Origin of the sequence: Chryseobacterium luquanense (assembly GCF_026460945.1) — a bacterium.
GTDB lineage: Bacteria > Bacteroidota > Bacteroidia > Flavobacteriales > Weeksellaceae > Chryseobacterium > Chryseobacterium luquanense.
This window is the reverse complement of the sequence record NZ_JAOVZV010000001.1, coordinates 173014-288356: the sequence shown is the minus strand read 5'-3', so window position 1 is coordinate 288356 and position 115343 is coordinate 173014. Positions and strand designations below refer to the sequence as shown.

The following is a 115343-nucleotide window of genomic DNA, read 5'->3' as shown; positions in this document are numbered from 1 at the left end:
CATTCTGTTGATTTCTTCAATTGCACCTTGTCCTACATCCGCAATCATTGCATTTCCTGTAGTAAGGTCAAAAGAAAATTTCCAGGCATTTCTTAATCCGTAAGACCAAACTTCATCAGCTCCGTCAATGCCAATAAATGGATTTCCAGCAGGAATATTGTAAGGCCCTGTTGAATTGATATCTATTCTTAACATTTTACCTAATAAAGAATTTTTATTTTGAGAGTTATTGTTCGGATCACCACCACTTCCTCCATCACCAGTTACAATCCATAAATTTCCGTCCGGTGCAAAATGAATGCTTCCACCATTATGATTGTCAAATGGTTTCGGAATATTTAAAATAATCTTCTCTGAATTGGGGTCAGCAACATTTGTGTTGGTTGTACTTACGCTATATCTCGCTACGACAATATTTCCTGCTGTATTGTTATAATAAACAAAAAAATAACCGTTTGTTGAGTATTGAGGATGAAAAGCAAGACCTAAGAGACCTCTTTCACCACCATACAGAACCTTGGTGCTTATATTTAAAAAATCGGCAGCATTTACGGTTCCATTTGATTGAATAATTTTGATGATTCCATTCTGTTGTACAACGAAAAGACGGTTGTCATTGGCGTTGGTGATTTCTACAGGACTTGTAAAGCCCGTTGCAAATTCTTCAAGATTAAAACTTTGAGAGTAAAAAATCAAAGAAGAAAAGATACTTAGAGAAAATAGTAGTTTTTTCATAATATTTTGAAATTAAAGGTGTTGTGAAGTTGAAATGAAAATTTCGTACCAATAGAATTTATATAAGTCTAAGAAATTTGAAATAAATGATTCTAGAAAAATTTAATCCTAAAAAATAAGCGCCAATATATCTGAAAATAAACCATTTCTGTTCTTAAAAATTCATAAAATATCAATAAAATCATTATATTTGCCGACTTAATTTAACGTAGTTATAATAAAATGCAAGGAAAAGGACTTATTACAATTGTTGCTATTGTACTAGGGTTAATTTGCTTAAACGAGCTATTACCAACCTGGTACGCAAGCAGAATTGAATCGCAAATCGAAGCTGCGAACGGAAACGAGAAAGAAATTCAAAGATTAAAAGAAGAAACTTTAAATCTTGGTTTTACAGAGCTTTCTTATGCTAAATCGAAAGATAAAGAAATGAAATTGGGTCTTGACCTTAAAGGGGGGATCAATGTTCTTTTGGAAATCAATCAGAGAGATTTGGTGAATGATTTAACCAATTATTCTACCAATCCTATTCTTATCGAGGCTTTAAACAAAACTGACGAGGTTCAGAAAAACTCTACAAAATCTTACATCGACAATTTCTTTGTTGAGTTTGATGCCGTAAACAAAGCAAAAGGTGCAAATCTTAAACTTGCAGATCCTGAAATTTTCGGAAACACAAACCTTTCTGAAATTAAATTCAATACAACTGATGAGCAGGTAAAAAGCATCATTAAGAAAAGAATTGATCTTTCTGTAGGTACAGCTTTCGAAGTTATCAGAACGAGAATTGACAAAATGGGTGCAGTGCAGCCAAATGTTCAGAGAGTTCCTGGTACAGCTAGAATTTCTGTGGAAATGCCGGGAATGAAAGATATCGATAAGGTAAAGAAAATGCTTCAGACTTCTGCTAAGCTTCAGTTTTGGGAAGTACAGCAGGTTCCGGAAGTAATTCCTTATTTTCAAACTTTAACAGCTACTGTTACAGCTAAAGGTGATTCTATGGGCGTGAAGAAAAATGTAAACTTCATGAACCTTCTTCAACTTGACAAATTGAAAACGAATGGTGTTGCAAGTGTAAAATTGACAGATACTGCTACAGTAAATAAAATTCTTAACAGTAAAATTGCTCAATCTTTACGTCCTGCAAACATTAAATATACCCAATTTATGTGGGGTTATAAGCCTGAGTCTACAGACGAAAAAAGCTTGGTTTTATATGCAACCAGAGGTAATATCAACCAAAAAGCTCCCGTAGACGGTGCGGTTGAAACTGCAAGTATTGGTTATGATGAATTGAGCAGAGTAATTGTAGATATGCAAATGGACTCTAAAGGTGCAAAAGACTGGAAAACGCTTACAGAGAAAAATGTAAACAAACCAGTTGCTGTAACTTTGGATAACAGAGTGTATACAGCGCCAAATGTTTCGGGAGTAATTCCTAACGGTAGAAGTCAAATCTCTGGTAACTTCTCTCAAGAAGAAGCTAAAGAATTGGTAGATGTTTTAGGAGCTGGTAAATTACCTGCAGGTGCAAAAGTTGTTCAGGCTACACAAGTAGGTCCGTCTTTAGGACAGGAATCTATTGATGCCGGAGTAATTTCATTTGCTATTGCATTCTTAATTATTATTGCATATATCATTTTCTATTACGGTGGAGCGGGAGTTTACGCTGTAATTGCAATGATCATCAACTTATTCTATATTTTCGGAATTATGGATTCCGGAGACTTTACATTGACTCTTCCTGGTATCGCAGGTATCGTACTTTCGATGGCAATGGCGGTAGATACCAATGTAATTATTTACGAAAGAACAAAAGAAGAATTATTTGCAGGTAAAGGTATTCTTGAAGCTTACAAAGATGGTTTCAAACATGCATTAAATGCGATTATTGATGGTCACTTAACAATGATTCTTACGGCAATCGTATTGTATTTCTTCGGAACAGGACCTATTAAAGGATTTGCATTAACTTTATTGATTGGTGCTGTAATGACATTATTTACTTCGATTCTACTTTCGAGAGTAATGATTTTCCACAGATTAAATAAAGGTAAAGGACTTTCAGTTTGGACTTCTCCAACGAAAAATCTTTTCAGAAATACTTGGATCGATTTTATCGGGAAAAGAAAATATTCTTACATCATTTCTGCTATTTTAACTGTTATTTCTATCGGATCTATTTTCGTTAATGGATTTAAATATGGTATTGACTTTACAGGAGGTAGAAATTACGTAGTAAGATTTGATAAAGCGGTAAATGCTGATGATGTAGAACACAAGCTTGTAAAAATGTTTACTACTGAAGACGGTAAAAACTCTTCTGTAGAAGCTAAAACTTTTGGAAACGATAAGCAATTAAAAATCTCTACAGATTACCTTATTGATGATGAATCTTTAAAAGCTGACCAGACTATTGAGCAGAAATTATTTGAAGGTTTAAAATCAGACTTACCATCAAATATTACTTTGGAAGAATTTAAATCTGCAGATACATCACACGCAGGAATTATCTCTTCTGAAAAAGTAGGACCTACAGTTGCAGATGATATTCAGACTCACGGTATTTTTGCAGTTGTTGCTGCTTTAGCAGGAATCTTTATCTATATTTTAGTAAGATTTAGAAAATGGCAGTTCTCTTTAGGAGCAGTTGCAGCATTATTCCACGATGCAATAATTATTTTAGGAGCGTATTCATTGCTTCACAAAATAATGCCTTTCAATATGGAAATCAACCAGGATTTCATCGCTGCAATTCTTACAGTATTGGGTTATTCAATAAACGATACCGTAATTATCTTCGATAGAATTAGAGAATATTTGAGAGAGAAAAAAGCTTTCACATTATCTGGATTATTCGATGATGCTATTTCAAGTACTTTAGGTAGAACGTTCAACACTACTTTTACTACTTTGCTTGTAATTCTTGCTATCTTCATCTTTGGTGGAGACAACTTGAGAGGATTTATGTTTGCATTGTTAATCGGTATCGGTTTCGGTGCTTATTCATCAATCTTTATTGCATCGGCAATTGCATACGATTTCCTTAAAACAGGAAAAGAAGAAGGGGTACATGGTAAATCTTCTGAAAATAAAGAAGTTCTTGCTTCAAAATAATTTAAACTACATTAAATAAGAAAAGAGTCTTTCAAATGAAAGGCTCTTTTTTATGTTTAAAATTCATTTTTTTAATTCTACAACTATCAACTAATAACCAACAACAATTCATCAATTTAGAACGATTATCTTTTCCTATTTTCTTACTTTTGCACCGAAATGGAAAAGTCAAAAAAGAAAGCAGCGATAGGTTTTATATTTGTAACGCTTTTAATAGATGTTATAGGTATAGGAATTATCATTCCTGTAATTCCCAAACTAATTGAAGAACTCATCCACGGAAGTGTGAATGAAGCTGCTAAATATGGGGGTTGGCTAGGCTTTGCTTATGCATTTACACAGTTTGTTTTTTCTCCTATTGTAGGAAATTTAAGTGATAAATATGGAAGAAGACCCATTATTTTAATATCACTTTTTGGTTTTGCTATTGATTATATATTTCTTGCTTTAGCACCAAGTATTGCACTTTTATTTGTTGGAAGAGTTATTGCGGGGATTACCGGAGCAAGTTTTACGACAGCCAGTGCATATATTGCAGACATTTCTACTGATAAAGATCGTGCGAAAAATTTCGGAATGATTGGTGCAGCTTTCGGATTGGGTTTTATTATTGGTCCTCTTTTGGGAGGCGGTCTAGGATATTTCGGACCTAGAGTTCCTTTTTATGCAGCTGCTGTTTTATGCTTACTGAATTTTCTTTATGGATATTTTATTCTTCCTGAAAGTTTAGATAAAGATAAAAGACGGGAATTCGACTGGAAACGCGCAAACCCGATTGGTTCATTTAAATTTCTTTTAAAACATCCCGAACTTTCAGGATTGGTACTGACTCTTTTTTTAATTTATATTGCAAGTCACGCTGTACAGACCGTATGGAATTATTTTACGATGAGTCAATTTGCTTGGGATGAACTTATGGTAGGGATTTCCTTAGGAGTTGTCGGTCTTTTGGTTGCTTTGGTTCAGGGAGTTTTAATACGGTATACAACTCCCAAATTAGGAGAACATAAAAGTATTTACATTGGTTTATCATTATATGCAGTAGGAATGTTGCTTTTTGCTTTCGCCACAGAAGGCTGGATGATGTTTGTTATTTTAGTTCCTTATTGTTTAGGTGGGATTTGTGGTCCTTCTCTGCAATCTGTGATTAGTAAAGGTGTTGCAGCAAATGAACAGGGCGAACTTCAAGGTGCTCTTACAGGTTTAATGAGTATTACATCTTGTATAGGTCCACTTTTGATGACGTATTTATTTTATCATTTCAGCGAAAAAAGTAATAGTTTTAGATTTCCCGGGGCTCCTTTCTTTTTGGCGTTTATCATGATGTCAATTAGCGTAGTGATTACGTATTACGCTTTCCAGAAAAAGAAATCTTAAAATTTATTTAAAATTAAATATATCCTGTTTTATATATACAATCTTTTGTAATTTAGCATCATGGAATTAAGCATTGGAGAAATGGCACTCATTGCCATTGCAATCGTAGTTTTATTCGGTCCGGATAAACTACCACAAATTGCTCGTGATCTTGGAGCAGGAGTGAGAAAAATGCGTGGAGCAGTAGACGATATCAAATCGGAAATCATGAAAGAAACAGATAATCCTGTTTCTGAAATTAAACGTGAGATTGAAAAGGTAAAAGATGCTGCAAAAGATTTCAATCCGATGAAAAATATCGAAGAGAACATTCTTAAAGAACAATCATCAACTACTCCGGAGGTTCCAAAAGTAAAACCTGCAGATGATGAAACTTACGAAGGACCGGTAAGCCGATAATCATGGAGGAAATTATTCAGGAAGATAAAAATCTGTTTCTTTATCTCAACAATTTAGGCGATACCGCTTTTGATCCTTTTTGGACGATGATTTCAGAAAAGTGGATATGGATTCCGCTTTATGTGATTTTCTTATATTTTCTTTATAAAAATTTTAAATTAAAATCTTTGCTTTATATTCTGTTGTTTGTTGCAATAGGAATTACGGTTTCAGACCAGATTTCAGGGATTTTCAAATATGGCGTTGCAAGACTAAGACCGTGTCATGATCCTACCATTAACGGTGCAATGCGTATTGTAGATTGTGGTGGATCATTTGGTTTTTATTCTGCTCACGCTTCAAACGTCTTTTTTTTAGCGAGTTACCTTACTTTTTTATTGAAAGATAAGCTTAAATGGTTTCCTTATGCTATATTTGTTTGGGCTGCAGTTGTATCTTACAGCCGTATATATTTAGGAGTACATTTCCCGATAGATATTTTGGTAGGGGCGTTTGTTGGAACTTTATTGGGAGGGCTTTTTGCCATGCTCGCAAAAAAAGTAATTAACAAACAAACTATAAATTTATGAGAAAACATCTATTCATTCTTAGCTTAGCTTTTACATCATTCGGTTTTTTGTCTGCTCAAGACAAAAAAACTGCTGAAGAATGTTTCAAAAAAGCTGATTACAAATGCGCCGAAGAACAATATTCAAAATTGGTATTGACAGAGCATATTCAGAAATATCAGTCGGAATATTATATCAGTTTAGGAACTGCGCAGAAACGATTAGGTAAAACTGCTGCGGCTTTCAAATCTTATGAATCTGCTTTAAAATCAAACCCTAAATCTATCGCAGTTTACGATAATCTTGCAACTTTACACAACCAAAAAGGAAATCGCGCTAAAGCTTTAGAATACGCAAATACAGGTGTAAAACTCGAGCCTGAAAATGCCGAAATTTATCTTATTCGTTCTAAAATTTATAATAATTTAGGCAAAAAAGATCTGGCAATGGCAGATTTAAAGCAAATCTTAACCTTCGCACCAGATAATATTTTTGCAAGAACAGGTTTAGCTACTTTAAAAAAGAATAACGGAGATTTGGAAGGCGCATTAAAAGATTACAATCAAATGCTTTCCGAAAAACCTGAATCTTTATTGTACAACGGAAGAGCCGATATTTATCTGAAAATGAAAAAATCAAAAGAGGCTTTAGCAGACATTAATAAAGCGATTTCCATTGATCCTAAATTTTCTCAGTCTTATGTTACAAAAGCAACAGTTTTATTTGAATCTGCAAAAGATAAAGAAGCTTGTGCGAATTTAGATAAAGCAATCGCATTAGGTCATGAAAAAGCTTTACTGACCGAATTTAATGCAAAGTGTTTAAAAAAGTAAAAGTAGTTTTAATTTAAAAAAAATAGAATCTTTATATTCATAAATGTCATTGTAAAAGATGGCATTTTTATTTAATTGTCAACAAATCAAAAATTCATGTTAAATATAGTTCTTGTAGAGCCTGAAATTCCAAACAATACCGGAAATATCGGTAGATTATGCGTCGGGACTGAAAGCAGATTACATCTCATTCATCCATTGGGATTTTTAATTGATGATAAAAATTTGAAACGTTCAGGTTTAGATTATTGGGTTCATCTTGACGTTACAGAATATGAAAATGTCGATGAATGGATGAAAGAGATTCCAGATTTGTCAAGAGTTTTTTTAATGAGTTCACATGCCGAAAAATCTTATCTGGAAACTGATTTTCAGGATGGAGACTGGTTGGTTTTTGGGAAAGAAAGTAAAGGTTTAAGTCAAGATGTTTTAGCCCTTTTTGAAAATCATTTAACAATTCCGATGTCAAAATTGATTAGGAGTTTTAATATTGCCAATTCTGTGGCTTTTGTTGTTGGTGAGGCTAAAAGACAAATTGGGCTGAAAGGTTAATTTACAGATAAAGAATTTTTGATTATTAAAATCTGTTAAATAAAATTAAATTTTAATGATTATCGAATACCTTTCGTATATTTGAAAATAATCACTACTTAAAGATTTATTTTAAATTATGAAAACACTTTCCAGATTTGTTTTATCAGCAACTTTTGTAATGGCTTTAGGAATTACTAATATTGCTTTTGCTCAGGAAACTAAAAATGATCTTGCAATAAATACCAATTCCTTATTAGGAAATACAGTTAAAAGACATGAAGCATCTCCTGAATTAAAATCGTCAACTTTGATTTTAATTGACAAAGTTGAAAGCTCACTAAGTGATCTTAAAGAATTAAAAGGAGATCATGTAAAAAACGTAAAAGTTCTTTTAAATGATTCTGTAAAAAAGAAGTACAAAGAAAAAGGGATCAAAGAGCTTATTTCAGTTACAACAAAATAATTAATCGTTATGATACGGTTTTCCCTGTAAAATTTGATCAGCTCTGTAAAGTTGTTCTACGATAAAAAGCCGGATCATCTGATGCGTAAATGTCATTTTAGATAATGACATTTTTTCGTTGGCTCTGCTGTAAATTTCATCTGAAAAACCGTACGCTCCACCAATCAGGATATGAACTTTTTTTACAGAAGAATTCATCCAAAAATCTATTTTTGTCGAAAATTCCCGGCTTGTAAACTGTTTTCCTTTTTCATCAAGAAGAATCACCAGATCATTTTTATCAATTTGGTTTAAAAACAATTTTGCCTCTTCTTTTTTTAGAAGATCTGAAGAAAGATTTTTGGCATTTTTCACATCTGGAATTTCTGTAATCTCAAAATTCCAGTGTTTTGGAAGTCGGGTAAGATAATAACTGATCAAAGAGGTAATTTCTTTGTCATCTGTCTTCCCAATACAAACTAAACTGATTCGCATTTCTTATATTTGCTGAGCACAAATATACTTTATGGCTATAAAAATTCCTAAGTTTATATTAAAAATTCAAGATTTTCTAGATGATATTCATCTTCCGGTACTTGGAATATCGCTTTGGCAGATGTTTCAGATCTATTTTGCAGGTATTTTTAAAGATAAAATAGGCAGAAAAGCAGCAGCCATTTCGTGGAGTTTTACTTTGAGTCTGTTTCCTTTTTTACTGTTTTTACTTTCCGTAATTCCTTATATGCCGCATTATGATAAGCTTCAATTCTATATTTTTGAAGTTTTAATGCACAATATTTTTCCTTCCAATATAGAAGGTGATGTACGAAGTTATATCCAGGATAATATTATTCCTAATATGAAAGGTATAAGCAATCTCACGATACTGATAGCGCTGATTTTTGCAACAAATGGTACTTTTTCTCTCATCAATGGTTTTAATGAAAATTCAAAAGAAAAACTGACGGATGTAAAAGAATTTATTCTTTCGTTTTTTATCACAATCGGTTTCGTAAGTATTATATTTTTAGCACTTTTCGGGGTGTATTATACTGAAGTTGTTTTAAAGGATTTCTCACCGGGATATAATCTTTCTTGGATTGTAAGAAACTTATCTAAAATTATCGGTTTTTTTTCCTTTCCGTTCTTTTATTTTATCTTGTTAGCATTGTTTTATTGGTTAGGAACAGTGAAAATCATCAGATTCAGACAGGCAATTCCGGGTGCTATTTTAACCACAGTTTTGTTTGTGGTTACGACTTATTTCTTTGCTTTATATGTGAAAAATATTGCACGTTACAATGTGCTTTATGGCTCAATCGGAAGTATGATTTTATTAATGGTTTGGGTAAATGTGAATGTTTATCTTCTTCTTTTTGGAAACGAATTGAATATGGCATTGCGTAAATTAAGAATAGAAAAATTGCTTTCAGACGAAATAAAAAGAGATGCGAAAAACTATAAAACCGAAATTTCTGAGCCAGATCTTGAAAGTGATGATGAGCACAGAAGACCTTATACTGACAAAAAAACTAAATGAATAGGAATATTATAAAAGCTACTTTAATTTTTGCAGTTTTGATTGGATTACAATCTTGTGATGGAGTAGTTGACAGGATTTATGAAAACAGTACCGAACAAAACAGTTTCTCACAGTATCAAGGAAAATATACAGGAACTTATATAGGAGATAATAATGGAAGTTTAGTGATTATTGTGAGTGAAAAAGGTTCTGTAGAAATTACAAGAACTTCACTCAATTCAAGTGAAACTTACACTACTGGATTGGTAAATGCAGCTTTTAATACAATTAATAAAGCTCCATCTGGTTTTTATTTAATCGGAAGTCTGAATTCTCAAGTGGGAACCTGGGAAATGAATGGTTTAAAAGGAAATTGGACTGTCAAAAAAAATTAATCTTCTTCAATTTCTATTTTCTTCGAACTTAAATTTAAAACTAAATATCCCGAAATTGCCGCAATCACGGAAGCAATCAAGATCGAAAACTTCGCTTCATCCTGAAAATCGATTTCATTTTTAAATGAAAGTAAAGCGATAAATATTGACATTGTAAATCCGATTCCTGCTAAAAGTCCGACTCCGATCATTTGATTCCATGAAGAATTTTGAGGCAGAGAGCTTATCTTTAATTTTATAGCAATTAAGGAGAATAGGTTGATTCCAATGAGTTTTCCAAAAACAAGTCCGCCAATAATTCCTAAACCTAAACTGCTGAACAATCCATCAATCATATTACTGTTGAACGCAATATTGGTATTTGTTAAAGCAAAAATTGGCATAATTAAAAAGCTTACCGGAAAATGAAGCGAATGTTCTAATTTTTCTAAAGGAGAAATTCTTTTTTCAGATTTATTTGTTGGAATTGTAAAAGCTAATAAAACTCCAGCAATGGTTGCATGAATTCCTGAATGATGCAGAAAATACCATAAAAATAATCCCGGAATAAGATAAAAAATCAGCTTTTTTACTTTCAAAAAATTTAATATAAATAAAATGGTAACAATTCCAAAAGACAGTAAAAGATACATCCAGTGAATTTGCTCAGTATAAAAAATGGCAATGACCAAAATTGCTCCTAAGTCATCCACAATTGCCAAAGCTGCCAGGAAAATTTTGAGTGAAGCAGGAACTTTTTTACCCAACATTGAAATAATCGCTAAAGAAAAAGCAATATCTGTCGCCATCGGAATTCCCCAACCGTTGCTGTAATCCGTTCCGGAATTAAATGCGCTGTAAATTAATGCAGGAATCAACATTCCGCCAATTGCCGCAAAGATTGGAAGTGATGCATTTTTGAAAGATGATAGTTCGCCTTCTACAAGTTCTCTTTTGATTTCCAACCCTACCAAAAGGAAGAAAATTGCCATTAAACCATCATTAATCCAAATACTTACAGGATATTTTAAATGTATATCTTCAAAACCAATCTGAAAATTTAAAAATTCCTGAAAGTTATTTCCTAATGATGAATTTGCAATAATTAAAGCAAAAGCAACACAGAAAATCAATAAAATTCCTGATGACTGACTGCTCTGAAAAAACTTTTTAAAATACTTCGACAGCTTCATTTCTCAATTTTAAATACGTCTGATTCTTGAAATTCCGTCGATGGCTTTTAATTTTTTAAATGTTTCTTCAAGCTGACCTTTATGTTTTACTTCCAAATTGATATTTCCCGTGAAAATACCGTCGTTAGATTCTATCGACATACTTTTCATATCCATTCCCATTGCACCACTGATAACGGTAGTAATATCGTTAATCATTCCCATTCTGTCAAGACCTTCAATCTCAATTTTAATACGGTTTTTGAAGCTTTCTTCATTCACCCATTTTGCTGGAATTACACGATAATCATATTGTGCACGAAGATTGATCGCATTCGGACAATTGTCACTGTGAACTTTTATTCCTTCTGAAATCGTGATGAAACCAAAAATTTTATCTCCGGGAATTACTGTACAGCATTTTGCATAACTATAATTCAGCTTTTCTTCATCTTTCCCGAAAACAATCATGTCGAGATTGATTTCCTTAGGCTCTTCGTAATGTTGGTTTTTATTAGGACTTCTTTTAAACCTTGAAAGTAAATTATTAAATACATTTTTACTTTCAATATATTTTCTTAAACTACTTGCGTCCAGTTCATTAGTTTGGAATTTTAAAAATAATTCCTGTGAAGTTTTAAGGTTGAAAAATTTCTGAAGTTTATTGATTTCTTCATCGTTAAAATTGATTTTTGCATGACGAAGTTTTCTCTGTAAAATCTCTTTTCCTTCTTCTACAAAAGAATTTTTTTCTGAATTTAAATAACTCTTAATCTTAGATTTTGCCTTTGAAGTCGCCACAAAATCAAGCCAGTCAAATTTAGGTTTTTGATTTTGAGAAGAGAGAATATCTACCTGATCTCCGTTTTGAAGAATATATGAAATAGGGACCAATTTCCCGTTGATTTTTGCACCTAAACATTTCATTCCTAAATCTGTATGGACAGAAAAAGCGAAATCTAAAGCTGTGGAATTGGTTGGAAGAATTTTAATTTCACCTTTTGGAGTAAATACAAAAACTTCTTTCGAATATAAATTAAGTTTAATATTATCTAAAAGCTCAGAAGTCGAAAGATTCTGTTGTTGTTCAAGAACATCACGGATTTCTGTCACCCATTTTTCAAAATTTCTGTCGTCATTGCTTTGTTTGTAGCCTTCTTTATATTTGTAATGAGCAGCAACACCTTTTTCGGCAATGTCATCCATTCTTTCAGAACGAATTTGTACTTCAATCCATTTTCGATCTGGGCCAAGAACTGTTAAATGTAAACTTTCATATCCTGTAGATCGTGGTTGTGTAATCCAGTCACGCATTCTCGAAGGATTACTGTGATAAACATCTGTTACGATTGAATATATTTTCCAGGCAAGAAACTTTTCATTCTTAGCATCTGATTTATAGATGATTCGGATGGCGTAATTATCAAAAACTTCCTCAAAAGAAACGCCTTGTTTAAGCATTTTTCTGTAAATAGAGGAAATTGCTTTTGCACGACCTTTAATACTTGTATTTAAGCCTTCATCCTTTAATCTTTCAGAAACCTCTTTTGTAAACTCATCAATGTAGCGGATTCTGTTGTCTTTCGCTAATTCAAGTTTTTCTGTAATTTCATTATAAACATCGGGATTATTGTACTTTAAAGATAAATCTTCAAGCTCAGATTTAATATTGTACAATCCCAATCTATGAGCCATTGGAGCGTAAATATAGACCGTTTCAGAAGCAATTTTCTTCTGTTTATCCGGCGCCATACTGTCCAAAGTTCGCATATTGTGAAGTCGGTCTGCAATTTTAATCAGAATTACTCGGAAATCTTCAGAAAGAGTGAGTAATAATTTTCTATAGTTCTCAGATTGTACAGAAATATTTTGGTGATTCATTATGGAAATCTTCGTCAAACTGTTGACAATTCCCGCAATTCTTTCCCCAAAAATTTTCTTTAAATCTTCATAAGTATAATCTGAATCTTCGATTACATCATGCAAAAGCGCACAGGCAATAGAAGTTGCTCCCAAACCAATCTCCTTTGCTATGATTTTTGCAACAGCAATAGGATGATAAATATAAGGCTCGCCCGATTTTCTTCTCTGATCTTTATGTGCATCAAGAGCAATATCAAAAGCCTTTCGGATGAGTTTATTATTCTCTTCATCCAAAGTTCTATAGGTGTTAGAAATCAGGTCTTTGTACCTCGCTAAGATTTCTTTATTTTCTTGTTCTAAGTCGTAACTCATCTGTGTAAAAGGCTTTATTTGAACGAAAATACGAAAAATATAATGATTTGTCTATTCTAAAAACTAAAAATCCGCAGAAAGAAAATCTGCGGATTGGGGTTATAAGTTTTTATTTTGTCTTAAGCTTTCACTTCAGAGTTCATTCCGTCATGTTGAACTTTAATTTTAACATCCGGACTGCTGTGAATTTCGGCTTTGCTTCGCGCATCAATCAATTTTTTTAGATTGCTGTAGGAAGCCTGATCAATGCTCATGTTTTCGAATAGATAAGTTTTATGTACATGGTTTTCAGAAAATATGTGCCTCAACTTATCGGTCATATCTCTGTTTTTTATCTCTACACTCGCCAAGTATTGGGAGTTATGATGATCGTCACTAAGATATACAATATACTCAGAATCTAAGAATCCTAAATCCTCAATTTCTTTTTCAAGTTTTTTGTAATCACTGTTTGGTCCAAATAATCCTGCTAAAATGCTTGACATAGTAATTTGTTTTATATTGGTTATCTAAAGATAGAAATATTTTTGAAATAATTAATAAAAATTCAATAAAATTTTAAATATTTTATTTTATCTATAATAAATTAATAAAAATTAAGATATTATCTATTTTTATAGAAGTTGCTTTAATCTATTTTCTTCCATTTTTCGGTCTTAGCTATTTTTTCGACCTTTTCATAAAAATTCATTAACCACAAATTTCTCTTTCCATTATAATCGTAAATTTTTTTTGATTTTCCATTATCGAAAATGATTTCGGTTGCCACAAAAAAATCATCGCTTGAAAATGGATATCTTTCATTTATTTTTATGAAATTAACTTCATTAAGACCGTTTGCCAGCTTCTGAAAATCCAAATAGCCGTCGCCTGAAAAATTCCCCTTTAAATTTTTAAAGCGGTCGGAATGTAGAATTAGAGAATCTTTCGTTAATATTAATTGGTATATTCTTATGGGTGGATAATGTTCATTTTTAGTGAAAATTATTTTTTCGATCTTATGTTTTTTACTTTTAGAATAATACTCCATCAATTCATTGTTTTTAATCATTAAAGTATCAACATCAAATATTTTCGTTGGACTATCAAAGTCTGTGTGATAGCGAATCATTTTAATTAATGGTTGATTTTTATATTGGACTATTTTTGCTGCAACAATTTGATAAATATTGCCTTTTCCGGGATTCAGAAGTGTGTAACCTTTATCTCCGCTTAATAAAACTGCTGTATGATAATTATCTTTTGCGATATAACTTTTACAATGTCATTACGTTTTAAAGATTTTTTGTACGCAAGATTGACCAGATAGTCTTTTTTACCGTCGTTATTAAAATCAACTTCATAGATTGATTTAAAGTTTTCGTCATTAAGAATTTTTTTTAAAGTTTTTATTGAATCTACGAAGTCGTTACCTGTAAAAAAGTCTTCCTTTAGATTCAGATTTTCGTAATTAATGTTTGAATGTATTATTTCCAAAATTTCTTTTTCATTCAAACCTTTTTTTCCGCAGGATTGCAAAAGAAGAATTCCGATTAATAAATAGATTAGTTTCATCAAATAAGTTTTTAATTAAAAAGCCTGTTTAAAAATTAAACAGGCTCTAAATTATTTGAATATAATTAAATTCTTTCATTTTTAATTTCCTCCACAATTTCAGGATTAAGAAGGGTAGAAGTATCTCCGAAATTAGAGAAGTCACCTTCCGCAATTTTTCTTAGAATTCTACGCATAATCTTACCGGAACGTGTTTTCGGCAACCCGGAAACAAACTGAATTTTATCAAGCTTTGCAATCGGACCGATCTGATCTGAAATCAACTGATTGATTTCTTTTTTCAGGTTTTCTTTCTGACGGCCGGCGCCACTGTCTTTTAAAATTACGAAACCATACAAAGCACTTCCTTTGATATCATGCGGGAAGCCTACAATCGCAGATTCTGCCACTGCAGGATGTTCGTTAATGCTGTCTTCGATAGGTGCTGTACCTAAATTATGTCCTGACACAATCACTACATCATCTACACGACCTGTAATTCTGTAATAACCTACTTCATCTCTCAAAGCACCGTCACCCGTGAAATATTTCCCCGGAAATGCTGAGAAATAAGTTTCTTTATACCTTTGATGATCGCCCCAAATCGTTCTCGCAATTCCAGGCCAAGGAAAACGGATACAGAGATTTCCTGTCACCTGATTTCCTGTAATTTCATTGCGTTTGTCATCCATCAAAACCGGTTGAATTCCCGGTAACGGAAGTGTTGCATAAGTCGGTTTCGTCGGCGTAACAAATGGGATAGGAGAGATCATAATTCCGCCGGTTTCTGTTTGCCACCACGTATCGACAATCGGACATTTTTTTCTTCCTACGTGATCGTTAAACCAATGCCATGCTTCATCATTAATCGGTTCACCAACAGATCCGATCACTCTTAATGAGCTTAAATCATGTTTGTCAACCCACTCAGCGCTTTCTTTTGCCAAAGAACGGATGGCGGTTGGAGCAGTGTAAAATTGAGTGACTTTATGTTTTTCAATCACTTCCCAGAATCTGTCAGGCTCAGGGTACGTAGGAACTCCTTCGAAAATGACGGTGGTTGCCCCATTTAAAAGCGGTCCGTACAAAATGTAAGAGTGTCCCGTAATCCAGCCGATATCTGCAGTACACCAATAGATGTCATTTTCCTGATAATTGAAAACATTTTTAAATGTATATGCCGAATAAACCATATAACCAGCCGAAGTATGAAGCATTCCTTTTGGTTTTCCTGTAGAACCTGAAGTGTACAGAATAAACAGAGGATCTTCAGCATCCATAATGATTGTTACGAAATCGGCAGAAGCTTTTTCGTACAGGTCAGCCATCCAGAAATCTCTACCTTCCTTCATTTTTATTTCGTTGTTGGTTCTTTTGACCACCAAAGCTTTTTCTACAGTAGGACATTTTTCCAAAGCTTCGTCGATTATTGATTTTAAATCTAAAACTTTATTGCCTCTGTAACTTCCGTCTGAAGTGATCAGCATTTTTGCGCCGCAGTCATTCACTCTCGAAACTACTGCCGAAGCTGAAAATCCGGCGAAAATAACTGAATGTACAGCTCCGATTTTCGCACAGGCCAACATCGTAACCGCCAGCTCAGGAATCATCGGAAGGTAGATGCAGACTCTGTCGCCCTTCTCGATGCCCATGTCTTTTAGAACATTGGCTGTTTTGTTGACTCTTTCATACAGTTCGTTGTAGGAAATATGCTGAGCTTCTTCTTTCGGATCGTTCGGCTCCCAGATGATGGCTGTTTTTTCGCCACGTACGGAAAGATGTCTGTCGAGGCAGTTTTTAGTGATATTTAATTTAGCATCTTTAAACCATGTGATTTTTGCCTCATTCATATCATATTTTACCACTTTGCTCCATCTTTGGTACCATACAAAATTTTGGTCAGCCACTTTATCCCAGAATTTTTTCGGGTTTTTGATTGATTTTTTGTACTCTTCAAAGTAGTGCGGTAAATCTTCTATCACGTAATTTCTCATACTTTTTCTTTTTAGAATTATTTATTATTTTAATTTTTTATTTAAATTGTTTTGTAGAGTTTTAATTTGAACACGAAGGTCACAGAGTTTTTTTAAATTAATGCTTCTTTAAGTCTCACAGAGCCGTTTCAATATACAAGACTGTATTTTCTTTATTTAACTGTCAACAATTTTATCTAATTGAAATTCCATAATTGGTAACAATCTATCCTTTATTGATGTTTCTATTTGTCCAATTTTTGTAAACCCAAAGCTTTCATAAAATTTCTTTGCATTTGGGTCGGCGTCAAGAATTATTCCTGATTTTTTGCTCTGTTTTATTTTTAAGATGAAATCATTCATTAATATTTTACCAAATCCTTTACCAATATTTTCTGGTGAAACAAAAAGATTATCCAGCCTCACGCTGTTATTTTCAATTTCGAAATAAGAATAATAAGCAACAGCGGATTGGTTGATAACTAATTTATAAACTTCATTGCTTTGGATATATTCTGAAGTGATGGTTAGCAAATCTGACCACTCATCAATTTGTTTATCGGAATATCCCCAGTAAGCTTTTGATCTTTTTGTAATCTCAGTTAAAATCTTGTCTTCATCGGAATTTGCTTTGATAATTTCTGTCATCACACTTAATTTTATGAATTTCTGTATTGCAGAATCTTCTCCTTTAATTCCTCAATAATCATTTCATCATCAATCGTCGACGGAATCTGAAATTCTTTACCGTCAATAATGGTTCTGATCAGTTTTCTTAAAATTTTTCCTGAACGGGTTTTTGGAAGTCTTTTTATGATCATTACAGACTTGAGAAACGCAACTGCTCCGATTTTTTCTCTTACATTTTTAATGATTTCTTTTTCAACATCCTCTTCAGAAATTTCGGAACCGTTTTTTAAAACAACTGTTGCAAAAGGAACCTGTCCACGCAAATCATCATCAATTCCCACTACGGCGCATTCCGCGACATCTGGATGCGAGGAAACAATTTCTTCCATTTCAGAAGTTGAAAGTCGGTGGCCTGCAACGTTGATGACATCGTCCACTCTTCCTGTGATGAAAATATAGCCGTCTTCATCTTTAATGGCACCGTCTCCTGAAAAATAATAACCGTTGTACTGAGATAAATAACTTTTCTTAAAACGCTCGTAATCATTCCAAATTCCCAGCATTGCACCGGGCGGAAGCGGCAGTTTGATAACTAAATATCCTTCTTTATGCTCATCCAATTCATATCCATTTTCATCAAAAATTTTAATATTGTATCCTGGAATCGGTTTTCCCGCGGAAGCTCTTTTAATTTTATATTTATTATCAAAAGTGAGTAAGCCTAACATCGGCGAGCCGGATTCTGTCTGCCACCAATGGTCTATGGCGGGAACACCGATGTGCTTTTCAAACCAATCCAAAGTTGCAACATCGCATCTTTCGCCTGCCAAAAACTGTTTTTTGAAATGGCTTAAATCATATTTCTTCACTAATTCACCATTCGGATCTTCTTTTTTAATCGCCCTGATAGCTGTAGGAGCCGTGAACATTGCGGAAACTTTATATTCTGAAATTAATCTCCAAAAAGTTCCTGCGTCAGGAGTCATAATTGGTTTTCCTTCGAAAATAATCGTGGTGTTTCTGTTGATTAAAGGTCCGTAAACGCTGTAACTGTGTCCGACAGCCCAACCAAAATCGGAAGCCGCCCAAAATGTTTCACCCTGTTCAATTCCATAAATATATTTCATTGAAAATTTCAAAGCAGTTGCGTAACCACCGGTATCTCTTGTGATGCCTTTTGGTTTTCCGGTAGTTCCCGAAGTGTATAATAAATAAAGCGGATGATTCGATTCTACAGAAACACAATCTGCAGGCTCTGATTTTGAAACCAATTCTTCATAATCAATGATGCCTTCAAACATTTCATCCTGATTGTTGATTAATCTTCTGTTAAAAACAATGATGTTTTCGACTTTATCCTGCGCCAGTTCTATTGCTTTTTCAACCAATGGCAAATAGGGAATTCTTTTGGCAATTTCAATTCCCGCGGTGGCAGTAATCAACGCTTTTGGTTTGCAGTCATCGATTCTAACGACCAGTTCGTGCGGTGCAAAACCTCCGAAAACCACATTGTGAATCACGCCGATTCTTGCACAGGCCAACATCGCAAAAAGCGTCTGAGGAATCATCGGCATATAAATGACTGCGGTATCGCCTTTTTTTAAGCCTAAAGAAACCAATCCGCCAGCTAATTTTGAAATTTCTTTTTTAGCCTGATTAAAGGTGTATTTTAATTTCTGATTGGTAACGGGAGAATCGTAGATAATCGCTGTTTCTTCTCCAAAACCGTCTTCAATATGTTTGTCGATGCAGAGATAAGACATGTTGAGTTTTCCGTCCGCAAACCATTGGGTGTAATCATTTCCGTCCTTGGAAATAATCTGATTTGGAAATTCAAACCACGAAATTTCCTGAGCCTGTTCTTTCCAGAACTGCTCTCTGTTTTCTATGCTTTGTTTAAATAAATTATCTGTGTTCATAATTTGTTGTTTTTAAAACACGAATTGCACGAATTTTTTCACGAATTGCACTAAATCATTTGCGCAATTTTATTTATGATATTCGTGTTTAAGCAGTAAGCAATTCCTCAATCTGAGAAATCAGTTTTTTAATCGAGTACGGTTTTGTTACGTACGCGTCAGCTCCCATTTCCAGGCCTTTTTCAATATCTTTTGGATTGTTTTTGGCACTGAGGAACAGAACTTTTGTATTGTTTAAATTTTCATTCTTTTTAATTTCTTCCAGAGTGCTGTAGCCATCAAGATTGGGCATCATAATGTCGAGTAAAATCACATCTGGAACAATGGTTTTTAAAAACTCCAAAACCTCTGTTCCGTCTCTGGCGATAAAAACTTCGTACCCAATTTTCCGGAAACTGTATTCCAGAGACATTAATATTTTGTGTTCGTCGTCGGCGATTAAGATCTTTTTCATTTTTGTACTTCGTTAGGGTTCAACTTCATGGTCTTTTATATTGTTTTTCGGCAGGGTGATGGTAAACGTCACACCCAATCCGCTGTTTTCTGCTTTTATGGTTCCGTTATGGGCTTCGATGATTCTTTTTGAAATTGCCAGTCCAAGGCCGCTTCCGGTAGGTTTGATAATGTTTTGATTTTTAGACTGATAAAATTTATCGAAAATCATTTCCAGATCTTCTTCGGGAATATTTTTCCCCGTATTGAAAATTTTAATGATCAAATTATCGTCTTTTTCTGAAAGTTTCGTCTGTATAATTCCCTGTTCATCGGTGAATTTCAAAGCATTTCCTAAAATATTCTGAAACAACTGGATAAATCTCGCTTCATCATATTGAAATTGATAATGCTTTAATAAATCAACTTCGCTGACATGAATGAATTTCTGCTGAATCAAATGTAGGATAGGATTTAAAGCTTTTTTATAGGTTTCGATAATGTTATTTTCCTGAATATTTAAAGCAATTTCTCCATGTTGAAGCTTGTCCAGATAAAGAATATCATTAATAATTTCGCTCAAACGGTCAGACTCTGTGATGATGTTGTTTAAAAATTCTTTTTTAATATCTAAAGGAATATCATCGTCATCAGCCAAAATTTCTCCAGCCGAACGGATTGCTGTGATCGGTGTTCTCAATTCATGTGCAACAGAATCCAGGAAATCATCCTTCTGACGGTCTTTTACGATGAGATTTTCATTGGCGGCACTGAGGTCGTTGGAAAGCTGTTTGAGCTCTTCAGATTTCTCGGTCAGTTTTTTATTTAGCGTGATATTCTCTTTTGATTCTTCCAAAATATTTAAAACTTCCTTCAAAGAAATTTTATCTTCCTTGGTTACCCCTTCAATCAGAATTTTTGCCGAAGCCGTCCCGATTCTTCCTGCCAAAAGGTTTTCAGAAAATTTAATAAATCTTGAATCGGCGGTTTCGGTTTGCGAATCAATATTGTATTTAATATTGAAGATCCGCATTGCCTGTTCGGTTTTCTTTTTACCTAAAAAACGTTCCAGAATATTTTGAATATCAGAAACATAAGCAGTTCCACGCCAAATGAAGGCGTTTTCGTGATTTTGAATATATTTATCGATATCAACATACAATTCGGCAAAATTTCTTTCACGGTAATTTCCTTTCATACTTACGGAAAGTATCGTAAATAGGGCAGTGTTTACTAAAATCGACCAAAAGAAAATTTCAGGAATTCGGGTTAAAAAAGAAATGTCAAAAAACTGAAAAGCATTATACAAATCTCTTAAAACTCCTTTCAGTTCAGAATTATAAGAAAAATAATATTGTGGAATAATCAATCCGAAGTAACAGATAATTAATCCAGCCAAAAGTCCAGCCACCGCGCCGTGATAACTACCTCTTCTCCAGAATATTGCTCCAAAAAATGCAGGTGCTAATTGTGCAATGATTACAAAGGAAATCAATCCGACAGAATCTAAAGAGGTTTTTAAAATAAAATATTTATAAAAAGCAAAAGCTACGATAATCAACCCGAAAATTGAGAATTTACGGATGTTCGTAATGTTTCTTGTATTTTGAATTTCATTTTCAGCTTTAAATTTTCCAAGTAAACCATAAGGAATAATTAAATTGTTTGAAAGCATAATAGACAGAGTGATCGCTGAGATAATAATCATTGAAATACATGAACTCAAACCTCCCAAAAACACCAAAACCGTAATCAAAGTATTGTCAAAATGTTGCGGAATGAGAATAGAGTAGAACTCAGGATTGACGTTTTGTCCATTGAAAATCAATCTTCCGCCCCAGGCAATCGGGAAGATGAAAATCGTGAATATTAAAAGGTAAAGAGGGAAAAACCAAATTGCAGTTTTGATGTGCTTTTCCTGTCTGTTTTCAACGATTGCGGTGTGAAACTGTCTAGGTAAAATACAGATTGCTGTTCCGGAAATCATACAGAGAACCATCCAGTTCATCGCACCTTCAATTCCGTTAAATGTATTTTTTGCTTTAAAATCAGGAAATTTGCTGGCTTTTTGATACAGGTCTGAAAATCCGTCGAATGCATAATAGATAACGAATAATCCCAAAATAATAATAAAGAATAATTTCAGGAAACTTTCCAGGGCAATGGCAGAAATAATTCCCAAACGCTTTTCTGAGGCATCAACATACTTTGTTCCGTAATATGATGAGAAAACTGCGATTAGTATAACAACAAAAGTTCCGCTGTCCGTTAAAATATTTTGAGAAAATTTAGTTTCTGTCACCAAATGAAAAGTTTCGGAAATTGCTTTGATCTGCAATCCAATGTATGGAATAATCGCAAAGAGACAGACCAGAGTGATGATTGCACTGAAACTACGGCTGTTTCCATATCTTAATGAAATGAAATCTGCCAAACTGCTGATTTTATTGACTCTCGAAATGCGGACAATCCGAGTATTAATGTAAATCCAGGCCGGAACTACCATGATCGGACCAATGTAAATCGGTAAATAATTGAGTCCGCTGGTAGCCGCCACGCCGATACTTCCATAATACGTCCATGCGGTGCAGTACACAGCAAGCGACAGTGCATAAATGTAAGGGTTATTGATCCAGATCTTACTCTTTTTCTTCTCTGCCAAATGAGCAACTAAGAACAAAAGTGCGAGGTAGATAAGGACAGCGATAAATAATGCGAAACTACTCATCATATTTTTTTACGATTACAAAAGAAATAATGATGGAAATCATCCAGACTGCGAAGAAATAAACAAGAATCATCGGATATCCAAAAACTTCCCTTTCACTGTTGAAGAGCAATGAAATAGGAATGCTGAACGCAATCAAAAGACCTACGCTCAGAATAATCAGTTTTTGCTCGTGACGCTTTTTCATAAGTGATTATTGATGAATGATAATTGATTGGTACGGATGTTTAAAGTTTTTTTAAATTTCATTTTTAATGAAAAATTTAAAATAATTCTGCTTTTCTCCAACGTTAGAAGAGAGAAAAACATCTATCTAAAATTAACTAAAATTACTACCATGTCATCCCGAGCTTGTCGAAGGATGGGTTGGGGAAATAATGTTTAATAGACTCTTTTATTAAAAACGATAATTGATGAACAAACCGAAATCATTCATCAATTATCATCTATCATTTATAAATTATTTCTCGTCAGAATATTCTCCAGTCAATGAATAATATCCAAAGATGGCCAATCCACCAGTGACAATCGGAACCAATACAAAAAGTATAATGATGCCGAACACAAGGTCTTCCTGTTTTCCTGATGTGATTTTAGGGATGCCCATCACCGTTATTCCAAAATAGGCGACGATCAGGGCGGCTAATATCCATACAATGCCTAATATTTTTTTTAATCCGTTCATTTTAGTAGATTTAAAATTAATAAATTTTTGAGTGATTATCCCTATTAATCGTGGATATTGTTGTTCTTATTTTTCAGATAAATCAATCCGATGACTAAACAGACTGCGGCAACTCCGATCGGATACCAAAGTCCTTCGAGATACCACGTCGCATGTCCTGCATCTTTTCCGGAAGTTACGAGATAAGTAGCTACTGCGGGAAGCAATCCTCCAAAAACCCCATTACCAATATGATAAGGCAACGACATCGAGGTGTAACGGATTCTCACCGGGAACATTTCAACCAAAAATGCTGCTATCGGACCGTAAACCATCGTTACAAAAATCACCTGAATAAATACAAGGAAGACCAAATACCATCTTGTATCATCATTCAACGTAATCGATGTTGAAACTTTTGGCTCTTCCGCCTTTCCGTCTTTCATCACAGGACCGGCGGCTGACCAGTGAACGATGCTGTCTTTTTTAATTAAAGTTCCGTCTGTGTAAGTCGTTTCTTTATGGAATGTAACTAAACTGTCTGTTGCAATCGTTTTGTGAATGGCCGCGATTCTCGTTTCCTTAATACCTTCACTTGCAACTGTTTTTGCTTCTATATTCACGCTTTTGTACATCGCGTCGTAAATTGGTCTGTAGGCTAAAATTGCAACCAACATTCCGGTCATCATAATTGCTTTTCGGCCAATTTTGTCTGAAAGCCAACCAAAAAATACGAAGAAAGGTGTTCCCATCAATAATGCCGTCGCCATCAGGTAATCAACCTGCATCGAATTGATGTTCATTACTTTTTGAAGGAAACTCATCGCATAAAACTGTCCGGTGTACCAGATGACCCCTTGTCCCATCGCAGCTCCGAATAGAGCCAACAAGACAAATTTGAAATTGAATTTATTTCCGAAACTTTCTTTTAAAGGATTTTTTGAAGTTTTCCCTTCACTTTTAGCCTTAGCAAAAAGCGGCGATTCCTTCATATTTTTTCTGATAAAATATGAAACTCCAACCATTAAAATCGAAATCCAGAACGGAACTCTCCATCCCCATGAGTCAAAATCTTCTGCAGAGAGTGTATTTTTAGTAATTAAAATGACGATCAGTGAAATGAAAAGTCCTGCTGTAGCGGTAGTCTGAATCCATGAAGTCCAGTAACCTCTTCTGTGTGGCTGTGAATATTCTGCAACATAAGTCGCTGCGCCACCGTATTCTCCACCTAGAGCCAATCCCTGTAAAAGTCTTAAAATTAAAACTAAAACCGGTGCCATAAATCCGATCGTTTCATATCCTGGAATACATCCGATCAGGAAGGTTGAGAATCCCATGATCAATAATGTCACTAAAAAAGTGTATTTTCTTCCGATGATATCTCCCAGTCTTCCGAAAAACAAGGCTCCAAAAGGTCTCACTACAAATCCAGCCGCAAAAGTCGCCAGCGTAGATAAAAATGCTGCAGTAGGATTGTCTGCGGGGAAGAATTTGGTCGCCAAAACGACTGCCAGACTTCCGAAAATATAGAAATCATACCATTCTATCAAGGTTCCGAGGGACGATGCGGTAATCACGCTCCAGATGGTGCGGTTTTTCTGCTTATCTGTCATATTCTCGTAAACATCGTGGTGTTGTTCGCTCATATCAATAGATTTTTTTTGTTAATAATTAAATTTAAATGGAATTGGTTTTTATAGATAAATCTGAAGCTGTACAATAAATTCGCCTTTAGATTTCGGGTTTTCTGTCGGACTTGTATAAACCGGTCTTGTAGAATATTGTGTCGTGATTTTTGCGTGATGACCGTCCAGAAACCAGTTGGCTCCTACATCAAACTGCGACGATGGCTTATCAAAAGCTTCAAAATCTTTATATGTATAAGCAGCAAATGGCTGAATTCTGATCTTTGGTTTTTCTGCCTGACTTGGTAATAACAAGCCTGCCTGAGCATAAACCACATTTCCAGTTCCTATCATCGGTTGTAGATTTCCGGGACCAGCTAAAGCTCTTTGTCCGACAAAATTCGGGTCGTTAGCTGCGATGTTCATCGTGCCTAAATTTCTCACGTAATTCGGTCCGAAATTATAGTTGAAATATCCAGCATAAGCCGAAACAGCCATTTTATTTTTTGCTTCACCCAAAGGAATGTCAGCAAAAGCATCTACAGAAAGTAGGGTAATATCGTGCTTTTCGATGTTTGAATTGACTGAAGTTCTCGTTCCTTCCGCCTGATGGTAAAATCCGGCACCCACGTTGAAAACTTTTTTGGTTCCTAAGTAAGAACCTACTTTGAAAGGAAGAAGATTGGATTCTGTGTCTAAAAACTGATATTCAAAATAACCTGCTTTAGACCAGTTTGGATTTCCGTTGTTGTCAACAGCGACTTCATTTCCGGGAATCAGCGTATTTGCTGGAACTAAATCTGTCGCGAAAGGTTTGTTTAAACTCATCCGGTACTCAAATTTCCCATATTTACCTTTTGCGAAAAGACCCATCTGTCTCGCAAACTGATCTGAATTATCAATCAGAGGCCAGCTGAAAACCGGAGAATCCAAAGTCAGAAAGTTCAGTGTAGAAGCCATCGTCATACGAGAAAGTCCCATGTAATAATGAAGCCCACCTCCTAATGTTAAGCTGAATTTTCCTGCTTCACCAGGCATGACGACTGCATATTCATTCCATGCATCATGAAAAAAAAGCTGAGGTTTTTTACCGTTTCCGTAACCGCCGGTTCCTGTTGTCCCTGTCGCGCCACCGTTGATGAAAGTCTGATTGTTAATCCCGAAATGGGTGAGAATCATGTAACGCTTCGTGATTTGAGCATAAGCTAAAATACGTGCCCGTCGGTTTCCTAAATTCCAGGTATTGTCAGTGGGTTCGCCGCCAACCATACTTCCGGGGTTCATTTCGGTGTTCCTGATCCAGAACTGATCCCAGAGAATAAATCTGACATATTTATCTCCTTCAGGATTTAAATTTATTTTTAAACCATTTCCATAATCAGGAGAACCCTGACCGTATACAGAACTGCTAATTAAAGCTAATCCAATAAAACTTAATATTTTCTTCATAAATTATTAATTTTTTGGCTGTTATTTTGTGAAAGCCAAATTGGAATTAATAATTTAGTTATAAAAATTCAGTATATATTAGTGGTGATGATATAGTTGATTATTGATTAATGATGATTGATGGGTCGAAAAATTGAAATACTTAATATGAATTTTAATTTTAAATATCTGATTTAAAGATTATCTAAAAATTTTATTGATGTTCTTGAAATTTACTTTTAGCAGAAATATGTTTAAAATATTTGAATTTATTTTTTAAATCTTTCCCATTTAATCAACATGTACTTATCAGCAAATTGAGTGATAATCAAACCGGAATCTTTAATGTTTTCTTCTTTGGAAATGTATTCGATCAACTCGTTTTGTTTTAAAATTTTATAAACCGGATGAAAATCGGAGTGAGGCGGTCTCGTAATATTGTATTTCTTGATCCAGGAACTGACAGTTACATGAGAAACGCCGATAATCCTTTCTATTTCACGGAAACTTAAGCCTTCAAGATATAATTGTAGTGCTTTGGTCACATAGTAATCATCAATTTTTTTTCCTAATTTTTTAACGGTAAAGTAATAATTACAATCCTTACAGTGGAATCTTTGTTTCTCATTAATGATTCCGCTCTTTACGACTTTTTCACTTTTGCATTTCGGACAGATACTTTCCATATATAGTATTTTAGCAAATATATAATAATTTAGCAATATTAATTTTTAACAATAAGATAATTATACCTGATAATATTAATTAAACAATAAAATTATCTTTTTAATTTGTTTTTTAAAGATAATATGTTTTAAATTTGCCAAAAAATTCAGATAAATAAATGGAAATACAAATTTCCTCATGCGAACATTTAATGTATGTGAGTGAAATACAGCAGGAAATGTATGATTCTGCACAGCGACGGGGAACGGGAATCGCAAAACGTTCCATCGAATATTTAAGTAAAAAAATTTCGGAAGGTAACGCTATAGTCGCTACTGAAAATGGTGAATGGGTAGGTTTCTGTTATATTGAAACCTGGTCGCACGGTCAGTTTGTAGCCAATTCAGGTCTGATTGTTTCTCCAAAATTCAGACATGGAGGTATTGCAACTTTAATCAAAGACCGAGTGTTTGCTTTGTCACGAGAGAAATTTCCCAATGCAAAAATATTTGGTTTAACCACAGGTTTGGCAGTGATGAAAATCAACAGTGACTTGGGATATAAACCTGTGATTTATTCTGAATTGACGCAGGATGATGAGTTTTGGAGCGGATGTAAAAGTTGCGTGAATTATGAAATTTTAATGAAAAAAGAACGGAAAAACTGTCTTTGTACAGCAATGCTTTTCGTTCCTGAAAATAGTAAAGTAAATGGCGTTGAGAATAATCAACCCGAAAATCAACATAAAAATGAGCAAGAAAGTAATCTTAGCGTTTAGCGGAGGTCTTGATACCTCTTACTGTGCCAAATATCTGAGTGAAACACTTGGATATGAAGTATATGCAGTGACTGTAAATACCGGAGGTTTTTCTAAAGAAGAGGAAAAAGAACTGGAGAAAAAAGCCTTTCAACTTGGGGTGAAAGAATACAGGTGCGTTGATGCTCAGGAAGATTATTACAATTCTTGCGTAAAGTATCTGATCTTTGGGAATGTCTTGAAAAACAATACGTACCCCTTGTCTGTAAGTGCTGAACGTACGATTCAGGCGCAGGAAATCGCAAAATATGCGATTGAAATCGGTGCTGATGCAATTGCTCACGGAAGTACAGGCGCAGGAAATGACCAGGTTCGTTTTGACTTGATTTTTCAGGTGATGTGTCCGAATGTGGAAATCATTACGCTAATTCGTGATCTGTCTTTATCCCGTGAAGAAGAGATTGAATTTTTGAAAAGCCATGGCTACGAAATGGAATTTGAAAAGGCTCAATATTCCGTCAATAAAGGACTTTGGGGAACTTCAGTCGGTGGAAAAGAAACGTTAACATCAAGAAATTATCTTCCTGAAGAGGCTTTTCCTTCTCAAATTAAAGAAACTCAGCCTTCAGAACTGGAAATTGAGTTTAAAAATGGTGAAGTTGTAGCGGTAAACGGAGAAAACTTTGAACATTCGGTGTATGCAATTCAAAAGATTGAAGAATTAGCTTCTGCATATGGAATCGGTCGTGATATTCACGTTGGAGATACGATTGTTGGAATTAAAGGAAGAGTCGGTTTCGAAGCGGCGGCAGCTTCTGTCATCATCAAAGCACACCATTTATTGGAAAAACATACGCTTTCAAAATATCAGCAGATGATGAAATCTCAATTGTCTGATTGGTACGGAAACTGGCTTCACGAAGCACTTTTCTTAGATCCTGTAATGAGAAATATCGAGTCTTTCCTAAACGATTCTCAAAAAACAGTAAGCGGAAAAGTTTTTGTAACCCTTCATCCATACAGATTTATCTTAAATGGAATTGAGTCGAAGCATGATCTAATGTCCGATACATTCGGAAGCTATGGCGAAGCAAACAGAGCATGGACAGGCGATGATGTGAAAGGTTACACAAAAATTGTAAGCAATTCTTTAAATATATATCATCAGATAAATAAATAAGATTTGGGCAGCTCTATCCGTCTTCCGCTCCCAATCTTTTGCTCGTCGTTCCTCCTCACAAAAGGATTTCCGCTCAAGTCGGGCTGCGTGCAATTCAATGTTTAAAAATGAACTCGAGGGTTCAAATAATAAAGCCTCAGGTGCAACCTGTGGAAAAAAGGAAAATGAAAAAAAATATCGGAATAATCGGTGCCAACGGCTACACAGGAAGCGAATTAGTTCGTCTGTTGGCTTTTCATCCCCATGTGACTTTGAGTTTTTTATATAGCCGTTCGAATTCGGGGACAAAGATTTCAGATTTGTACCCGGATTTATCTACGGTCTGTGAAATAGTTTTAACGGATGAGCCTGAAGAGGTAGATATTTTATTTTTATGTCTTCCTCACAAAGAAAGCCAGGATTGGCTGGCTCAAAATAATATAAAAGATGAAACGCTAGTCATCGATTTAGGAAATGATTTTCGTTTAGATGGAAATTTTGGAAACAGAAATTTTATCTATGGTTTACCGGAAATTAACAAAAAACAACTTTTGGGAGCAAAAAGCATTGCGAACCCGGGATGTTTTGCAACGGCGATTCAACTGGCTTTGCTTCCATTGGCTGAAAAAGGGTTATTGAATGAGGTATATACAACAGGAATTACAGGTTCGACAGGTGCGGGCCAGTCTTTGCAACCAACGACGCATTTCACTTGGAGAAACGATAATATTTCGGCTTATAAAACTTTGACACATCAGCATGTAGATGAGATTTTACAGCAGTTAGTTTCTTTTAATACGAATGAAATCAGTCTGAATTTTGTTCCATGGAGAGGAGATTTTGCAAGAGGAATTTTTACGAGCTCCACGGTGAAAACAGATTTAGAACTTTCGGATATCAATCAGTTGTATCAGGATTTTTATGCAGAGGCGCCTTTTGTAAAGGTAAGTGAGAAAGCAATTGACCTAAAACAGGTTGTCAATACCAATCGCTGTGTGATTCATATAGAAAAGAGTGGAAATGTTGCAGTGATTCACTCAGCGATTGACAATTTGTTGAAAGGAGCTTCCGGACAGGCAGTTCAAAACATGAATATTGCAATGGGTTGGGAAGAGAATTTAGGATTGAATTTAAAGCCGATTGCGTTTTAATGTGAATAGTTAATAAGTCAATTGTGAATTTTTAAACTCAAATTAAAACCGACTTCGGAAAGTGGAACGTTAAGAAAATTGAAATTTAATCCGTTAAAAAATTCCCACTGTTTGAGCACGAGACAAATCCTCAATCAAAGAACAAATAGTCAATTCGTGCGAGTTTTAGGGATTTTAGGATTTAATTTAAATTTTTAGCAGAATTTTCCAAGTCTTGAATTTTTGTTCCTTTTGTTTCAAGACAAAAGAAAAATTAGAAAAGAAAAATTTAGAGATGAAGTTGTAAAACGAGCAACTATCAACCAATAACAATCAACAAGAAGATGAATTTATTCAACGTATATCCACTATTCAACATAAATCCGGTAAAAGCTCAGGGATCATTTCTTTGGGACGATAAAGGAAAAAAATATCTTGATTTTTACGGAGGTCATGCGGTAATTTCTATCGGACACAATCATCCGCATTATCAAACTCAATTAAAAAACCAGTTAGATAAAATATCTTTTTATTCAAACTCGGTTCAGAATGAATTACAAAAAGAGTTAGCTGAAAAATTGGGAAAACTTTCAGGCTTGGAAGATTATAATTTATTCTTGTGTAATTCAGGAGCAGAAGCGAACGAAAATGCTTTAAAGCTTGCTTCTTTTCACAACGGAAAAAGCAAAGTATTGTATTTCTCAGGTTCATTTCATGGAAGAACTTCGGCGGCAGTTTCCGTGACCGACAATCTAAAAATCGCAGCTCCGGTAAATTATGACAAAAGATTCATAAAATCTGAATGGAATAATATCGAACAGCTTGAAGCAATTTTTGAAAATCAGGGAAGTGAAATTTCATCCGTAATCATTGAAGGAATCCAAGGAGTTGGTGGAATTATGATTCCAACGGTTGAGTTTTTAACTAAAATCAAAGAATTGTGCGAAAAATACGATGCGGTTTTGATTTTAGATGAAGTTCAGTCAGGCTACGGAAGAAGTGGATATTTCTTCGCTCATCAGGAATTTAGAATTGAAGCAGATATTATCACGACAGCAAAAGGAATGGGGAATGGCTTCCCAATTGGCGGAGTATTGATTCATCCGAAATTTCAGGCAAGCAACGGTTTGCTGGGAACAACTTTTGGAGGAAATCACTTAGCTTGTGTCGCTGCAATTTCGGTTTTGGACGTGATGAAAGATGAAAATCTCATCGAAAATGCTCAGAAAATGGGCGAATATATTGAAAGTGAAATTAAAAATTTTCCGCATATTAAAATTATCCGAAGGAAAGGCCTGATGATTGGAATTGAACTCGACAGGGATTGCTCGGAAGTGAGGAACAGCCTGTTGTACAGTCATTATATTTTCACAGGAAACTCCAATGATAAGGCTGTGTTGAGGATTCTTCCGGCGCTTAACATTAAAAAAGAAGAAACTGATTTATTTATCAGTGCTTTAAAAAGTGTTTTAGAAAATCTATAATTTTTAATTAACCACAAATTGAAGATTCGACGTAGTCAAAAGTCACAAAGGCTTTATCATTTTAGGAATCTTTGATGCTTTTTAAAAAGTATTAAAGTCTATGAAAATCTCTGATTTTCAACTAATGTGTTCTAGATATTTTCAAAGTTTTAAACTTAAATCTAATGTGACTCATGTGTTTAAATTTATGCCTTTTGTGGTAAAAACAACCAATTCATTATGAAAAAATTCACCTCTGTAAGCGACGTTGAAAACTTACAGGAAATTATAAAAAAAGCGTTACAAATTAAAGAAAATCCTCTTTCGGAAACCGAGAAAGGAAAAGGAAAAACAATCGGACTGGTATTTTTAAATTCAAGTTTGAGAACGCGTTTAAGCAGTCAGATTGCGGCGCAAAATTTAGGCTTAAATGTATTAACGTTAAACGCAGCTCAAGAGGCCTGGAATCTGGAATTTGCAGATGGAGCGGTAATGAACGGCGACACCGTTGAGCATATCAAAGATGCTATTGAAGTATTAAATCAATATTGTGACATCATCGCAGTTCGTTGTTTTGCAGGAATGAAAAGCAAGGAAGATGATGTTAACGAAAGTATATTAAGCCAGTTCGAGGAATATGCGAAAGTTCCGGTAATTTCTCTGGAGTCGGCAACACGTCACCCTTTGCAAAGTTTGGCAGATTGCATTACAATTACAGAAAACTGGAAAGAAGAGCGTAAACCAAAAGTAGTTTTAACCTGGGCGCCTCACATCAAGCCGATTGCTCATGCGGTAGGAAATTCTTTCGCGGAATGGATGCAGGAAATGGATGTTGAATTGGTAATCGCCAATCCAGAAGGGTATGATTTAGATAAAAACTTCACGAAAGATGTAAAAGTGATTCATGATCAGGAGGAAGCGTTGAAAGATGCAGATTTCATTTATGTGAAAAACTGGTCTTCTTTTGATGATTACGCGGCAATGCCTGAAGTGAAAGAAAACTGGATGCTGACGAATGAAAAATTAGCCAATACCAATCAGGGAAAAGTGATGCACTGTCTTCCGGTACGTCGTAATGTAGAATTGAGCGATGAAGTAATGGATGGTGAAAATTCTATCATTTACCAACAGGCAAAAAACCGAATTTTCTCTGCACAGGCTGTGTTCTCTAAAATTCTGGATGAATTTAATTCTAAGTAAAATAAAACCTAACAGGTTTTCAAAACCCGTTAGGTTTTAAATCATCTTAATTAAGTTCAATCAAAGTCCCAAAGGGACGACATAATCCAGAATAGGATGCAATCCTATGTAAATGAATTAAATAATGAAAGAAAAATTATACATTATAAAAATCGGCGGAGCATTAATCGATGATGAAGAATTATTGAACGAATTTCTGGATCAGTTCTCTGGAATTAAAGCAAAGAAAATTTTAGTTCACGGAGGCGGAAAATTAGCAACAATATTAGCTGATAAATTAGGTGTTGAACAGAAAATGATCAACGGCCGGAGAATCACAGACAAAGATACCTTGGATATTGTGGCGATGGTGTATGCGGGTGGAATCAACAAAAATATTGTGGCAAAACTTCAGCAGAAAAAATGCAAGGCAATAGGATTTTCGGGCGCTGATGCCAATTTAATTAAAGCTAAAAAAAGAGAACACGCAGAAATAGATTTCGGATTTGTTGGTGATATTGAGAAGAAAAGTGTGAACAGGAAATTGATCTCAAAATTGATTAAACTTAAACTCGTTCCGGTATTTTCAGCAATCACTCACGATAAAAAAGGAAATCTTTTCAATACTAATGCAGACACGATTGCTTCGGTAATTGCTCAGGCGTTATCTTCAAAATATGATGTTGAATTATTGTATTGTTTTGATAAATCAGGAGTATTGGAAGATGTCGAAAATCCTGAATCTATCATTAAAAATATTTCTGAAGGAGAATTTTCTGTTTTAAAAAATGCAGGGAAATTGCACAAAGGAATTTTACCAAAATTAGAAAATGCTCTTGGAGCCGTAAAAAACAATGTAAATAAGGTATTCTTAATTAAGGAAACTGAACTAAAAAACCATATAGAAAACCATCATGCAGGAACTAAAATCTGTTTATAGTAAAGAAGAATTTCTGAATAACGCAGTGGATTTGCTGAAAAAACTGATTGAAATCCCTTCGTTCAGCAAAGATGAGTATAATACGTCGGTGGAAATCGAAAACTTTTTTAAAAAGAACAATATTCCTACAAAACGTTTTAAAAACAACATCTGGGCTTTGAATAAAAATTTCGATGTTTTCAAGCCGTCAATTTTGCTGAATACCCATCACGATACGGTAAAGCCAAATAAGGCATACACATTGGATCCGTTTTTAGCGATTGAAAAGGATGGAAAACTGTTTGGATTGGGAAGCAATGATGCCGGAGCTTCTTTGGTATCAATGGTTCAGGTTTTTCTGCATTTTTTTGATAAAGAAGATTTAAAATATAATTTAGTGATTGCTCTGACAGCGGAGGAGGAGATTTCGGGATTTGACGGAATTGAGGCTTTATTTCCGCAGCTTCCGAATATCGAACTTGCCATCGTAGGAGAACCAACGCAGATGAATTTAGCGATTGCAGAAAAAGGTTTGTTAGTCATTGACGGTGAAATGAAAGGCACTCCTTCTCACGCAGCTCATCCGAACGATGATAACTCGATCGTGAAATGTATGGAGGATGTACAGCAGATTTTAAATTTCAAATTTCCAAAAGTTTCAGATTATTTGGGTGAAGTTAAAGTGACTTTGTCGGGAATTCATGCGGGAGTTCAACATAATGTCGTTCCGGAATCATGTCTATTCACATTAGATGTGAGAGTTACGGATGAGTATACCAACAAAGAAGCGTTTGAAATCATTCAATCACAGATGAAATCAACTTTAACGGCAAGATCTTTCAGGTTAAATTCTTCAAAAATCGATAAGGATCATCCATTTGTTAAGGCAGGTCTGAAAATCGGGAGAACAACTTACGGTTCACCGACATCATCCGATCAGGCAATTATTCCGTGTACATCGGTAAAGCTCGGTCCTGGAGACAGCGCACGTTCTCACACCGCGGATGAATACATATATATAAATGAAATAGAAGAGGGGATTGAGATTTACATCCAGATCCTTGAGAAGGTTCTATAAATCGACCTAGGAAACGGAGGCGTCAAGAAAATTAAAATTTAATCCGTTAAAAAATTCCCACTGTTTGAAGCGCGACAATAATTTTGAACTGAAGAATAAATACTGAATTCGCGCAAGTTTTGGGGATTTTAGGATTTAATTTTAATTTTTAGCCGGAGTTTCCAGTCTTGAACTTTTGTTTCTTTTGTTTCAAGACAAAAGAAAAATTTTAAAATAATATTTAAATGGATTTTTTTAGAGTTTCCATTTTTAGAAAGAAAAGAATAATTATGAAAAAAATATGGCAAAAAGACGATAATGCCACCAACATATTAGTCAATAAATTTACAGTCGGGAAAGATCTTGATTTCGATGAACGTTTAGCAAAATACGATGTGAAAGGTTCGATGGCGCACTGTAAAATGCTGGCAGAAGTTGGAATTGTTTCCAATGAAGAATCAGTGCAGATATTATCTGTTTTGGAAGAAGTTTTAGAAGAAATCGAAAACGGAACTTTTGAAATTGATAAAACAGCGGAAGATATTCATTCTCAGATTGAATCTATTTTAATTGAAAAATTAGGAGACACAGGAAAGAAAATTCACACCGCACGTTCAAGAAATGATCAGGTTTTATTGGATATAAAACTGTATTTATTAGATGAAATCCGCGAGATCACAACATTGACAGACGGATTTTTTCAAATATTAATTCAACTGGCAGACCAGCATAAAAATGTTTTGCTTCCAGGTTATACGCATCTACAGATTGCAATGCCTTCGTCTTTTGGATTATGGTTTGGAGCCTATGCAGAAGCGTTGTTGGATGATTTTGAAATGCTTTTCTCTGTTAAAAATATCATTAATAAAAATCCATTAGGATCGGCGGCAGGTTATGGTTCATCTTTCCCGATTGACCGGGAGAGTACGACGTACAATTTAGGTTTTCAATCGATGAATTATAACTCGGTTTACGCTCAAATGACACGTGGAAAGTCAGAGAAAATGTTGTCGATGGCAATGGCGACTTTGGCAGGAACATTAGGTAAATTTGCCTATGATGTTTGCCTGTATTTAAGTCAGAATTTTGATTTTATAAATTTTCCAAAAGAATTTACAACGGGAAGCAGCATTATGCCGCACAAGAAAAATCCGGATATTTTTGAGTTGGTTCGTGCGCGTTGCAACAGAATTCAGTCGTTGCCGAATGAATTTATATTATTGACGAATAATCTTCCGTCAGGCTACCATCGAGATATGCAACTGACAAAGGAAATCTTGTTCCCCGCAATTGATTCGTTGAAAGAATGTCTTGAAATTTTAAGCTATACCTTACCAAATATTCAGGTGAAAGATGGGATTTTGGGTGACGAAAAGTATAAATATCTTTTCAGTGTAGAGAAGATCAATGAAGAAGTGAAAAACGGAAGCTCATTCCGTGATGCGTATGTAAAAGTAGGGCAGGAGATTGAAAATAACCAGTTTGATTTTGAAATTAAGAATTTAAATCATACTCATCAGGGAAGTATTGGGAATTTATGTTTGGATAAAATTGAATATCAGTTTAATAAATTGAAAATTAAATTGTTGGGGTAATTAAGATCAACTTAATTATGAAGTAAAATTGTTTCAAATTTTAAGCAATATTTTTAAAAAATCAATAGTCTTCAATTTGTAATTTTGTTTTTTAGGGAGATTGAGATGATTTTTTATCTCTTCATAGTTTGAATAATCAAATTCCGAAATTCTTTCAATGATTTTATTGTTTTGAATTAAAAATATTGCTTGATAATTTTTAAAACGGGCAGGTTCATTCCTTTCAACATAATAACTCAAATCATTAAATTCATATTTTGAACTTTTAAATAATTTATTAAATTCTATCTTATCATTGGTGATTTTTATTTTAGTATGAATCTTTAAGAAAAAACTCCAAACAAAAATTAAAGAAAAGAGAAGAAGGCAAATTTTTAAAATTTTTATTAAATTAAATTCTATTAATATGTCTTTTGAAAGATCTATTATAACAAAGGGAAAAATAATTGATAACATGAATGTTGCGAAATATATGATTAGAAAAGATTCAAAGTTTATTTTTGATTTCATTATTATTTATATTAATGCTTGAGTTTATAAGTTTTTACCCCAAATCAATCTTAAACTTAGTCGACTTTTTCACCTCATGAAGCACAATCGAACTGTGATATTGCCCGATACTGGGAATATTTGAAATCACATTAACTGTAAAATCATTATAAGAATTAATATCTTTTGCAATGATTTTCAGCATATAATCATATTCGCCCGAAAGGCTGATGATCTCCTGCACTTCATCATGTTGCATAATATTTTTCTCGAAAGTTTCGAGAACTTTTTTGGACTGCTCCTTGAGGCGGACGTTGCAGTAAACGACAATATTTAAACCGAGTTTTTCACGGTTCAGAAGACCGACATATTTCTCAATAATCCCCTGTTTCTCCAACTGTTTGATGCGTTCATAAGTTGGGGTAAAGGTTAAACCTATTTTCTCTGAAATTTCTTTCACTGAGAAAGTAGAGTCTTCCTGAATTATGCTGAGAATCATCCTGTCTTTTGCGTCCATAAACTGTATTTGAATTCTAACAAAAATATTAAGAATAAATGAGAATAACCAGCGATTGAAGTTTTTTAATTTTTTTGAGGTTTCACTTTGTCATGTTACCCAAATGTTATATCTTTGCACCTAATGAATAACACAGTATTTATATCATTAGAATTACCGGGCGTAGACGCCCTTTACGATATTTATTTATTTTAAGCGAAGATATTTTCTTCGCTTTTTTTATGTTCAAAAATTAAGATTTTATGTTTACGATTACCGAACTAAGTACAGAGAAAATCAATAAGATACTGACGGAAGCTTTAGCTTTTGCCAACGGGAAAACTGCCAAAATTGAAGGCGAAGTATTCTGTTCAAATCTGTTTTTTGAAGACAGCACAAGAACGAAAACAAGCTTCGATGTTGCCGAAAGAAAACTGGGTTTGCAGGTCGTTCCTTTTGATGCTTCCAACAGTTCTGTCAACAAAGGTGAAAGTTTATATGATACCGTAAAAACGATTGAAAGCATAGGGGTAAATCTTGTCGTGATCAGAGATAAAAAAGACCGTTATTTTGATGAATTGAAGAATATCAACATTCCGGTAATCAACGGTGGCGACGGAACAGGAAATCATCCTTCACAGTGTATGCTCGATTTGCTGACAATTTATCAGGAATTCGGAACCTTCGAAGGATTGAAAATAGGAATCGTTGGTGATGTTAAACACAGCCGTGTTGCCAACTCCAATGCTGAAGCTTTGAGAAGATTAGGCGCTAAAGTTTACTTCTCAGGACCTGAACAGTGGTTTGACGAAGGAGCTTTAATTAACGGTACGTATCTTTCTGTAGATGAGATGATTCATGATGTTGATGTTTTGATGTTGCTGAGAATCCAGCACGAAAGACACGATTCAAAAATGAGTTTCTCAGCGTCGGAATATCATAAAAAATATGGTCTGACGAAAGCCAGAGAAAAAACCATGAAAAAGGAAGCCATCATCATGCATCCCGCACCCATCAACAGAGGCGTAGAAATCGATACCGATTTGGTGGAATGTGAACGCTCAAGAATTTTCAAACAAATGCAGAACGGTGTTTTCGCAAGAATGGCGATTCTGAAAAATGCTTTAGAGGAGAAAGGTTTTTCTTTTAAGTAAAAAGGTAAAGGTTAAAAGAGCCAGGTGTGAATGCTTTTGAGATTTCTTAAGATTCAATTTAAATTGCTAAGAAATTTCAACAAAAAGAAATAATGCCGAAGAAAGCCCCGAAAGGGCGACCTATCAATAGCCATGGGTGAAGCCCATGGAGTTAAAAGGAGAGATTGATGTCCTTGAGCCCTGAAAGGGCGGAATCAAAAATCAGATAGGTTGGAAAAGATTAAAAAATAGAAATAAAGATAAAAGTTAAAATGAAGAAAAAATTAATACTGGAGTCCGGTGAAGTATTTCATGGAGAAGGTTTCGGAGCAGATTTGGAGACAGCAGGAGAGGTGGTTTTCAATACCGGAATGACAGGATATCAGGAATTGATTTCTGACCCGTCATACTGCGGTCAGATTGTTTGCATGACGTATCCGCTGATCGGAAATTACGGGATCAACCGTGATGACTACGAAAGCATCGAGCCTGCAATTAAAGGTCTTATTGTAAAGGAAATTTGCGATTTGCCTTCCAATTTCAGAACTCAGATTACGTTACAGGAACTGTTTAAAAAGAAAAATCTTTCAGGAATTTCAGGAATTGACACCAGAAGGCTGACAAGAATTCTTCGTAACTCAGGTGTGGTAAAAGGAAAAATCGTGAATGCAGATGCAGACGAAAATATTACCGTTGAAGAATTAAAATCAACTACTTTCCCAACAAATCAGGTAGAGCAGGTTTCAACAAAAACTTCTTACGCCAATCCGGGAAGAGGACTTAAAGTAGTGCTTGTGGATTTTGGATCTAAATTAGGGATAATCAGAGAATTATCTCAAAGAAACTGCGACATAATTGTTGTTTCTCATGATACTACAGCAGAAGAAATTTTGCTGATGGATCCGGATGGAATTATGTTATCCAACGGTCCCGGAGATCCTGAAGACAACCAAAAAGCTCTAGAAATGATCCGCGGATTGCTCGGTAAAGTTCCAATTTTCGGGATTTGCCTTGGACATCAGTTGATTGGCCTTGCTTGCGGTGCAAAAACATTCAAATTAAAATTCGGTCATAGAGGAGGAAATCACCCTGTTTTGGATTTAGAAAAAAACAAAGTAGCAATTACCTCTCAAAATCACGGTTATGCTGTTGATCAGGAGAGCCTTAAAGAAACAGATTTAATAGAGACTCATATCGCATTGAATGACAGAACAAATGAAGGTCTTAGACATAAGATTCATCCGTGCTTCTCAGTTCAGTATCACCCTGAAGCGAGTCCGGGTCCTGAAGATGCGAATTATTTGTTTGATGATTTCATCACGATGATGGAGGATTTTAAAAATTAGGAGATTATTTGGGCAGCTTATCCGCCTTCCGTTCCCGCTTTTTTGCTCGTCGTGCCTCCTCACAAAAAGAGCTCCACTCAAGTCGGGCTGCGGGCAATTCGCTGCAAATTAAAGGTGGAAATTAGAAGAATCCGAAGGATTCAATATAAATAGCCGTAGGTGAAACCTATGGTATTGGTGAAACAATCATCATCCGAACCCGAAAGGGTTCAACAACAAAAGGATAAATTTAAAAATGAAAAGAAACGACATAAAAACAATTTTAGTAATCGGTTCCGGCCCAATTATCATCGGTCAGGCGGCGGAATTTGATTACGCAGGAACGCAGGCTTGTCTTTCACTGAGAGAAGAAGGGTACAAGGTGATTTTGATTAATTCAAACCCTGCGACGATTATGACGGATGTTGAAATTGCTGACAAGGTTTACATCGAGCCGATTTCACTTCAGTTTGTGAGTCACATCATCAGAAAAGAGCGTCCGGATGCACTTTTACCAACACTTGGTGGACAAACAGGTTTGAACATGGCCGTAGAACTGGAGAAATCAGGAATTCTAGAAGAATGCAAAGTGGAAGTTTTAGGAACTACACTTTCTGCAATCAACAGAGCGGAAGACAGAGATCTGTTCCGTGAATTGATGAGAGAATTAAACGAACCGGTTCCGGAATCTGACATCGTAACAACAGTTGAAGGAGCACTCCGTTTTGCTGACGAAATCGGTTATCCGGTGATTGTTCGTCCTGCCTTTACAATGGGTGGAACTGGTGGTGGAATCGCTGCCAACGAAACTGAATTAAAGGAAATTGCTGAATTGGGATTGAAATACAGTCCGGTTACGCAGTGTCTGATCGAAAGATCAATCGCAGGTTTCAAAGAAATTGAATACGAAGTAATGCGTGATGCAAACGACAATGCGATTGTGGTTTGTAATATGGAAAATATAGATCCGGTGGGAGTTCACACAGGAGACTCAATTGTTGTGGCGCCATCTCAGACGCTTTCAGACAGAGAGTACCAGCTCTTGAGAAATGCTTCACTGAAAATCATCAGAGCTTTAGGAATTGAAGGTGGATGTAACGTACAGTTGGCTTTAGACCCGCATTCATTCGATTACTACATTATCGAAGTAAACCCAAGAGTTTCCCGTTCATCGGCATTGGCATCAAAAGCAACTGGTTATCCGATTGCTAAGATTGCTGCTAAAATCGCTGTGGGATTGACTTTAGATGAAATTATGAATCCGGTTACAGGAAAAACTTACGCATGTTTCGAGCCTGCTTTGGATTATGTGGTAACTAAATTCCCAAGATTTCCTTTCGACAAATTTGAGACGGCTGACAGAAGACTGTCAACTCAAATGAAAGCGACTGGTGAAGTAATGGCAATCGGAAGAAACTTCGAAGAGTCTCTACAAAAAGCAGTGCGTTCTCTGGAAACAGGTTTGAGACATTTAGGTTTAAAAACAAAACAGGCTGCAGCTTTAACTGACGAAGATATCGAAAGAAGAATCAGAGTTTGTGATGACGAAAGACTGTTCATCATTTGTGACGCTTTAAGAAGAGGTTACGACTGGGAACAAATCGTAGAATGGAGTAAAATCGATAAATTCTTCATCTGGAAATTAAAAAAATTAGTTGATTTCGAAAAGACAATTGCAGCGAACAGATTCGATAAAGATATTTTAATTGAATCTAAAAAATTAGGTTTCTCAGATCAGAATATCGCTCATTTATGGGAATCTACGCAGAGAGAGGTGTACAATTTCAGAAAAGAAAACGGAATTGTGCCGGTTTACAAAATGGTAGATACCTGTGCAGCTGAATTTGAATCTGAAACTCCATATTTCTACGGAACTTACGAGGAAGAAAACGAATCTGTAGTAACCGATAAAGAAAAAATCATCGTTCTAGGTTCCGGACCAATCAGAATCGGGCAGGGAGTTGAATTTGATTACGCAACGGTTCACTCGGTTTGGGCGATCAAAGAAATGGGTTATGAAGCGATTATAATCAACAATAACCCTGAAACCGTTTCTACAGACTTTTCGATTTCAGATAAATTATATTTCGAACCTTTGACGGAAGAAGATGTGATGAGCATCATCGACCTGGAAAAACCAAAAGGTGTTGTTGTACAGTTTGGTGGACAGACTGCCATCAACTTAGCAGATAAATTAGCCGCTTACGGCGTTCAGATTTTAGGAACTTCACTGGAAGATTTGGATAGAGCTGAAAACAGAGATAAGTTTGAAAAAGCCCTTCAGGAAATGGGAATTCCTCAGCCTCTAGGAAAAACTTCGACTTCAAAAGAAGAAGCGATTGTGATTGCCAACGAAATTGGTTACCCGGTTTTGGTTCGTCCGAGCTACGTTTTGGGAGGTAGAGCCATGGAAATTGTGTACACAGAAGCAGAATTGGCGCACTACATGGAATTTGCGGTAGATGCAAGTCCGGATCAGCCGGTTTTGGTAGACCGTTACATTACAGGAAGAGAAGTGGAAGTCGATGCAATTTGTGACGGCGAAACGGTAATTATTCCTGGAATTATGGAACATATCGAAAGAGCAGGAGTTCATTCCGGTGACTCGATTGCTGTGTATCCGCCACAGAATGTTTCTCAGGCAGAAATCGATACTTTGGTTGATTATACTCAAAGATTAGCTAAAGGATTGAATGTAATTGGTTTAATGAATATCCAGTACGTTCTTTTTGAAGGAAATGTGTACGTAATTGAAGTGAATCCACGTTCGTCAAGAACAGTTCCTTTCTTATCTAAAATTACGGATGTTCCGATGGCAAATCTTGCTACGAAAGCAATTTTAGGTCAGAAACTGAAAGATTTAGGCTACAAAAACGGATTGGTTCCAAACAAAGAAGGTGTTTTCGTAAAAGTTCCCGTGTTCTCTTTCTCAAAATTAACGAAAGTTGATATCTCTTTAGGCCCAGAAATGAAGTCTACAGGAGAAGTAATGGGGAAAGACACGACTTTGGAAAAAGCACTTTACAAAGGATTGGTTGCAGCTGGAAGAAAGGTTCCGATGCACGGTTCAATCTTATTTACGGTAGCTGATAAACACAAGCAGGAAGCTGCTGATTTAGCTTCAAGATTCCACGAAGTTGGTTTCAGAATCTGGGCAACAGAAGGAACTGCAAAATTCTTCGAAGAAAAAGGTATTCCATGCAAAATCGGGTACAAAATCGGAGAGGAAAGTGTAAACTTAATCGACTTGATTCAGAAAGGAAAAGTTCAGTACGTTGTCAACACGATGACGAAAGGAAAACAGTCTGAAAGAGACGGTTTCCAGATCAGAAGAATGAGCGTTGAAAACGGTGTTCCTTGTTTAACATCAATGGATACAGTTGAAGCGATCCTGAAAGTGATTGAAAGTATGAGCTTTAAGATGGAAACGATGTAGTTTTCGGATTGAGATAAAGTAAAAGCGGGAGATTTTTTCTTCCGCTTTTTTTATGGATATTTTTCAGGATTTTGTGAAGTATGAAAAACTCTGAAAATTCTGATGATTTGTTTTTCTTTTTCAATCTTATAAATAATGATGAACGGAAAAATTTTAAATGGTAACCGATGGAAATCATTATGGATTTTCTCATAGTAAGAAATTTTTTTTATTTTGCTCACTGTAAATTTAAAATCCTTGAAAAAACTATCTGCCACTTTTTTACCAGCGACATTTTTGTAATATTCGAAAGAATTTATAATGTCTCTATTAGCTTCGGAAGTAGTGGTCATTTTAAACACCATACTTTGCCTTCATTTCAGCAAATAAATCTTCAATAGGCATAAAATCTTCGTCTTTCAAATTTTCCATTGCATCCAATTCACGTTTCTGCTGATCTGTCAATTGGTAATTGACATTATGTTCATACCAATTTTTTTCAGATTTGTTTTCAACAATTCCATCCAAATATCCTAAAACCTGTTTGAGAATTTCCTCCGGTTCATCTTTCAGTTTTTGGTTGATTATATGTAACGTATTAGAACTCATTGGTCATATTTTTATCAAAGTTAATAAAAATTTTTATTGAAGATTATAATTCTTACTTTCAAATTTTTGTTTAGATAAATTGTAAATCTTTTAACTAATGATTACAGTCGACCAAAAAAGGTATCCATTTTACCCCAAACTCCTGTCCAAATGCACATACCCACCATCCACATGAATCAATTGCCCAGTGGTATGCGAAGATTTTTCCGATAAAAGAAATGCCGCCATATTTGCAATTTCTTCTGAGGTCGTCATGCGGCTTTCCAAAGGGATTTTTGAAGTAATACTTTTCAATTTTTCTTCAGGATTTTCAAAAGTAGAAATCCACGATTCGTAAAGTGGAGTCCATGCTTCGGCAACGATGATGGCATTCACACGGATGCTGTAAGGCAAAAGTTCCACTGCCCATTCTCTTGTCAGGGCATTTCTGGCACCATTTGCTGCGGCATAACCTGAAGTTCCGCCTTGTCCGGTTTCTGCAGTTTTGCTTCCAATATTTAAAATAGAACCTTTACTTTCCTTCAGATAGGGAAGTGCGTGATGCACCAAAAGGTAGTAATGCACCACGTTTTTATGGTAAGATGAAATGAAACCTTCATAAGAACCATTTTCAAGACCAACACCATCGTTCACGCCTGCATTATTCACAATCCCATCGATTTTGCCATATTTTTTTACGACTTCATCTATGGCTTTTTTGCATTCTTCAGGTTGAGAAAGTTCAGCGGTCACAAAATCAGCTTTTCCACCATTTTTAACGATTTCCTGAACTGCTTTTCCGTTATCATTTTCATTTCTGCCGATAATAATGGGCAAAGCATTTTCTTCAGCTAATATTTTTGCAATGGCATTTCCGATTCCCTTCGCACCGCCGCTTACGATGATCACTTTATGGTCGAGATGTAAATTCATAATTTAAAAATAATTTTTTAAAAGTCTTTTAGGCACAATGACCGCAAGAATTTTTGAGAATTGTTCTGTGTATTTTCGTTTGCAAACGAAGTTTCGTCGATTCAAATAAAATTAATTATATCATTGAGGCAAAAGCGTTCTACTCAGCCAAGACTAAAGTGTGTAAAAAGATTTTTTCAGCAATAAAAATCTTTGATTTTTAAACTTATGTGCTCTAAATATTCTCAAAGCATTAAACTTAAATCTAATGTGACTCATGTGTCAAAATCTTTTGTGCCTTTAAAATCATAGTTTATAAAATTCCACGGCATTCCCCGAGAAAAAAAATTCCTGTTCCTCTATTGAAAATTGTTCCAAATATTTTGAAATCAATTCCAACCACAAAGCATAATTTCCTCCCAGCAACATTACAGGCCAGTCGCTTCCGAAAACCAAACGTTTAATTCCAAACTTCAAAAAGGCAAAATCAAAAATTTCAAAAATGGATTTTTCGTCAGCCAAATTCCAGTTTCCCTGCGTTAAAAGTCCCGAAACTTTGCAATAGACATTTGGGTTTTGAGCCAGTTCCGAAATATTTTCTTTCCAGTCTTTCAGTTCGTTGGTCTTCAGATCGGGCTTGCCGCAATGATCCAGAATGAAAGGTTGCTCAAGAAGTTTCTCCGAAAGTTTTACCGCATCTGAAAGCTGATCCTGTCTCAACAAAATATCAAAAGTATAATTAAACTGATGAAGTGTAGAGATTCCTTTTAGAATCTTCTTCTGCAGTAAAAAACCCATATCTTCTCCCTCTGCAACGTGTCTGAAACCTTTAATTAATTTTTCAGACTGATAATTTTCAATAGACTCTTCAAGTTTGTCAGAAGCCAAATCAATCCAGCCGACAACTCCTTTAATCATCGGATTTTTTTTAGCTAAATCCAACAGAAAAGTAGTCTCGTCATCGCTTTGGTCAGCCTGAACAGCAACGCATCCATCAACCTGATTTTCTTTTAAAAGCAAAGAAAAATCTTCCGGCAAAAAATCTCTCCGGATTGCCGTCATTTCTTCCGTAATCCAGGCATCGCGCACCGGATTAAAATTCCAGAAATGTACGTGAGAATCTATAATCATTTATTTCAAATCTTATTTATAACGTAAAAATTCTGTCCATCAACCGCCACTTTTCTCCTTCTTTCGAAGTGGGCAACTGATGCTGGAATTTCCACATCAATTCTTCCCATTCCTGAACTTTCGGATTGTTTTGATCCACATCATTTTTAGCCTCAAAAGAAAAACTGTCCTCAGCTTCAATAATCATGAATAACCGATTTTGAACACGGTAAATCTCCATATTTATAATTCCGGAATCCAAAATACTTTGTCTGACTTTTGGCCAGATATTTTGATGATAGTTTTCGTATTCGGCAATCAGTTTAGGGTCATCAATTAAGTCGAGAGCGAGACAGAATTTTTTCATTCGTCGTATGCTTTTACTTTCTGGGTACTGCTTCCCAAACCGTCAATTCCCAGTTCCACCACATCGCCTGGTTTCAGATACCAAGGCTCAGGCTTTTGTCCCAAACCGACACCGGCAGGCGTTCCCGTACTGATAATATCTCCGGGAAGCAAAGTCATAAACTGGCTGATGTAGCTCACAATAAAAGGCACATCAAAAATCAGATTGGAAGTATTTCCATCCTGCAAAATTTCTCCATTCACTTTCAGCCACAAACGCAGATTATGAACGTCTTCAATCTCGTCCGGCGTCGCAATGAAAGGGCCGATCGGCGCAAAAGTGTCACAGCTTTTTCCTTTTACCCACTGTCCGTTTCTTTCCAGCTGAAAGGCTCTTTCGCTGTAATCGTTGTGCAGAACATAACCTGCAACGTGTTCCAGCGCATTTTCCTCAGAAACATAGCTCGCTTTTTTTCCAATGACGATGGCCAGCTCAACTTCCCAGTCGGTTTTTGTACTGGTTTTTGGAATAATCAGGTCGTCATTCGGACCCACAATTGCCGTCGTAGCCTTAAAAAACAAAATCGGTTCCTGTGGAATCGGAGCATTAGTCTCTGCTGCGTGATCTTTATAGTTCAATCCTACACAGATGATCTTGGATGGTCTGGCCAAAGGTGATCCCAGCCTTTCATCGGCAGAAATTTCGGGTAAATTCTGTGTGTTTATTTCCGATTTTAAATTTTCAATAGCGTCACTGGAAAAGAAGTTTTCATCGTAATCTTTTACCAGATGAGAAACATCATATCTTTTATCATCAATAATGACTCCCGGTTTTTCCTGTCCCGGTTTTCCGAATTTTATTAATTTCATATTATTTTTTTTAGAAGGTATAATTCTATTTGAAGCTAATCCCGCTATCCACTGTATCTTTTTTGTCATTGCGGACAATTGAGATAAGAAGTTGAACTGTTTCGCAGCCGCAATGACAAAAAATGATGCCGTTTCTATCGGGGCTAGGGGTGTGTAGCCCGAATCAAAAGTTTAGCTTAATTTACAAATTTTAATTGTTCAAAGTAGTAAAGCCACCGTCAATAGGATAATCTACGCCAGTGATGAATGACGCTTCATCACTGCATAAATACAGCGCCAACGAGGCAACTTCTTCAGGTTGAGCCATCCTTCCGATGGGTTGTGTTTTCGATAATTTCTCAAACATTTCTTCAATATTATCAGGATAATTTTTCTGTAAAAATCCATCCACAAAAGGCGTATGCACCCTCGCTGGAGAGATCGAATTACAACGGATATTTTCACTGATATAATCTTTGGCAACACTCATGGTCATTGCTTTTACCGCACCTTTTGCTGTACTGTACGCAAAACGGTCAGGAATTCCCACCAACGCAGCAATGGAAGCCATATTGATAATCACACCGCCACCATATTTTCTAATCTGCGGAATCGCAGCAAAAAGACAGTTGTAAACTCCTTTAATGTTGATATTATAAATTCTGTCAAAATCTTCTTCAGAAGTTGTATCTGCTTTCCCGATATGTGCAATTCCTGCATTGTTAACCAAAATATTGATCGCTCCAATCTGATCGAAAACTGCTAAGACATCTTTCTGTTTTGAAACATCACAGGCATAAACTTTCGCATTTCCTCCCGCTGATTTGATTTTTTCTAAAGTTTCCTGTCCATTCTGTTCTGTAATTTCAAGAATATGAACTTCCGCACCATTCGAAGCAAGCTGAACAGCAATCGCCTGTCCAATTCCGCTTCCTCCGCCAGTTACAACGGCTTTTTTATTTTTTAATGAAAACATTTTTATATTAAATTTTATTGGTAATTTATTTAAACGCAAAGGGCGCTAAGATTTTTTAATATTGTTCTGTATATTTTTCGTTCGCAAAGGCGTTTCACTCAGCTAAGATAACTGAAGTTGAATTTGTTTTCAAGCTTAAGCGACTTGTCGCAACCCTTTGCTCCTCTAATTTTCACATTAAAATTAAATCTCTGCGTTTAAAGTTTCAAATTTACAAGCTTACTCCTCGTTTCCACGGAATAAAATCATCCTGATTCAATGCCACCGCTTTTGGAATAATATTTCCGCTCGCCACATCAATACAGAAATCCAAAATATCTTCGCCCATTTCCTGAATGGTTTTTTCTCCACGAACAACCGCACCGGTATCAATATCAATAATATCCGACATTTTCGTAGCCAAAACAGTATTTGTCGCCACTTTGATCACCGGACAAACCGGATTTCCAGTAGGCGTTCCAAGTCCTGTGGTAAACAATATCAAAGTCGCTCCTGAAGCGGCTTTTCCCGTGGTTGCTTCCACATCGTTTCCAGGCGTGCAGACTAAACTTAACCCTGGTTTAGTCGCTGCTTCAGTATAATCAAGAACATCGACAACAGGTGATGAACCGCCTTTTTTTGCTGCTCCTGCAGATTTGATGGCATCGGTAATAAGTCCGTCTTTAATATTTCCGGGCGATGGATTCATGTAAAATCCTGAGCCAACAGCGTGCGCCAATTCATCATACTCGGTCATCAGCCTGATGAATTTTTCTGCGGTCGGCTGATCTACTGCTCGGTCTATCAATTCTTGCTCTGCGCCACACAATTCAGGGAACTCAGCCAACAGAACTTTAGCGCCTAGAACTGAAAGAATATCCGCAAGATGACCAACTGCCGGATTGGCCGAGATACCGCTGAAACCATCGCTTCCACCACACTTCACGCCAACGCAAAGTTTGCTGATCGGTGCATCTTCACGCTCAATTTTATTAATTTCCTGAAGACCTTTCAGTGTTTTAAAAATCGCATTTTTGATCATGGTTTCTTCACTGACCGCTTTTTGCTGTTCGAAAACGAGTAATGGTTTATCAAAATCAGGATTGCGGTTATACAAATCCCGTTTGAAATTATCGATTTGAAGATGCTGACAGCCGAGACTTAATAAAGTTACTCCCGCCACATTAGGATGATCTGCGTAAGCTGCCAAAAGTTTGCTCAGGGAATCCGAATCCTGTCTGGTTCCGCCGCAACCGCCGGTGTGATTCAGAAATTTGATGCCGTCAACATTTTTAAAAACTCTCTCTTTCGCCGGAATATTAGAAGGCGAAAAATCAATTTCATCCAAATTATCTCCTTTGGAAATTGCTTCTACCAATTGTTGCGTATAATCCTTGTACTTTGCATCGACCGCATACCCTAAACTGTCATACAGAGATTCTTTAATGATATCAAGATTACGGTTTTCACAGAAAACGGTTGGAATAAAAAGCCAGTAATTGGCCGTTCCAACATCACCATTTGAACGGTGGTATCCTTTAAAAGTTTTATGCAAAAATCTTGAAACGTCAGGTTTCGTCCACTGATAATCCACATCACGGTAGTAAAACGGATCAGCAGCATGCTTTGTATTATCTGTCGTCATTCTCGTTCCTGATGCCAGATCGTATTGAACTTTCCCCACCAAAACACCATACATGAAAATTTCGTCACCCTGTTTCATATCATTCATAAAGAATTTATGTTTGGCAGGGATGGCTTCCAAAATGGTGTATGTATTTCCTTCAAAGACAATTTCAGTTTCCGCAGGAATATCCTGAAGCGCGACTAAAACGTTGTCTTTTGGATTTATTTTTAATATTAAATTGCTCATTTTTTAGTTAAAATTGAATGTCTGTTGTGTTGTTTTTTGAACACAAAGTTTCTCTAAGTTTTTTTCTAATTACTATTTTTCAGTTTCACAAAGGCGTTTCACTTAACCAAGATCATAGATATTTTTTACATTCATTATATTGAAGACTTTTTATTTCTGAATCTTAAAGAAAACAGTAAAACTATTACAAAACATAAAAGCGGAACTGCATAAGAAAAATGGATGTTCCCCGAAATATCTGTAATCTTGCTCGCAATCGGTGGAATGATTGCGCCTCCGACAATCGACATGATGAGAAGACTTGAAGCAGGTTTTGTATCCAATCCGGCACCTTCAATTCCCAAAGCGAAAATCGTCGGGAACATGATGGACATGAAGAACGTCAAGCCAACCAATGCGTACAAAGTCGAAACTCCTGATCCGAAGATAACCCAAACCGTAAGAGCAATGCTGATCATACTGTAAACTCTTAAAAGTTTTTGTGGCGAAATATATTTCATCAGAAAAGTACCTGCAAAACGGCCGACCATAAATAAAAATCCTGCTACACCCGCATAATATTTAGCTTCCTGACCTTTCATATCAATAGCATCTTCGGCAAAAACCAAAAGGAAACTGAAGATGTAAATCTGCGCACCGATGTAAAAAAACTGTGCTAAAACTCCCCATCCCACATTTTTCACGCCTAAAACCTGAAAGTAGTTCTTTGTAGATTTCTCATCGCTTTCCGTCACATCAGGCAGTTTGATGAAGAGAAACAGAAACATGACCAACAAAAGAATTAGTCCTAAAATAATGTAAGGTCCTTTAACCAGCGAGGTTTCAGCCTGAATGTAAGCTAATTTTGCTGCTTGACTGAGCGTCGCAAGTTCTTCCTGCGATTTTGGTTCTTCACTTAAGATAAAAATTCCGCCAACGATTGGAGCAATTGAAGCCGCCAAACCGTTGAAAGACTGTGCAAAGTTCAATCTCTGTGTAGCTTTTTCAGGCGGTCCTAAAACGGTGATGTACGGATTGGCTGCCGTCTCTAAAATTGCCAGACCACAGGATAAAACGAATAAAGCCCCAAGAAAAAACGGGTAACTCACGGTATTGGCCGCCGGAACAAACAGAAAACATCCTGCTGCAAAGAAGAATAATCCGACCAGAATTCCTGTTTTGTAACCATATTTCTGAATGATCATCCCTGCCGGAATTGCCAGTAAAAAGTATGCGGCAAAAACTGCCGAATCAACCAAAGATGCCTGAAAATGATTTAATTGAAATGCACTTCGCAAATGTTTGATCAAAATTGGGTCGAGGTTGTGAATAAATCCCCAAAAGAAAAACAAACTTGTGATCAGAATGAGCGGCAAACCATAATTTCTTTTTTTTGAGGAAGAAGAAATTGAGTTCCCAGAATTGGTGTTGTTCATTGATTGGGTTTGTTTTTATTGTTTGACATCGCAGAAAAGTAATCGGTTGCGCTATGTTTAAAATAAATAATTCTACCTGCTATTAAAACCTTAGCTTTCTACTTTTTAAAAGTATAATAATTTTTCGAATAAAAAATGAATGGGGCAGGATAGTACAAGATAGTTCAAGAGATTTTGAAATTTGTTAATGATTATTTAATATGATTTTTGTTTTTGGAAATAATCAATTTTCTAAATAATTGATTTTAGTTTGTGAATAAAATGTAATTTAGACTCAGATACATTTGAAAAAGCACATTATGGAATACTCTGCAACTTCAGAAAAATTCACCACTTTCAAAATAACAAAAGAAGAAAAGATAATAGGAGAATTGCACTACAAAAATTGGTTTAAATTCAATGCTGAAATTGAAATTTTAAACTCAAAATATCAGGTTGAGCAGAAAGGTTTTTGGGGAACAACGCTTGAATTACTAAACGATAAGAAAGTTTTGTTAAAATTTGCTATGAATTGGGACGGAAATATTGTATTGAATACATTTTTCGATGATGTTGAGAAAAATTATACCTTCAGTCACAAAGGTTTTTTTTAAAAATCTTTTGTATTGACAGACCCAAAAGGATCTGAGCTTATGATCATGAAACCGAATTTTAAATGGAATAGTTTGAACTACGAGTATCAAATGACGACTTCCGAAATTTTAGAAACATTCGACGAAAAAAATATTTTGCTCCTCATTTCACTGCATTGCGCCAATTATTATATGTCGATGATGATGGGAATGTAATAAATATTTTTAAACTAATTAATCTTATAATAAGGTTCATTAAAATATTTACTTGGCTTTATATAAACTATCTTTCTGTCCTTCTCAAAAATCCAGTTGAATCGGCGCATAACATCGGCTGCAAAATAATTAGCATGTTGAGTTTTAAGATCACCTGTGAAAAATCCTGCACTTGGATTTTTTAAAACGATATTTCCGAGTTTTAGAAAAGGTAAAACTCCTTGTTTGGTTGTAATGATTTGTCCGGCAGAGTTTTTCATTGATTTTTCACCTGTAATTTTTAGTTTTTCATTCAAATTATTGGCTTCTGCAAACTCGTTACTGTATAGCAAACCTCCTGAGTAACCCGACTGTAAAAGAAAATAAGCTTCCTGTTGTTTACTTTCAATCACATTGTCTGCAATGATGTAGAACTGTCCGTTTTTTACATACAGATTCATCGGTTGATAATCTTTTAAATCTGGTTCTTTATCATAAGTAAGGAATTGATTATTATCGTAATCGATTTTAAAATATTTGTCTTTAAAAATTCCGGTTCCTATCTTTCCATCGGCTTCGTGACCGGTAAGTTCATTATCAAAAAATCTGACGTTTTCATACTTTTTGTTGCCAATTTTCACAGTATTTCCATCACTTATTTCATCTTTAAATGGGATATGGTCTGCTTTTCTGATTCTTTCCGGTGAAATTGAAGCATCTTCCATCGCAATCTGAAACATCAGATGAAGTGAATCTTTATCATTAACCAAAGTTTTTACAATGATATTATTATGTTTCGTTAATCTGAATGGAATCTTTTCCTGAGTTTTAAAAAGATTTAAACTCAATAAAACAATGGCTAAACAGCTAAACTTCTTAAACATTTTTCTATTCTTAAAATATCCCCAAATATAGAATAATTTTTTCTCATCATTTAGATATAACTTGTCTTAAAAATAATTATCTTCGGTTAAATTAAATAAACCAAATGACGAAACATCAGCAAAGAGTCGCCGAAGTCTATCATTTTTTCGATAATAAAGACACCGTTTTGGGTTTCAGAAAACTGTTAGACTGTGCTATTGATACTCAGGATATGTCGATTTATAGAGAAGCGATTGATTTGACAGATTGGAAAGAAACTCAAAATCACGCTATCGACGAACTAATAGATAAATCAAAAAGTCTTCTCGCCAAAATTGAAAAAGTTCAGGTAAAAGAGCATAGTTCCGAACAATCTGTTTTAAAAGCAAAAGATATTGTAAAATCTTACGGAAGTAACCGTTTTTCGCTTGGTCCGGTTTCTGTGGAAATCAGAAAAGGACAGGTTTATGGTTTGGTAGGAGAGAATGGTAATGGTAAAACGACACTTTTAAGAATTTTTGCGAATGAAATTTCGTTTAATGATGGAAATTTAACTTATTCATTTAATGAAAAACCAAAAAATGAATACGATTTAAGAACAAAATTGGTTTACATCCCGCAACGAACTGAAAAATGGTACGGAAGTCTGAAAGATAATTTGAAATTTGTTCTTTCAAACCATGGAGTTGCGCCTGAGGAAAACGAAACCCGAACTTTGATGATGATTGCGCGTCTCGGATTGTGGAATTACAAACATCTGAAATGGAACGAACTTTCATCAGGTTACAAAATGCGTTTCGAACTGGCGAGAATTCTTTTAAGAAAACCTGAAATTCTTTTACTTGATGAACCTTTGGCGAACCTCGATGTCTTGGCGCAACAGGTAATTCTGGAAGATTTAAAATCGATTGCTAATTCGGTGAATCATCCGATTGCCTTGATTTTAAGCTCGCAGCAATTATATGAAGTTGAAAAGATTTCAGATAAAGTGATTTTCCTGAAAAATGGAAAATATAAAGACAATTCTGAAAAACAGGAGGGTGGAGAAAGTCAATTGATTATTGAAATTGATACTAATGAAAACCGAGAAAAACTTTTGGAAGTATTCAAAGATTTCAGTCTCGAAAAACTGAATTTTAACGGTGGAGTTTACGTCGCTTATTTTGGCCCGGAAACTCAGTTTCATCAAGTAATATCGGCTTTGGGAAATGCTCAGGCGGAAATCGTGTACATTAGAAATATCTCTTCTTCTACGAGAAGATTTTTCGTCAATTAATCTTCTTTAATTTTAATTAAAATGCAGAAAATCAATAAAATAAATCAATATCTGCTCGAGAAATATCCTACAGTCTGGAATACCAAAATTGTCTGGATGCTTTTGGCAGCATTATTTTTTCATATCGTCTTTTTTATTATAGGATATCTTTCTCATATCGATCCGGTATCGTTGCAGAAATATTCTGTTAGAGATGATTATTTCAGAAATGGAGTGATTTTTATTCATCTTATCATTTCAGTACTTCTTGTTGTTGGCTGGTTGTTGATGATGTTTAAAAACAATGGATTCAAGAATTTTTATCCTTCATCGAAAGGCAAATTGTTTGGCCAGTTTGTGCAATATTTTATCATTATTTTTTCATGTACGACGTTTTATTTTTCTTATATGGTAGGTTTCAGAATGTTTATTAACAATAAATATCCTGATTCTGAAATGGCGAAAAATATTGATATTGTCAACAGAACCGCACCTTTTCTTTCTCAAAATATAGAATCATATACTTTGGAAAACAGACTGTTTCCAAAAATTTTCTCTGATTTGTATTGTGAAAATGATATTGAGAAAATAGACCGAAACAAAAAGTTTTTTGTGTATTACAATAGAATTTATCAGTATAATTCTGTGTACTCAAAAAAATCTTTTAGAAAAAATAAAGCAGGAGATTTTATACCAAATGAACCTGAATATTCAGAGAAAATTGAGCCAGCTTATTCAGAGACGGATATTGAACGAAAATATTCTATTTTTTATTTTAAAAAAGAAGTTGTAGATCTTTCCGCTTACATCAAAACGACGCAGCCAAGTTTTTACAACTTTTCAGAGGTTTTCTATGATTATGATTTTACTGGGTACAATGATGGTGCCTTAGAAAACAATTATTACGATAAAAACTCTCCAGATTATACTCTTAAAAATCAAAAAGCGTTTATTAATAAAACAACAACAGAACTATTAAACAGAAAAAAACCTGCAGAGCTTGAAAAACTATTCAGCGATTTTCTTTCTATTTCTAAAAAATATAGGATAAAAAATAATCTTGATGCCAAAAAATGGACTTCATTAATTTACTCAAAAGACAATCCGAATTTTGAAATCCGTTATTTTATTAAAGATTTTGTGCCAAGTTCAAGATTTGAGGATGAACCTTATTACGAATCGACCGTTGCTGTAGATTCTGTAGCTGCTTCTTATAATGGAGATGGCGTTCAGGATAGTGTAAAGTTGAGAATATTTAATCCCGAAATAAACAGACAGATTGCACCAGATAAATATGTAAAAAATAATACGACTGATTATTATTACGTCTCTGAAAGCATGAAAGATCTTTTGAAGAATGTAGATTCTATGAAGCAGGATGATTTCTTTTCAGAAAACATACATATTTATATCTGGATCGCATTTTTCCTATCCACATTTATTTTCAGCTTTAGAATTACTGGACTTCGTTCTTTGCTTTTCAGCGTGATTAGCGCAGGAGTTTTAATGCTTTTAGTTACTTTAATTACAGTCTTTTATGGATTGACATTCAGAGGACAGGAAGAATTTTTTGTTTCCTATTTTGTTTTGTTTATTGGGCTAATTATTTTGCTGATTCCTTTATTAAAAATGGATATGGTTAATAAAACGGTTTCTTCGGTTTTGGTAAATATTTCGATGAATTGTTTTGTACTTTTAATTTTCTTGATTTTTATAATTATCACTATTCATCAGAAAGCTGAATGTGCGGATACTATTACGAACATTGATTACGATTATCCATATGATGATTGTAATAGCATTATTGAATATTTAAGCTTCACGCTGAGTTATATCATTTTAATTCTTGGGTTTATTTTCATGTATTTTTATACTGCAGTTTTGCAGAAATGGAAAGCAATGCCGGAATAAATTTAGATAGCATATTTTCAAACCTCATATTTTTTATGAGGTTTTTATTTAATCTTAAAATTTAAATTGTGAATATTATTCAGACTCTGTTGGATGCAGATTTGTTTCAAAAGAAAAAAGTGATTTAAAAAATATAATCATAACAATAAAAGATTTTCTTCATCAATTTTAATTTAACAAAATTTATCAAAGTCAAAAATTGATTTATAAACTCGATTTTGTAATTTTAGCCAAAATTTAAAATAAGTGAAAAAGTTATTATTTGCAGTTTGTATCTCGGCTTCGGCTTTAAGTTTTGCACAAGATTATTCTGTACCGGCAGCAAGTCCGCGTCAGAAAGTAGAGCAGCAGTTTTCAATGTCTAAAGTTTCTGTAGATTACGGAAGACCAGGCGTAAAAGGAAGAAAAATCTTCGGTGAATTGGTTCCTTACGGACAGGTTTGGAGAGCTGGAGCAAACTCTTCAACAAAAATTACTTTCGGACAGTCTGTGAATTTCGGGGGGAAAATAGTAGCTGCAGGAACTTACGGTTTGTTTATCGTACCAACTGAAAAAGAATGGAAAGTAATTTTGAATAAAGATTTCCAGCAATGGGGTGCTTATACTTATGATCCAAAACAAGATGTTGTAGATGTAATGGTGCCTGTAAATAAATTAGCAGACAAGCAAGAATGGTTTGAAATTACTTTGAACCCTACAGACGAAAATTCCGGGAATTTGGTCATTAAATGGGATACCGCTCAGGCTGAAATTGCTTTGAAACCTGCTAAACCAGATACTGTAACAAAAATTGCAGAGAAACTGAAGGAAATTAAAAAAATAGAATCTGACGCTGCAAAAGCTAAAGGTTAAAATTTATTATCAATGAATTTTTCAATTCAACCTGAATTAGAAAACGATAAATATCAATTAATCCCCTTATCTCAAGGGGATTTTGAGTCTTTATACGAAGTCGCTTCTGATCCAAAAGTTTGGGAACAGCATCCTAATAAAAACCGTTTTGAAAGAGAAGTTTTTGAAATGTTTTTCAAAGGTGCAATAGAAAGCAAGGGTGCTTTCAAAATTGTGGAAAAATCTAGCGGAGATGTTTTAGGAAGTACTCGTTTCTATGATTTCGATGAATCTAAAAACAGTATTTTCATTGGTTATACTTTTTACGGAACAAAATTTTGGGGAAAAGGAATCAATCCGCAGATTAAAAAACTGATGCTTGATTATATTTTTCAGTATGTTGATACGGTTCATTTTCATATAGGAAAAGAAAATTTCCGTTCACAGACTGCTTTAGAAAGATTAGGTGGAAAGAAAATTGCGAAAGAAGAAGTTGCTTATTTTGGCGAACCGACAAGAACCAATTTTGTGTATGAAATCAGAATGGAAAATCATTTTTAAATAATTTTCATGCAGATTTGAAATGTTGAAAATACATCAGCATCACTGGCAAAATCTGCTAGAGATTTGATTTAAATTATAGCTTGTCAACAATTTGTTTTATATAAAAAAACTTTGTGAGCTTTTATAAGTGAAACGGCTTGTGTAACTTAAAAACATTTAGTAGTTAAAAAATCTTGGCCTTTGCGTTAAAAAATAATTAGTAATAAAATGAAAAAATATAAAATTCAGAAATCACCTTTTATTGTTCAAACAACAGATGGGAAATTAATTGAAGAACATTGGGGAAATTCAACCCAGAATTCAAATATTTCTATTGCGCACATGATTGCTCCGCCAAATTGGAGCGAGCCGCATCAAACTCCTGAATTTGATGAATTTACCATCATTATCTCCGGTAAAAAGCAATTTGAAATTGACGGAGAAACTGTGGGTTTAGAAAAAGGACAAAGCATTTTGATTGAAAAAGGAGCGAGAGTCCGTTACAGCAATCCGTTTTCGGAACCTTGCGAATATATTGCGATTTGCCTTCCTGCTTTTTCAATGGAATTGGTTAACAGAGAACAAGAAAATAACTAAGATATGGCGTTACAAAGTTGCCCTAAATGTAAGGAAAATTCATTTACATGGTTTATCAGTGGAAAAACCCAGTTGACAACGTGGAGTTGTTTTGATTGTGATTACGAAGCAAAACAAACTGACAATATTGAGCAGGTTTGCGAAAATTGCAAAGAGACAACAAAAATCAAGTTGAAAGATAAAGAAAAAGAATATTGGTGGTGTTCTAACTGTAATGAAACCAACGATATATAAAAAAATAACCTCATTAATTTGAGGTTATTTTTTAGTTGTGAAATTTCTGCTATTTTAAAATTTCTTTCAAAAACAAGAGCGTATGATTCCAGGCTCTTTTTGCCATTATTTCATTATAATCAGGAGATTTTGGGTCAGTAAATGTGTGTTTTGAGTTGGCGTAAGTAATGATCTGCCAATCTGCTTTGCCATCATTCATTTCTTTTACCAGATTATTATAGTCTTCCGGAGTTACACTTTTATCTTCTGTAGGATTTTCGACTAAAATTTTAGTTGAAATAGATTCATTGGGTCTTGTCTGATCTTTTCCAATACTTCCATGAATTGAAACTACACCTACAACAGGTAATTTTCCTCTTGCAGATTCCAAAGCGCCTGTTCCGCCAAAACAATATCCTATGACAGCAATTTTATCTGAGATCGCTCCGTTTTTCTTTAATTGTTCTAAAGCTAAAGAAATCCTTTTCTGATAAGCTGCGTAATCTTTTTTGTAAAATCCGGCAGTTTTTGCAGCAGAAGTATTATCGGTTGGAATATTTCCTTCCCCATAAATATCTGCAATAAATGCGATGTAACCTTGTTTTTCTAAATCTGCCGCTGCTGTTTTCGCTTCATCGTCAATTCCTTTCCAGGCTGGAAGAATCAAAACTCCTGGAAGCTTTTTTCCTGCGTTGGATGTAACCAATCCGTTAAGCTTTTGTGATCCATCCTGATAAGAAACCGTTTTAAGGTTTTGGGCGAAAACTGTTGTTGAAGATATTAGAAATGCTGATAATAAAATGGTGCGTATCATATTTTGTAATTTAATTAAATAAAAAAATAATGAAAAATTTGCTTGAGCAAGCTCGTTATTTCAATTTAATAATCAAAATTAAATAATAGAAATCTATTTAAGCATTATAATCTTCATTTATTTTTTTATAATTAATTTTTCCGATAAAATGGTTGTTCCTTTATTTTCAGCTTTAATTAAATAGACTCCATTTATAAGATTTGGTAAATAGATAGTAACTTTTTCATCATTATATTTATTAGAGAATAATTTTCTTCCTGATAAATCAGTGATGCTCACAGTTGATTCTTTTGGAAGGTTGTTTATATTCACAAAATCTTTTGCAGGATTTGGGTAAATAGACGGTTTTAAAATATTTTTATAATCATCAACTCCTAAAGTTGAACCTAATCTTACGACCCAAATATCAACCGACCCATGATTTAATGTAATATTTCCGTTAGAAGACGTAGTATTTCCGATCATAATGTATCCATTATCTGAAGTTTGCTGCACAGCATATAATTGATCAACATTGCTTCCTCCTAAAGATTTTTGCCACTGTAAATTTCCCGCTGAATCTAACTTTATAATCCAGTAGTCAGTATTCCCGAAATTTTGGGTAATATCACCGTTAGTAGACTGAGTATATCCACCAACAATATATCCGCCATCAGAAGTCTGATAGATAGAGCTCGCTCCATCTAAAGCTGTTCCTCCAAAATTTTTCTGCCATATTACATTGCCTATAGGATTAAGCTTTACAATCCAAAAATCACGAGATCCGATAGAATCTGGAACCGGGCCGTCTGACTGAGCATAACCCGAAACAATATAATCTCCATCTTGATTTTGTATAACATCAAAAGCTTCATCTCCACCAGTTCCTCCTAATGATTTTTCCCATTGTAAGTTTCCAAAAGCGTCTAATTTTATAACCCAGTAATCTCTGGGTCCAAAATTTTGTGAAACATCTCCATTATTTGAAATTGTGCTACCTGCCATAATGTATCCGTTATCCAAAGTTTGTTTTATTGATCCTGCATATTCATAGCTGCTTCCTCCAAAATTTTTCTGCCACTGTATATTTCCTGATGAATTTAATTTTACAACCCAATAATCGTAGAATCCATGATTTCCCATAACATCTCCCATTGTATCTGTAGACATAGAGTTACCTGCTACAATGTAACCTCCATCTGAGGTCTCTTGTACTGAGGTAGCTTCCTCGTAACCGTATCCTCCTAAAGATTTCTGCCATTGTATATTTCCGGATGGATCTAGTTTTACCACCCAATAATCACTAGAACTATGATTTCCCGTAACGTCACCATTATTGGATGAAGTATAACCGGCAAAAATATATCCTCCATCTTGAGTTTGCTCAATAGAGTTTGCTCCGTCACTACCGCTTCCTCCGTATGTTTTTTGCCATTGAATATTTCCTGATATATTTAGTTTGACAATCCAACAGTCAAATGATCCCTGATGTCCTGTAACATCTCCGTTGTTAGATTGAGTTGATCCAGCTAGTATAAACCCTCCATCTTGGGTTTGACGGATAGATTTTCCATAATCGCTAAAACTTCCACCCAAAGATTTTTGCCATTGTATCGATGGCGATTGACTCCAAATTTTATTGAAATTAATAATTAATATGAGAAAAAAGAATAATTTAAATTTCATAGTATTTTGTTTTGATGTTTTATTTTAATTAAAATTTACAAATCTAAATATACATATTAAATTTTTTATAACACTTTATATCATAGAGGTTTAAAATGGATTTTTCTTAATTAATTAATAAAAAATAATGAGATTATTAAAGTTTTATTCCCAAGTTATTTAATTCAGCTTCCAAATTTGTTTTAGGCTGAATGTGAATAGTTTTAAAACCTAAAGTTTGTGCCATTTCAATATTTTTTAAATTATCATCAATGAAAACAGATTCATTGGCTTCCAATTGATATCTCTCCAATAAAACTTGCCAGATTTTAGGATCAGGTTTAATTAATTTTTCAGTTCCCGAAACCACAATTTTTCCGTCAAATAACTGAAAGAAATCGTAGTTTTCTAAAGCGTAAGGAAAAGTTTCTTCAGACCAGTTTGTCAATCCAAATAGTTGATAGGAAGTGTTTTTTAATTTTCTAAGAATTTCTACATTTTGCGGAATATCACTTTTTAACATCACTGTCCAGTTATCATAATAAGCTCGGAGTTCTTTTTCCCAATCCGGAAATTTTTTAATTTGAATTTCAGTTCCTTCTGCTAAAGTTCTCCCTCTGTCTTGTTCGATATTCCATACATCCTGTGCTATATTTTCAAGGAAATACTCCATTTTTTCGTCATCATTAAAATACGTTTTGAAAAAATATCTTGGGTTCCAATCCATTAAAACGCCTCCAAAATCGAATACGATATTTTTGATTTCCATAATTTCTAAATGTTATTTACCTTTTAATTATTATTCTAAACATTCTTTCCAAGACAACAGTATTTCTTTCCAATCTTGTAATGGAATAATTTTTTTATCATAACCTTCCTGCCACAATTCAAAATGGGTTTCAGTTATCTGTGCAAACCAATAATTTCCCATACCACCTCCATAATCTGGATCTTCAATCAATGAAAAATTACTAGAAAGTGCTAAATCCAAGTCAGCTATGAAGTCATCCACATCATCAGGATGTCTATAATTATAAATGTAATTAGCAATAGGATTTCCCGAAATAATTCCATGAAATTTCTTGGATGATTTTTGCATGGTCAAACCATATTTTTGCAGTAGTATATCGTTCAAATTGTGAAGTATTTAAATGTGATAATCGCTAAAGTTTTTACTTAAATATTAAATTTAATAGTCTGTAATAATAACTGTAATTCTAAAAATTATTCAGGTCTATAAAAATGATATTGTCCATTCTCATAAAACGCATTAATATGCTGTAAACCATTCGTTAAAATAATTTCAGAAGCACCGATTATGGAATTATATCTTGCTGTTTGCTCAAAGGTTTTTTCTGTTAATTTAATTTGTGGAGCTTTACATTCAATCAGAATTTTAGGCTGTGCTTTTTCGGTAATCAAAAGGTCAATACGTTTCGTTAAACCATTCAAAACGATTTTTTTTTCCGTTATTAAAGCTGAGGTAGAGTAGGACTTTACAGTAAGATAATAGTGAATCCAATGCTGTCTTACCCATTCTTCAGGCGTGAGCAAAAGGTAAGTTTTACGAACCAAGTCATAAATAAAAAACTTATCTTTGTCTTTCTTGAATTTAAAATCAAAAGTTTCCTGAAAGTTCAGTTTTGGAAGTTCCATTTATACGATGAAAGAATTAGATTTAATCCTCAAAAATATTAAAAATAAAGAAGTATTACCTATTTATTTTTTCCACGGAGAAGAACCTTACTTTATTGATGTTGCTATAAAAGCTCTTGAACACGACTTTCTCGAGGAAGACGAAAAAGCTTTCAATCAAACCGTAACCTACGGAAAAGACACAACCTATCAGGAAATTCTCTCTTTGGCGCGACAGTTTCCGATGATGGGTGACAAACAAGTGATTATCGTAAAAGAAGCACAGGATTTGAAGCTGAATGATGAAGAAAGCAAAGCTTTGGAAGCGTATGTTGAAAATCCTGTTCCATCCACAGTTTTGGTTTTTGCGTACAAACACAAGAAATTAGACAGCCGCAAAAAAGTTACGAAATCTTTAGATAAATCAAATGCACTTTTTCTGAGTGAATCGATAAGGGAAAATAATCTACCGAAATGGATTGCCGATGAATGCATGAAATTAGGTATAAAAACCGCTCCGAATATTTCCCATCTTCTCGCAGAATATCTTGGAAATGACCTTTCAAGAATTGCCAACGAACTCGGAAAACTGAAGATTATTCTTAAAGATGGGCAAATTTTAGACGGAACCGTTGTTGAAAATCACATCGGAATCAGTAAAGAATACAATGTTTTTGAGCTTCAGAAAGCTTTAGGAACAAAAAATGCAAATGCTGCTTTCAAAATTGCTCATTTTATGGGCAAAAATCCTAAAAACAATCCGTTTGTGATGATGATGGCGAGCTTATACAGCTATTTTTCGAATGTGATTATTTACAACACGATGGTGGGTCAACCGCCACAAGCAATTGCTTCTCAAATGGGAGTCAATCCTTATTTTATCAAAGATTATGCGGAAGCTGCGAGATTGTATCCTTTAAAACATTCAACCCGTGTCATTTCTATTTTGAGGGAATTCGACATGAAAGGAAAAGGTTTGGGAGCCGTTAATATGAATGATGCCGAACTTATTAAAGAATTGGTGTACAAGATTATCAACGTGGATAAAATTAAAATGAAAGTGTAGAAGTAATGGTCAATTTTGCTTGCAAGTAACTTTTATTTAACTTTTTAAACTTATAATGATTTATTAAATAATTTTAAACTCAATGTTAAAAGTAAATTTTCTGTGTTTTGTTTTGATTCTGTTTTTTCAGTTGTCGCATGCTCAATTCAAGATAAAATCAATTTCACCGACTGTCGACCAACAAGATTCTTTTAATATTCAAATCATTAAAACTCTCGGAGAATTTTTAGAGACTCAGAATCCAAAATTCTGGCTTGAGTCTGATTTTAAAAGATTCAAATCTCCTTATTACGAAATTATTGGCATTGAAAGCGGAAAATTAGGAGACAAATTTTATCAACCGTCATTAATGGAGATAATTCCAACACACGAAGAAGATAAAAGAATTGTAAAATTAGCTTTTATTGGCTATAATAAAGACACGAAATCTAATCTGATCAAAGCAATCTATAATATGATTGCCGTAAAAAATGGGGACAAAATTTTCTTTAGTAAATACATTGATTACGCAACAAGAAATTGGAAAATCAAGAATGAAGATAATATAACCTATCATATTTCTCCCTCAAAAAATTACAGTTTGGAAGAAGTTGAAAAACAAAAAACAGATATCAAACTTCTTTCAGAATTTTTTGACACTGAACGATTTCCCATCTTTTACTATTCAACAGTTTCTCCCGAAGAAGTTTTCAAATTGAAAGGATTTGACTATCATCCTATGATGTTCGCTGATAAATCTGGTGGATTTGCTGAAGATTACAACATTGTCATCTCGGGAAATAATTCAGAATATTACACACACGAAATTGTTCATTTATATACATCAAAACTTTTCCCTAAGATAGACCCATTTTTTGATGAAGGAATTGCCACTTATTTTGGAGGAAGCGGAAAGTTTGGTTATCAATGGCAAACAGTAAAATTGAAGAAATTTCTCACAGAAAATCCTGATTTTGATGCTTTTGAACATTTAGATGTCTACGAAAGACTTTATTTTGAAAAGGAAGCACCAATTCCTTATGTAGTTTCAGCTGTTTTGTGTGAAATGATTATTTCTAAATTTGGTAAAGAAAAACTGTTTTCGGTTTTCAAAAATGGAAATTCAGTGGAGGAGTGTCTCAAAACATTTAATTTGAGTAAAAATAATATAAATTCTGAATTGAGGAAGTTTTTAAAAGTTTAAAAACGGTTTATCATTCATCGACTTTTAACATATTAAATATTGACAAGTATCATTAATTTTCTTTTAATAAAACATTAAAAATTCCGAAATTAGCACACTTGAAATTGATAAATAAATTATGGAACAAAATATTTTAGATTGTGTAATCGTTGGATCTGGTCCTTCTGGTTTTACAGCGGCAATTTATGCAGCAAGAGCAGACCTTAAACCTGAATTATACACAGGTTTGGAACCAGGTGGACAATTAACGACAACTACTGAAGTTGATAATTTCCCAGGTTATCCTGCTGGAATTACAGGTCCTGAAATGATGATGGATTTGCAGAAACAAGCTGAAAGATTCGACACAAAAGTTCATTATGAATTGATTACCAAAGCGGAATTTTCAAAAGAAGTTGGCGGTGTTCATAAATTATATGCCGGAAACAAAGAAATTTTTGCTAAATCTGTGATTATTTCTACAGGAGCTACTGCGAAATATCTAGGTCTTGATGACGAAAAAAAATATAACGGTGGAGGAGTGTCCGCTTGTGCAACGTGTGACGGATTTTTCTACAGAGGAAAAGACGTAGTTGTAGTGGGAGCAGGAGATACAGCAGCTGAAGAAGCGACTTATCTGGCTAAATTGGTAAACAAAGTAACAATGCTCGTAAGAAAAGATCAGTTCAGAGCTTCAAAAGCAATGATTCACAGAGTGGAAAACACGCCGAATATTGAAGTGAAATTTCATCATGAGCTGATTGGAATTGAAGGTGAAAACAATTTAGTAGAAAGAGCGGTTGTTATCAATAACCAAACTCAGGAAAAATCTACAGTAGACGTTCACGGAATTTTCATTGCAATCGGTCACAAGCCAAATACAGATATTTTTGCAGGTCAAATCGATTTGGACGAAAATGGATACATCGAAACTGAAAAAGGTTCGACAAGAACAAACCTTCCTGGCGTTTTTGCTGCAGGGGATGTTCAGGATCATATATACAGACAAGCTATTACAGCTGCCGGAAGCGGTTGTATGGCTGCAATGGATGCTGAAAAATACTTGGCAGAATTACACTAATCAATTCCACATTGTACATATTAAAGCATCTTGAAAGAGATGCTTTTTTGCTTTATAAAAGTTATTTGTCGTTTTTATCAAGAATAATTTTAAAAATAATTCTCCTGATTTATAGTTGATTATTATATTTTGTTAAAATTTATTTAATAAAAATTTTGACAGAATCTAAAAACATTCTATATTTGCACCACTGAAAACAACGATACAATCGATGTTTTTGGAGAGATGGCAGAGTGGTCGATTGCGATAGTCTTGAAAACTATTGACTGTAACAGGTCCGGGGGTTCGAATCCCTCTCTCTCCGCTGAAAGGGTCTTCAATACGAAGACTCTTTTTTTTTTCATACACAAGAAGACCTTTGTCTTTCATTTTCAAACAATTATGAGAGAAAATACCAAGCATTGTAGGTGTTCGATAGATACCGTTTTCATAATAAAGATTGCTGTCGAACACTAAGTTTACAAATTCCCTTTTTTCTATTGTACTTGCCTTTGAATATATTTGTCTTATGTCACTTAAGCACTTGAGATTTTTCTCTAAGATTTTATACGCTTTATTCTGATTAGTACTTAATCTCTCAATACTAATGTTCAAAACTTTAATCTCATTGTTGTATAGATCTGACCATCTTTCAAAAGTTTCTTTTGTAATATCATTTTTAATCCACTTATCTTCTAATGAATATAAGTTTTGCTCAGTTTCTAATAATTTTTTTTGGTTTTCTTTAAGGACGATTTGATTCTCCTTTACTTCTGAGTCAAGCGATTTTCTACATGATAATTTAATTTTTTTGATGTTTTCGATCGGCAAACTCATAAGATCACAGATTTTTAAGAACTGCTCATGTGACTTTATTGCACTTATATTATTATGCTTCGAATGTTTACATTTATAATAGTAATAGTATCTACCAGCTTTGCCTCGAGAAGGTGCTCCGGATAAAGGTTGCCCACAATGACATTTTAATACGCCTCTAAGTGGTATATTATCATCTATTATAGATTTAATCTTCAAAGGGCGTTTCATCTTCTCCTGAACAATTTTCCACGTGAGCAAATTTATTATCGGTTCGTGAATACCCGGAAACAGACCTCCAGCATACTCTTTGTATGATTCAACTTTTAAGAAGCCTGCATATACAGGATTACTTAAAACTCTTTCCACAGCCATATTCCCTTTTCTATTAAAACCCATACTCAGAGCATTTTCTTTTATTAGATATAATGGCGTACCTCCCAAGTATGAATCATAAATAAAACGAACTATTTTTGCTTCTGCTTCATTAATTACTAATTTTCTATCCTTTCTTTCACCTTGCTTGACATAGCCGAATGGTGCGTTTTTATATACAAAACGACCTTCTTTTGCTTTTGCAGTATAAATTCCACCCTTTACTTTTATGCTTCTGTTGATGTTATCCTCTTCAGCTAAAAGCAATTGTAGACCTGCGCGGAAAAAACTTCCAGGAGTATTATAATCGAAGGTAATGCCCTCTGTAACACTAACAATTTGGATATTGTATTTTTGTTGTAAAAGTTTCACTAAACTCATCGCTTCACCAGCATCTCGACTAAACCTATCAAGTTGGTCAACCAAAAGATAATCTACTGAGCTGTGATGCTTTGTGATGAACTCTCTTAATTTGTTAAAATCAGGGCGATCAAATGTCCTTGCACTTTTACCTCTGTCAATAAATGTATCCACTAGTGTTACATCATTAAATGCTAACCATTGATCTGTATACAGCTCTTGCCTTTCAATAGACCCATTACTTTGTCCCAGTTGACTGAATCTTAGATATCTTATCGCACGTTTCATAATATTCTTTTAAGGTTATAGAAACAATTATTCTTACAATCAGCTTATTTAACAGTTCCTCTTTCTCCTCTTCTTTTTTCTGTTCGAAGGTTAAAATATTTTTTTCAATAAAAGAGTTATCTTTTTTATCATTATTTCTTTCCATTGATCCATAAATTTATGTTAGAAATCCATAGTAGATATCTAACATACTTAGAAAAATGATACTTGCACTGAGTATGGCATTATAGAGTCAATGTTAGGTATTGAATGGCTTTACCATACAAGACAATTTCCAACATTAACTGACAAGTTATTTCTTAGAATTATAATAAGAACTTTCGCTAAGTTTTTTGTTTGCAGTAGTTAGTTTATTAATTCCATATGTAAAGTTGGATATGGTTTCCCAGAGGAATCTAATTCTGAACGACTTGTTGTTTCAAAACCACATTTTTTGTAAAAATCTACTGCTTGTTCGTTTTGTTCATTTACATCAAATTTTTTGACATTCATTTTTTCAATTGAAAAATTCAACAATGTATTCTCCCTCTTTTTCAAGCAGATACCATTGTGGTAAAGACTGTGTGGCCTGAATACTGTTTGAAATGCAATCTTCATAAATGATTGGAGAAATTTCTGACCAACTTTCTTGCAAGTACTTTATCGCTTTTTCTTTGTATTCGGGATTTTGCCTAACTGATATTATTCTCATTTAAAATGCTGTATTACTATTCAACATCCAAAATTAAACTTTTTAATGATGATGTGAATGCGACTTTTCTTCGTTATCACCTTTTTTCCCTTCGGTTACATCAACGGTAAAATCTGCTGTATGCACTTTTCCATCAATTTTAAACTGTGGCCATATCCTGTAAAGGCCCGCTTTTTCGATATGTGTTTGTGCAAAAATCGGGAAACGGCTGTCGGATACCGGATGAATAGGCAGAAATTCTTTGCCTGTCTTACTGGAAACTTCGAATGGGTAATTTTGTTGAACTTCCAATTCATCCTGAGAAACATGATGATAAGCTCAGTTCTGTCAATAATAAAATTGGAATGACATATGAAATGCTTAAAACACATTTTGCTGTTTTGATGATATTTTTCATTATGTTTCTTTTATAAATTAAACCGAATTCCAGGACCTGCCGAAGGTCTTATATTTTCAAATAAGGTGTTCCATAATAACTTTGCTTTTCCAGAAGCAATAAAAACAATGCGATCAGACAGATATACTTCAATACTAAGTTTTCCACTTCCGCCATAAATCAAGGAAGATTCGTTAAGCAGTTCAATCGGCTTCCATTCTTCATCAGGAAGGTTTTCTAAGGAATGGTTTAGAGAACATCTTTTACATATTCATCCTCTAGTTCATGTGGCAGTTTCATAAAATAAAATTATAAAGCAATCATCTATTATTTTATTGATTTCACACACTTTGGCAGATACCAGTCTATCATCCGAAACTTCAAAATTTCAATGAACTGCATTTGCATCATGTGAGGTTTCTGACTTTTCTATGAAGATTACCATTCAGGCAGACAATTCCTTGAAAACAATAAGAAAGCACATTGATAAAGCTTGAAATATTTTTGCGGAGGTTCTGAATCTCTGATTACGGATACCCAAAAAGATTTTTTCCAGCAGGAACAACGGAATACATTTGCTATAGAAAATAGGATTGTTTCAAAGGAAATTGTTCAATTAAAATTTGATTGTAAATATTCAGATGAATAACATATCAAGAAAGTTAAAACTCTTCAATGATTAATAATGTAGAAAGCCTTGCTTCGCAATAAAAAGAGAGTTGGTACGCGACTAATCTCAACTAAATTTTTACAAAAATTATTTTTATTAAGACACTACCTTTATTTTTCTGATTCATTAATTGAACGTATTAACTTCTTTCAACAGAAATTGTCCTTAGTTTTCTTCATTGAGTTTGATAATTTTTACATACTATTATTGGTTGAGATTCCTATAGAATAATTGTTCCATTTATTGATGAGAATTTTGAAATTGATTTATATTCTCACATTTTAGATCCAGAAAATGATGAGCTGTTATCTATAAAAACAAGAAGTTTAATCGGAAAAAGCCGGCAACTATTTTTTATATAAAGATAATTTTAAATTAATTAATCATATTAAAATCCGAACAATTTTCCAACCAAATGCACAACCAGTCTGTTATAAAATTAAGATGCTATAAAAAAAAAACCGGAGCAAAAAAGTTTCTGCTCCGGTTTAATTATTTATTTTTGTCCTAAGATCTTTATCATATTGTCAGGACTAGTTATAAATTTCTGGTCGAGAAATAATTAATAAAATTTATCATCGTTTAATTAATTTCTTCTGTTTGAACCTCGATGTCAATTTCTTCAAAATCATCAGGGTTTTCGTGAATTGGTTTTTCGAGCTTTATTCCATCGAGATAGTAGGTAGTTCCTAAATAGATTTCATCATCGAAAATAACCCCGTCTATTTTTCTTCTAAAACATTTTCCCGGCTCTGCTTTAATTATATTGTCTGTCTGTGTCATATTTTTATTATTATGTTATCGGATAAATTTTTGCGGCAAAATAGCTCCAGTTTGTTGCAGTTTTATAAGCAGAAATGCTTGCTGCGGGTACATGAATTTCTACTTTATCAATAATAATCCCGTCAGCAACAATGTTAGGTCCTATTAATATTGGAGGTGTCGTTGCCAAAACTTTTACTATTACTTTTGTAACACCTTGCTGCCCTACACTGGCATTAACTGGTAGGCAGTAATTCTCCAGATAATTAATTGAAGCAGGAAGTATAATCGTCATTACATCTTCACCCGAACGCATCCTAATAGCAATTCCATATGAGTCTATTCTTTCTAAACTTGTGGAACCCGAAACATCAACAAGATTGGTGACACCTTCTTCAACATTCTGAAAATCTATGTTATTGCTAAGCATGCCATTGAAAATTCTCGTGATATAAGGAAGGCTATATTTCCCCGCTCTCGGATACAGATATCGAAATGAATTTTCTGTATAAGTTTTAACATTTTTAAACAGATTAATGTCTAAATATTTTCCGTAAAATGGAGAATCTCCCAACTCTTCAATCTTATCAAAGTTTCCTACGATAGTGGAAAAAGAATTAAAGTAAAATGCTTCAGAACCTATTTTCTTTATGTTCGGCGGAAAAATAATGCTTGTCAAACTATTTGATTTAAACGCACGATCTCCAATCGTCTCCACATTCGTGAAAAATCTAAATTCATCAAAACTGTAAGAAAGATCTCTCGAGATATTAACAGATTTGTTGAAAGTGTCAGCAGGAATATTGGTAACAGCTCTTGCTTCCGCAAAACTGAGTTCTCCATCACCGTTGGTATCAAAGACATTTAATAATGTAGCTTTCCTGGTTGCACTCGAAATTTGAATGAAAGTGGCAACATTTGAAAATGTAAAATGAAAGTCAGGCCAATTGGCTTCCATGAAATCTTTATCTTCTTGATATATAGTAGTAAAGTTCCATGTTCCTTCAACTACAGAATGAGGCGTTGTGTTACCCGAATCATCAATACCTTTAGCATTAATTATTGGAAAAAAAGTCTCACTCGAAGCACTACTACCAGTTAGATTATTAACCCTTAATCGACTTACATCTTTTAAAGAAGAAACAATATTATTCACATTAATTAAAGGGCAATCCTTTATAACAAGTGTTCTAATGGAAGTTGGCGTAAAAATTAAATCAGAATTTTTAATAAATTTCTGATTGTCCAAAATCAGAGTACTTGCTGTAGAAGGAAGCGTTAAAGCGACAAGTAAACCACCTTTAGGCAACAATACAGAAGATATCCCTGTTCCTGCAGCAGAAACTCTTTTAATACTTGTACAAGCAGTTAAATCAATTGACTGTTTTAGATTTGGACAATTAGTTACATCCAATTCTTCCAAAATTGTATTATTACCAATAAACAAGTTTCTCAAATTTTGATTTGAATAACCGGAAATTTGACTTCCTATTCGTAATTTTGACAAATTCGTCGCTTTTGAAACATCTAAAGTACCAAGATACTTTCCTGACAAATCTCCAAGATCTTTAATTGCAGATGCACCATAAATAATGGTTTCTGTATCGTTAAAAGTAATAGCCGGAGCTTGAACTAAGGATGCAACATTTTTTCGCAATCGTGCCCTATTGATGTAAGAACCAAACTTAATTTTCGTATACCCGTCTTTTTGAGCAGTTAGCAAAAAATTAGCATTTTTAGGAACTGCAGGCGTGCCAGAAGGTGTATAAAGTCTCATCGTGATATAATCAGATGAGAAAGTAGACGTGTCATACTTTCCGTCCATATATCTGAATCTATTTAATAACCAATAATTCCTGTGTGATTTTCTTGAGCCTTGTGCAGTGTATAAGTAACTTCCGTTCCCAGCAACAATCAAAGGATCTATATATTTATATTTCGCATCTTCATTAAAAATACTTTCCGCCCATTTGTCAGATTCTAATGTGTTAAAATAAGTGTTGCACTTATCATACGTTAAAATTCCTGAAGTTCTCATTTGTTGATATAATGCGGTGATCTCAGTATCAAATGCAACTTCAACCAATTTCCAAAGCTCCGATAAGGCACCGTTCCAAACAAAACCACTACCAACCTGATCGTGCGCCTCTGCCCAATAATCATAAACATTGTGGCCTTCGTTATTAAGGCCTAAAACCGTATCATTATCATAAAAAATCGGGTACCAACGATTATTTCCTTCCGCGTCCGGATACATGGCAAACATCATATTTTTTGCGCGCTGATCGACCATTGCGAAAAACTCAGTGAATACATAATAAAACAGTAAAAACTGAATATTAAAATGATCTTGAGCCTCGGTTTTGAATTTTGCAGGATCATTTTTGCAACTCACGATCCATGCATGTAAAGCTTCAAGATTCGAAGTATCTTCATTATCTTCCGGATACCTTCCCTCAAAATCATTTTTCCATAAATGCTTACCATTTCCGTCTAAGCTTTGAAAATCTGTAGCAATAAATAATGTATTATCTGACGTATTGTTTAAAAATTCCCAGCATTCCTGACCACCTGTAAAACCCGTTGTTGCTTCATTCGATTTATCATTATTGAAATTATATTTTCCGAGAAAAACACGCTCAGAATCTGGTGTAGCACGGTGAAAAATAAGCATCGGAAAACCGTCCATTGTGGTTCTAATATTAGAATCCACTAACTGTGGAGGCACTAAGTAGCCTAACTGATTCAAAGAATCTTGTGCAAGCCTTGCCAAACCAATGTTGTGAGAACCTGAAGACTCCATAAAATCGGCTTTAAAAGTAAATGTCTTTTCAGCTAATGAGTTATCACGAAGCTTATACTTGGAAGAAACTAATTCGCCATTTTTAAATCCTCCATTAAATTTGATTTTAAAGTTTTTTCGGGGATAATACTGAGAAGATGTACCCTGAACATCAACACTCGCATTTACATACGAAAATGATTTTGCAGGATCTTGAGCATTTTGGTATTCCCCTACAATAGTTTTTTTATCACCTTTATAAGTTGGCAGATCTCCAACAATGGTTAAGCATGGAATTGATTGTAAACATTTATCGTAGGACAAATTTCCGAACGCATCGTACAATTTATTTCTCTCGTAAATGTTGACTTTTTCAACCAGATTATCCATGTCAGCAATGAAATTCGACAACATCTGATCGGCGTTTAGATTATTATTATAAACCCTAATATTATATAGATTAATATTGCAATCACTGCTTCCAATGGTAATGTTTTGAGGAGCTTGTTGTAAAAAGCTGTCTAATGAATTATACTGATATAATGAAGATATAATTCCGTTGATATACACAAATACCAATCTTTGATCTGCAACCTTTGTAACGACTACACTTACACGAATTCTTTCTTCTTCTTTGAAAAAAATTGAAGTTCCATCCTGCTCAGAACTGAACGAAAACGAATTTGATGTAGCAACAAATCCAACATTTCCATTTTTGCAAGAAAGAATTGTACTGTCACTGTTTTTAATATCTGAAGTTGAAAATTCAAATTCTAATGTTTTACCACCTGTTTTAAAATCGTTATCAAATATTTTAAAAGGAATCTCTACCCTTGCATTTCCGCTCACTTTAAGCGCCACAGAACCCTTTGAATCTTGAACCCACCCATTGGTGCTGAAATCAAAATCAGTAAGAGTACATGACAGGTTTTTGTATTTCCACTCGTTTTTGTTAATCTCTGAATTGCTTCTGTTTCGACTGCTTAAAAATAATTCCAAGCCTAACGTTTCGGCTTCAACTTGAATATCGAAAGCAGTTACAACTACTGAAGTATTTTTCGTGACATTGCCACATTTAAAAGTTACAGTGTGCGCACCTGAGTACGTAAATGTATAGGTGAACTTCTGCAAACTTCTATTCACCAATAATTCAGAAACCTTCACTCCATCGACCAAAATATCAACATCGCTATAATTTGACGATGGTGAATAAACCAGATATTCAATTGAAGCTGGAGAGTATTGATTTGCCACAACATTATTTGCTGACGAAACTAAAGGCGTTAAATTCCCTGCCACAACGCAGATAATATCCGTAAAAACATGATTACTTTCGATGACTTCACCGGATAAATCAGCAGTCATATATGCTTCTAAAATATGAACTCCGTGCGACTGTGCAGGGATCTCATAAAGAAGCTCTTTGTTATTAATTGAAGTAACTACTGGCGGAAGATCCAATCCATTTAATTTGAAATGAATCGTCTTCTCAACATTTCCGGTTGGGATATACCGGAAAATGATTGGTTCCGAATTAATAGTGGTCTTGTCGTATGTAGTACTTAAAGCAAGTGCTATTGTTTGAATATCATATTTTAATTTTCTGTTATTTCCATAACTGTCCGTTATACTGAGAGTAATGGTATTATCTCCCGCCAAAATAGATGACGTGATATCTATCTCATTGACTCCCTGATCAATGTTTTTATTAAATAAGATCGTGTTTCCTTTTAAAATACTCGCAGTTCCCCCGCCAGTCTCACTACCATCAACGCTATCAATGGATGACCACGAAAAAACTATTTTAACTTCACTTCCAAATGATCTTACGAACGATGCGGGTATTTCAGATTTTGCGCGGAAAACAATTCCATTGGCGCCTCCGCTTCCCCCACCACCAGTTCCATATTCACTTTCTGACTTTTCTCCTAAAGCTGAATATGCGATCTGCTTAATGATTTTTCCATCTTCATTTTTAATGAAGAACATGACGGGATAAATGAAATTATCTGCAACTTCTTTATCTGATCTTTCATAATTTGTGAAATAAATTCTTCCTGTATATCTCATTTTAATCTTCTTGTGTTAAATCAATAAAACCATCTGCTCCACCTCCAGGCATATTAACCTCAAGAACAGACCAAACAAAACCGTCAAAGGAAATTATCCCGAAATTTTCAATTGTAACTCCTGAAGCATTTTCGTAGACTCCACTCCCTGCCCAAAACCATTTTGATGAACCCGGCTTAACAATAATATGATCAGTAGGCCTTAAAATTCCTCCAAATGAAAAATTTACTCCTGAACCTTTAAGCAATTCTATCTGCTCCCTGTTTTCTTTGATATAGTCTACGATTTCCTGAAGTTCATCAAGATCATCATCATTAGAATCTAGTATTTTGTTGATTTTTGCAATCAGCTCAAGCATTTCATTATCCTTTGCCTGAAGAATATTTACAATTACCTCGATTTGCTCCTTTGTATAGACATTTCCGGTCTCTTCACCATCGTCTATCGTGGCTGCTAGTTTGATTTTTAATTTTTCTTTCCATTCTTCTACATTTCTAGCAGAAAGATTGGATGCATTAAGTTTTGCGAGCACTACATGATGTGCGTTTTCATCTTGTATATGATTTGTAAAAGTTGTGCTGGATACCGTTTTTTGAAAAGTTTCATTTAAACCCATTACCTCATCCATCTTGATATTTTCATCTAAATGACGGAATGAAGAAAAGGTCTGCTGAAATTGATCTTCTGTGGGCATATCACCCTTTTCAAACCAGCTAAAAATTGTTTTTAATGGTACTTTCATTATTGTTATTGAAAATTAGTTTTATAAAATTGATAATTTGAGGGAAAGTCTATTAAGAATAGACTTAATGTAATTAAATAGAATTCTATTTTTTTTGAGCAACTGTTGATTTCCGTACTCTTTTATCGTACTCTCAATTGGTGAATTATTAATATGGTTGTACCTTAAAAAACATATATTTACGAAATGTTTTTTTGTAATTTTATTTTAAATAGACTACATACATTTACATTTTTCAATACTGTTTTCTTGGTATACTTTTTTGAATCCAATGATCATTCAAATTCTTTAGAGTTCAAATTTCATTGTTTTTTGGCTCTTGTAAAAGTTTTTTAACCTCGCTATCCTGTAATTGCAGTAATAAGTATTTTTAACCGAAATAAGACGGTGCGAACTAATAATCAATTCATCAAAATAATATTTTATATTAGTACCATAAATGGACTTGTGAACATCATATTGGTTTGATTGACAAAATGCGTAAAAACAAAAGTTAGCGGCAATCGTAGAAAAAATCCGCTGAAAGAAAAAAGTATGGAAGAAATAATTAAAGGAATAAGCAGAAAATCAATTTTGCCTTTTTCAGAACATAGCAGAAGATGGAACAAAAAGCACCAAAGAATTTTATTTAAACTGCACTGACTTAGAAGATTTTAATTTTATTGACATTAAAAATCATAAAAGTATAACGCAATATTTTCGGAACTAAAAAGTTTAAGTGGACCTTGTCTATATTATTTTGAAATATTGTATGAAAATTTAACTTCTGATATTGTAAACAAAATAAGAGATATTCAAATGCAGAGAATTTAAAATCAATTCTGCAATCAAAATGGAACTAGAATTTTTAAAGACGGAATACCTGATGAAATACTTAAATTTATCGAAGTAAAAAGATTTGAGACGGGATTGACACAACTGCGTTACGAGCGAAAAAAAAAAGAAAACGAAACGCTAAAGTAGTTTGGCAAAAATGACGGACTCAGTGGAAAGCTAAGGCAGTTCTTCGATTTAACCTTTGTATAAAACTGAACATTTGTGCTTAGATTTTCGCCATTTCGCCAACTTTCAAACTGTTATAAAAATTTAGTTTCAAAAAACAATTATAATAAGTACTTAAAAATTAAATGAAAATATTTACATTGAAAAAAATAGTTTTATTTGTTATCCTATTGCTAGCAAAGACACTACACTCACAGTCTGCAAATCAAGATCTTTTAATTGATCAGAATGAAAAAGACTATCTAAGAAATTTTGTTTTTCCTCTGCATTCTTATGAACCGGAAATTGGTTTCAAAGAAGATTCTTTAGTTTTTAATCGATTTTTCTCGAATGTAAAAATTATTGGTTTAGGAGAAGCATCACACGGCTCAAGCGAAATTTTTAAAATAAAAGACAAATTAACCCGTTATATTTTACAAAGAAATCATGTTGGAATATTCTCTATAGAAGCATCCATGCCAAATTCTTTCCTGCTCAATGAATACATTATCAACGGTAATAAGACCGGAAAAGAATATCTGATGAATATTAAGTCATGGATTTATCAGACCGATGAAATTTTAAGTATGATTGAATGGATGAAACAAACCAATGATAAAAACACTCAAAAAATACGCTTTACTGGATTTGATAATACCACTTATATCGGATCAATGGTTCAACTAAAAATTTTATTAGATAAATATAAGATTCCTATTGATGATTTACTTGTTTTAAGCCAGAATTTAAGTGATTTTAATAAGCTTCCAAAAAATCAACTTCTGGAAAAGAAACGTATACAGAGTGAATCTTTAACCAGATTAAATAAAATTAAAGCATTTTCTTCAAGTATATCCGATGAAGATGATAAATCTTGGTTCTTACAGCATCTAACTCTTTTGAATCAATATCTATATAATAGCTATTTGGACAGAAATAGATATATGGCAGAAAATATTTTATGGCTTAAAAACAAATATCCTGAATCAGTTTTTGTTTTGTGGGCACACAATGAGCACATTAAAAAAACAGGAGAAGAAACCGGTAAATTTCTGAAAGAAAAATTGAAGGATGATTACATCAATTGCGGGACATTATTCTATGAAGGTTTTCATTCTGTTGTTGATTTGAAAGATGAAAACGTAAAACCCATTAATTTAGAGAAAAATTCTAAAAACTCTTTGGAAGAATTATTAAACTCATTTGATATTCCAATATTTATTTTAGATTTAAAAAATATCAAAAAAGAGAACAATAAACTCGCACAAAAGCTCCTAACCAAAATTAATTATCGAACAGTAGGAGCAGCAGTACATAAAAAGGATTTTAAGTCCGGGAATATTTCAGAAGATTTTGATTATATTATTTTTATCAAAAAATCAACTGCTTCCAAGTTATTAAGCAAGTACTAATCAAAATAATGTATGGTATAAAAAAGATATCGATTAATCTGAAAAAACGATCATATATAATGTTAAAAATAATACCCTTTTTCCTAGTTGGATTTTCATTAGTATTCTCACAAACACCTATTGAAAAATGCAAATTACAACAGTCACATTACGAAAATATTTACTCAGTAACGGCTGGTGATGTGAGGTGTTTAGCTGAAAATTCATACCAACCCAATACGTTGTTTTTTACCTTTGCAAGTTGGTGTAAGCCCTGCATCTATCATATACCTACTTTTTTCGTCATACAGAAATTTTATAATGTTGATCTTTATGTTTTGTTGGTCGATCAAGAAAACAATAATTTCACCAAGCAATCAAGAGACATGGTTTTGGAGACCTATCCTGATGCAAAAATTCTTGTTATTAAAGATATAGAAAGTAGAGGGAGATCAAAAAAATATAAAGAGTTTCTTAAAAAAATTACTCCTGCGCAATTTGAAAATATCGATGATATGTCAAAATTTATCCTCCTAAACCGAAAAGGAGAGGTACAATTGGTAACAAATTGGAAAGACTCTAAGGATGATCCCGATTGGAAAGATGATAAACCGATGGTAAAAAGGATTGTTTTGCCTTTATTAGAGAAAAGAAACGCAAACTAAGCAATAATAAAGTCAATAATAAAAATTTTTCAAAAAAACCTCCACAGAATACGATGAAGTTTTTTATACGTAAAATCAAAGCAAACTTTAGTAAAATTATTTTGACTCAAGAACGCTGATAGGAATTATGCATTCCTCCACAGAAATTTCTTCGTGCTGATAGATTTATTTATATGAATATATAAAATGATTGTAATTTTTTAGATACACTAACTTACAAAGGCAGACATACAGAAGATTATTTCAACCTGTTATTGCCAAAAGCGGAGCGGAAGTTTTTGCATGTCGCTTTTGTTATATTTGAACTGTTGTATAATGACGCATATAATTTTATTTATTACACCCAAGATTTAGAAGAGAGAAATTTTCTCATCCCGGGAGTTTACAAAATGACAGTTTTCCTATTTACTGGAGAGGAAGTAGATTTATCTTTTGATAATTATAAAAAAAAGTCAAAATTCTTAAATATACAATTGCTGGATCCTGTATACTGACATCTACCACATTATATTTCTTTTGCAGATGATGGACATTTGGAGAAAATTAAATGTAATAAACGACAGTTTTAAACCGCTATTTATTTTTTCGGGCGAAGAGACAATTCCTTCCGGCGGTCGGAAACGTCTTTCCGCTCAAGAAAGGAAATAACCCATTGATGGCCAGCCTGATTCTACGTTCTCAATAAGTTATTGTTACTAATTTTTATTTTTTTGCTTAGGGTTTAATTATCCATAAAAAAACGGCTTATCATATTGATAAGCCGTGGAGATTTAATCTTTATTGTTGAATTGAAACTCAATTTCTTTTTCATTGCCAAAACTATCACTGATCCAGACATCAAAACTCTGCGAAACAGTTGAGGTTGATGTATAATACAATCTAAATTCTTTTTCGCTAAGTTCATATGAATCATTGAGTTTGTAGGGCGGCTCATTATTATAGCGCAGTGTTCCATTGCCATCAAACTGAAAATACCGGATATAATATTTAGTTTCTGTGTAATTACCTTTTGGAATAATTTTCAATCTGATTTCAACAGTTTCTCCATTAGCAATATCTTTTGGAATTGGCATAATATGCAGTTCAAATGGGAAATTTTGCTGTATTTCCAAATCATTTGTCGAGCAGGATGATAGACTCAATTCAAAAAGTATCATGACCGGAATAATCAGTAGTAAGGCAAGCCCTTTTTTTATGATGATTTTAATATTTTTCATGGGTAAATTTTATAAATTAATTCTTATTCCCAGACATGCCGAAGGTCTGATCAGTTCACGGGAGGAATTCCACAGGGCTTTTGCTTTTACATGAGGGATCAAAACAATTCGGTCTGAAATATAAATCTCTGCGGAAACTTTCCCACCAGTTCCATATACAAAATTGGATTTAGTCAAAATCATAGCTCCGTCAAAAAGCAGATCATTTCCTTTATTAATACTCTCAAAACCTGCTGTTGCAGATAACGAGAAATTAAATAATACGTACTTTTTCCGATCTGATATCAGATTAAAGCTGTAACCTGCTTCGGCAAGAAAAGTTTCAATGGGTATTGTGACCTTTTTGTACTTCTGCTTCTCATTCAGGTATTCAAAACTGAAAAAACTGTAATTTCCTTTCCCTGACTGATTTGTAACTGTTATATTGATAAAATAGTTCTCGCTTTTAGAATCATTTAAAAGAAATCCGGCATTCAATTCAATTGCTTTCTGTCTAGGAATTAACCGCTGAGCTGTTGTTGTTATGCTCATCAGAAATAAGCCTATGATATAAAGGTGTAGCCTTTTCATACTATTTCAGTTTTAGGTTAATATCTTTAAAAACAGATGCGCCAATCAGATCGTTGTTGGTAACCTGCATTTTTAAATGCCGACCGCCGTTTTTTTCTAAAATTTCTATTTCTAAGATTTGACCCTCCATCAACGTAAACTGATCCAGCAGGAAAATATCAAATGCTTCATCATGTTCTTCCACCTTAAAGATTGTAGAATAATTCCGAAGCGGAGACAATATCCTATCCTGTACAACTGTTCTTTTTATTTTCTTCTCATCAACAATTTTAAAATTGATGAAATCGACGGGATAGGGAATGTTTCTGGAGTTTTTTAGGTGTATGATAAAATAGTATTTACCTTCATGAACATACAAACCTCGAAGCAAAAACTGAATTCCAAAGCTTCTGTTTCCGATGTGCTTGATGGTTCTTTTCGGATTTTTGTACAAGGTTTGCATCATCATTTCTGTCAGCAAAGATGAGCTTCCATCCATCTCATCAAAAATCACATCTGCAGCATATTCCTTTTCATTATTACGCTGTAGTTTTAGCAGATCATAGTTTAAAGTATCTGGATAAGAGCTGTAAAAAACATCGAAGCTGTAAAACTTCCCATCTTCAGTGACCACCGAAAAATTGGTTTCTTCATCAAAATCTCTTGTTGATGCTTTTATCCTTAAAACATTCGCAACATCATCAGCCTTGTTGGCAATCAGGTTTTCACTTCCTAAATCAACATATTTAATAGGTGAAGGAAATAATAGATGTGTTGTTTTGTTATAGGTAACTTCCATTTTGTAGCTTTCAAGTCTTCCCTGATTCAGTGACATCAAACCATCTTTATCCTGTGCATTGACTGAATGGTTGATGATGATAAATAACAGCAGAGTCATCCATTTATTTAAAATATTTTTCATTGAATTTTAATTTATTATTGGTTAATTTTTAGCCACCAACAAAATTTGATGACCGGCTTTTACAGTGACTTTAGGCATTCTGACCTTTCTTTGAAAATATCCCGAAACTCCCTGAACAACTCCACGTGTCAGATCAGAAGCTATTTGCTGACCTGCAGATTGAGTCATCATGATGTTTGTTCCGGATGACTGGCTCATATTGGCAACTATATCATTCACAGTATTTTGTTCCGGAGTATAGGGAATGTATAAACCCAATTGACCATCATTATCATGAATAGAAATTTCGACAGGTTGTATTGAGCCTCGATATTTGATACTCGATATTTTCATCTGTAATCTCCCGCTCTGAAATTTGCAAGAAGCCCTCAGTACAGTTCCTGCTGGTACTAATATTTTACCTAACATAATTGGTTCAGAAAGTCGTAGTGAAATGAAACTTTCAGCAGTGACTATCTGGGCTTGATGGATTACTGCCCGTATGCTGTTCCGGGTTATTTGATTGTTGTCCTGATTACCTTGGATACCTATGAAATTGTTTCTGTTCAAGCTCGCTAGAAATGCACTGTCAACAGGCTCACGGTACAAAGCAGATATTACATTTTTGTTGAGATGCTTTACTGAATTAATCTTAACCTTTGGTTGTGTTGGCTCAGATTTTACAGAGGTATCGGATGGTTTTGTCTCTACAAAATTCCCATTTTGATGAGAGGATGAAGGAAGATATTTTGCTGCCAACTGGTAAGATTTTTCCATCAGTTCCAACTGCTCATCAATTCCGCTACCTTTCGGTGTAGAATTATTCTGAAGAGATTCATTTTTCAATCTTGAAATTTCTTTTTTCAAATTGCTGACTTCCTCATCATCTCTACTGTAAAAGTTTCCCAAAGTCTGTTGCGCATTACGGTAACTGTTCATAGCATTTTGGTCGCCTTGTGTCAGCATTCCCGACTGTTCGGTCGGGTTCAATTGAGCGGATTGACCTGGTGAAAAATTGGTTGCCTGACCATCATTCCAGTAATCAGATAATGTAGTCAAGTTGTTTCTCTTTTCTTCATTTTTCTGTTCCAGCAGTTGCTGTTCATATGCTTTCTGCTTATCAGACTGCAGTTTGTCATCAGCTGCTTGTGGAACTGCTGAATTAAAACCGACATCTTCAATGAGAAGATTCTTCTCTTTGGGTTTAAAAATGAGATAGAGACAACCCACACACACAACAGCCATTAAAAAATAGATAAGTGGTTTCTTGAATTTTTCAAATCTTTGAAGATTGCTCAATGACTGTTCCTCGTTAGCCATTCTATCGGAATTGCCCTCTGTAAGTCTAATCTGGGTTCTGTTCTCGTTATTCATTCTGATGGACTTTATTAATTATACTTTGAGGAATTCCCTGAATATGACTAATAGAAAGGATGTTATTTCCGTTAGATGTTTCGTACCAAATGTAGGTGATCATTAAAACCGTCAACAGTACATAAATTCCTAAAAAAAACTTTGTCAATGTTCTCTGTCTGCTGCTACTTAAAGATTTCCAATGGTTTTCGATCGAATCGATATATCGGTCAACTGCTATTCTAAATTTTTTCATAATGTACATTTTAGCGGTCAACAGTTTCGATATCTTTATTTTCGATAACATTGAATTTTTCCATCGTAAATCCCTGGGGATTGTTGTCAGACCTTACAGAGTTGACAAGTATACAGCTGGTTATTAAACTTCTCTTGGTCAGATTGCTGGATCTGTAGATAAACTGCTTTGAGAAGGTCTGAACTTGGTACGGATAGCTGTCAAAGTTGGCAGTAACACTGTCTATCTCAATTCTCTGTTGGATATTCCCTGAAATAATTCTGTTGTAATATCCTTTTTCTGAAAGGTCTTTGTAATAATTAAAAGCAGATTGGTCTGCTAAATTGAATGCTCTTTTTACATTACTTTCAATCGCATTTTTATCCGGTGCAATCGTGAAGAAGAGTTCATGAAAACGTCTGACATGCTCTCTTGCTTCAACGGGTCTGTTAAGATACATGTCCTGAGATAAGGCAACCATCAATGATTTGCCGTTATCTAAAACATAAATTTTCTGACGCTGTTCTTCAGCAAACTCGTATGATTTGTATACAACAATCCCTACAACTCCGAAACATAACAGGGCAAAAATAAAAGTGAATAATCTGATCTGCCTGAAACTGGTTTCGATATTTTTTAAGATTTTAAATTCCATTTTTCTGTTTTAATTATTTTAATAACCTTCCTGAAATATTTCCTGTTGCTGAACCGGCAGCTGCTCCTGCAATGTTGCCGGACTTCGATGCGGTCTGATTGACATTGCGCATAAAGTTTCCGGCACCTCCCGCCTGAATAACCCAGCCTGTTACGGTTGGAACGGTGAAATAACCAATTATTCCGATAATCATGTAGATGATGTAAACAGTGTTGGAGGTATCCGGAATAAAATTAGGGTCAGCGAGCATCTCTATATCCTTTTCTAAGATTAACGTTTGTATTTTAGCTAGGATAGCACTGAAAATATCAGCCACAGGTAACCATAAATACACACTGATGTATCGGGTCAGCCATTGCGTCAACGTACTTTGAAACCCATCCCAAACCGATATGGCAAAGGCAATCGGACCGAGTATCGACAGAACAATTAGAAAGAAGGTTCTGATGGTATCTATGACCAATGCGGCAGACTGAAAGAGAATTTCCAGAAATTCTCTAAAACCGTCTCTGATTTGTTTTTTAACTTCAAACATCTGCCTTTCCATATACAGTCCTGACATCGTCACCAGATCCGATGGAGACCATCCCAGTTCTTCCAGTTTTTTATCAAACTCATCATCTGAGATCAGATAGGCCATTTCAGGATTTCTGAGCATGGCTTCTCTTTCCAATAAATCCTTTTTCTGCTGAAGTTCATTCATATCTAAAACCTGATCCTCCAACATGGAATGACTGCCTTGAACAACTGGGCTTAAAACCCCGTTTATACTTCCTAAAACCAATGTTGAAAAAAACATAATGCAGATTCCGATAGCAAATGGTCTCAACATAGGAAATAGATCAATGGGTTCAGCACGGCTTAATGACTGCCAAACTTTAATGGCTACATAAAAAAGTGCTCCCAATCCTGCAACACCCTTTGCGACTGCTGCCATATCTGCACACATCGGCATCATCTCATCATAGACTGCTCTTAAAACTTCGTGTAAGTTTGTAGGCTCCATTTTACCAGTATTTTTGATTCAACGTTCCGTAAAGATTAAGCACCCTTTGGGTGTTGTTCTGCTTCTTGGCTCTCAGGTAACTGACAGAAATATTCTTGTTCGTGTAGTAGCGCACCAGATTGTGATAGTCTTTTACAGCCTTATATACTTTATCAATAATATCCATCCTTTCTTTATCATTTAATGAAAGACTGCTGGTATTGACAATCTGTTTAAGCTCTTTTAAAAGCTCTGTACTTTCATTCAGTAATGTTGAATAGCCGTTCGCAATAGCCGTCAGTTCTTGAGCATTAAAGTTGGGGTCATTCAACATTTTCTCGAAATTGTTCACATAAATTTCGGAAACATCGCCAACCAGTAATACAGTCTGCTGAACTTTTCTTGCATCCTTGACAAGATTGTTCACAGCTTTAAGTTTATCATAATATTCCTTACCCTGTTCGTAAACTTTCTTGACTTCATTGAAGTTTTTCACCACATTGGAAACCGTATTTGATGTCTGGACAATTTCATTGGCTGAATTCAAAATTCCTGAAGCCAGATTGGCTGGGTCTGTCACTACAAACTGTGCTTTTGCTGTGGAGGTCAACGCCACCGCTGTAACCATCATCGTGGTCATGATTAAATTTTTCATTGTTGTAAAATTTTAGTTGATTAATTTTCTTTTGTCGATTTGATCCGCTTTAGCGAAATCCTCTTGATCGCATGCTCGACATTGCCATCAAGTTCGGAGGCCAGGTTCATAACTTCCATTTTTTCTGTTTCTTCGGTAGTGTAGGCAAGATATTCTTCCGTGGAAACTTCCGTAGCGTAGACTGCTGAATGCGTTCCTCCCAATCCAATCCAGACTTCTTTGTAAAGTCTTCTCGGATCATTGTTCATATTGATGGAAAGTACCTGAGCTTTTTCTTTATCTGTTAAACCCAGCATCGCCTGAATGTCATCAAACTTGTTCATATACTTTCGCTGATCCAGTAAAATCTTACAGTCGGAATTGTTGATGATACTTTCCTTGACAATCGGAGACTGGATAATATCATCTACTTCTTGCGTGACCACAATTGCTTCGCCGAAGAATTTTCTGACGGTCTTGAACAGATATTTGATGTATTCCGCCATGCCCTCTTTGGCAATCGCTTTCCAGGCTTCTTCGATGAGGATCAGTTTCCTTATTCCTTTTAGTCTTCGCATTTTGTTGATAAAGACCTCCATGATAATGATGGTCACAATAGGAAACAGGATTTTATGATCTTTAATGGCATCGATCTCAAATACGATAAACCTCTTGGATAAAAGATCAAGTTGTTTATCTGAATTGAGCAGATAATCATATTCGCCTCCTTTGTAATAGGGTTCTAAAACATTAAGAAAGTTCGCAATGTCAAAATCCTTTTCTCTGACTTTCTTTTTTTCAAGGACAGATCGATAATCTTCTTTTACAAATTCGTAAAAACCGTTAAATGAAGGATAGTCATTATTATTTTTAATTTTTTCAATGTATCCGCTTACTGCGTTGGACAGAGCAACTTCCTCTGATCTTGTGGGCGGTTCATCATCTCTTTTCCATAGGGTGAGGATTAAGGTTTTGATACTTTCTCTTTTTTCGATATCAAAAATGCCATCATCGGTGTAAAAGGGATTGAAGGCAATTGGATTGTCTTCCGTATAGGTAAAATACACGCCGTCTTCGCCTTTGGTTTTTCCTTTAATTAATTCGCAGAGGCCTTGATATGAATTTCCGGTATCAACCAAGAGGACATGAGCTCCCTGTTCATAATACTGCCTCACCATATGGTTGGTAAAGAATGATTTTCCGCTTCCAGAAGGTCCGAGAATAAACTTGTTCCGATTGGTAATTATACCCTGTCTCATTGGAAGATCGGAGATGTCCAAATGAATAGGTTTTCCTGTTAAGCGATCCGCCATCTTGATTCCAAATGGAGAAGGTGAATTCTGGTAATTGGTTTCCTGCGTAAAAAAACATAATGCGGGTTCTATGAACGTATAGAAACTTTCTTCAGCAGGAAAATCTGCTGCATTGCCGGGAATACCTGCCCAATATAAAGTTGCTGTATCTGTTGTGTTATGGCAGGGCTTACATTCCATAAGGGACAACGCACTTCCTGTATCATTTTTTAATTGCTTTAATTCCGCAGGATTATCAGACCATGACATCACATTGAAATGAGCACGGATGGATTGCAGTCCGAACGAATGGGCTTCATTCAGGTATTTTTCAATCCATTCTTTATTGATCTGATTGGCTCTGCTGTATCGTGCCAGCGAGTGCATATTCCTTGCAGACTTTTCAAATTTTGCCAGGTTTTCTGCGCTGTTGTCGATAAACAGATACTGATTATAAATGTGATTACAATTGAGGAGAAGTCCCACCGGGGATGCAAATGACAGTAAACAGTCGCTTCTGTCGGTGCTTAGTTTTTCATAACGGCTGTGAGAAGACACGGTTCCCGGTAAATCGTCCGTATCAGAAAGCGTATGCAGACTGATACGATTATTGCCGACTCTCATTTCTTCTGCTCCTAAATTTAAATCCTGAAGGGAAGGGTTAACGTCTCGGGATAATGTCAGATATTGCTCAAGTAATCCCGATTGTTTTTCTGTTCCGGTAATCTCATTCTCCGTCATCTGTTCCAAATGAACATAACCGCTGTCATTCATGATTCTTTCAAACTGATCGACTGTTTCCATAAATCTGCTCATCAGCTCCTTATCCTTGATTTCCTTTGGAATAAGCTTTCCTTTGCAGAGCGATGAGAAATTGCTTTGCATTCTCATTCTCTCTTTACTTGTTTTAGTAATAAACAGATAGCAGTAATGGTTCAGAAATGGTCTCTCGTTGAAATGTCTTTCAAAAGATTTCGATAAAAAGCTTTGATCGTCTTTTGACAAATCGGGATTGTAATTTTCTTTGATAAACCAATCCTGTTTGTGAACGACCGTGAAATCAGGCAAGGTCTTGATGGCTTTAAACCAAGCAGAATGAATGGCTTCATATTCAGAGGAAGCAACGGTAAATAATTCAGGAAGTCTCACTTTAAAACAAACCGTAACATCAGCATCTTTTGAGATAATGCAGTTTTCTTCTACTGCCAGCAGTGGAAATTTACTTTCCAACGTAGCTGCTTTCGATTGATTTCTCATGCTGCAGCTTTTTTGGAGTTGGATTTTAGATATCTGAAGATTGACTTTCTGCTGATGATGTACCTAGGATGCTTTTGGCTTGCACCCAGTTTCATCAATCCGTGTTCTCCATATTTTCTGTTGAGTGAGAAAGTCTGCCAGATCAGTAAGCTGGCGCTTATACCTCCTGATCCCAAACAGAAATAGGTTCTGACTCCTGCCATGTACATGATCATGACCACAATCAAAAGTCCTAACAGACCGCCTGCGAAAATGAAGAGGTACTGTGCTTTTAATCCTTTGAACTCTACGGTTCTTCCGATTCCTTTATTGATGTTATAGGTATTCATAACTTAATTTTAAAGGAAGAATGAACGGAGAATGGTGGCTGCAACAATTAAAAAGATACAGGCTCCGAACCAGCTGGCAGCGGTCTTGCTGGTGTCAGGATCTCCACTGCTGAACTTATTGTAAACCTTAACCCCTCCAATAAGTCCGACGACGGCTCCAATGGCATAAATGAGTTGCGTAGCAGGCTCGAAATAGGAGGTGACCATTTGAGTGGCTTCATTGATTCCGGCAGTTCCATTTCCCTGAGCTGAAATAGGGATGCTCATGAGTAAAGCAAGTGCTGAAATCAGAAGCTTTTTTCTTTGTTTTTCCATAATGTAAACAGTTTAAATTGTTAGCATTACCCACAGTATGTGGGCTTTGGAGACAAAGGTGATTGGTAAGCTTATGAGGAATTAGGATATGGCTTTAGAAGAGTTTACTTGGCTTTAATAGGTTGGGAAGTTTTTTCTTCTCGTTGCGTGGAACAGTGAATTACTTAATGTTTTTATAAAATACTATCTACAGAGTAAAGAATTTCTTGTGGAGGTAGTTTGAGGCTGAAAAAAATAGCTAATCAACACTTATCAGTTAAGTTTGATTTTTGAATTTGAAAGGAAATAGTTGAAAAAATAGAATGAATCATTCTGACAATTTTACTCTTATTTATTCGTTGTCAAAACACTTCTAATAGATTACAGTCAACGTATAATATGAGTCCAATATCTAACAAAATATTATCAATATTGACATAAAAAAAACCTGGCCGAAACCAGGTAAAAACTAATAACCATGAAAACTCAAATTAAACATGAGAATCGTTTCTTTTTGAAGCAATAAGAATGCCTAAAAATTCTAAAAAAAATATAATTATAGTTATATAGTGTTAAAAATTGATTAAAAATTAATGTTAAGTAAAATGAGTAATGTCAAATCCGTCAAAATTTTTGTTTTGGTAAAAAGAAGAATTAGAATTGTTTTCAAAAGAAAGGTTCCTTTCTATTAGCTCTGCTATTTTGATTGATGCCCCTTCAATAGAATTTTCTAATAAATTGAATAATTCGGTTCCATGTATTTTTTGAATAATATCTGCCGCTGTTTCCTTTTGAGATAATTCTGATTTTTGATCTTTCAGAAATACCTCCACGGTATTTAAGTCTTCAAAGGTTACCCCTGTGGCTAAACCGTTATCATTATCGAAAATTTGATATTGACTCCATTCTTCTTCCTCTTCCTCAAAATTTGGAGTACTTCTGAAAACGTCATCTAATTCTTCCTGCGGAATTTGAATATCAACTGTTTTATCGCTGATTTCTTCTTCAAAATTAGAAGTTCTATGCGTTTGTTTTTCAATATGAGACTCTCCGTCGCTGTTTGGCAAGGTCTGGCTTTTTACAGATTGAGACAGTCCCATAATACTTGAAGATGGTTTGGTATTTTCAGATGTAATTTCTTTTTCTGATCTTTTTTGAAAGACAATTTTTTCTTTCATCATCAATACAATGATAATCAAAAGACAGATTAGTATTAAAATTTCCATAATTAAAAAAGGGGTTTAAAATGTTCATTGAAGTCCGAAGTGATAGCTTCCTCAAATAGTTCAAAATGATGTTCAAGAATATTATCCAGATAAGCATAAAGAGGAATTTCATCCTTTGCTATAACCTGAATGATTCGGGATAATCTTTCATGATATTCTTTTCGGATATAGATGGTTTTGTCTCCTCGTTTTTTCATCGAATGGCTAACAAGAAATTGTGTACCATAACTCTCCATATTTTTCAGCTTTGAACTCTTTTTTTGATGTTGGACAGCTTTTTTTTCAAGTACAGTCTTTTCATTAATTTCTGAGTTTTGAATCCCAGAAATAGAAGTTTCAGGAATCTCCAAACCTTCTTTTTTTACACCATCGACCATCATGTTCATCATCAGTTCTTCGTTGATATCTGGGATAATATTTTTCTTGATGTTTTTTTCCATAACTAGATTTGAATGATTTTTAAAAACTCAATGAGGAAAAGGTCAAGCCTGCAGGCTTTCAGTAAATTTTCATCCGCAGGTAGCAAAGTGGAACGGAAAACTGTTTTTGAATTTTCTTCACTTTCTTTCCTGAAACGGGTAGAATTTTTAATCTGACTATCCATTAAATTTAAACCCAGTTGGTGTATCAAGTCATTGTAAATGTTATACAAAGGCGTACTCTCTCTACCATCGACCTGATTCCAGAATAAATGGATACTTTTAAGGGATGTTTCTCCTTTTTTCATAATAACATCCTGTATAAGTTGAGTAAAAACTAATGTACTTTCCATAACTAATCGGTCTGCCGTAATGGGGGTAAATATATGATGCATTCCTGCCAAAGCTTTTAGGATTCCCGGAGTATTAACGGTTCCTGGAAGATCAAAAAAGATGATATCAACAGGAGTAGATGATGTTTCTGAAAATTCGTGTGCAGTTTCTAAAATATGATCTGCCTTATATTGCAGTATAGGATAAGCTTTTTTGTTGATGGTTGTAAATTGCTTGTAAGCCAGTTTTTTTAAATGCAGATTTTCCATAACCATAGCGAGATCACGGGTTTTCATTTTCATTAAACTGTGTTGTGGAAAGTCTGCATCGAATACCGCAATAGTATAGCCAAGTCGATAATGTAAGATGCTCGCTAAAAGAGTCGTAAAGGTACTTTTTCCTACACCTCCTTTTTGTGATGAAAAAGCAATAAATAAAGGTTGTTTTTTAGTGTCCATATTTTAAAAATTAAGATTTAAAAATTATTAATTTCATTTTTCAGCTTGATTTCCAGTTTTCATGCATTCAGTCCAATACTCACTTTAACTGTCAGTCAGTTAAGAAAGCTATGATGCTTTCTGAGCTTCAGTTTACCTTGCAATCAATATTTCTTGACAGCAGGATTGCTGGTTTCTTAGTTCGCTAATATTCTGGACAGCGTGATTGAGTTCTGGCTGTCTTTCTATAATTTCAGCATCCCTGCTTTATTGATTGCCAGAATGTTTGCAATCCGAAAATCTTTCTGTACAACTGTCATGATTGCCAGACTGCTGTACAGAATTTTTTAGCAAAGAACTCATGAATTTCTTTCGCCTCAATTAAAGTGGTTGTCTTTGACTGTGAAAGGTTGGATTTGGTAAGACCGTCAGTGGCTAATTTTTTATATACTCTCTTTTACTTTGTAAACCAAATGCTTATAGAATAAGTTATGAGTTTTATAAATGAATTTTTAGTAAGAAAAAAAGAAAGCCTAAAGCTTTTTACTATGGACTTAATATTCTGTCCCGATGACAGATTATGGTGTTCAAAAGAACACAGCAAGTTGTGTTTTGAGTGCCTCATAACTGTTTTTTGTGCCTCAAAACAACTTGCTCCTGCAGAGGGCTGGAAAAAACTTCCGAAGTCAGTTTTTTATAAATTAAATTTAAAATGGAATGGAAAAGAAAAAAAATGTAAAACAAAATAAGGGTGGGAGAAATCCGAAAATAAATCCGAGTATCCATCGTCATGTTTTTCGGTTGACTGATGATGAAAATGCTCAATTATTAAACCTTTTTGAAGCTTCTGGAATGAATAATAAAGCCAAATTTATTATTTCTGTACTATTCGATAGGGAAATTAAAGCAGTGAAAATTGATAAAGGAACCACCGATTTTTACATGAGATTGACCTCTCTTTTTGGTCAGTTTCGTGCTATTGGTGTAAATTATAATCAGGTAGTTAAACTTTTATACAGTCGTTTTACCGAGAAAAAAGCTGCTGCATTTCTCTATAAATTGGAAAAGCAAACCGCTGAAATGGCTAGCCTATGCAAAAAAATCATTGAGTTAACGGAAGAATTTAGTCAAAATTATCTTCAAAAATAAATAAAAATGATTGCTAAAGTTGGTAGAGGAAATAATGTGTATGGTGCTTTAGCTTATAATCAACTTAAAGTAGATGATGAGAAAGGGCAGATTTTGTTTATGAATAAGATGATTGAAACCAAGGATGGAAAATATACTGTTGCTCAGTTAGTAAAATCATTTGAACCCTATTTGGCTGCGAATAAGAATGCAGAGAAAACGGCATTACATATTTCTCTTAATCCTGATCCCAAAGACAACGTTTCAGATGAAAAGTTTATACAGATGGCTCAGGACTATATGAATGAAATGGGATATGGAAACCAACCTTTTATAGTGTTTAAGCATACAGATATCAACCGTACCCACATTCATATTGTAAGTGTTGGAGTTGATGAAGAGGGCAAAAAAATATCGGATAAATTTGAGAAAAGAAAGTCAATGAAAATTTGTCGTGAATTGGAAAAAAAATATAACTTGATTAATGCTTCAAATAAAGAATCTGTCCAAAATGAAAAGGTTTTTAGTCCGGTAAATATTCGGGTTGGGGATTTGAAAAGTCAACTCGCTTCTGTGATACGGAATATTCCTAATTATTACCAATTTCAGACATTAGGAGAATATAATGCATTGCTTTCACTGTTTAATATTACTTGTGAGAAAGTTGAAAAATCAGAAAAGGAAGTTGGGAAAAATGGACTTTTATATTTTGCTTTAAATGATAAAGGTGAAAAAGTGAGCCAACCGTTCAAGGCTTCTTTATTTGGAAAGAATGCTGGCTTTGAAGCTTTGAATAATCATTTTTTGAAATCAAGAGAAACTTTGAAATTAAGTTCTATTCATGATAAATTGAAAGAGACTGTGACTTTGGTAATGAAGAATAAACCCAATGAAAGCGAATTTAAAAATAAGTTGCAACAGATGGGAATTAACACCATAGTGAGACGCAATGCCTCTGGCAGAATTTATGGAATCACTTTCATCGATCATCAGTCTACGTCGGTTTGGAATGGTTCTCGACTCGGGAAGGAGTTTTCCGCTAATGCTTTTAATCAATATTGGAATGGGGGACTTGATGGCAATAATGAAGATGAAAAAGAATGCAAGAATATCAGTAATTCTGAAATTTTACAATCTGAAAAACCTCATGAATTATTTAATTTTTTACATCAAGATTCGAATTCTGTAATAGAGGGATTTGGTAGTATCATGCCTGAAATTCTGGGTGAAGACTATGAAGAATTAGATTTTGAGAACCGAATGAAAAGGAAAAGGAAGAAAAATAACAGGAGATTTAGAGGATAAGTTTTATTCTCTGTTAATAAGATATTTTAAGAACCAATTAGGAATATGATCTTCATCAACATGTAAGGTAATGATTTGATTTTCCATTTCAGCAATCATATTCATTTGGTCGGAATTGTCAAACAAATAGGCTTTATCGACCAATTGCATGGCAGGATAAAGATTTTCAAGAGTTTTAATATATCTTTCTTTAATACTGGAATCGGGTACTGCATGTCCTCCTTTTACTACCCGGTTATTCACTCTGGAAACATTTACATCAGGATCGTCAATGCACACGAAATAAAGATAAGTTTTGTAATCCAGCTCCTTTGCTAATTTTAATTCATAGAGTTTAGAAGGATGGCTCATGACAGATTCGAAAGAAAATGATCTATTGTCTAGCATTAGATACTTTCTTATAAAAGAGGATATAAGTGCAGCAGAATAACTGTTTTTGTTTTTTGAAATATCTAAAATTACATTTTCTGAAATTTTGATTTCAAGAGAAAAGCCTTTGGTTTTTGCTTTTTCAATTAAGGTTATTGAATTAGGCTCAGTGAGAAAACTATCCAGGTCAGTTTGTGTGAGATCGAGATTAAAAGAAGATAGATCTAAAAATTTTTTTTCTGAAATTTCTGATTCAATATTATCTGAATTGACAAATAATCCTGGATTGAATTTATTCTTGATGAATTCTGAAAATAAAGTAGATTTTCCAGAGCCATTTGGACCACAGAATATACGAAGCCTTTTGGTCATAAATGTATTTTACTTCCTTTTCTTAGACCTGTTTTTTCCGTAACAATTTTAGAAATATTTCCTATCTCTGTTGTTGTACTTCCTTCGATACGGTAGATTTTACCATCTCTGATTACCTCATATGAAATACCTAAAGCTCTTGAAATTCTCTGAGAATTTTCCGAAGCCCTCCTTGCAGATCTTAAAAGACTTCTGGTAGTACTTTGCAATATTCGTTTCGTTCTCTGTTTTCTTCTGTCTGACATTATTGAATAAATTGTAATTACGAATATACAAAAGTTTTGAAAAAAAATCAAGACTCTTGTATATTTATTACAATGTGAAATTATCTGAAAATACCCTATTTTCTCAAAAATTTTTAATCTTAGGATTACTCTGTAATCTTCTACATCAAATATTTTAATTTAAGATTAATCATCTTCACCAAAATATTCTTGTATAATTTTTTCAGCTTCAGAATTAGTTAAAAAGGGTTCCCTCTGTAAAGTACTAAAATCTTCGAAGGAGCTAAAGTTTAGTTCGTAGGGTAGATTGTTTATGAAATTATCTCTAACATTTCTGTAATCAACAGCCATTACCCTTGTTTTTAGATAATTAATGTTAAGATCATTATTATTAATTTGTAAATTTCTAAAATTATAACCGAGTGCAAGCCGAGACATTCTTGCTTTTTCAAAATCTTCTGAATAAAAAAGCCCTAATGGAAGGCTATCAGAAACTTGTGAATGAAAGTTCTTGATGTTGTCAATCGATCTTAATTTTTCATTGAGCTGATTTAATATCATAAGATCAATTTCATCTTCATACTTGATATGGGTAAAAAAGCCCTGAGTTGTAACATTTTCATTTTTTAAATGATTTTTTCGTCTATATATGACAAAGTAGTGAACCCATTGATCACAATATTCGTTGGTACTAATATTATAAAGGTTCTGTTGCCATTTGGCGTGGTAAACTTTTAATAGATCCATGTGTATGTTTTTAAATATTATTTATTTTTAAATGTTTTTCGTAAACTCTTTTATTTCATCAATATAAAAACATTCTTCAACCTCGCTTCTTCTGTCATAGTCTTTATATCTATAAAATTTTGAATTATCTAACGTAGTAATTTTAATGTTCCAGTCTTCATCCCCAAAAAAAATAAATGGCTTTTTAAGCTTATTTGTACTTTCAATAAAATCAAATTCTGCAACCCATGTGGGGAATCCATCGTCTTTCCCAGCTAAACAATTCCATATTTCAATGCTTTTTGTTTTCCGATTCTTAGTTTCAGTAGCTGGCTTTATAATACAGCTTTCTCCAAAAATTTTGAACATTTCAATTTTACTGCTTCTTTTCCCATATTTACTTTTCGGATAGTAATCAAAGCCTAACTTTTTCCAAGCATATTGTGATTCCTCTGGAGCACAATATAAGTGAAAGGCAACGTAGTCAAAAGAGTAGAGGTGCTCAGATAATTGATGAAGAATAAATCTCATTACTCTTTTGCTTTGAAATTCTGTCCTTGTCTCAGCAATATTGATAAATATGCATTTGGGAGAAAGTCGGTAAGTGCAGAAGCCAATAATTGTATTATTTAGCATTGCTAGAAAAATATTGTTCTGTTTATAACATTTATGTATAGATGAAAAGCTACTGCTTGGAAAACTAGACCAAGAATAAATCTCTTCCATCTGTTCTTCAGATGGATTAAAATTAGATACATAATTTGTAAAATTCATTAGCTTAAAAATGTTTTGTGATTAAATTTTTTTCAATATTCTTTTTTTTATTACAAAAGCAACAAGATAATAAATTATGAAAAGATTTAAATAAACATTCTTAATTTAGTTCATTCTATAATTTTTTAATCAATTTATTTTGGATTTAATACGAGGTAGGTCAATTTCATATTCCTGCGGGTAAGGTTTTCTGGAAGTCATACTTACATCTTCACGAAGACTGTTTTCCACTTCCTTTGCTTTATCCTCATCCATAGAATATCTGGGATCGGCAATAAGCGGCATCTTAGACATTTTTGTGATTGTAATGGTTGGAAAATGATAGTCTACCTCTACAGTTCCCAACAGAAGATAAATACCTCCTTCTTTAAAGGGGAATTGTCGAAGACTATCCGGAAAATGAGCGGTATCAAAATATTGTCCTTCAGCATCAATCCAGGTTCCGAAATACATATCGTCTTTTTGTCCAAGATGACCTCTTTTTTTAATAGGGACATGTTTTCTTGAAATCAAATAAGCCAGCATTTTTACTTGTTTTTTGTGGTAATTAAAAAGGTCTTTAACCAATACGTGACCTCTATACTTGGTTTTTAGTAAATCAAAAATTGAATAAGAAACTGGAAAACCTAATATTTCAATTTCATCAAAAGCATCTTCAAAAGGATTTCTTTCGATAACTGGTAATTGGTAATCTTTCTGTGGTTCATCAAACAACGATATAATTTTTGTTTTGTATTGATTCTTTGATAAAAGAAATCTCGCTTCAATTAATAATTCATGTTTTTGTTTTCCTGTAAATCTGAAAGCACCTACAAAAATTAATATCTGCAAAGTTTCAATGCCGATGCTGACTCTTTTGATAAAATCTTCTAACGATCTGTAATTACCATTTTCTTTCCTTTCTTTAGGAATAAACAGTTTAACCGAAGCTTCCAGTTTTTCAACATGCATTAACCCTAAATAAACATCTGTTCCATACACTGTCGTATGGAATTCGCTGAAGTTCACACATGGATTGTAAATAGTTGCGCCTGACATTTTAGCTTCATGGACATAGACTTCAGTTCTGTAAAACCCTCCACCATTATTAATTGCTGAGACCATAAATTCAATAGGGTAGTAGGCTTTTAGGTACAAACTCTGATAACTTTCAACGGCATAAGAAGCAGAATGTGCTTTACAAAAAGAGTAACCTGCAAAAGATTCAATCTGCCGGTAGACTTCCTGAGACAATTGTTCGGGATGTCCTTTTATTTTGCAGGATTCAAAGAATTCATCTTTTAATTTCTGCAAAGCAGAGAGAGAACGTCCCTTTCCACTCATTGCTCTACGCAGGACATCACCGTTGGCAGCGGAAACACCGCCAAAGTGCATGGCAATTTTTATGACGTCTTCCTGATATACCATAATACCATAGGTTTCACCTAATTCTTTTTCAAACACTTCATGAAAGTATTCAAACTGACCGGGGTGATTATGTCGAAAGATGTATTCTTTCATCATGCCACTTTGAGCGACCCCTGGACGAATTATAGAAGAGGCAGCAACCAATACTTTATAATTATCACATTTGAGTCTTCTGAGTAACCCACGCATAGCAGGAGATTCAATGTAAAAACAACCGATTGTTTTTCCTATACTCAGGAACTCGTTACATAAGGTTTCATTCTTAGAAATTCTTGTATCTTCTATATCTACTGTTATTCCTCTTTTTTCTTCAATCAACTGAACGGTATCTTTGATGGTGCCCAATCCTCTTTGGGAAAGAATATCAAATTTTTCCAATCCAATATCTTCTGCGGTATACATATCGAACTGTACGATAGGAAATTCTTTTGGAGGGAATTCTAAAGCAGAATAATTGGTGATGGGTTCCTCAGAAATCAGGATTCCACACGAATGCATACTTCTCTGATTAGGAAACCCTACTAACATTTGTTCATATTTATAAATCTCCTGCACAACTGAATTTTGATCATGCAGATCTTTTGATTTTTTCGAAAGCTGTTCCAGTTCGTCTTTTGGAAGTCCAAATACTTTTCCCAGCTCTCGGAATCTCGATTTTCTCTTGAACTCTACATTGGTTCCACAAAAAGCCACGTGGTCTTTACCATACTTGCTAAAAATATATTCTAAAATAGTATCACGGTTCTTCCAGCTCCAGTCGATGTCGAAGTCGGGAGGTGATTTACGATTAAGGTTGAGAAACCGTTCAAAATATAAGTCCAGTTCTAAGGGGCATATGTCAGAAATTCCTAAGCAATAAGCAATAATACTGTTAGCACCACTTCCTCTCCCGACATGCATAAAACCCATTCGATTGCTATACTGGATAATATCCCAGGTAATTAAAAAATAGCCACAGAAATTAAGCTGATTAATAACGATCAGTTCTTTTTCGACTCTGTCTTTAGCGTGCTGATTATGATCAGGGTATCTTTTGGTTAAACCTTCATATGCAAGCTTTACCAACAATTTAAAATCATTCTCTTTACTATCAGTAAAATGCTTTTTGTTTTTTGGCGTCTTAAAATCAAAATCAAAACTGCATTCATTGACTATATATTTCGTATTTTCAATGATCTCAGGATAATGTTCGAATTGATTTAAAAGTAATTTTTTAGGAATAAAAGTTTCATTTTTCTTACAATAATCTTTCTCTGTAAGTCTGCTCAGTAAAATATTACCGGCTACCGCTCGTAGTATTTTGTGAAGCTCAAATTCTCCCTCGGTTTTAAAGGTTACCGGATGCAGAATGACCATTTTATGAATTAGAGATTTGTATTCAGGATTTATTAAGAGATTTAACTCATCTTGTCTGATTCCGATAAACTCATGTTCCAGCAATTTTTCAGGAGTGTTTTGTAAGGGATAAATAACAAAACAATTTTCCAATGAAGGATTTACTTTTGGAATTTCAATTCCTTCACAATTATAATTGGTCAACAAGCTGTTCACTTCAGCAATACCTTTGGGATTTTTAGCTAAACAAATGTAATATTGCTTACTATCAACCCTCACATCAACCCCAACAATTGGCTTGATATTATTTTCCTGACAAAGTTTATAGAACTGATAGATTCCCGTTACCGTATTAATATCGGTCAATGCCAGAACCTTTAATTGATGGTCAACAGCCAGCTGAACCAAATCTTCAAGAGAGATAGTCCCATAACGCAAACTGTGATAGGTATGGCAATTGAGAAACATATGCGATTTATTAATTTAAAAAACCTGAAGCTCTTCCTATACTCTTGACACCGAATCTGTCTTTAATTTTGTCCATGGTCTGATATAATGAGATCATTTCTTCCGTATCTTCAAAAAGATTCATCTGATGTTTTCCGGGAACAAGACCTGTAAACTTGACTCCAACCAAACGGATTCTCATTCTTTTGGTGAATACTTTTTTAAATAGTTCCAATACATACCTGAGTAGGGTGTGATCTGCTGAAGTGTAAGGAACTTTGCATTGTTTTACTTCTGTATAGAAATTAGCATATCTGATTCTTACAGAGACTGTTGAGGTCAGCCATTTTTCATGTCTCAGTTGATAGCAGAGCTGTTCTACCATTCCTGATAGAGTGCTTTCGAGTTTCTGCATATCGATAGTATCTTCAGGAAAAGTAGTTTCGGTAGATATTGATTTTTGTTCCGAATAAGTAACCACAGGAGTTTCATCAATACCATTCGCTTTTTTCCAAAGGGTAAGTCCATTTTTTCCAATAAGCTGCTGCAATACATCAACAGGCATTTTAGACAAGGTTTCTATTTTTCTAACCCCTAATCTAGAAAGCAACTCGAAGGTTACGTCACCCACCATTGGGATTTTTTTGATAGAAAGAGGATTTAGAAATGGCTGGATATTCTGTGTTATTAATTCTAATTTTCCTGTTGGTTTGGCTTCTCCTGTTCCTATTTTTGAAACAGTTTTGTTCGAAGAGAGTGCAAAACTTATCGGCAAACCTGTATTTTTCATGACTGACTCTGCGACTTCAGTTGTCCACTGATAGCATCCGAAAAACTGATCCATTCCAGAAAGATCAAGATAAAATTCATCTACACTGGCTTTTTCCAAAACGGGGACTTTCTCCTGAATGATTTCAGTAACCAGATGCGACATATTGGAATAGTATTCCATGTCTCCTTTGATGACCTTAGCTTCAGGACATAAGCGAGTAGCCATTCGCAAAGGCATTGCAGAACGAACTCCGTATTTCCTAGCTTCATAAGAGCAAGATGCAACAACTCCACGGTCTCCACCTCCTATGATTACAGGCTGTTTCTCCAATTGGGAGTTTTTCAGCCGTTCACAGGAGACAAAGAATGTATCCAGATCCATATGTGCAATTACTCTTTCCATGGTACAAACTTAGTCACGTTTTTAAACAAAATTTGTATATTTGTTGTCATAAATTATGACAATGTCAATTTTTGCAGATAACATCGTGTTTTTGAGGGGTCAAAAAAATCTAACCCAACATAAGTTGGCTGATGAACTTATTCTTACCAGATCAAGATATGTTTCGTATGAATATGGGAATGCAGAACCTCCTATTGAAGTACTGATCAGAATTTCAAAATACTACAACATCAGCATCGATCTTCTGGTCACGGTGGACATTAGAAAGTATCCTCTGGATAAAATGGTTAACCTGCCTGGAAACAAAATATTACTGCCTGTTGTGGTTGATCCTAATGGAAACAAGTATATTGAAATTGTTCCGCAAAAAGCCTCAATGGGTTATCTGAACGGATTCAGTGATCCTGAATATATTGAAAACCTTCCCCGGATACAGTTGCCTTTTTTAGGGCACGGCATATTCAGAGGATTTATGGCTGACGGTGATTCAATGCCGCCATTTGCAGATGGAACCTGCATCATTGGTGAGTATGTAGAACAGCTGGAAGATCTAAAAAAAGGAAAGGAGTATATGTTCATCACACTGGAAGGCTACACGTTCAAAACCTTCGTAAAAAGAAATAAGAAAACGTTAACTGTAGCTGCTGACAATACATTTTATGATGCTTATGACATTTCTTTAACGGATGTCGTACAAGTATGGCGCTATGTAAGGGGTATCTTACCTCAGGATTATAAACCTCATTACCTGCCTGATCATACGAATCTGTCAGAATTGGTCAACGAAGCAAAACGAAGTATTAGTAATCTGGAAAATAAGCTCCTTCATTTGAAGCATTAATTGATAAAAAAATCTTCCCTAAAAAAGGGAAGATTAAAAACACAAATGATGAAAAAAAATATCCCATAATAATGGGATTATGTAAATATAAGATTTAAAATCAAAAAAAGAAAATGACCCAGCTAAGTTTATTTGATTCAGAAGAATTTTATGAGTTTCCAAAAGACCTTTTGGAATATAGGGAGAATTTTCTACAATGGGAAGAAGCAGAAGAGCTTAAAAACCATTTACTTCAAACTGCTCCTTGGGAACAGCGTACACAGAAAATGTATGATAAAACTGTTATAACACCTAGGTTAACAGCTTGGTATGGTGATCAGAATAAATCTTATGAATCAGCTGATAACAATACATCAATCACCAATTCCTGGACACATGAACTCCTTGCTCTAAAAGGAAAAATTGAAAAAGAATTTGGGTATAAGTTCAATGGGGTATTACTAAATCTCTATCGTAACAACAATGATTCAGTTGCTTGGCACAGAGACAAAGAAAGCCGATACGGAAGCCGTCCTATCATTGCTTCTATCAGTCTAGGACAGACCAGAAATTTTGATTTCAGGAAAAAGGATCACCATCAAAGTAAATACAGCTTACCGCTTCCGAACGGTTCATTGCTTATCATGAAAGGGAATCTGCAGGAGAATTGGGAACATAGGATTGCAAAATCCACAACACCGATGAAACAAAGAATTAACCTGACATTCAGATTGATCCGTGAGTTGTAACTCATCTAAAACATGATATTCAAAAACAATAATTATGGCAATTTCATATTATGATTTTAAAAATCTACCCGATCACTCGCAGCAAGAATTAGTTTTGGCTAAAGGGAAGCTGATCAGTGAAACGTATAAAAATGAGCTGAAGTTTGTGTTGTATGAGATGTCCTCTTTTTCCGTTGAGATTGTTTATAATAAAAACAATAATAAAATTGCCGGTCTGAGTGTTTTTCAAAATAAGGGAAATCACGGTCAATAACCGAACGTACCTTTACGAATCACTTTAAAGTAAAAGATTCTTATCATTAAACAGCAATGATCCACTTATTATTAAAAATATTATAATTTACCATTTTCTGATCCAATCTTAGTAAGCAGAATATTAAACCTTCACATTGGCATAATAATTTCAATTTTTGATTTTAATCTTAAAATTATACAATGATGGATGGAAAGTTTATGCAAGTATTAGGATGGGTAGCAACAGTGACCGCAATGGCAATGTATTTTTCATATATCCCGCAGATCGCCCATAATTTAAACGGATATAAAGGCGATTGGCTGCAGCCTTTGGTTGCTGCAATCAATTGTACACTTTGGGTAACTTATGGTTATATTAAAAAACCTAAAAGCGACTGGCCGATTGTGGTAGCGAATTCGCCGGGTATATTCTTCGGTCTTTTTGCATTCATTACGGCCTTATAAAAAGATACTGCAACAATTGCCAATATCAAGTGATGAACGAAAGTCTTATAATGGCTTAATTTATGCAACTAAAAATATCTATAAGAAAATTCTTGCAGGCTTAGGAGGTGCCATTGCCCTTAACCTTGTTCATGAGATCATCAGAAAAAACTTTGATAATGTTCCTGAAGTGAATAAAGTGGGAGAGGAGGCTTTGAATAAAACGCTGGAAACAATCGATTTAAAGATCACCGATCAGAATCAGCTCTACGCAGCAACATTGGCCGGAGATGTTATCAGCAACGGGATCTATTATGCTACGACAGCAACGAGTGGTTTTAATATTGCCTCGGGATTAGCAGCAGGTCTGGGAGCTGTCGTACTACCACAAAAAATGGGGCTTGATGATTCTCCGGTTGCGGAAACCAACCAAAAGAAGATCATGACAGTTGGATATTATCTTTTTGGTGCGATAGTGACGAAGCTGATCTACGACAAAATAAAATAATTTATTTTAAAAAAATGTGATTTGAATCACACAGTAATAGTGACCTAAGTCCTGTTTTTAAAAGACAGATAATGTCAACTTTGTAGTATTCAATTAAAGAAAGATAACAATGAGCAAAAAAGTTTTATTCGTACTTACGAGTCACGATGAATTAGGTAATACTGGTCTGAAGACCGGGTTCTGGACAGAAGAATTAGCAGCTCCCTATTATGCTTTGTCTGATAAGGGAGTAGAGATCACTCTTGCATCTCCAAAAGGAGGTCTTCCACCAATCGATCCAAAAAGTGAAGATCCTTCATCTCAAACGGATGCAACACGAAGAATGGATAAAGATGAGGTATTAGAGGATAAATTAAAAAATACACACAAATTAGCGGAGGTCAAAAGTGAAGATTTTGATGCAGTATTTTATCCGGGAGGTCACGGTCCATTATGGGATCTTGCTGAAGATAAAGTTTCACAACAGTTAATTGTTGATTTTTATTCCAATGAAAAGCCTGTAGCATTTGTGTGCCATGCACCTGGCGTTCTGAAGGATGTGAAAATAGATGGTGAATATTTGGTTAAGGGTAAAAATGTGACCGGATTTACCAATACTGAAGAGGAAGCTGTCCAACTGAATGATGTTGTTCCTTTTTTGGTAGAGGATATGTTAAAAAAGAATGGAGGGGTATACAATAAAATAGAAGACTGGAGTCCGTATGCCATAGTGGATGGAAGATTGGTTACAGGACAAAATCCTGCTTCTTCTGAAAAAGTTGCAGAGGAGCTGTTAAAGCTTATCTAAGGAGATATCAATTAAAGATTTTTAAAACATGAAAGCGGCTTTTTGCCGCTTTTTATATTTTAAATTTCAAAATTTAAAATTCCAATCAACTATTGAGAATTATTTGCGATTTTAAAAATTTAAAAGGTCAAAGATAGAAAATGGAGGTGAAAGATTTTTATTCAATTATTAAAACCTATACTGGTAAGCATAAAAAAGATATTATTAACACTTCTTTAAATTATTTTTTTTGAGGCAAGCTGTACTTTTGGTCTTTCAATATAGCTGTAATGGCATCTGATATTTCAAATACTTTCCCGTTATAATTATTGTCCAATAGAATTATGGTAAATTCTTCTCCAATGTCCGAAACTAAGATAGCTTCATAATTCCCGGCTCTTCCATCGTGTAGATGTGCTGTTAACTTTTCATTTTTATATTTCGCTTGTCCCAGCGCTGACTGAGTTTCCGGTAAATCAAATTGCTGTCCCAACTCATAAACCGATTTTGCATTAATTATTTTATTTTGATGAAGACAATCTGCCCATTTCAAAAGATCAGTTGTTGTTAAATAAGTTCCCCCAGTTATCGGCAGATCAGCTTTATCCTGAACTAAATTATTATTAAATCCCCGTGCAATATTCTTTTCATTTTCAAAAGGAGTTAAAATAGATGAATTCATTTTACAGGGCTTAAAGATGAATTTTTCTGCGTACTTTTTATAAGACATTCCTGTTAATCTTTCAACAATAAACTGTCTCAAAAAAATATTATTGTTGTTGTAATCGTAATGAGTGCCGGGTTTAAAATCCAGAGTGTCAATGATCATTAAACCATCAAAAAGATCTTTATCATTTTTAATCTTTTTCCAGTTGACATTTGGAAGTCCACTTGTATATTGTAGCAAATCTTTAATTCTAACCTCATTGGCCCATTTGGGTAATTCGGGAATAAATTTAGAAACATTATCGTCTAATTTTAATTTGCCCTTTTCCTGCATTTGCAGTAATGCAACGGCACTGAATTCTTTGGTAATAGAGCCAATATTAAATCGATGATCAGGAGTTAATTTTACTGTTTTTGTAGCATCAGTAAATCCGAAAGAAGCATTGTATATTATTTTATTATTTTTTGATACGAGCACACTACCATTAAAAAAACCTGCTTTGTTTGACCACTTCATCAGAGAATCAATTTGATTTATTTTTTTTATCTGAGCAAATACATTATTCACAGAAAGTAATAAAATCGTGAAAATTGAGATTAGTTTTTTATAATTTTTCATATTTAAATTTGTTCTTGATTGGTTATTAGATCAATTCTAGTTTAGTTCTCTGAAATTTTATTTGCTTTTCTGATTTTCCAGACTTAATTTCGCAATATCTTTTACGAGCTGGGTAGGAGAATCGCAGTCACAATTGCTGAATCCTATGACATAAATGTCTTCACTTGGAATATAAACCGCCATAGATTTGAATCCGAAAACGCTTCCGCCATGTTCACGAGTCGGGATTCCATTGATGTTTTTCAAATGCCAGCCGTAGCCGTATTCTATTTCCTGCCCATTATTCAGCTTGTATTTGGTAAAAGCTTTCAACCCATTTTTTGAACTTAACAAAAGATTTTGATTTAAGGCATTCTGCCATTTAAGCATATCATCCACAGTCGACATTAATGAACCAGATGAAAACGGAACACTAAAGTTGATGACGGTTTTATTGACATAGGCTGAACTTTTTTTGATATCCAAAAGCTCTGTTTTTTATAATTTTCCTGTCACTTGCATAATAAGAATTGTTCATCCCAACCTTATCAAATATATTTTTCTTGATGAAATCTTCGTAAGTTTCACCTGATGCCAATTCAATGATATAACCCAGAACCACATATCCTGAATTATTGTACTCAAATTTTTCTCCTGGAGCGAAATCTGCCAGCTCATTTTTGAAAAAATCAACCATCTTCTCTGGTGCCATTTCTTTTTGAGCAATCTCAGATAAAGATTTCATTTTTGTAAAATCTTTGATTCCTGAAGTATGGTTAAGAAGTTGATGAATTTTAATATTATTTCCGTTGGGATATGAAGGTATATATTTTGAGATTGGATCGGTTACTTTTAATTTTCCCTGTTCCTCCAGTATCAAAATAGAAATAGCAGTGAACTGTTTGGTCATCGATCCGATTTGAAAAACACTGTTGGTATTAAGTTTAGCATCCAATTCAAGATTGGCTATTCCAAAAGCCTTTTTATAAATTGGTTTTCCTTTCTTTGAGACAAGGAAAACACCGCCTGGACCATTTGACTCTGTGAATTCGGAAGAGATCAAACTGTCAATTTTATACTCAAGGTTTTGAGCTTTTGAAATAATAGAGAACAAAATGATAAGACATAATAAAGTAAATTTTTGCATATTGACTTGTATTTAATGCAAAGATATGTGATTAATTTAATACTGTGCAATACAAAGTACTATTTTTAATGTTTTTAATATGCAGTCATTTCAATTAACAATATCTTTGTGACAAGACTTGTTTTTAAAACGACACAGAATACATGGAAAGCAATGAGGTCAGTTATCCGGTCTATTCGCCGGGATCCGTCATAGGAATCTTTAGCAATGCTTTGAAGCTGAATGCTACAGTCAATCTTATCTATCTGAAGGGTAGATATTCTTTTGGTGGTGGTAAAGCTTACGGTAATTATTTTTATGACCTTCTGTTTTCAGAAGGTGATAACATTTCCATTGGAATACGCATCTCTTCTTTATTAAGAAGCAAGATCACTAACAATGAGATCTACATGCTCAGAGGGTATATTGAAAAGAATATCAAGAGTTCATCTATTGAATTACGATTTGTAGTGGATGAAATTATCCAGCAGGAAGAAAGATCGATTTCTGAAGAAGAACTGCAAATGTATGGGCTGATACAGAAAAAGCTGGAGACAGGATCAAAGGATCTTGAAATCCTAATCAGAGATAAGATGCTGAAAGATGAAAAGATCAGAATCGCCAATATTTATGGTAATAATGCTATTGTCCAGAAAGATTTTTCTGAGGGACTTGATGTTTCGGGACAGTATTTTGAAATTGATGATCACAGCTGCAATATTACCTCCTCAACAGCAATTATCTCCAAACTGAATGAAATTTCATCCATGGAGTATGATATAGTTGCCTTGGTAAGGGGAGGAGGTGACCGCCAGAGCATGGAGACGTTTAATAATATTCAGCTTTCAGAGTTGTTCATTGAACTTAATACAGTAACTATTACAGCAATCGGACATACGGTCGATGAAACATTGCTTGACAAACTTGCAGACAAACGTTTTCATTTGCCTCACGATTATGGTGCGGGATTGCATTCCATAGCAGAAAAACTGTCTCACGAACGTTCAAATTCAAGAGCACTTTTAATCGATGAGGTCAAGAAAGATGTTTCCAAACAATTTTCTGAACAGGTTAAAACCTTGACAGAGCAATTATCTAAAAGAAACGAAGAGTTTCAAAAACTTCAGGAATCTTCAGTCAAACAGCTTCAGGACACACAGAAGAACTTCACCGAACAGGAGAAGCAAAGAAAGGAGGAAATGGATAGTTACAAAAAAGAGATCGCAGCTTTGCATGAAAAGAATATGCAGTCTGCCATCAATGAAAAGACTGCCTCAATGAAAGCTCGCCTGGAAACAATGACTCAGGATAATATCAGACTAAATCAAGAAGTACAAAGCAACAAAACTGATTATGTGAAAATTATCATTGCATTTATACTAGCACTGATCATCGGATTTGTATTGGCAAAATTACTTTGAGGGATATCAATATCCTCAAAACCTTATTTGTTTTCACAGATCGTTAGTCCCTGCGTAATAAAATCTCCGTAAGAGATCTTCAGCCCGTTCCATTTTGGATCATCCAGCCAGATCTCTTCAACCTTTCTGATGGAGGGATCATTATGAGAAACTCCTTTTGCAGAACCATTGAGCGCATAGACATTTCCATCGTTTGTTCTTCCGTAGATCTCTCTGTATCCTGAACAATAAACTTCGATCTCATCAACAGAAAACGGCCATTCGCCAACATAGTCCTGTTTGGTAAACTTGAGGGTGTTTCTTGAAGAAGGTGCACCGCAGGATAAAATTAATAGAAAGACCAAAAACAGAGTGAAGTTTTTCATAGTTAAAAAAGTATATAGGCAAAATTAATTAAACTCAAACTCCATTTTTTACGGTTTTCCGTAAAACGGTAAAATGAATTTAAAATATTGTGATTTGTTGATCATAATTAAGATTTTTTGGTTCTATTGTTGCACTGTTGGAATATGAGAAAAATTTTTGTGGTCGAGGATGATCAGGCGATCAGGGAAATACTTGAAGTAGTTTTTTCTTTTGAAAATTATGAAGTGCAATCTTTTTCAAAGGTCAGCGAATTTGCAGAGAGAGATACAAGTATAGAACCAGACCTTTACATATTTGATGTTATGCTTCCTGACGGATCTGGAATTGCGCTTTGTGAGGAAATCAAAAACAATATTCACAACAAAAATGTCCCAGTCATCATTATGAGTGCTCATGCTCATTTAAAAAATATTACTGACACCTGTCAACCCGATGACTTTGTTCCCAAACCTTTTGACATTGATCAATTGCTCGTTAAAGTTCGCGACATTATAGAGAAGAAATAAATTTATTCTTTAATACGGACGGTGTCAGGAAGACTGTTTCGAAAATTTCGTATATTTCACTTTATAAATAAATAGATTTGATCTGAATTAAATGATTAAATTTACCAAAACTATATACTCAATGAGCGTCCTCAAAAGGAATAATGTCAAGATAGATGGAATTGGAGAACGCGTGATTTTCTTCGCCCATGGCTTTGGCTGTGACCAAAATATGTGGCGTTTTGTCGCACCTGCTTTTCAGGAAAATTATACAACTGTTCTTTTCGACCATGTGGGTGCCGGTAATTCAGATCTTTCCGCATATTCCTTTACTAAATACGATCAACTGGAAGGCTATGCCGAAGATATCATTGAAATTGCAAAAGAATTGAATATTTCAAACGCCATTTTTGTAGGACATTCGGTTAGTTCGATAATGGGACTTCTGGCAGCGAAAATGGCTCCGGATCTTTTCACAAAACTAGTGCTGGTAGCACCTTCACCTTCTTATATTAATGATCAAGATTATATTGGTGGTTTTAGTAAATCGGAAATTGATGAATTGCTTGAATCACTAACCGAAAATCATTTGGGATGGTCAGCAACAATGGCTCCGGTGATCATGGGAAATCCTGACAGAGTGGAATTGGGAAAAGAATTGACCAATAGTTTTTGTAAAACTGATCCCGAGATCGCCAGACATTTTGCCCGCACTACATTTTTGACTGACAAAAGGGATATTTTGAAAGAATCAAATGTACCTGTTTTAATCCTTCAGTGTAGTCACGATGTCGTTGCTCCTGTAGAAGTTGGTCATTATATGCACAAGGAGATGGATGGAAGTAAATTGGTCATTATGAATGCCACAGGACATTGCCCTAACCTCAGTGCGCCGGAAGAAACCATCGCAGCGATAAGAGATTTTTTAAATGATTAATAGACCTTCCCCTGATCTTTCAGAAGATTTTGATGATTTTTTTGAATCCCCCTTAAGTGGATTTGTCATTACCGACGGTAGCGGAAAAATCACCAGGATCAATCAGTGTGCAGCCGGTTGGCTCAACAGCACTCCCGATCAGTTTGTGAATAGACGTATCTCAGACATCCTTTCGATAGGGAGTAAAATATATTTCGAAACACATCTTTGGCCACTGCTTCGTATACAAGGACAGTTTGATGAGGTATCCATTGAACTGACTGATACAGGAAAAGGCAAAATTCCAGTATATATTAATGGGTATGAGCGGACAGATGAAAATGATAAACCCGTTTTTATACGTTTTACTTTATTCAAGGCTACTGACAGACGCTTATATGAGGAAAATCTTCAGATCGCCAGAAAGCTTGCCGAAACAAACCTGAATATTGAACAGGAACAGGCCATTATTCGTGAGCAGTTTATTGCAGTACTTGGGCACGACCTTCGCAATCCTTTAGGTGGAATTATGAGTGCAGCTCAGTTATTGGCTCGATCTGAATTGAGGGAACGAGATAAAAAACTAATGAACATTATACATTCCAGTTCAAAAAGAATGTATGAAATGATCAATAATATCATGGATTTAGCCCATGGCAGACTTGGCGGCGGTATTTCAATCACTCCTGCTGCTATTGATTTGGAAGCCTTACTCAATGAAGTGAGCAATGAATTAAAAGTTTCACATCCCGAAAGAATCATAAATTCTCATTTTAAAATCAATAACTCGATAGAGTGTGATCCAGGACGGATTTCGCAATTGGTGTCTAACCTTCTTGCTAATGCTATATCGCACGGGTCATCAAATGCTCCGATATTACTGCAGGCTGAAACAACTGATCAATTTTGGGAAATTTCGGTCAGCAATGAAGGTAAGAAAATTCCTGAGCTAACAATAAAGCATATTTTTCATCCTTTTCATCGCGGAGGTACAGAAGCTAACCACAGCGGTTTAGGACTGGGATTATTCATTTCATCTGAAATTGCAAAAGCACATCATGGTTTATTATCTGTTCATTCAGATGACGAGAAAACCTGCTTTACTTTGCGTGTAACAACTTAAGGCAGTTGTATTTGATATGCAGACATTAATTGTACGGATAAATATTAAAGGGCAATTGTCAGGATGTTACCCATTAGTCTCTACAAATTTTCAATACAGACATGTTAAGATCAGTTTGCCGGAGCAATCGGTTGGACTTGGTCACTTATGAAATCCATGACCCTCTGGTCAAGATCATAATGTACATTGAGTTTCTGTTCCAAAAATACCGTTAGCTTCTTTGCACGTGAGCCTGGATCTTTTACCTTATTGATTTTAAATGTTTTGTATTTTGCCGGACTATGATGAACTCCCATATCTTGCAGGTCAAAAATCTGATAGGTTCCGCTCAGAGTCGTCTGATCTTCCAGAGTAATAAGAAATTTATTTTCATCAATAAAATTGACGATGTCAGGACCGGCGTTACCATTAAGGTCAAGTTTATTTTCATCGATACTGAAGGTGTCAAAATACCATATTGTGCCTTTGATTTTTTTATTCAAAAGCCCGCCTTTGGGAATGGATTCCTTAACCGGTATTTTTTGCTGAGCAATGGCAAAATTAGAAATCAGCATAAGAAGTATCATTAAATTTTTCATAATTATATCTTAGAGTTATTGATGTTAATCTATCACATATTTTATGCCGCTGATAACGACGGAGTAAAATCTCTTCTTTTTCCTTGAGCCTGATTTAAACCAATATAATGCAGTTGTCACAGATTTTTTATCATCATCTATTCCGGCTGAATGATAACAAACCTTACCAATGGAAACTCACTTTTTATATGTCCACGAATGCGTTGTATAGCCTCGGTGATTTCTTCCGTATCAAGATTCTCTTCAAAATCGATGATGAGCATCAATACGACTTCCTCAGGTGACTGATAAGTGGAGAGTATATTTTTTGTTCTGACCACAGCATCATCTTTTTCCGCCAATTTTGCGATCTTTTCCCTTGTTTCAGGCGCTATACCTTCTCCCATCAGTAAGCTTCTGCTTTCTCTGGCCAGGATAAATGAGACGAAAACTAATATTAAGCCTACGATGATCGATGCAAGTCCGTCTAATTCAGGTATCTGAAATGAATGGCTGATTCCCATCAGTACCATCACAACTATAAGACCTGCGACTGCCGCACCATCTTCAAAGACCACAAGAAAGCTTGCGGGGTCTTTGCTTTTAATGATCGCATCCCACCATTTCAGGCCGTTACGGGTCTTATTAAATTCTTTGATTGCGATAAAAAGGGAAGTTCCTTCGAAAATTAGGGAAAGTACCAATACGATATAATTCCAGAACGGGTCTTTCATCAATTCAGGTTCTATAATATGTGAAATTCCCTGATAAATAGATAAAGCACCACCTAGTCCAAATATCAAAATTGAAACAACAAACGACCAGAAATAGAGTTCCTTGCCATATCCAAAAGGGTGATATTCGTCTGCTGCTTTCTTACTCCTTTTTATTCCGTATAAAAGCAAAAGTTGGTTGGTGGTGTCAACCGTTGAATGAATACCCTCAGAGATCATGGAAGAGCTGTTGGTATAAGCTCCAGCAATAAACTTTGTTAACGCAATCAGTAGATTGGCAGCAAGAGCACTGTAAATTGATTTGTTATTGTTGGCCATTAATTTAGGGTGTAAAATATGAAAAGGATAAAAACGATTTAAAATCATTTTACAATTTGCTCTCCATTTTTCTCTTCATTCCAGAAATAATGCGTTCTCTATGAATGAATCCCCAATCTGCTATGGTGCTCGTGAGCTGTTGAAGAGATTTACCATAGTCCGTAATCTGATATTCCACAGCAACAGGTGCCGTGTTGAGGACATGGCGGTCGATCAATTCATTAATTTCAAGATCTTTCAATTCACGGCTGAGCATCTTGCCGGAAATGCCTTTAACCTCTTTCAGCAATTCGGAGTACCGCATCGGCTTATAGCACAGACATGCAATAATGGACATTTTCCATTTCCCGTTTAAAATTTCCATTGTATCACTGATCGCCAGTATTTTTTGACTGCAATCTTTTACCAGATCAAATTCTTGTTTCATACCATTCACTTGGTTACCTTTTTGTCACTATAACTTTTTGTCACTTAGTTACAAATATACATAATGAAGAGATAACTTTGCTATTCAAGTTATAAATAACAAAATGGAATTAATCAAAAATCTGAAATGGCGTTATGCCGTCAAGAAATACTCAGAGAAGAAAATCAGTGAAAACAAGGTGAACCAAATTGTCGAAGCCATCAATCTTACCGCCTCGTCCTGCGGAATACAGCCCTACCGACTATTTGTCATCACCAATCCGGAAGTAAGAAAAAGGTTGGGAGAAGGGTCATTCAATGCGCAAATTCATGCTTCTTCTCACTTACTGGTCTTTGCCGGATTCAATGAAATAACGAGTGATTACATCAGAGACTATGTTGAGATGATGGAACGGCAACGAAATTTGGAAAAGGGAACATTGGACGTGTTGAAGGATACGCTGATCGATTATTTCTCTGTCCAGACACCCGGACAAAATGTGATCTGGTCGGATAAACAAGCTTATATCGGTCTGGGAACAGCCTTAATTGCTGCGGCAGAACTTAAAGTGGATGCTACGCCTATGGAAGGGTTTGACCCGAAATTATTTGATGAGGTTTTAGGTTTATCCGAAAAGGGTCTTCATGCATCGGTTATCATGTCATTGGGCTATCGGGATGCTGCAAATGATTATCTCGTAGCAGTTCCGAAAGCCAGGCTGCCGGTCGATGAATTTTTTACCAGAATAAAGTGATACACCACAGGCAGATGATATTTAAAGATCTCATAACTTTAAGATTGCCTATCAAAAAAGCTCGGACATTTGTCGGGGCTTTTGTGATTTGGTAAAATATTGGTCATAAAGTATGTACTGACTTATTTATTCTCACAGATCGTTAGTCCCTGCGTTATAAAATCTCCATAGGAAATCTTCAGCCCGGCCCATTTCGGGTCATCCAGCCACATATCCTCGACCTTGCTGATAGATGGGTCATTACGTGATGCTCCTTTTGCCGAACCATTGAGAGCATAGATCTTACCATCGTTTGTTCTTCCGTAGATCTCTTTGTAACCTGAACACAAGACCTCGATCTCATTGACTGCAAATTGCCACTCACCAATATAGTCATGTTTGGTGAACTTTAGTGTGTTTTTTGCAGCAGGAGCACTACATGATAAAATTAATAAAAGGACTGAAAATAAACAGAATTTTTTCATAAATAAAAATATTTTTTAACAAAAGTAAGAGCGCTGAAGCATATCTGTTTACGGATTTCCGTACAATAACTCGATGCTGAGTTTTCGGTATTGAATGATCTGACTTCCAGAAAAAGAACAGAAATATAATACCTTATTTTTAACACTGTTCTTTTCATTTAAACTTTTACGTTTTGATGGTCCAAGATAATTTTTAATTAATATAAAAAATGAAGTAAATTAGCCTGAATTCAATGATGGGGATCGCAGTTGCCGATCATCTAAAAAGATTCACAAGTGACAGTCAGACAAAGAAATAAATGAGAAAGAGAAATTACATTATAATAGGGGTTCTGTCTTTTATCGCTGTCCTAGTGATCGGAGGACTCATAGTACTTGATGGATTGAGCAGTATGGGAAACCCCAATGGAAGCAGAGGGCCTGATTATCCTTATTTTATTACCACCGGTCCAATAAGTATCAAAAATATAGAAGTGCCTAAAGGAACAAAACTGACTTATGAAGAACATTTTTTTAAGAAGGGTAGACAGGACAAAATAATGAATGAAAAAAAACTCACTGGTATAGAACTCCCAAAAGGAAAAACGATCGATTGGGGTGGTGTGCCTGTGTATATGATCACAAAATTTTTCAATCCTGAAATGAAGGGCTTTACAGTCAATGCAGATTTTGGTCGATTACGTCACGACAAAAAAACCAAGTTTTCAGAGATGTGGCAAAGTTGTGGTGGGGAATTAGGCGTTCTGGTCAGAAACACGGATGACTGGACTTTTAACACAAAAAATATTGACGATATTTCAGATTGCAGTGTCACTTATCAGCGTTTTTTTAAGGACGATTCCCAACAGCAAAGATATCTGGACGACCTCTTAAATGAAATTAAAAAAATTGGGCAAGACAAAATGAAATAAAAACAATATCATAAGCATCAAAGTTTTGCAAAATTGATATTGAAATAATTTTTCAAAAAATACACATATGGAACAAGATCTTGAAAAGATAGAAAATTGGTTAAAGGGACATGCACAAAGAATTTTTAAACACTCATTGCAAAAACCGGCTACAGAAATTCAGTTCGATGAACTTGAAAAAACCATTGGTAAAAGTTTACCGGCCGATTTTAAAGCGCTTTATTTATGGCACAACGGATTAGATGATGAGGAAAACTTCGGAAGCCTGTTCTATGGTATGGATTTCTTTCCTGTTAATCGGATAATTGAACAATATCTGTACAAAAGAGACAGTGATGCTTCCGAAAGTACGCCGTTACAAAGGGCAGATAAGGAAATTGACCCGGACAACATTGATAATATTGATTGGATAAAATTTGCCTTTGACGGATCGCATACCGGTCTGTTTATTGATCTTTCACCAAGCAGCAATGGAAATTATGGTCAGATCATTTTTATAGATAATGAGTATGAAACAGGGATCGTAGTAGCAAATTCTACGGCAGAGTTAGTGAAAAGTTTTAAGAACGATCTTGAAAATGATCTTTATCAATTAGATGAGGATGCATTGGAAGACGGAAATCATTATTTGACGACTGACCCAAGAATTGATATCATCAATTGGGAGAAAAGTGAAATCTGGAAACGATAAATATGTTATCTTCTCCCATACCAGAATTTGTTATTCTATTAGATAGGTCGATACTTGAGTAAGTGTTATTTTTTTTGAAGAATTTTAAAATAAACTACGAAAAAAAATGAAGGAACTTATTTTGAAAAAAATTGCTCTGCGTAAGCGTTGGAGTTTAGGAATATTTATCACTTGCCTTGTACTCATGTGGGCAGGTCTGTTCATTTTATTGTATTATATATCACGTGATAATAATAACAATAACTATTTACATTTTCCTCTTCTTCTTATCTTCTTTATCTGTATATTGTTTAGTATTCTGGGAATCTTTATGTTTAAATTCTTTAAATCTTATAAAAATACTGTCGATGATTTGAGCGAACAGGAGTCATCAATATTTGTTGAACAGGGAGCCTTGCGGTCTTTTGGAGAACAGTGGCTGCCTTCTTTTATTATTTATAAGGATAAAGTGAAGTTTTTTAAATTACTTAAACAACCTGAGTATGCATTTACTGATATAAAAAGTATCCAATTTAAAAGATTCAATTT

At 34.6% G+C, this 115343-nt stretch carries 118 protein-coding genes, 1 tRNA gene and 1 pseudogene (2 of these 120 only partly in view); 50 read left to right on the top strand and 70 right to left on the bottom strand.

Annotated elements, in window-relative coordinates:
* Window positions 1–735 carry the 5' portion of a PQQ-dependent sugar dehydrogenase gene (locus tag OEA66_RS01405; protein WP_267279669.1) on the bottom strand. It extends 630 nt beyond the left edge of the window, so 735 of the gene's 1365 nt are visible here — the first part of the coding sequence; it begins with the start codon at window positions 733–735; its stop codon lies off the left edge, out of view.
* Between the two features lie 222 nt (window positions 736–957).
* Here OEA66_RS01405 and secD point away from each other — a divergent pair, with 222 nt between their 5' ends.
* The 7 genes from secD to OEA66_RS01370 all read left to right on the top strand — a co-directional run bounded on the left by secD (window position 958) and on the right by OEA66_RS01370 (window position 8006).
* Window positions 958–3852, top strand: coding sequence for a protein translocase subunit SecD (secD, locus tag OEA66_RS01400; protein WP_267279668.1), 2895 nt, complete (start codon window positions 958–960; stop codon window positions 3850–3852).
* Window positions 3853–4011: 159 nt separating this feature from the next.
* On the top strand, window positions 4012–5229 hold the full coding sequence (locus OEA66_RS01395; RefSeq protein ID WP_267279667.1) for a TCR/Tet family MFS transporter: 1218 nt from the start codon (window positions 4012–4014) through the stop codon (window positions 5227–5229).
* Window positions 5230–5289: 60 nt separating this feature from the next.
* The gene (locus OEA66_RS01390; RefSeq protein ID WP_267279666.1) at window positions 5290–5628 is read left to right on the top strand and encodes a Sec-independent protein translocase subunit TatA/TatB; all 339 of its coding nucleotides are present in this window, start codon (window positions 5290–5292) and stop codon (window positions 5626–5628) included.
* Window positions 5629–5630: 2 nt separating this feature from the next.
* Complete coding sequence (locus OEA66_RS01385) at window positions 5631–6197, top strand: phosphatase PAP2 family protein (RefSeq protein WP_267279665.1); 567 nt, start codon at window positions 5631–5633, stop codon at window positions 6195–6197.
* Entirely contained in the window at window positions 6194–7009 is an 816-nt protein-coding gene (locus tag OEA66_RS01380; RefSeq protein ID WP_267279664.1) for a tetratricopeptide repeat protein, read from the top strand. Before OEA66_RS01385 ends, OEA66_RS01380 begins: the two co-directional genes overlap by 4 nt.
* A 96-nt stretch (window positions 7010–7105) precedes the next feature.
* Window positions 7106–7561 (top strand): tRNA (cytidine(34)-2'-O)-methyltransferase, encoded by a 456-nt coding sequence (locus OEA66_RS01375; protein ID WP_267279663.1) that lies wholly within the window; start codon window positions 7106–7108, stop codon window positions 7559–7561.
* Window positions 7562–7679: 118 nt separating this feature from the next.
* Window positions 7680–8006: a hypothetical protein gene (locus OEA66_RS01370; RefSeq protein ID WP_267279662.1), complete on the top strand. Its 327-nt coding sequence runs from the start codon at window positions 7680–7682 to the stop codon at window positions 8004–8006.
* On the opposite strand, the gene OEA66_RS01365 is transcribed toward OEA66_RS01370, so the two are convergent.
* Window positions 8007–8480 carry a 23S rRNA (pseudouridine(1915)-N(3))-methyltransferase RlmH gene (locus OEA66_RS01365; RefSeq protein WP_267279661.1) on the bottom strand — a complete coding sequence of 158 codons (474 nt, stop codon included), beginning with the start codon at window positions 8478–8480 and terminating at the stop codon, window positions 8007–8009.
* Between the two features lie 31 nt (window positions 8481–8511).
* On the opposite strand from OEA66_RS01365, the gene OEA66_RS01360 reads away from it, so the two are divergent.
* Both OEA66_RS01360 and OEA66_RS01355 read left to right on the top strand, forming a co-directional pair.
* Window positions 8512–9525, top strand: a complete 1014-nt coding sequence (locus tag OEA66_RS01360; protein WP_267279660.1) for a YihY/virulence factor BrkB family protein — start codon at window positions 8512–8514, stop codon at window positions 9523–9525.
* Window positions 9522–9902: a hypothetical protein gene (locus tag OEA66_RS01355; protein WP_267279659.1), complete on the top strand. Its 381-nt coding sequence runs from the start codon at window positions 9522–9524 to the stop codon at window positions 9900–9902. Before OEA66_RS01360 ends, OEA66_RS01355 begins: the two co-directional genes overlap by 4 nt.
* Here OEA66_RS01355 and nhaA read toward each other — a convergent pair.
* The 15 genes from nhaA to OEA66_RS01280 form a co-directional block, all read right to left on the bottom strand.
* A complete protein-coding gene (gene nhaA, locus OEA66_RS01350) occupies window positions 9899–11074 on the bottom strand; it encodes a Na+/H+ antiporter NhaA (protein WP_267279658.1) in 1176 nt (391 codons plus the stop codon). The two genes, OEA66_RS01355 and nhaA, sit on opposite strands and share 4 nt — an antisense overlap.
* A gap of 9 nt (window positions 11075–11083) precedes the next feature.
* Window positions 11084–13288, bottom strand: a complete 2205-nt coding sequence (locus tag OEA66_RS01345) for a RelA/SpoT family protein (RefSeq protein ID WP_267279657.1) — start codon at window positions 13286–13288, stop codon at window positions 11084–11086.
* Between the two features lie 119 nt (window positions 13289–13407).
* A complete protein-coding gene (locus OEA66_RS01340; RefSeq protein ID WP_267279656.1) occupies window positions 13408–13773 on the bottom strand; it encodes a hypothetical protein in 366 nt (121 codons plus the stop codon).
* Window positions 13774–13916: 143 nt separating this feature from the next.
* Complete coding sequence (locus tag OEA66_RS01335) at window positions 13917–14399, bottom strand: hypothetical protein (RefSeq protein WP_267279655.1); 483 nt, start codon at window positions 14397–14399, stop codon at window positions 13917–13919.
* 101 nt (window positions 14400–14500) lie between these two features.
* A complete protein-coding gene (locus OEA66_RS01330; RefSeq protein WP_267279654.1) occupies window positions 14501–14842 on the bottom strand; it encodes a hypothetical protein in 342 nt (113 codons plus the stop codon).
* A 65-nt stretch (window positions 14843–14907) separates the two neighbouring features.
* Window positions 14908–16815: an acetate--CoA ligase gene (acs, locus tag OEA66_RS01325; RefSeq protein ID WP_267279653.1), complete on the bottom strand. Its 1908-nt coding sequence runs from the start codon at window positions 16813–16815 to the stop codon at window positions 14908–14910.
* Between the two features lie 156 nt (window positions 16816–16971).
* Entirely contained in the window at window positions 16972–17442 is a 471-nt protein-coding gene (locus tag OEA66_RS01320) for a GNAT family N-acetyltransferase (protein WP_267279652.1), read from the bottom strand.
* Window positions 17443–17453: 11 nt separating this feature from the next.
* Window positions 17454–19343, bottom strand: coding sequence for an AMP-binding protein (locus tag OEA66_RS01315; RefSeq protein WP_267279651.1), 1890 nt, complete (start codon window positions 19341–19343; stop codon window positions 17454–17456).
* An 88-nt stretch (window positions 19344–19431) separates the two neighbouring features.
* The gene (locus OEA66_RS01310; protein ID WP_267279650.1) at window positions 19432–19797 is read right to left on the bottom strand and encodes a response regulator transcription factor; all 366 of its coding nucleotides are present in this window, start codon (window positions 19795–19797) and stop codon (window positions 19432–19434) included.
* 12 nt (window positions 19798–19809) lie between these two features.
* The gene (locus OEA66_RS01305) at window positions 19810–22503 is read right to left on the bottom strand and encodes an ATP-binding protein (protein ID WP_267280067.1); all 2694 of its coding nucleotides are present in this window, start codon (window positions 22501–22503) and stop codon (window positions 19810–19812) included.
* The gene (locus OEA66_RS01300; RefSeq protein WP_047442934.1) at window positions 22496–22690 is read right to left on the bottom strand and encodes a hypothetical protein; all 195 of its coding nucleotides are present in this window, start codon (window positions 22688–22690) and stop codon (window positions 22496–22498) included. Before OEA66_RS01300 ends, OEA66_RS01305 begins: the two co-directional genes overlap by 8 nt.
* Before the next feature lie 273 nt (window positions 22691–22963).
* Window positions 22964–23188 (bottom strand): DUF6814 family protein, encoded by a 225-nt coding sequence (locus tag OEA66_RS01295; RefSeq protein WP_056080148.1) that lies wholly within the window; start codon window positions 23186–23188, stop codon window positions 22964–22966.
* 44 nt (window positions 23189–23232) lie between these two features.
* Window positions 23233–24813 (bottom strand): MFS transporter, encoded by a 1581-nt coding sequence (locus OEA66_RS01290; protein WP_267279649.1) that lies wholly within the window; start codon window positions 24811–24813, stop codon window positions 23233–23235.
* Between the two features lie 48 nt (window positions 24814–24861).
* Window positions 24862–26241 carry a porin gene (locus tag OEA66_RS01285; protein ID WP_191735205.1) on the bottom strand — a complete coding sequence of 460 codons (1380 nt, stop codon included), beginning with the start codon at window positions 26239–26241 and terminating at the stop codon, window positions 24862–24864.
* 248 nt (window positions 26242–26489) lie between these two features.
* A complete protein-coding gene (locus OEA66_RS01280; protein ID WP_191735206.1) occupies window positions 26490–26906 on the bottom strand; it encodes an IS1/IS1595 family N-terminal zinc-binding domain-containing protein in 417 nt (138 codons plus the stop codon).
* Between the two features lie 158 nt (window positions 26907–27064).
* On the opposite strand from OEA66_RS01280, the gene OEA66_RS01275 reads away from it, so the two are divergent.
* The 8 genes from OEA66_RS01275 (at window position 27065) to argH (ending at window position 36145) form a co-directional block, all read left to right on the top strand.
* Window positions 27065–27664 carry a GNAT family N-acetyltransferase gene (locus tag OEA66_RS01275; protein ID WP_267279648.1) on the top strand — a complete coding sequence of 200 codons (600 nt, stop codon included), beginning with the start codon at window positions 27065–27067 and terminating at the stop codon, window positions 27662–27664.
* Entirely contained in the window at window positions 27636–28823 is a 1188-nt protein-coding gene (locus OEA66_RS01270) for an argininosuccinate synthase (protein ID WP_267279647.1), read from the top strand. Before OEA66_RS01275 ends, OEA66_RS01270 begins: the two co-directional genes overlap by 29 nt.
* 164 nt (window positions 28824–28987) lie before the next feature.
* Window positions 28988–29953 (top strand): N-acetyl-gamma-glutamyl-phosphate reductase, encoded by a 966-nt coding sequence (gene argC, locus OEA66_RS01265; protein WP_267279646.1) that lies wholly within the window; start codon window positions 28988–28990, stop codon window positions 29951–29953.
* Between the two features lie 323 nt (window positions 29954–30276).
* Window positions 30277–31416, top strand: coding sequence for an aspartate aminotransferase family protein (locus OEA66_RS01260; protein ID WP_267279645.1), 1140 nt, complete (start codon window positions 30277–30279; stop codon window positions 31414–31416).
* Between the two features lie 219 nt (window positions 31417–31635).
* Window positions 31636–32595, top strand: coding sequence for an N-acetylornithine carbamoyltransferase (locus tag OEA66_RS01255; RefSeq protein ID WP_267279644.1), 960 nt, complete (start codon window positions 31636–31638; stop codon window positions 32593–32595).
* A gap of 124 nt (window positions 32596–32719) precedes the next feature.
* Window positions 32720–33514 carry an acetylglutamate kinase gene (gene argB, locus OEA66_RS01250; protein WP_267279643.1) on the top strand — a complete coding sequence of 265 codons (795 nt, stop codon included), beginning with the start codon at window positions 32720–32722 and terminating at the stop codon, window positions 33512–33514.
* Complete coding sequence (locus OEA66_RS01245; RefSeq protein ID WP_267279642.1) at window positions 33489–34571, top strand: M20 family metallo-hydrolase; 1083 nt, start codon at window positions 33489–33491, stop codon at window positions 34569–34571. Before argB ends, OEA66_RS01245 begins: the two co-directional genes overlap by 26 nt.
* 269 nt (window positions 34572–34840) lie before the next feature.
* A complete protein-coding gene (gene argH, locus OEA66_RS01240) occupies window positions 34841–36145 on the top strand; it encodes an argininosuccinate lyase (RefSeq protein ID WP_267279641.1) in 1305 nt (434 codons plus the stop codon).
* A gap of 33 nt (window positions 36146–36178) precedes the next feature.
* Here argH and OEA66_RS01235 read toward each other — a convergent pair whose 3' ends face one another.
* Complete coding sequence (locus OEA66_RS01235; protein ID WP_267279640.1) at window positions 36179–36655, bottom strand: hypothetical protein; 477 nt, start codon at window positions 36653–36655, stop codon at window positions 36179–36181.
* A gap of 34 nt (window positions 36656–36689) precedes the next feature.
* Window positions 36690–37151, bottom strand: a complete 462-nt coding sequence (locus OEA66_RS01230) for an Lrp/AsnC family transcriptional regulator (protein WP_047442942.1) — start codon at window positions 37149–37151, stop codon at window positions 36690–36692.
* A 242-nt stretch (window positions 37152–37393) separates the two neighbouring features.
* On the opposite strand from OEA66_RS01230, the gene OEA66_RS01225 reads away from it, so the two are divergent.
* The 3 genes from OEA66_RS01225 (at window position 37394) to carB (ending at window position 43024) form a co-directional block, all read left to right on the top strand.
* On the top strand, window positions 37394–38284 hold the full coding sequence (locus OEA66_RS01225) for an aspartate carbamoyltransferase catalytic subunit (protein WP_047442943.1): 891 nt from the start codon (window positions 37394–37396) through the stop codon (window positions 38282–38284).
* Window positions 38285–38535: 251 nt separating this feature from the next.
* Window positions 38536–39609 carry a carbamoyl phosphate synthase small subunit gene (locus OEA66_RS01220; protein WP_267279639.1) on the top strand — a complete coding sequence of 358 codons (1074 nt, stop codon included), beginning with the start codon at window positions 38536–38538 and terminating at the stop codon, window positions 39607–39609.
* Window positions 39610–39844: 235 nt separating this feature from the next.
* Entirely contained in the window at window positions 39845–43024 is a 3180-nt protein-coding gene (gene carB / locus OEA66_RS01215) for a carbamoyl-phosphate synthase large subunit (protein WP_267279638.1), read from the top strand.
* 50 nt (window positions 43025–43074) lie between these two features.
* Here the strand turns inward: carB and OEA66_RS01210 are convergent, their stop codons facing one another.
* From OEA66_RS01210 to fucP, 9 genes are all read right to left on the bottom strand, one after another.
* Complete coding sequence (locus tag OEA66_RS01210; protein ID WP_267279637.1) at window positions 43075–43356, bottom strand: type II toxin-antitoxin system RelE/ParE family toxin; 282 nt, start codon at window positions 43354–43356, stop codon at window positions 43075–43077.
* A gap of 1 nt (window position 43357) precedes the next feature.
* Window positions 43358–43612 carry a hypothetical protein gene (locus OEA66_RS01205; RefSeq protein ID WP_267279636.1) on the bottom strand — a complete coding sequence of 85 codons (255 nt, stop codon included), beginning with the start codon at window positions 43610–43612 and terminating at the stop codon, window positions 43358–43360.
* 129 nt (window positions 43613–43741) lie between these two features.
* Window positions 43742–44524 (bottom strand): L-fucose dehydrogenase, encoded by a 783-nt coding sequence (locus tag OEA66_RS01200; RefSeq protein ID WP_267279635.1) that lies wholly within the window; start codon window positions 44522–44524, stop codon window positions 43742–43744.
* Between the two features lie 285 nt (window positions 44525–44809).
* The gene (locus OEA66_RS01195; RefSeq protein WP_267279634.1) at window positions 44810–45634 is read right to left on the bottom strand and encodes an amidohydrolase family protein; all 825 of its coding nucleotides are present in this window, start codon (window positions 45632–45634) and stop codon (window positions 44810–44812) included.
* 16 nt (window positions 45635–45650) lie between these two features.
* Complete coding sequence (locus OEA66_RS01190) at window positions 45651–45980, bottom strand: L-rhamnose mutarotase (RefSeq protein WP_267279633.1); 330 nt, start codon at window positions 45978–45980, stop codon at window positions 45651–45653.
* Window positions 45977–46828 carry a fumarylacetoacetate hydrolase family protein gene (locus tag OEA66_RS01185; RefSeq protein ID WP_267279632.1) on the bottom strand — a complete coding sequence of 284 codons (852 nt, stop codon included), beginning with the start codon at window positions 46826–46828 and terminating at the stop codon, window positions 45977–45979. Before OEA66_RS01185 ends, OEA66_RS01190 begins: the two co-directional genes overlap by 4 nt.
* Window positions 46829–47018: 190 nt before the next feature.
* Window positions 47019–47783 carry an SDR family NAD(P)-dependent oxidoreductase gene (locus OEA66_RS01180; RefSeq protein WP_267279631.1) on the bottom strand — a complete coding sequence of 255 codons (765 nt, stop codon included), beginning with the start codon at window positions 47781–47783 and terminating at the stop codon, window positions 47019–47021.
* Between the two features lie 211 nt (window positions 47784–47994).
* Window positions 47995–49635 (bottom strand): UxaA family hydrolase, encoded by a 1641-nt coding sequence (locus OEA66_RS01175; RefSeq protein WP_267279630.1) that lies wholly within the window; start codon window positions 49633–49635, stop codon window positions 47995–47997.
* Between the two features lie 134 nt (window positions 49636–49769).
* Complete coding sequence (fucP, locus tag OEA66_RS01170) at window positions 49770–51050, bottom strand: L-fucose:H+ symporter permease (RefSeq protein ID WP_267279629.1); 1281 nt, start codon at window positions 51048–51050, stop codon at window positions 49770–49772.
* A 299-nt stretch (window positions 51051–51349) separates the two neighbouring features.
* Here fucP and OEA66_RS01165 point away from each other — a divergent pair, with 299 nt between their 5' ends.
* Together OEA66_RS01165 and OEA66_RS01160 are read left to right on the top strand one after the other, a co-directional pair.
* Window positions 51350–51643 carry a hypothetical protein gene (locus OEA66_RS01165; protein ID WP_267279628.1) on the top strand — a complete coding sequence of 98 codons (294 nt, stop codon included), beginning with the start codon at window positions 51350–51352 and terminating at the stop codon, window positions 51641–51643.
* A 12-nt stretch (window positions 51644–51655) separates the two neighbouring features.
* Window positions 51656–51838 carry a hypothetical protein gene (locus OEA66_RS01160; RefSeq protein ID WP_267279627.1) on the top strand — a complete coding sequence of 61 codons (183 nt, stop codon included), beginning with the start codon at window positions 51656–51658 and terminating at the stop codon, window positions 51836–51838.
* A gap of 14 nt (window positions 51839–51852) precedes the next feature.
* Here the strand turns inward: OEA66_RS01160 and OEA66_RS01155 are convergent, their stop codons facing one another.
* On the bottom strand, window positions 51853–52701 hold the full coding sequence (locus tag OEA66_RS01155) for a hypothetical protein (RefSeq protein ID WP_267279626.1): 849 nt from the start codon (window positions 52699–52701) through the stop codon (window positions 51853–51855).
* A 104-nt stretch (window positions 52702–52805) separates the two neighbouring features.
* Between OEA66_RS01155 and OEA66_RS01150 the strand changes: the two genes are divergently transcribed.
* The 6 genes from OEA66_RS01150 (at window position 52806) to OEA66_RS01125 (ending at window position 58052) form a co-directional block, all read left to right on the top strand.
* Window positions 52806–53957, top strand: coding sequence for an ABC transporter ATP-binding protein (locus OEA66_RS01150; RefSeq protein WP_267279625.1), 1152 nt, complete (start codon window positions 52806–52808; stop codon window positions 53955–53957).
* A gap of 21 nt (window positions 53958–53978) precedes the next feature.
* A complete protein-coding gene (locus OEA66_RS01145; RefSeq protein WP_267279624.1) occupies window positions 53979–55847 on the top strand; it encodes a hypothetical protein in 1869 nt (622 codons plus the stop codon).
* A 246-nt stretch (window positions 55848–56093) separates the two neighbouring features.
* Window positions 56094–56699, top strand: coding sequence for a DUF2911 domain-containing protein (locus tag OEA66_RS01140; protein WP_267279623.1), 606 nt, complete (start codon window positions 56094–56096; stop codon window positions 56697–56699).
* Window positions 56700–56711: 12 nt separating this feature from the next.
* Entirely contained in the window at window positions 56712–57239 is a 528-nt protein-coding gene (locus OEA66_RS01135; RefSeq protein WP_267279622.1) for a GNAT family N-acetyltransferase, read from the top strand.
* 210 nt (window positions 57240–57449) lie between these two features.
* Entirely contained in the window at window positions 57450–57818 is a 369-nt protein-coding gene (locus OEA66_RS01130) for a cupin domain-containing protein (protein WP_267279621.1), read from the top strand.
* Window positions 57819–57821: 3 nt separating this feature from the next.
* Window positions 57822–58052 carry a hypothetical protein gene (locus OEA66_RS01125; protein ID WP_267279620.1) on the top strand — a complete coding sequence of 77 codons (231 nt, stop codon included), beginning with the start codon at window positions 57822–57824 and terminating at the stop codon, window positions 58050–58052.
* Between the two features lie 49 nt (window positions 58053–58101).
* Here the strand turns inward: OEA66_RS01125 and OEA66_RS01120 are convergent, their stop codons facing one another.
* From OEA66_RS01120 to OEA66_RS01100, 5 genes are all read right to left on the bottom strand, one after another.
* Complete coding sequence (locus OEA66_RS01120; protein WP_267279619.1) at window positions 58102–58845, bottom strand: dienelactone hydrolase family protein; 744 nt, start codon at window positions 58843–58845, stop codon at window positions 58102–58104.
* Window positions 58846–58962: 117 nt separating this feature from the next.
* Window positions 58963–60510 carry a T9SS type A sorting domain-containing protein gene (locus OEA66_RS01115; RefSeq protein ID WP_267279618.1) on the bottom strand — a complete coding sequence of 516 codons (1548 nt, stop codon included), beginning with the start codon at window positions 60508–60510 and terminating at the stop codon, window positions 58963–58965.
* Between the two features lie 136 nt (window positions 60511–60646).
* Window positions 60647–61258 (bottom strand): HAD family hydrolase, encoded by a 612-nt coding sequence (locus OEA66_RS01110; RefSeq protein WP_267279617.1) that lies wholly within the window; start codon window positions 61256–61258, stop codon window positions 60647–60649.
* Between the two features lie 30 nt (window positions 61259–61288).
* Window positions 61289–61588, bottom strand: coding sequence for a hypothetical protein (locus OEA66_RS01105; RefSeq protein ID WP_267279616.1), 300 nt, complete (start codon window positions 61586–61588; stop codon window positions 61289–61291).
* Window positions 61589–61713: 125 nt separating this feature from the next.
* The gene (locus OEA66_RS01100) at window positions 61714–62145 is read right to left on the bottom strand and encodes a type I restriction enzyme HsdR N-terminal domain-containing protein (protein ID WP_267279615.1); all 432 of its coding nucleotides are present in this window, start codon (window positions 62143–62145) and stop codon (window positions 61714–61716) included.
* Between the two features lie 7 nt (window positions 62146–62152).
* On the opposite strand from OEA66_RS01100, the gene holA reads away from it, so the two are divergent.
* The 4 genes from holA to OEA66_RS01080 all read left to right on the top strand — a co-directional run bounded on the left by holA (window position 62153) and on the right by OEA66_RS01080 (window position 65737).
* On the top strand, window positions 62153–63190 hold the full coding sequence (gene holA, locus OEA66_RS01095) for a DNA polymerase III subunit delta (protein WP_267279614.1): 1038 nt from the start codon (window positions 62153–62155) through the stop codon (window positions 63188–63190).
* A gap of 82 nt (window positions 63191–63272) precedes the next feature.
* Window positions 63273–64373, top strand: a complete 1101-nt coding sequence (locus OEA66_RS01090) for a hypothetical protein (RefSeq protein WP_267279613.1) — start codon at window positions 63273–63275, stop codon at window positions 64371–64373.
* Between the two features lie 118 nt (window positions 64374–64491).
* Complete coding sequence (gene trxB, locus OEA66_RS01085; RefSeq protein WP_267279612.1) at window positions 64492–65433, top strand: thioredoxin-disulfide reductase; 942 nt, start codon at window positions 64492–64494, stop codon at window positions 65431–65433.
* 219 nt (window positions 65434–65652) lie between these two features.
* Window positions 65653–65737: transfer RNA gene (locus OEA66_RS01080), tRNA-Ser, on the top strand.
* 725 nt (window positions 65738–66462) lie between these two features.
* Here OEA66_RS01080 and OEA66_RS20490 read toward each other — a convergent pair.
* The 8 genes and pseudogenes from OEA66_RS20490 to OEA66_RS01050 all read right to left on the bottom strand — a co-directional run.
* Window positions 66463–67251 (bottom strand): annotated as a pseudogene (locus OEA66_RS20490) (recombinase family protein); the annotation flags it as partial.
* Window positions 67202–67396, bottom strand: coding sequence for a hypothetical protein (locus OEA66_RS01075; protein ID WP_139255430.1), 195 nt, complete (start codon window positions 67394–67396; stop codon window positions 67202–67204). The pseudogene OEA66_RS20490 and the gene OEA66_RS01075, both read right to left, overlap by 50 nt.
* 200 nt (window positions 67397–67596) lie before the next feature.
* Window positions 67597–67848 (bottom strand): GNAT family protein, encoded by a 252-nt coding sequence (locus tag OEA66_RS01070; RefSeq protein WP_267279611.1) that lies wholly within the window; start codon window positions 67846–67848, stop codon window positions 67597–67599.
* A gap of 136 nt (window positions 67849–67984) precedes the next feature.
* Window positions 67985–68233, bottom strand: a complete 249-nt coding sequence (locus tag OEA66_RS01065; RefSeq protein ID WP_267279610.1) for a DUF8832 domain-containing protein — start codon at window positions 68231–68233, stop codon at window positions 67985–67987.
* A 116-nt stretch (window positions 68234–68349) separates the two neighbouring features.
* Window positions 68350–68520 carry a conjugal transfer protein TraO gene (locus OEA66_RS20485; protein WP_375379288.1) on the bottom strand — a complete coding sequence of 57 codons (171 nt, stop codon included), beginning with the start codon at window positions 68518–68520 and terminating at the stop codon, window positions 68350–68352.
* Window positions 68521–69570: 1050 nt separating this feature from the next.
* A complete protein-coding gene (locus OEA66_RS01060) occupies window positions 69571–69771 on the bottom strand; it encodes a hypothetical protein (RefSeq protein WP_267279609.1) in 201 nt (66 codons plus the stop codon).
* A 10-nt stretch (window positions 69772–69781) separates the two neighbouring features.
* Window positions 69782–74602, bottom strand: a complete 4821-nt coding sequence (locus OEA66_RS01055) for a leucine-rich repeat protein (protein ID WP_267279608.1) — start codon at window positions 74600–74602, stop codon at window positions 69782–69784.
* Between the two features lies 1 nt (window position 74603).
* Window positions 74604–75344 (bottom strand): hypothetical protein, encoded by a 741-nt coding sequence (locus OEA66_RS01050; RefSeq protein WP_267279607.1) that lies wholly within the window; start codon window positions 75342–75344, stop codon window positions 74604–74606.
* A 1142-nt stretch (window positions 75345–76486) separates the two neighbouring features.
* Here OEA66_RS01050 and OEA66_RS01045 point away from each other — a divergent pair.
* Together OEA66_RS01045 and OEA66_RS01040 are read left to right on the top strand one after the other, a co-directional pair.
* On the top strand, window positions 76487–77737 hold the full coding sequence (locus OEA66_RS01045) for an erythromycin esterase family protein (RefSeq protein ID WP_267279606.1): 1251 nt from the start codon (window positions 76487–76489) through the stop codon (window positions 77735–77737).
* Between the two features lie 59 nt (window positions 77738–77796).
* Window positions 77797–78381 carry a hypothetical protein gene (locus OEA66_RS01040; protein WP_267279605.1) on the top strand — a complete coding sequence of 195 codons (585 nt, stop codon included), beginning with the start codon at window positions 77797–77799 and terminating at the stop codon, window positions 78379–78381.
* 770 nt (window positions 78382–79151) lie between these two features.
* On the opposite strand, the gene OEA66_RS01035 is transcribed toward OEA66_RS01040, so the two are convergent.
* From OEA66_RS01035 to OEA66_RS00970, 14 genes are all read right to left on the bottom strand, one after another.
* Window positions 79152–79598 (bottom strand): DUF3872 domain-containing protein, encoded by a 447-nt coding sequence (locus tag OEA66_RS01035; protein ID WP_267279604.1) that lies wholly within the window; start codon window positions 79596–79598, stop codon window positions 79152–79154.
* Between the two features lie 9 nt (window positions 79599–79607).
* Entirely contained in the window at window positions 79608–80168 is a 561-nt protein-coding gene (locus OEA66_RS01030; protein WP_267279603.1) for a conjugal transfer protein TraO, read from the bottom strand.
* A gap of 1 nt (window position 80169) precedes the next feature.
* A complete protein-coding gene (gene traN / locus OEA66_RS01025; protein WP_267279602.1) occupies window positions 80170–81069 on the bottom strand; it encodes a conjugative transposon protein TraN in 900 nt (299 codons plus the stop codon).
* 21 nt (window positions 81070–81090) lie between these two features.
* Window positions 81091–82422 (bottom strand): conjugative transposon protein TraM, encoded by a 1332-nt coding sequence (gene traM, locus OEA66_RS01020; RefSeq protein WP_267279601.1) that lies wholly within the window; start codon window positions 82420–82422, stop codon window positions 81091–81093.
* Window positions 82415–82657, bottom strand: a complete 243-nt coding sequence (locus OEA66_RS01015; RefSeq protein ID WP_267279600.1) for a hypothetical protein — start codon at window positions 82655–82657, stop codon at window positions 82415–82417. Before OEA66_RS01015 ends, traM begins: the two co-directional genes overlap by 8 nt.
* A 10-nt stretch (window positions 82658–82667) precedes the next feature.
* Window positions 82668–83291 carry a conjugative transposon protein TraK gene (traK, locus tag OEA66_RS01010; protein ID WP_267279599.1) on the bottom strand — a complete coding sequence of 208 codons (624 nt, stop codon included), beginning with the start codon at window positions 83289–83291 and terminating at the stop codon, window positions 82668–82670.
* 13 nt (window positions 83292–83304) lie between these two features.
* Window positions 83305–84297 (bottom strand): conjugative transposon protein TraJ, encoded by a 993-nt coding sequence (gene traJ, locus OEA66_RS01005; RefSeq protein WP_267279598.1) that lies wholly within the window; start codon window positions 84295–84297, stop codon window positions 83305–83307.
* A gap of 1 nt (window position 84298) precedes the next feature.
* Window positions 84299–84916: a DUF4141 domain-containing protein gene (locus tag OEA66_RS01000; protein ID WP_267280066.1), complete on the bottom strand. Its 618-nt coding sequence runs from the start codon at window positions 84914–84916 to the stop codon at window positions 84299–84301.
* Between the two features lie 35 nt (window positions 84917–84951).
* Complete coding sequence (locus OEA66_RS00995) at window positions 84952–87459, bottom strand: TraG family conjugative transposon ATPase (RefSeq protein ID WP_267279597.1); 2508 nt, start codon at window positions 87457–87459, stop codon at window positions 84952–84954.
* Entirely contained in the window at window positions 87456–87788 is a 333-nt protein-coding gene (locus OEA66_RS00990) for a DUF4133 domain-containing protein (RefSeq protein WP_267279596.1), read from the bottom strand. Before OEA66_RS00990 ends, OEA66_RS00995 begins: the two co-directional genes overlap by 4 nt.
* A gap of 9 nt (window positions 87789–87797) precedes the next feature.
* A complete protein-coding gene (locus tag OEA66_RS00985) occupies window positions 87798–88103 on the bottom strand; it encodes a DUF4134 domain-containing protein (RefSeq protein WP_267279595.1) in 306 nt (101 codons plus the stop codon).
* Between the two features lie 575 nt (window positions 88104–88678).
* Window positions 88679–89308: a conjugal transfer protein TraD gene (locus OEA66_RS00980; RefSeq protein ID WP_267279594.1), complete on the bottom strand. Its 630-nt coding sequence runs from the start codon at window positions 89306–89308 to the stop codon at window positions 88679–88681.
* Window positions 89309–89310: 2 nt separating this feature from the next.
* Window positions 89311–89748: a DUF3408 domain-containing protein gene (locus OEA66_RS00975; protein ID WP_267279593.1), complete on the bottom strand. Its 438-nt coding sequence runs from the start codon at window positions 89746–89748 to the stop codon at window positions 89311–89313.
* 2 nt (window positions 89749–89750) lie between these two features.
* Complete coding sequence (locus OEA66_RS00970; protein ID WP_267279592.1) at window positions 89751–90518, bottom strand: ParA family protein; 768 nt, start codon at window positions 90516–90518, stop codon at window positions 89751–89753.
* 696 nt (window positions 90519–91214) lie between these two features.
* On the opposite strand from OEA66_RS00970, the gene mobA reads away from it, so the two are divergent.
* Window positions 91215–91646, top strand: coding sequence for a conjugal transfer protein MobA (gene mobA, locus OEA66_RS00965; protein WP_267279591.1), 432 nt, complete (start codon window positions 91215–91217; stop codon window positions 91644–91646).
* Window positions 91647–91652: 6 nt separating this feature from the next.
* Window positions 91653–92930, top strand: coding sequence for a conjugal transfer protein MobB (gene mobB, locus OEA66_RS00960; protein WP_267279590.1), 1278 nt, complete (start codon window positions 91653–91655; stop codon window positions 92928–92930).
* A gap of 3 nt (window positions 92931–92933) precedes the next feature.
* On the opposite strand, the gene OEA66_RS00955 is transcribed toward mobB, so the two are convergent.
* The 6 genes from OEA66_RS00955 to dinB form a co-directional block, all read right to left on the bottom strand.
* The gene (locus tag OEA66_RS00955; protein WP_267279589.1) at window positions 92934–93671 is read right to left on the bottom strand and encodes an ATPase; all 738 of its coding nucleotides are present in this window, start codon (window positions 93669–93671) and stop codon (window positions 92934–92936) included.
* On the bottom strand, window positions 93668–93916 hold the full coding sequence (locus OEA66_RS00950; RefSeq protein WP_267279588.1) for a hypothetical protein: 249 nt from the start codon (window positions 93914–93916) through the stop codon (window positions 93668–93670). Before OEA66_RS00950 ends, OEA66_RS00955 begins: the two co-directional genes overlap by 4 nt.
* A 165-nt stretch (window positions 93917–94081) precedes the next feature.
* Window positions 94082–94642 carry a hypothetical protein gene (locus OEA66_RS00945; protein WP_267279587.1) on the bottom strand — a complete coding sequence of 187 codons (561 nt, stop codon included), beginning with the start codon at window positions 94640–94642 and terminating at the stop codon, window positions 94082–94084.
* Window positions 94643–94669: 27 nt separating this feature from the next.
* The gene (locus OEA66_RS00940; RefSeq protein ID WP_267279586.1) at window positions 94670–95395 is read right to left on the bottom strand and encodes a hypothetical protein; all 726 of its coding nucleotides are present in this window, start codon (window positions 95393–95395) and stop codon (window positions 94670–94672) included.
* Between the two features lie 129 nt (window positions 95396–95524).
* Entirely contained in the window at window positions 95525–98605 is a 3081-nt protein-coding gene (locus tag OEA66_RS00935; protein WP_267279585.1) for a DNA polymerase III subunit alpha, read from the bottom strand.
* Between the two features lie 10 nt (window positions 98606–98615).
* Entirely contained in the window at window positions 98616–99758 is a 1143-nt protein-coding gene (gene dinB / locus OEA66_RS00930) for a DNA polymerase IV (RefSeq protein WP_267279584.1), read from the bottom strand.
* Between the two features lie 55 nt (window positions 99759–99813).
* On the opposite strand from dinB, the gene OEA66_RS00925 reads away from it, so the two are divergent.
* From OEA66_RS00925 to OEA66_RS00900, 6 genes are all read left to right on the top strand, one after another.
* Window positions 99814–100599 (top strand): LexA family transcriptional regulator, encoded by a 786-nt coding sequence (locus OEA66_RS00925; protein WP_311136903.1) that lies wholly within the window; start codon window positions 99814–99816, stop codon window positions 100597–100599.
* A gap of 113 nt (window positions 100600–100712) precedes the next feature.
* Entirely contained in the window at window positions 100713–101327 is a 615-nt protein-coding gene (locus tag OEA66_RS00920; RefSeq protein ID WP_267279582.1) for an alpha-ketoglutarate-dependent dioxygenase AlkB family protein, read from the top strand.
* Window positions 101328–101361: 34 nt separating this feature from the next.
* Window positions 101362–101580 carry a hypothetical protein gene (locus OEA66_RS00915; RefSeq protein ID WP_267279581.1) on the top strand — a complete coding sequence of 73 codons (219 nt, stop codon included), beginning with the start codon at window positions 101362–101364 and terminating at the stop codon, window positions 101578–101580.
* Window positions 101581–101762: 182 nt separating this feature from the next.
* Window positions 101763–102026, top strand: coding sequence for a SemiSWEET family transporter (locus OEA66_RS00910; RefSeq protein ID WP_267279580.1), 264 nt, complete (start codon window positions 101763–101765; stop codon window positions 102024–102026).
* 16 nt (window positions 102027–102042) lie between these two features.
* Entirely contained in the window at window positions 102043–102513 is a 471-nt protein-coding gene (locus tag OEA66_RS00905) for a hypothetical protein (RefSeq protein ID WP_267279579.1), read from the top strand.
* Window positions 102514–102622: 109 nt separating this feature from the next.
* A complete protein-coding gene (locus OEA66_RS00900; protein WP_267279578.1) occupies window positions 102623–103300 on the top strand; it encodes a type 1 glutamine amidotransferase domain-containing protein in 678 nt (225 codons plus the stop codon).
* A gap of 220 nt (window positions 103301–103520) precedes the next feature.
* On the opposite strand, the gene OEA66_RS00895 is transcribed toward OEA66_RS00900, so the two are convergent.
* The 3 genes from OEA66_RS00895 to OEA66_RS00885 are packed head-to-tail and all read right to left on the bottom strand — an operon-like array spanning window position 103521 to window position 105690.
* Window positions 103521–104564 (bottom strand): serine hydrolase domain-containing protein, encoded by a 1044-nt coding sequence (locus OEA66_RS00895; protein ID WP_267279577.1) that lies wholly within the window; start codon window positions 104562–104564, stop codon window positions 103521–103523.
* Window positions 104565–104621: 57 nt separating this feature from the next.
* Window positions 104622–105029 carry a serine hydrolase gene (locus tag OEA66_RS00890; protein ID WP_267279576.1) on the bottom strand — a complete coding sequence of 136 codons (408 nt, stop codon included), beginning with the start codon at window positions 105027–105029 and terminating at the stop codon, window positions 104622–104624.
* Complete coding sequence (locus tag OEA66_RS00885) at window positions 104995–105690, bottom strand: serine hydrolase domain-containing protein (protein ID WP_267279575.1); 696 nt, start codon at window positions 105688–105690, stop codon at window positions 104995–104997. The genes OEA66_RS00890 and OEA66_RS00885 overlap by 35 nt, the downstream gene beginning before the upstream one ends.
* A gap of 143 nt (window positions 105691–105833) precedes the next feature.
* On the opposite strand from OEA66_RS00885, the gene OEA66_RS00880 reads away from it, so the two are divergent.
* Window positions 105834–107090, top strand: coding sequence for an exodeoxyribonuclease VII large subunit (locus tag OEA66_RS00880; protein ID WP_267279574.1), 1257 nt, complete (start codon window positions 105834–105836; stop codon window positions 107088–107090).
* Between the two features lie 23 nt (window positions 107091–107113).
* Here OEA66_RS00880 and OEA66_RS00875 read toward each other — a convergent pair whose 3' ends face one another.
* Entirely contained in the window at window positions 107114–107455 is a 342-nt protein-coding gene (locus OEA66_RS00875; RefSeq protein ID WP_267279573.1) for a DUF2511 domain-containing protein, read from the bottom strand.
* A 144-nt stretch (window positions 107456–107599) separates the two neighbouring features.
* On the opposite strand from OEA66_RS00875, the gene OEA66_RS00870 reads away from it, so the two are divergent.
* From OEA66_RS00870 to OEA66_RS00860, 3 genes are all read left to right on the top strand, one after another.
* Entirely contained in the window at window positions 107600–107962 is a 363-nt protein-coding gene (locus OEA66_RS00870; RefSeq protein WP_267279572.1) for a response regulator transcription factor, read from the top strand.
* A 91-nt stretch (window positions 107963–108053) separates the two neighbouring features.
* Window positions 108054–108878 carry an alpha/beta fold hydrolase gene (locus OEA66_RS00865; protein ID WP_267279571.1) on the top strand — a complete coding sequence of 275 codons (825 nt, stop codon included), beginning with the start codon at window positions 108054–108056 and terminating at the stop codon, window positions 108876–108878.
* Complete coding sequence (locus OEA66_RS00860; protein WP_267279570.1) at window positions 108871–109980, top strand: PAS domain-containing sensor histidine kinase; 1110 nt, start codon at window positions 108871–108873, stop codon at window positions 109978–109980. The genes OEA66_RS00865 and OEA66_RS00860 overlap by 8 nt, the downstream gene beginning before the upstream one ends.
* Before the next feature lie 110 nt (window positions 109981–110090).
* Here the strand turns inward: OEA66_RS00860 and OEA66_RS00855 are convergent, their stop codons facing one another.
* From OEA66_RS00855 to OEA66_RS00845, 3 genes are all read right to left on the bottom strand, one after another.
* Window positions 110091–110546 (bottom strand): hypothetical protein, encoded by a 456-nt coding sequence (locus OEA66_RS00855; protein ID WP_267279569.1) that lies wholly within the window; start codon window positions 110544–110546, stop codon window positions 110091–110093.
* A 149-nt stretch (window positions 110547–110695) separates the two neighbouring features.
* Window positions 110696–111589, bottom strand: a complete 894-nt coding sequence (locus OEA66_RS00850) for a cation diffusion facilitator family transporter (RefSeq protein ID WP_267279568.1) — start codon at window positions 111587–111589, stop codon at window positions 110696–110698.
* A gap of 49 nt (window positions 111590–111638) precedes the next feature.
* Entirely contained in the window at window positions 111639–112016 is a 378-nt protein-coding gene (locus OEA66_RS00845; RefSeq protein ID WP_267279567.1) for a winged helix-turn-helix transcriptional regulator, read from the bottom strand.
* A gap of 103 nt (window positions 112017–112119) precedes the next feature.
* Between OEA66_RS00845 and OEA66_RS00840 the strand changes: the two genes are divergently transcribed.
* Window positions 112120–112749: a nitroreductase family protein gene (locus OEA66_RS00840; RefSeq protein WP_267279566.1), complete on the top strand. Its 630-nt coding sequence runs from the start codon at window positions 112120–112122 to the stop codon at window positions 112747–112749.
* Between the two features lie 122 nt (window positions 112750–112871).
* Here the strand turns inward: OEA66_RS00840 and OEA66_RS00835 are convergent, their stop codons facing one another.
* Entirely contained in the window at window positions 112872–113213 is a 342-nt protein-coding gene (locus OEA66_RS00835; RefSeq protein WP_267279565.1) for a DUF2511 domain-containing protein, read from the bottom strand.
* A 299-nt stretch (window positions 113214–113512) separates the two neighbouring features.
* Here OEA66_RS00835 and OEA66_RS00830 point away from each other — a divergent pair, with 299 nt between their 5' ends.
* The 3 genes from OEA66_RS00830 to OEA66_RS00820 all read left to right on the top strand — a co-directional run.
* Complete coding sequence (locus tag OEA66_RS00830; RefSeq protein ID WP_267279564.1) at window positions 113513–114124, top strand: hypothetical protein; 612 nt, start codon at window positions 113513–113515, stop codon at window positions 114122–114124.
* 67 nt (window positions 114125–114191) lie between these two features.
* Window positions 114192–114815, top strand: coding sequence for an SMI1/KNR4 family protein (locus OEA66_RS00825; protein ID WP_267279563.1), 624 nt, complete (start codon window positions 114192–114194; stop codon window positions 114813–114815).
* 106 nt (window positions 114816–114921) lie between these two features.
* Window positions 114922–115343: the 5' portion of a hypothetical protein gene (locus tag OEA66_RS00820; protein WP_267279562.1), read on the top strand. The gene runs 157 nt beyond the window's last position; only the first 422 of its 579 coding nucleotides appear in the window; it begins with the start codon at window positions 114922–114924; the stop codon falls past the right edge of the window.

What these genes read in the sequence shown, in the direction of transcription:
- secD (WP_267279668.1), top strand. Translation starts at nt 958, where the DNA reads ATGCAAGGAAAAGGACTTATTACAATTGTTGCTATTGTACTAGGGTTA.
- OEA66_RS01395 (WP_267279667.1), top strand. Translation starts at nt 4,012, where the DNA reads ATGGAAAAGTCAAAAAAGAAAGCAGCGATAGGTTTTATATTTGTAACG.
- OEA66_RS01390 (WP_267279666.1), top strand. Translation starts at nt 5,290, where the DNA reads ATGGAATTAAGCATTGGAGAAATGGCACTCATTGCCATTGCAATCGTA.
- OEA66_RS01385 (WP_267279665.1), top strand. Translation starts at nt 5,631, where the DNA reads ATGGAGGAAATTATTCAGGAAGATAAAAATCTGTTTCTTTATCTCAAC.
- OEA66_RS01380 (WP_267279664.1), top strand. Translation starts at nt 6,194, where the DNA reads ATGAGAAAACATCTATTCATTCTTAGCTTAGCTTTTACATCATTCGGT.
- OEA66_RS01375 (WP_267279663.1), top strand. Translation starts at nt 7,106, where the DNA reads ATGTTAAATATAGTTCTTGTAGAGCCTGAAATTCCAAACAATACCGGA.
- OEA66_RS01370 (WP_267279662.1), top strand. Translation starts at nt 7,680, where the DNA reads ATGAAAACACTTTCCAGATTTGTTTTATCAGCAACTTTTGTAATGGCT.
- OEA66_RS01365 (WP_267279661.1), bottom strand. Translation starts at nt 8,480, where the DNA reads ATGCGAATCAGTTTAGTTTGTATTGGGAAGACAGATGACAAAGAAATT.
- OEA66_RS01360 (WP_267279660.1), top strand. Translation starts at nt 8,512, where the DNA reads ATGGCTATAAAAATTCCTAAGTTTATATTAAAAATTCAAGATTTTCTA.
- OEA66_RS01355 (WP_267279659.1), top strand. Translation starts at nt 9,522, where the DNA reads ATGAATAGGAATATTATAAAAGCTACTTTAATTTTTGCAGTTTTGATT.
- nhaA (WP_267279658.1), bottom strand. Translation starts at nt 11,074, where the DNA reads ATGAAGCTGTCGAAGTATTTTAAAAAGTTTTTTCAGAGCAGTCAGTCA.
- OEA66_RS01345 (WP_267279657.1), bottom strand. Translation starts at nt 13,288, where the DNA reads ATGAGTTACGACTTAGAACAAGAAAATAAAGAAATCTTAGCGAGGTAC.
- OEA66_RS01340 (WP_267279656.1), bottom strand. Translation starts at nt 13,773, where the DNA reads ATGTCAAGCATTTTAGCAGGATTATTTGGACCAAACAGTGATTACAAA.
- OEA66_RS01335 (WP_267279655.1), bottom strand. Translation starts at nt 14,399, where the DNA reads ATGATTCGCTATCACACAGACTTTGATAGTCCAACGAAAATATTTGAT.
- OEA66_RS01330 (WP_267279654.1), bottom strand. Translation starts at nt 14,842, where the DNA reads ATGAAACTAATCTATTTATTAATCGGAATTCTTCTTTTGCAATCCTGC.
- acs (WP_267279653.1), bottom strand. Translation starts at nt 16,815, where the DNA reads ATGAGAAATTACGTGATAGAAGATTTACCGCACTACTTTGAAGAGTAC.
- OEA66_RS01320 (WP_267279652.1), bottom strand. Translation starts at nt 17,442, where the DNA reads ATGACAGAAATTATCAAAGCAAATTCCGATGAAGACAAGATTTTAACT.
- OEA66_RS01315 (WP_267279651.1), bottom strand. Translation starts at nt 19,343, where the DNA reads ATGAACACAGATAATTTATTTAAACAAAGCATAGAAAACAGAGAGCAG.
- OEA66_RS01310 (WP_267279650.1), bottom strand. Translation starts at nt 19,797, where the DNA reads ATGAAAAAGATCTTAATCGCCGACGACGAACACAAAATATTAATGTCT.
- OEA66_RS01305 (WP_267280067.1), bottom strand. Translation starts at nt 22,503, where the DNA reads ATGAGTAGTTTCGCATTATTTATCGCTGTCCTTATCTACCTCGCACTT.
- OEA66_RS01300 (WP_047442934.1), bottom strand. Translation starts at nt 22,690, where the DNA reads ATGAAAAAGCGTCACGAGCAAAAACTGATTATTCTGAGCGTAGGTCTT.
- OEA66_RS01295 (WP_056080148.1), bottom strand. Translation starts at nt 23,188, where the DNA reads ATGAACGGATTAAAAAAAATATTAGGCATTGTATGGATATTAGCCGCC.
- OEA66_RS01290 (WP_267279649.1), bottom strand. Translation starts at nt 24,813, where the DNA reads ATGAGCGAACAACACCACGATGTTTACGAGAATATGACAGATAAGCAG.
- OEA66_RS01285 (WP_191735205.1), bottom strand. Translation starts at nt 26,241, where the DNA reads ATGAAGAAAATATTAAGTTTTATTGGATTAGCTTTAATTAGCAGTTCT.
- OEA66_RS01280 (WP_191735206.1), bottom strand. Translation starts at nt 26,906, where the DNA reads ATGGAAAGTATCTGTCCGAAATGCAAAAGTGAAAAAGTCGTAAAGAGC.
- OEA66_RS01275 (WP_267279648.1), top strand. Translation starts at nt 27,065, where the DNA reads ATGGAAATACAAATTTCCTCATGCGAACATTTAATGTATGTGAGTGAA.
- OEA66_RS01270 (WP_267279647.1), top strand. Translation starts at nt 27,636, where the DNA reads ATGAGCAAGAAAGTAATCTTAGCGTTTAGCGGAGGTCTTGATACCTCT.
- argC (WP_267279646.1), top strand. Translation starts at nt 28,988, where the DNA reads ATGAAAAAAAATATCGGAATAATCGGTGCCAACGGCTACACAGGAAGC.
- OEA66_RS01260 (WP_267279645.1), top strand. Translation starts at nt 30,277, where the DNA reads ATGAATTTATTCAACGTATATCCACTATTCAACATAAATCCGGTAAAA.
- OEA66_RS01255 (WP_267279644.1), top strand. Translation starts at nt 31,636, where the DNA reads ATGAAAAAATTCACCTCTGTAAGCGACGTTGAAAACTTACAGGAAATT.
- argB (WP_267279643.1), top strand. Translation starts at nt 32,720, where the DNA reads ATGAAAGAAAAATTATACATTATAAAAATCGGCGGAGCATTAATCGAT.
- OEA66_RS01245 (WP_267279642.1), top strand. Translation starts at nt 33,489, where the DNA reads ATGCAGGAACTAAAATCTGTTTATAGTAAAGAAGAATTTCTGAATAAC.
- argH (WP_267279641.1), top strand. Translation starts at nt 34,841, where the DNA reads ATGAAAAAAATATGGCAAAAAGACGATAATGCCACCAACATATTAGTC.
- OEA66_RS01235 (WP_267279640.1), bottom strand. Translation starts at nt 36,655, where the DNA reads ATGAAATCAAAAATAAACTTTGAATCTTTTCTAATCATATATTTCGCA.
- OEA66_RS01230 (WP_047442942.1), bottom strand. Translation starts at nt 37,151, where the DNA reads ATGGACGCAAAAGACAGGATGATTCTCAGCATAATTCAGGAAGACTCT.
- OEA66_RS01225 (WP_047442943.1), top strand. Translation starts at nt 37,394, where the DNA reads ATGTTTACGATTACCGAACTAAGTACAGAGAAAATCAATAAGATACTG.
- OEA66_RS01220 (WP_267279639.1), top strand. Translation starts at nt 38,536, where the DNA reads ATGAAGAAAAAATTAATACTGGAGTCCGGTGAAGTATTTCATGGAGAA.
- carB (WP_267279638.1), top strand. Translation starts at nt 39,845, where the DNA reads ATGAAAAGAAACGACATAAAAACAATTTTAGTAATCGGTTCCGGCCCA.
- OEA66_RS01210 (WP_267279637.1), bottom strand. Translation starts at nt 43,356, where the DNA reads ATGACCACTACTTCCGAAGCTAATAGAGACATTATAAATTCTTTCGAA.
- OEA66_RS01205 (WP_267279636.1), bottom strand. Translation starts at nt 43,612, where the DNA reads ATGAGTTCTAATACGTTACATATAATCAACCAAAAACTGAAAGATGAA.
- OEA66_RS01200 (WP_267279635.1), bottom strand. Translation starts at nt 44,524, where the DNA reads ATGAATTTACATCTCGACCATAAAGTGATCATCGTAAGCGGCGGTGCG.
- OEA66_RS01195 (WP_267279634.1), bottom strand. Translation starts at nt 45,634, where the DNA reads ATGATTATAGATTCTCACGTACATTTCTGGAATTTTAATCCGGTGCGC.
- OEA66_RS01190 (WP_267279633.1), bottom strand. Translation starts at nt 45,980, where the DNA reads ATGAAAAAATTCTGTCTCGCTCTCGACTTAATTGATGACCCTAAACTG.
- OEA66_RS01185 (WP_267279632.1), bottom strand. Translation starts at nt 46,828, where the DNA reads ATGAAATTAATAAAATTCGGAAAACCGGGACAGGAAAAACCGGGAGTC.
- OEA66_RS01180 (WP_267279631.1), bottom strand. Translation starts at nt 47,783, where the DNA reads ATGTTTTCATTAAAAAATAAAAAAGCCGTTGTAACTGGCGGAGGAAGC.
- OEA66_RS01175 (WP_267279630.1), bottom strand. Translation starts at nt 49,635, where the DNA reads ATGAGCAATTTAATATTAAAAATAAATCCAAAAGACAACGTTTTAGTC.
- fucP (WP_267279629.1), bottom strand. Translation starts at nt 51,050, where the DNA reads ATGAACAACACCAATTCTGGGAACTCAATTTCTTCTTCCTCAAAAAAA.
- OEA66_RS01165 (WP_267279628.1), top strand. Translation starts at nt 51,350, where the DNA reads ATGGAATACTCTGCAACTTCAGAAAAATTCACCACTTTCAAAATAACA.
- OEA66_RS01155 (WP_267279626.1), bottom strand. Translation starts at nt 52,701, where the DNA reads ATGTTTAAGAAGTTTAGCTGTTTAGCCATTGTTTTATTGAGTTTAAAT.
- OEA66_RS01150 (WP_267279625.1), top strand. Translation starts at nt 52,806, where the DNA reads ATGACGAAACATCAGCAAAGAGTCGCCGAAGTCTATCATTTTTTCGAT.
- OEA66_RS01145 (WP_267279624.1), top strand. Translation starts at nt 53,979, where the DNA reads ATGCAGAAAATCAATAAAATAAATCAATATCTGCTCGAGAAATATCCT.
- OEA66_RS01135 (WP_267279622.1), top strand. Translation starts at nt 56,712, where the DNA reads ATGAATTTTTCAATTCAACCTGAATTAGAAAACGATAAATATCAATTA.
- OEA66_RS01130 (WP_267279621.1), top strand. Translation starts at nt 57,450, where the DNA reads ATGAAAAAATATAAAATTCAGAAATCACCTTTTATTGTTCAAACAACA.
- OEA66_RS01125 (WP_267279620.1), top strand. Translation starts at nt 57,822, where the DNA reads ATGGCGTTACAAAGTTGCCCTAAATGTAAGGAAAATTCATTTACATGG.
- OEA66_RS01120 (WP_267279619.1), bottom strand. Translation starts at nt 58,845, where the DNA reads ATGATACGCACCATTTTATTATCAGCATTTCTAATATCTTCAACAACA.
- OEA66_RS01115 (WP_267279618.1), bottom strand. Translation starts at nt 60,510, where the DNA reads ATGAAATTTAAATTATTCTTTTTTCTCATATTAATTATTAATTTCAAT.
- OEA66_RS01110 (WP_267279617.1), bottom strand. Translation starts at nt 61,258, where the DNA reads ATGGAAATCAAAAATATCGTATTCGATTTTGGAGGCGTTTTAATGGAT.
- OEA66_RS01105 (WP_267279616.1), bottom strand. Translation starts at nt 61,588, where the DNA reads ATGCAAAAATCATCCAAGAAATTTCATGGAATTATTTCGGGAAATCCT.
- OEA66_RS01100 (WP_267279615.1), bottom strand. Translation starts at nt 62,145, where the DNA reads ATGGAACTTCCAAAACTGAACTTTCAGGAAACTTTTGATTTTAAATTC.
- holA (WP_267279614.1), top strand. Translation starts at nt 62,153, where the DNA reads ATGAAAGAATTAGATTTAATCCTCAAAAATATTAAAAATAAAGAAGTA.
- OEA66_RS01090 (WP_267279613.1), top strand. Translation starts at nt 63,273, where the DNA reads ATGTTAAAAGTAAATTTTCTGTGTTTTGTTTTGATTCTGTTTTTTCAG.
- trxB (WP_267279612.1), top strand. Translation starts at nt 64,492, where the DNA reads ATGGAACAAAATATTTTAGATTGTGTAATCGTTGGATCTGGTCCTTCT.
- OEA66_RS01075 (WP_139255430.1), bottom strand. Translation starts at nt 67,396, where the DNA reads ATGGAAAGAAATAATGATAAAAAAGATAACTCTTTTATTGAAAAAAAT.
- OEA66_RS01070 (WP_267279611.1), bottom strand. Translation starts at nt 67,848, where the DNA reads ATGAAGATTGCATTTCAAACAGTATTCAGGCCACACAGTCTTTACCAC.
- OEA66_RS01060 (WP_267279609.1), bottom strand. Translation starts at nt 69,771, where the DNA reads ATGACACAGACAGACAATATAATTAAAGCAGAGCCGGGAAAATGTTTT.
- OEA66_RS01055 (WP_267279608.1), bottom strand. Translation starts at nt 74,602, where the DNA reads ATGAGATATACAGGAAGAATTTATTTCACAAATTATGAAAGATCAGAT.
- OEA66_RS01050 (WP_267279607.1), bottom strand. Translation starts at nt 75,344, where the DNA reads ATGAAAGTACCATTAAAAACAATTTTTAGCTGGTTTGAAAAGGGTGAT.
- OEA66_RS01040 (WP_267279605.1), top strand. Translation starts at nt 77,797, where the DNA reads ATGTTAAAAATAATACCCTTTTTCCTAGTTGGATTTTCATTAGTATTC.
- OEA66_RS01035 (WP_267279604.1), bottom strand. Translation starts at nt 79,598, where the DNA reads ATGAAAAATATTAAAATCATCATAAAAAAAGGGCTTGCCTTACTACTG.
- OEA66_RS01030 (WP_267279603.1), bottom strand. Translation starts at nt 80,168, where the DNA reads ATGAAAAGGCTACACCTTTATATCATAGGCTTATTTCTGATGAGCATA.
- traN (WP_267279602.1), bottom strand. Translation starts at nt 81,069, where the DNA reads ATGAAAAATATTTTAAATAAATGGATGACTCTGCTGTTATTTATCATC.
- traM (WP_267279601.1), bottom strand. Translation starts at nt 82,422, where the DNA reads ATGAATAACGAGAACAGAACCCAGATTAGACTTACAGAGGGCAATTCC.
- OEA66_RS01015 (WP_267279600.1), bottom strand. Translation starts at nt 82,657, where the DNA reads ATGAAAAAATTTAGAATAGCAGTTGACCGATATATCGATTCGATCGAA.
- traK (WP_267279599.1), bottom strand. Translation starts at nt 83,291, where the DNA reads ATGGAATTTAAAATCTTAAAAAATATCGAAACCAGTTTCAGGCAGATC.
- traJ (WP_267279598.1), bottom strand. Translation starts at nt 84,297, where the DNA reads ATGGAGCCTACAAACTTACACGAAGTTTTAAGAGCAGTCTATGATGAG.
- OEA66_RS01000 (WP_267280066.1), bottom strand. Translation starts at nt 84,916, where the DNA reads ATGACCACGATGATGGTTACAGCGGTGGCGTTGACCTCCACAGCAAAA.
- OEA66_RS00995 (WP_267279597.1), bottom strand. Translation starts at nt 87,459, where the DNA reads ATGAGAAATCAATCGAAAGCAGCTACGTTGGAAAGTAAATTTCCACTG.
- OEA66_RS00990 (WP_267279596.1), bottom strand. Translation starts at nt 87,788, where the DNA reads ATGAATACCTATAACATCAATAAAGGAATCGGAAGAACCGTAGAGTTC.
- OEA66_RS00985 (WP_267279595.1), bottom strand. Translation starts at nt 88,103, where the DNA reads ATGGAAAAACAAAGAAAAAAGCTTCTGATTTCAGCACTTGCTTTACTC.
- OEA66_RS00980 (WP_267279594.1), bottom strand. Translation starts at nt 89,308, where the DNA reads ATGGAAATTTTAATACTAATCTGTCTTTTGATTATCATTGTATTGATG.
- OEA66_RS00975 (WP_267279593.1), bottom strand. Translation starts at nt 89,748, where the DNA reads ATGGAAAAAAACATCAAGAAAAATATTATCCCAGATATCAACGAAGAA.
- OEA66_RS00970 (WP_267279592.1), bottom strand. Translation starts at nt 90,518, where the DNA reads ATGGACACTAAAAAACAACCTTTATTTATTGCTTTTTCATCACAAAAA.
- mobA (WP_267279591.1), top strand. Translation starts at nt 91,215, where the DNA reads ATGGAAAAGAAAAAAAATGTAAAACAAAATAAGGGTGGGAGAAATCCG.
- mobB (WP_267279590.1), top strand. Translation starts at nt 91,653, where the DNA reads ATGATTGCTAAAGTTGGTAGAGGAAATAATGTGTATGGTGCTTTAGCT.
- OEA66_RS00955 (WP_267279589.1), bottom strand. Translation starts at nt 93,671, where the DNA reads ATGACCAAAAGGCTTCGTATATTCTGTGGTCCAAATGGCTCTGGAAAA.
- OEA66_RS00950 (WP_267279588.1), bottom strand. Translation starts at nt 93,916, where the DNA reads ATGTCAGACAGAAGAAAACAGAGAACGAAACGAATATTGCAAAGTACT.
- OEA66_RS00945 (WP_267279587.1), bottom strand. Translation starts at nt 94,642, where the DNA reads ATGGATCTATTAAAAGTTTACCACGCCAAATGGCAACAGAACCTTTAT.
- OEA66_RS00940 (WP_267279586.1), bottom strand. Translation starts at nt 95,395, where the DNA reads ATGAATTTTACAAATTATGTATCTAATTTTAATCCATCTGAAGAACAG.
- OEA66_RS00935 (WP_267279585.1), bottom strand. Translation starts at nt 98,605, where the DNA reads ATGTTTCTCAATTGCCATACCTATCACAGTTTGCGTTATGGGACTATC.
- dinB (WP_267279584.1), bottom strand. Translation starts at nt 99,758, where the DNA reads ATGGAAAGAGTAATTGCACATATGGATCTGGATACATTCTTTGTCTCC.
- OEA66_RS00925 (WP_311136903.1), top strand. Translation starts at nt 99,814, where the DNA reads ATGACAATGTCAATTTTTGCAGATAACATCGTGTTTTTGAGGGGTCAA.
- OEA66_RS00920 (WP_267279582.1), top strand. Translation starts at nt 100,713, where the DNA reads ATGACCCAGCTAAGTTTATTTGATTCAGAAGAATTTTATGAGTTTCCA.
- OEA66_RS00915 (WP_267279581.1), top strand. Translation starts at nt 101,362, where the DNA reads ATGGCAATTTCATATTATGATTTTAAAAATCTACCCGATCACTCGCAG.
- OEA66_RS00910 (WP_267279580.1), top strand. Translation starts at nt 101,763, where the DNA reads ATGATGGATGGAAAGTTTATGCAAGTATTAGGATGGGTAGCAACAGTG.
- OEA66_RS00900 (WP_267279578.1), top strand. Translation starts at nt 102,623, where the DNA reads ATGAGCAAAAAAGTTTTATTCGTACTTACGAGTCACGATGAATTAGGT.
- OEA66_RS00895 (WP_267279577.1), bottom strand. Translation starts at nt 104,564, where the DNA reads ATGAAAAATTATAAAAAACTAATCTCAATTTTCACGATTTTATTACTT.
- OEA66_RS00885 (WP_267279575.1), bottom strand. Translation starts at nt 105,690, where the DNA reads ATGCAAAAATTTACTTTATTATGTCTTATCATTTTGTTCTCTATTATT.
- OEA66_RS00880 (WP_267279574.1), top strand. Translation starts at nt 105,834, where the DNA reads ATGGAAAGCAATGAGGTCAGTTATCCGGTCTATTCGCCGGGATCCGTC.
- OEA66_RS00875 (WP_267279573.1), bottom strand. Translation starts at nt 107,455, where the DNA reads ATGAAAAACTTCACTCTGTTTTTGGTCTTTCTATTAATTTTATCCTGC.
- OEA66_RS00870 (WP_267279572.1), top strand. Translation starts at nt 107,600, where the DNA reads ATGAGAAAAATTTTTGTGGTCGAGGATGATCAGGCGATCAGGGAAATA.
- OEA66_RS00865 (WP_267279571.1), top strand. Translation starts at nt 108,054, where the DNA reads ATGATTAAATTTACCAAAACTATATACTCAATGAGCGTCCTCAAAAGG.
- OEA66_RS00860 (WP_267279570.1), top strand. Translation starts at nt 108,871, where the DNA reads ATGATTAATAGACCTTCCCCTGATCTTTCAGAAGATTTTGATGATTTT.
- OEA66_RS00855 (WP_267279569.1), bottom strand. Translation starts at nt 110,546, where the DNA reads ATGATACTTCTTATGCTGATTTCTAATTTTGCCATTGCTCAGCAAAAA.
- OEA66_RS00850 (WP_267279568.1), bottom strand. Translation starts at nt 111,589, where the DNA reads ATGGCCAACAATAACAAATCAATTTACAGTGCTCTTGCTGCCAATCTA.
- OEA66_RS00845 (WP_267279567.1), bottom strand. Translation starts at nt 112,016, where the DNA reads ATGAAACAAGAATTTGATCTGGTAAAAGATTGCAGTCAAAAAATACTG.
- OEA66_RS00840 (WP_267279566.1), top strand. Translation starts at nt 112,120, where the DNA reads ATGGAATTAATCAAAAATCTGAAATGGCGTTATGCCGTCAAGAAATAC.
- OEA66_RS00835 (WP_267279565.1), bottom strand. Translation starts at nt 113,213, where the DNA reads ATGAAAAAATTCTGTTTATTTTCAGTCCTTTTATTAATTTTATCATGT.
- OEA66_RS00830 (WP_267279564.1), top strand. Translation starts at nt 113,513, where the DNA reads ATGAGAAAGAGAAATTACATTATAATAGGGGTTCTGTCTTTTATCGCT.
- OEA66_RS00825 (WP_267279563.1), top strand. Translation starts at nt 114,192, where the DNA reads ATGGAACAAGATCTTGAAAAGATAGAAAATTGGTTAAAGGGACATGCA.